Here is an 86,376-nt window from a genome sequence, read left to right as displayed (position 1 = left end):
CACCTGCGCCGATGGTACTGCACTCGACAGGGTGTGGGAGAGTAGGACACCGCCGGAACATCATTGCGAAAGGCCCTCCAACTTCGGTTGGAGGGCCTTTTTGCGTTCGCGTCCACAAGCCTTTCGCCGGGTCAGGGGACTACCGTGGAGCTATGGCGACCACGAGGATCGGCACGCACATCAATGCGCCCCGCGGAAGTGTGTATCAGCTGCTGATCGACCCCGAGGCGGTCCGGGCCTGGATGGTGCCCGATGGCATGGTCAGTGAGGTGCACCGGTTCGAGCCGGAGGAGGGCGGGGTCTTCTCGATCACCGTCACCCAGGACGAGCTCACCGCGGCGGGAACGACGGAGCAGCAGCACCATGCCTACTACGGGCGATTCCTGAGCCTGGTCCCGGAGGAGCGGGTGATGGAGGTGCTGGAGTTCGTCACCGAGATCCCGGATATGGCGGGCGCGCAGACCATCACCTTCACGCTGGCCGACGCCGACGGCGGCACCGATCTCGAGGTGCTGCACGAGGGAGTGCCGCCGGGTATGACGCTCGCCGACAACGAGGTGGCGTGGGAAGTGGCGCTCGCGAAGATGGTCGCCCTTGTCGAGCGCGGCGCGATCGGCTGACCGGCCGCGCCCGGACGCGCGTCGGTTCAGCGCACGGCGTCGTCGGCGCGCGGCGTGATGCCGGAGGCGGGGACGAGATTCCAGGCTTCGAGCTGCTTGCGGATCTGCTCGGCGGCGTCGATATTGAGCGGGCCGCTGGTCCACAGCGCGTACGGCAGGTTGAAGAAGCGGCTGTCGCGGACGGCGCGCAGCCCGTTGATGCCCGGCTTGCCGCGCAGCAGCTCCACCTTCTGCGTGTAGCTCTGGCTGGGGTAGTCGACGAACATGATCGCGTCCGGGTCGGCGGCGGCCAGGCGCTCCCACGAGACCTTGGTCCAGGTGTCGGCGACGTCGTCGAGGACGTTGCGGGCGCCGGCCGCTTCGAGGATCGCCTGGGGCGCACCGAACTTGCCGCTGGAGTAGATGGTGTCGGTCCCGCTGTCGAAGAGGAAGACCGTCGGGGCCTGCGCGGGCTTCGGGGCGGCGGTGAGGGCGGCCAGCCTGCGGTCGAGATCGGCGGTGACGTCGGCGGCGCGGTCGGGGTGGCCGGTGATGGCGCCCAGGTCGGTCAGGTCGGTGCGCAGCGCGGTCCAGGGTTCGACGGTGCCGCGGGCGGCCGCGCCGTCCTGCTGGCGGCAGCTCTCGGTGAGGACGTAGGCGGCCACGCCGTCCTTCTGGAGTGCCGCGGGGGTGAGGTTGCTCGCCTCGTCGTAGCCGTAGCTCCAGCCCGCGACCATGACATCCGGGCGCTGGGCGAGGACGGTCTCGCGCGACGGGTACTCGGGGGCGACGGACTTCAGCCCGTCGACGACGGCGGCGCCGTAGTGCCTGCGCAGGGTGTCGGCGTCGCGCTGGATGCTCGACACCGCGGTCACCTGGTCCTGGGCGCCGAGCGCCAGGATCATCGAGACGAGGTTGCCGTCGTTGACGAACAGCCGCTGCGCGGGTGCGGGGAAGCGGGTGTCCTTGCCGCAGTTGCGCACCGTGATGGTGGACGCCGTGTCCGCCGAGGTGCCGGTGCAGGCCGCCAGGACGGCGGCGAGTGCGGTGGTGGCCAGGATCCGGCCGGTGTTCTTCATCAGCGCGCCTTTCGCGGGGTGATCAACAGATGGTCTTCGCCGGTCACCGGATGGGCGACCCGGGTGGCGTCCACGCCGAACACCTCGGCGACGACCGCGGGGGTCAACGCCTCGGCGGGCGGCGCGGGCGGTCGGGCGATGCCGTTGTGCAGCACGATGATCCGATCGCAGTAGCGGTCGGCCAGCGACAGATCGTGCAGGGCGGCGACGACGGTGCGGCGCAGTCCGCGCACCAGGTCGAGGAGCTCGAGCTGGTGGGTGATGTCGAGGTGGTTGGTCGGCTCGTCCAGCAGCAGGACCGGGGTGTTCTGGAGCAGGGCGCGGGCCAGCAGCACTCGTTGCCGCTCGCCACCCGACAACTGCTGCACCGGGCGATCGGCGAAACCCGAAAGATCGACTGCCGCCAGCGCTTCCAGCACCTGCTGACGCTCGCCCGAGGTGCCGAGCCCCCACGGTGGCAGATAGGGGGTGAGTCCGAGGGCGACGACTTCGCCGACGAGCATATCGGCGGGCGGGCTCTCGTCCTGGGCCACCAACGCCACCGCGGTGGCGCGGTGTCGCGGTCGGAGATCGTGCAGCGCACGGCCGTCGACGAGCACGCGGCCCCGCGCCGGTTTGCGGAGACCTGCCAGGGTTCGCAGCAGCGTGGTCTTGCCGCTGCCGTTGGGGCCGACGATGCCTACGGTCTCGCCGGGCTCGATCGAGAATTCCACGGCCGTGAGGACGTTTCGGCGGCCGATCGAACACGTCAGCTCGGCGGTCCGAATCGCTCCGGGCCGTGCGGAGTTCGAGCGGGTGGTGTCGCCTGTGCGCGCGTCACCACCGCCGCGCTCGCCGTCGTTCGGCCTGGCGTCGACCGGATCACCCGTCGCGGTCGGAGCGGCGACGGGGGCACTGGCCTCGGTGCCGGGACCGGTCACCGTGACGTGCGCGTCGGACCGATGGGTGTCGTGATCGGTACCGGCGGAATCGATCTGCTGCGCAGAAGGCGTCGCGCCGCGGAGATCCGCGTGCTCGCTGTCGGCGGACCGTGCCGGGTGGGCAGTGTGTTCGTGCGTCGTCACGAGGCACCGAAGTGGTAGCGGCGGCGACCCATCAGGAGCAGGAAGGTGGGTGCGCCGATGAGGCCGGTGAGGACGCCGACGGGGATCTCGGTGGGACGCACCAGGACCCGGGTCGCGGCGTCGGCGACGACGAGGAACAGCGCGCCGCACAGGGCGCAGGCGGGGAGCAGCGCGCGGTGGCGTGGGCCGACGATCATGCGCGCGGCGTGGGGGACGACCAGCCCGACGAAACCGATCCCGCCCGACACCGCGACCAGCACCCCGACGAGCACCGCCAGCAGGACGAACAATCCGATGCGCAGTTCCTTCACCGGAACACCGATCGACGACGCGGTGGTCGCGCCGAGGGTGAGGGCGTCGAGCCACCCGGCGATGGCCAGCAGGACGGCACCCGCGACCACCACGACGACCAGCGGGAGCGCGAGGGTGGTCCAATCGGCCCCGGCGAGGCTGCCGAGCAGCCAGAACAGGACCGATTGTGCGGCGGCGGGATCGGTGCTGCGGAACACCAGATAGCTGCTGAACGCGGCGAAGGCCGAGCCGAGCACGGTGCCGGTGAGGACCAGTCGCAGCGGGGTGAGGCCGCCCTGGGCGAAGGCCACCAGGAAGACGAGGGTGGCCGCGCCGAACGCGCCGGCCAGCGCGCCGCCCGAGAGGGCCCAGATGCCCGCGCCCGCGAACAGCCCCGAGGTGATCACCGCGGCCGCGCCGACGCCCGCGCCGGAGGAGACGCCCAGCAGATAGGGGTCGGCGAGGGGATTGCGCACCAGCGTCTGCATGGCCGCGCCCGCCAGCGCGAGACCCGCGCCGACCACGGCGGCCAGGACCGTGCGGGGCACCCGGAGCTGCCAGACGATGGTGTCGATGCCGAGATCGGTGGGGGTGGTCCCGGTCAGGCGGGCGCCGAGGGTGTCGAGCACCGCGGACACGGGGACGATCTCGGCGCCGAAGCCGGTGGCGCCGATCATGGCGGCCAGCAACAGCGCCCCGAGCAGCGGGAAGGCGAGCGATGTCCGGGCACGGATCATCGCGGGTTCTCCAGAGGCAAGGCGCGGCCCTTTCAGAGGGTGCCCGGCGAGGGAGGTCTGACTTTCGCCGCGAGGCGATCACAGTGGCGCGACCGTTCCGGAGTTGCACCGGATTCCCGCACCCGCCGGGGAGGACGACCGACTCTAACCTGGCACTCCGTGCCTACGGTCGACCGGGGGACCGGCGGGTGTCACCGGTGTTCCGATCACGGTAAGGCTAAAGGTGTTCGGGAAAACCGCGGATTGATTCAATCCCACTATGCACCGACCGAACACCTTCCTGCCCGGCCTGCGAGGCCGCGCCACCGCCGCGCTCCTCGCGGTGGCCACCGTTGCGACGCTCGGCCTGAGCGGATGCTCGAACGGCAGCGACGCACCGGTCGGCACCCCGGACGCGCCCCTGCCCACCGAGGTTCCCGCGGGCACCACGCTCGTCGTGGCCGACCAGCAGGAGCGGTTGCAGTCCGCGCTGCGGCTGTCCGGTGAGCTGGACAAGCTGCCGTTCAAGATCGAATTCGCCAACTTCGTCGGTGGCCCGGCCATTCTCGAGGCATTCCGGGCCGGCGCGGCCGATGTGGGTCAGGTGGGCGACGTGCCGCCGATCCACGCGCTGGCCGCCGGGCAGGACGTGCCGATCGTCGGCTCGTATCAGACCAACCCGCAGGCGCTGAAACTCGCTGTCGCGCCGGGACGTTCGATCAGCAAGCTGACCGACCTGAAGGGCAAGAAGATCGCCTACGCCGAGGGCACCGCGCAGCAGGCGGCCGTGCTCAAGGCGCTCACCAAGGCGGGGCTGAAGCCCACCGATGTGCAGCTGGTCCGGCTGCAGCTCGCGGAGTTCCTCGATGCCGTGCGCACCGGTCAGGTCGACGTCGCGCCGCTGATCGAGCCCAACGTGACCCGGCTGCTGCGCACCCAGGGCGCCTCGGTGATCCCCGATTCGGAGACGACCGGGATCTACAGCGGCCTGGCCTACCTGTACGCGCGCCGCGCGGTGGTCCAGGACCCGGCCAAGGCCGCCGCCACCCGCGCCCTCGTCGGCGCGTTCGTGCGGGCCTGGCACTGGACCAACACCCACCGCGAGGAATGGGCGACCAAGTACTACGTGGACAGCCAGAAGGTGAGCGTCGACGACGCCAAGCGGATCGTCGAATCGCTGGGTACCTACACGTTCCCGCACCTGGACCAGCAGCTGGTCGCCCGGCAGCAGACCACGATCGACGCGATCGACGCCGTCGGCGAGCTGCCGAAGAAGATCGAGGCCGCCGACGGCTTCGACCTGCGCTTCGACGCGGCGGTCACCGAAGCGGTCACGGCCAGCGGGGCGGCGTTCGCGCCGGCGGCGAGCTGATGGCCACCCTCGACGCCGGCGTGCTGCGGCGGATTCGCAGCACGCCGGCGCCGGTCACGGCGCTCGCGCCACGCGGGCGTGGCAGCCGCAGGCTCGGACCCGGCAAGCCCATCCCGTTCGGTTTCGCGCTCGGTCCCGCGCTGCTCGTCGGCGCCTGGGTGCTCGGCTCGGCCACCGGCGCGATCGACCCGGATACCCTGCCCGCGCCGTGGACCGTCGCGCAGACCGCCGGTGACCTGATCGCCGACGGCCGGCTGCAGTCGAACCTGCTGACCTCGCTGCAGCGCGCCGCGCTCGGGCTCGGGCTCGGTGTGCTGATCGGCGTCGTGCTGGCGCTGGTGGCGGGCCTGAGCCGGATCGGCGAGGCGATCGTCGACGGGCCGGTGCAGATCAAACGGGCCATCCCGACGCTGGCGCTGATCCCGCTGTTCATCGTGTGGTTCGGCATCGGCGAGGAGATGAAGCTGATCGTCATCACGACCAGCGTGCTGATCCCGGTCTACATCAACACCCACGCCTATCTGCGCAGCGTCGACGCCCGCTACGTGGAGCTCGCCGAGACCGTCGGGCTGTCGCGGTGGGGGTTCCTGCGACGGATCGCGCTGCCGGGCTCGCTGCCGGGCTTCTTCCTCGGACTGCGGCTGGCGGTGACCATCTCCTGGCTGGCGCTGGTCGTGGTCGAGCAGGTCAACGCGACCAGCGGCATCGGCTACCTGATGACGCAGGCGCGCACCTACGGACAGATCGACGTCATCGTCGTCGGTCTGGTGATCTACGGACTCCTCGGGCTCTTCGGCGACCTCGCCGTGCGGGCGGCGGAACGGAAGGCGCTGGCATGGCGACAGACACTGGGCGACTGACCGACGAGGACCGCAGCGTGGTGCGCACCCGCGCGCTCACCCGCGGCTTCGGCGAGCGGATCGTGCTCGACGGCATCGACATCGAGATCCGGCGCGGCGAGTTCGTCGCGCTGCTCGGCCGCAGCGGGTCGGGCAAGAGCACGCTGCTGCGGGCGCTGGCCGAACTCGACGCCGACGTCCCCGGCTCCGGCGAACTCACGGTGCCGACCCAGCGCGCCGTGGTGTTCCAGGATTCCCGGCTGCTGCCGTGGGCCCGGGTGCTCGACAACGTGGTGCTCGGCCTCACCGGGCGCGACGCTGCCGGGCGTGGACGTGCCGCGCTCGCCGAGGTCGGCCTGGCCGGACGCGAGAAGGCTTGGCCGCGTGAGCTTTCCGGTGGGGAGCAGCAGCGGGTGGCGCTGGCCAGGTCGCTGGTGCGCGAGCCGGAGCTGCTGCTGGCCGACGAACCGTTCGGCGCGCTCGACGCGCTCACCCGGATCCGGATGCACGCGCTGCTGCAGGCGCTGTGCGAGCGGCACCGGCCCGCCGTGCTGCTGGTGACCCACGACGTGGACGAGGCCGTACTGCTCGCCGACCGCGTGCTGGTCCTGGACGAGGGCCGGATCGCGATCGACCAGCGCATCGACACGCCGCGCCCGCGCAGGCACGCGCACCCGGAGTTCATCCGGCTGCGCGAGGTCCTGCTGGCCGGGCTCGGCGTCGACACCACCGACATCGAGGAAGTGAAACAAGCGTCATGAGCGCACCACGGCAACTGAGTCTCAACGCGTTCATCTACCCGTCGGGGCATCACGAGGCGGCCTGGCGGCATCCCGACAGCAGGCCCGACCGGATCTACGACGTCACCTACTACCAGGAGATCGGGCGCACCGCCGAGGCGGCCAAGCTGGACGCGGTGTTCTTCGCCGACGGGCCCGCGCTGCGCACCGATGTGCGCCACAATGCCGCGCCGGGTCTGGAGCCGATCACGCTGCTCACCGCGATCGCCGCGGCGACCACGCATCTGGGCCTGATCGCCACCGCGTCGACCACCTACTACGAGCCCTACAACCTGGCGCGGCTGTTCTCCTCGCTCGACCACATCTCCGGCGGCCGGGCGGGCTGGAACATCGTCACCACCGGCACCGATCTGGCCGCGGCCAACTTCGGCCTGGACCGGCATCCCGACCACGCCGAACGTTATGCCCGCGCACGGGAATTCGTCGACGCGGTGGTGGCGCTGTGGGACAGCTGGGAGGACGACGCGATCCTGCTCGACCGGGCCGCGGGCGTCTACGCCGACCCGGACAAGATCCATCCGATCGACTTCGTCGGTGAACACCTCAGCGTGCGTGGGCCGTTCAACGCCGCGCGCACGCCGCAGGGGCATCCGGTGCTGGTGCAGGCGGGCGCGTCGAACGAGGGCAGGGCCTTCGCGGGCAAGTACGCCGAGGCGATCTTCACCGCGCACCAGCGGCTGTCGGACGCACAGGCCTTCTACGCCGACATCAAGGCCAAGGCGGCCGAGTTCGGGCGTGACGCGAGCGAGGTGAAGATCCTGCCGGGGATCAGCCCGTTCATCGCCGACACCGAGGCCGCCGCGCTGCGGTTGGAGCGGGAGTTCAACGAGCTCACCGTGCCCGAATACGGGATCAAGCAGCTGGAATCCCTCACCGGGACCTCGTTGCGCGCCCTGGCGCTGGACGAGCCGGTGCCGGTCGAGACGTTCGCCGGGGCAGGCGATGTCACCGACAACGCGCGCAGCCGCTTGCAGGTGGTGGCGGGCATCGTCGAGCGGGAGCGGCCGACCCTGCGCGGGCTGCTGCACCGGCTCGCGGGCGCGCGTGGGCACCGGGTGTTCGCCGGGACGCCGGAGCAGGTCGCCGACACCATCGAGGAATGGTTCACCCACGGCGCGGCCGACGGTTTCAATGTGATGCCGCCGTACTACCCCGGTGGGCTGGAGGTGTTCGCCGAGACGGTGGTGCCGATCCTGCAGGAGCGCGGGCTGTTCCGCACCGAGTACACGGGCACCACGCTGCGCGATCACTTCGGGCTGACCCGGCCGCGCGGGCGGTTCGCGCCGGAACCCCTCAGCGTCGGATGAACCGGACCGACGACGAGAACTGTTGTACCGCTGGGCCGGAAGGCGTGATGCCGTGAGCGCGCGTCGTGGCTCACTCCGGCGGACGGCCGGGTCTCGGTGAGCGCCGGGGTAGTCGACGAATCGGTGCGGATGCGGTCGCTCGTGTGGCCGGTGTTCGCGCCGATGGCGCTGTACGGCGTCGGCGCGGGGGCGGCCGCGCCGATGTACGCGCTGCGGGCGCTGGATCTCGGGGCGTCGGCGGGTGCGGCCGGGCTGATCGTCGCGTTGAGTGGGCTCGGGATGGTGCTGACGGATCTGCCCGCGGGGCGGATCGTCGCGCGGATCGGGGAGCGGGCGGCGATCGGGGTCGGCAGTGTGCTCGGCACGGTCGGGGTGCTGGCGGCGATCCTCGCGCCGAATCTCGCTGTGCTGGCGCTGGGTCTGCTGCTCAACGGGGCGGCGGGTGCGGTGTGGGGGCTGGCGCGGCAGACCTACCTGGTCTCGGTGGTGGCGCCCGATCAGCGGGGACGGGCCATGTCGACGCTGGCGGGCGCGCACCGGCTCGGGTTCTTCTGCGGGCCGTTCCTCGGCGCCGCGCTGGTGCACGGGTTCGGGCCGGTCGGCGCGCTGTGGCTGCAACTGGTCACCACGCTGCTGGCCAGCGCGGCGATGGTGACCATCCGCGCCGCCGATCTCGACGACGTGACCGCGCTGCGGCCGCTGCACACGGTGCTCTCCGAGAATCGCAGGGCCCTGGGCACGCTCGGGCTCGCCTCGGTCGCGGTCGGCGCGGCGCGGGCCTCACGCACCGCGCTGCTGCCGCTGTGGGCGGCGCACCTGGGCATCGATGCCGCGACCACGAGCCTGCTGTTCGGGCTGGCCGGTGCGATCGACGTGCTCATGTCGTACCCGGCCGGGGTCTGGCTGGACCGGGCGGGCAGCCGGGTCACCGGCATCGCCTGCGGCATCTGCTTCGCGGCGGGGTACGCGGCGCTGCCGTTCACCCACTCGGCGCTCACCATGGGCGCCGCGACCATGCTGCTCGGGCTGGCCAAGGGCCTGAGCAACGGCTTGATCATGACCGTCGGCGCGTTCGCCGCACCGGAGGACCGCCGCGCGGAATTCCTCGGCGCGTGGCGGCTGACCCACGATGTGGGGATGTTCGCTGGCCCGGTCTCGGTCGGGCTGGTCGGTGCGGCCGCGGGCCTGGCCGCCGCCGGTGCGCTGCTCGCGGTCGGCGTCGGCCTGGGCACCGTGGCGATCTACCGCTGGTTCCCGGGCCGGGTGCGGCCGCGGCTGGTGAGCGAGGAGTGATGCTGCGGCCCATGGATGTTCGGGCCGCAGCGACGGGGGGTCTATCTCCGGGCGGGATCGCGGCCGGTGAGGCCGAGGATGCGGTCGAGGAGGGGAGCATCGGCGGCGACGGGGATCTCGGGGCCGTAGATGCCCATCGCGCGGCCCTGGTCGGCGGTGGCGGTGGTCTCTGCGAGGGCGTAGCGGAGCAGGTCGTCGTCCCAGTCGACCGTGGTGCCGAGGGCGTGGGCCAGGTCCCAGCCGTGGACGATCAGTTCGCCGACGACCATGCCGCCGACCAGCGCCGCGGGCAGTTCCGTCGGCCCGCCCATGTGGGTGGTGCCCTGCCACGCATCGGGGTCGCGCCAGGCGGTGGCGAGATCGGCGAGCTGGGTGTCGAGGGCGGCGGGCCAGTCGCCCGCCGTCAGGTCGACCTCGGTTTCGGCGGTGGCGGGCGGGGCGACCGACTCCTTACGTGCCGCGCCGAGCAGCGACGGACCCCAGAACAGCAGATGGTTCAGCAGGGCGCGGACATCGAACTCGGCGCAGGGCGTCGGGGCGGTGAGCTGGTCCGGCGTGAGGGTGCGCAGGAGCTTCGAGAGTGGTTCGGCGGCGCGGGCGACGCGTTCGGTTTCGGACATACAGCGAGGTAACCACCCTCGGCCTCGCGCTGTCTTGAACAAACGCGACATACACTCGCCGCGTGGAGCGCGACCCGCGGGAACTCGGCGGTGCCTGGCGCGCGGCGCAACGGCATACGTTCGTCGAACCGTCGGGGGAGCCGGCGCGCTACGTCGCGCGGTACTGGTCGGTGACCTGGGCCTACGAGCGGCCGTATCGGCAGTTGGTGGTGCCGCTGCCGAATGTCCATCTGAGCTTCCGGGACGGGCGGGCCGAGGTGCACGGGCCGTCGTCCGCGCACGTGTACCGCGAGTTGTCGGGGACCGGTTCGGTGTTCGGTGTCGCGTTCCGGCCCGGCATGTTCCGTCCGTTTCTCGGCGGCCCGGTGGCGCAGCTGCGGGACCGGACGATCGACGCCACAACGGTATTCGGCGCGGCGCTGCCCGCGGTCGCCGACGTCGACACGGTCGAGCGATTCCTCCGCGCGCACCTGCCCGGTCCGGACCCGCGGGCCGACCTCGCCGCCCGGGTCGTCGCCGCGATCGCCGAGGACATCGAGGTGACCAGGGTGGAGACGATCGCGGACCGGTTCGGGCTGAGCGTGCGCGGGCTCCAGCGGCTGTTCGCCGAGTACGTCGGACTCGGCCCGAAATGGGTGGTGCGCCGCTATCGCCTGCACGAGATCACCGAGCGGCTCGCCGCCGGGACCGAGATCGACTGGGCCGGGACCGCCGCCGAGCTGGGATACGCCGATCAGGCCCACCTCAGCCGGGATTTCCGCCGGATCTTCGGCGAACCGCCGACCCGCTACGCGCGGCGCTACGACGCGCGCTGACCCCGCCGCCTCAGCGGACGCGGGTGCCCAGGATGGTGCGCACGCCCGCGATGAACAACTGCAGACCGAAGTCGAAACGCGCGGTCGGGTCGGGGGTGTCGTGCAGCGGGGAGGCGTCGTCGGTGAGCGCGCCCACCGAATCCATCTGCATGCGGGACTGCTCGTCCACGGTCTGGCCGAGCACGTAGTAGAGCAGGGTGTAGGCCGTGAGTTCGGCTTCCTCCCTGGTCATCCCGGCGCGGATGACGATGCCGGCGAGGCGCTCGCGGGCCTTGCTGGTGGTCAGCCGCGAGGCGTAGGTGGCCGAGACCAGTTCGGCGCCGTCGCGGTAGGCCAGCAGGCAGTCGCGCAGCCGGTGGGCGAGTTCGGTGAGCTGCTCGGGCCAGTCGACGGCGGTGATCGGCTCGTCCATCGGCGCCAGGATCCGGTCGGCGACCGCGCCGAGCAGCGACTGCTTGTCCTTCACGTGCCAGTACAGCGCACCGGGCTGGACCTGCAGCGATCCGGCCAGCCGTCGCATCGTCAGGTCGCCGAGACCGTACTGGTCCAGAATCGCGACGGCGGCATCGACCACATCCGTCTTCCGCAGTTGCACGCGTGTCCTTCCCCAGAGATTCACCGACCCGAGTGTCGTGTCTCACTCGCACCCGCTACCCTAGCCTGAACACCGTTCAAGTTGCACGGCCACGCCGGGTGGATCACACCCGTGCTCGTGCGCGAACCCCGTCGAAGGGACATCACGTCGTGACACAGGCACCCGTCCAGACCGACATTCTGGCCATCGCCCGTGAGCAGGTGCTCGAGCGCGGTGAAGGCCTCACCGAGGCGCAGACCGTCGAGGTCCTGCGCCTGGGCGACGACCGCCTGGAAGCGCTGCTCGAGCTCGCCCACGAGGTGCGGATGAAGTGGTGCGGCCCGGAGGTCGAGGTCGAGGGCATCATCAGCCTCAAGACCGGCGGCTGCCCCGAGGACTGCCACTTCTGCTCGCAGTCGGGCCTGTTCCAGTCGCCCGTGCGCGCGGCCTGGCTCGACATCCCCAGCCTGGTCGAGGCGGCCAAGCAGACCGCCAAGACCGGCGCCACCGAGTTCTGCATCGTCGCCGCGGTCCGCGGCCCGGACGAGCGCCTGATGGCGCAGGTCGCCGCGGGTGTCGAGGCCATCCGCAACGAGGTCGACATCCAGGTCGCCTGCTCGCTGGGCATGCTGAACCAGGAGCAGGTCGACCAGCTCGCCGCGATGGGCGTGCACCGCTACAACCACAACCTCGAGACCGCCAAGTCGCACTTCCCGAAGGTGGTCACCACGCACACCTACGAGGAGCGCTGGGACACCCTGCGCATGGTTCGCGAAGCCGGCATGGAGGTCTGCTGCGGTGGCATCCTCGGCATGGGCGAGACCATCGAGCAGCGCGCCGAGTTCGCCGCGCAGCTGGCCTCGCTCGAGCCCGACGAGGTGCCGCTGAACTTCCTCAACCCGCGCCCCGGCACCCCCTTCGGCGACCTCGAGGTGCTGCCCGCGGCCGACGCGCTGCGCGCCATCGCCGCGTTCCGCCTGGCGCTGCCGCGCACCATCCTGCGTTTCGCCGGTGGCCGCGAGATCACCCTCGGCGATCTGGGCGCCAAGCAAGGCATGCTCGGCGGCATCAACGCCGTCATCGTCGGCAACTACCTGACCACCCTCGGCCGTCCCGCCGAATCGGATCTCGATCTGCTGGGTGAGCTGAAGATGCCGATCAAGGCGCTCAACGAAACCCTCTGAGACGCGGGCGCAGTAGGGTGACTGATATGGACGAGCGCTACAACCCGTTCACCGGCAAGCGGATCGTGCCGGGGCTCGACGACGCGATGCCCGCGGCCGCCGCGCTCGGGCTCGAGCCGCCGCGGTTCTGCGAGCAGTGCGGCCGCCGGATGATCGTGCAGGTGAGCCCGGACGGCTGGTGGGCCAAGTGCTCCCGGCACGGGGTCATCGAATCGGCGCAGCTGGAACGCCGGTAGTGGTCGCCGAGGTCGGCGCCGCGCCGCGCCCGGAGGTCCTGCGCCGTGAGGTGATCGGCGTCGGCGTCGTCGCGGTCGTCGTGCTCGTGGCGAGCGCGGCGGCCGGGGTGGCGTGGGGTCTGCTCGCGCCGACCGAACGGCTGCGGGTGACCCAGCCCGGGCGCGCCGCCGTCCTCACCGGCGAGAGCCTGCACCTGTTCGACGCGGTCGGGATGTTCCTGTGCCTCGGCGCGGTGGTCGCGGTGCTGACCACGATCGCCGCGTGGCGGGTGCGCAGCGTGCGCGGTCCCGCGCTGGTGGTGGGGATCCTGCTCGCCTCGGGACTCGGTGCGGCGGTGATGATGTGGCTCGGCGAGGCGGTCGCCGAACAACGGCATCCGCGTCCGCACGATCCCGCGATCGGTCAGATCATCGCGCTCCCCGCGGAAGTCGGCACCGATCTCGCGCTGCTCGTGCAACCCTTCCTCGCCGCGCTCGTGCTGCTGTTCCTGGCCGCGCTGCATCCGCGCACCGATCTCGGTTCGGGCTCGGCGGGCCTGCTCGGCGACCTGCGACCGGCCGAATTCGACGACTATCCGGTGGCCGGACCGGCCGAGGAATATCGTCCCAGCGGCGATTTCGATTCGAGTCCGCAACCGCGCGTCTGAGCGCGGCCCGCGCCCCTGACCGGCGCTACCATCGCCGATATCGGCAGGTGGACGGCTCGGGAGGAGTGGGTCGTGGGGTTCATCGGAGGCGGTCCGGTCGTCGAGGAGCTGGACGCGACATTCTGGCGGCTGATCGAGCCGCTCACGTATCAGGGTGCGGTACAGACCTTCACGGTCCCGGCCGGCTTCCGCACCGATTTCGCCTCGGTGCCACGGGCACTGGTCTGGCTGATCCCGCGCTACGGCGCCTACACCAGGGCCGCGATCCTGCACGACTACCTGTGCCGCACCGGCACGGTCAGCCGCGCCGACGCCGACGGCATCTTCCGCCGCTGCCTGCACGAGTTCGCGGTCTCGACGCCGCGCCGCTGGATGATGTGGGCCGCAGTGCGTCTGGGCAGTCACCTGCGCGGCGCGACACCCGGTGACATCGCGCGCTGGATTCTCATCGCGGTGCCGTCGCTGCTGTTCCTGGCGGTGCCGGTGGTCGTGGTGACAGTGGCGCTGTGGCTGTTCTGGGTGGTGGAGCTGGTCTTCTGGGCGATCGGCAGACTCGGCAGGCGCACGACCGCGCCGCCACCGGGCCCGCAGATGAAGACGGCCTAGCCACACTTCACCCAGAACGGGCGATGTGCGCGGCCCGTTCGCTCCCTAGCGTCGGTCCCGGAGGACTGTGCGACACCGCGCGAAGTCTTCTCCGGCGGTGTTCACCAGACCGAGGGAGTGTCGATGTCCGAGCCGAGCACGGGTGCCGTGGCGCCGTCCTGGTCGATTCCCCGCGGACTGATCGTGCTGCTGTCGCTGGCCGCCGGCGTCGTCGCGATCGCGGGTCTGAAAGTCTTCTCGGGCATCGTCGGACCGGTCTTCCTCGCCCTCATGCTCACCATCGCGGTGCAGCCGCTGCAGGGGTGGGCGCAGCGGCGCGGGTGGCCGACGTGGGTGGGGATGATCATCGCCCTGCTCGCGGTGGTGGGGATTCTGCTCGGGATCGGCCTGGCGCTGGTGGTATCGGCGTGGCAGCTGGCCTCGCTGCTCCCGGAATACGGCGACAAGCTGAACTCGCTGCTCGACAACGTCCGCGGGCTGCTGTCGGACCTGGGCATCAGCTCCGAGCAGGTCCACAAGGTGCTCGACGGGATCGATGTCGGCAAGATCGCCGGGGTCGTCGAGGAACTGCTGGGCGGCGTGCTCGGGGTCTTCTCGAATCTGTTCTTCGTCCTCGCCCTGCTGCTGTTCATGGCCGTCGACGGGATGACGATGGACAAGCGGATGGCCGTGGTGCAGAAGCAGCGGCCCGCCATCGCGAGCGCGCTGCTGTCGTTCACCGAGGGCACCCGCAAATACCTCGTTGTGTCCACCGTGTTCGGCGCGATCGTGGCGGTGATCGACGGTGGCGCACTGTGGTTGATGGGCGTGCCGCTGCCGATCCTGTGGGCGCTGCTGTCGTTCATCACCAACTACATCCCGAACATCGGCTTCGTCATCGGGGTCATCCCGCCCGCGCTGCTGGCGCTGCTCGACAGCGGCCCGGTGCTGATGATCTGGGTGATCGTGGTCTATTCGGTGATCAACTTCGTGATCCAGTCGATCATCCAGCCCAAATTCGTCGGTGACGCGGTCGGTTTGAGCGTGACCATCACCTTCCTGTCGCTGGTGTTCTGGGCGTGGGTGATCGGCGCGCTCGGCGCCCTGCTCGCCATCCCGCTGACCCTGCTGGTCAAGGCGCTGCTGCTCGACATCGACCCGTCGACCCGGTGGGCCGACGTGCTGATCGGCGCGCCGCTGCCGAAACCGGTGCCGGAAGAAGCGGAAGCGGAAGCGGAGGCGGAGCCGGAAGCGAAGGGGCCGTGACGACGACGATGGTGGCGCCGCCCCCGCGTCCGGTGACCCAGGGCGTCGCGGCCGGAATCACCATGCTCGGTGTCGCACTGCTACTTGTCGCGAGCATTCTGGAGATCCTGCGCGGCATCGCGTGCGTGGCCGGTGCCGAGATCTTCGACGGCACCCGGCCGTACACGTTCGAGCTGGACATCACCACGTGGGGGTGGCTGCATCTGCTGATCGGGGTGTTCGGGGTCGCGGTCGCGCTCGGCATGATCCTGGGCGCGCGCTGGGCGCTGCTGGTCGCGGCCGGGCTGGCGGGGGTGTCGATCATCGCGAATTTCGCGTCGCTGCCGTACTACCCGTGGTGGTCGGTGGTGGTGATCCTGCTCGATCTGGCCGTCCTGTGGGCGGTGTCCACCTGGGAGCCCGTCCGGTACTGAGCCGACCGGGATCTCGCTGTCTCGACAGACCGGAGCCACCATGTCCGCGCCAGCCACCTCGATCGCCGGTCCGGCGCTCGGGAGCTCGGGTGCTCGGCGCCGGCCGGTCTCGGCTGTGCCGGTCGCTCGGCTCGTGGGGTGGGTGTTCGTCGTCGCGACCACCGGGTGGGCGTTCCGGCGGACCTGGCGCGAGATCGGTGTGCCCGTCGACAGCGGGTACGCGGGGTTCGGTGCGGTGCTGTTCGTGCTGGTCGGGATGGCCGCGCTCGGTATCGCGACGCGGCGCGGGCCCGCGCTGGCCCGGGACCCGGTCGCGGACATGGTCATCGGGCTGACCGGCCTGATCGCCGCCACGGGCCTGCTCGGCGTGCAGACGGTGCGGCTCGGGGTGGCATACCTGCCGTTGCGCCTGGATCTGCTGGCGGCCTGGGCATTCGCGATCAGCGCGAGCGTGCTGGTGTTCGGGGTGCGGTCGGTCGTCCGGTTCTGGCCGGTGTGGGTGCTGCCGCTCGCGCTGTTGCCGCCGGTGTACGGGGCCGGACAGGTGCTCTTGGGTGAGGGTGGGGTCCTGGTGCTGCTGGCCGGGTGCGCGGTGGCGGTGGTCGTCGGTGGTGTCGCGGCGGCGGCCGCCACCGTGCTGATCGGCGCGGCGGTGGTGATCGCGGTCGATCGGTGGTTTCCGGGGACCCCGCAGTTCGGCTACCAGGTCGTGCCGCTCGTCGTGGGTGTGGCGGTCGTTCTCGCGGCCCGGGGGTCTTCGGCCGGGAGCGGGTCGAGCTCGGTCGCCGCGAGCAGGCCGAGGGTGCGAGCGCGGGCTGGTCGCTCGGCCTCGCCGGTCGGAGCGAGCATCGGGCGGGTGATCGGAGGCGGCGCGGGTGTCGAGCGGGTGCGCAGCGGCGGCGGAGGGTCGAGCATTGATCGGCCGGTCGGCGGCCTGGCGGATGACGTGCCGGGCCGTGGTGAACGGCCGGACGCGCACACCGGAGGTGGACCCCGTCGGCGCGTGGCTCGACTCGGGATACCCGGCGCCGGTGTGGTTCTGGTCGCCGCCGCGGTGTCGGCGTGGATCCCGGTGCCGCGGGACGGGATCCCGGAGGCCACCACGGTGACCGGTGTCGTCGCGGGCGAGGGGGTCGTCGTGCCTGGTTGGAATGTGCTCGAAAGTCACCGATATCCCTGGGCAGCAAACTATTTCGAAGACGCGCGGTTGGGTACCCGGAGCTTGTTGGAGGCCGAGGAGATCGATCCGGACTGGGATGCCGCCGGGCGCAAGCGCCGGGTGGCGGTCGATGTGCTCGGTGCCGGGAACGGCGACGGCCTCGACCGGTATCCGGACTTCGCGCACTACCGGCTGGCCGAACCGCGCTTCGGTCCGCCTTCGTACTTCGAGCTCGGCGCGGGCGTCGTCGGGCGGATGCGAACCGTCGTCGACGACCACGGGGCACTGCGCTGGACGTTGCTGAGCTGGGACTGGCGGGGCGCTGGCGGCGCGGAACGGGTGACCCTGATCGCCTCGACCGACCATCTGCCCACCGCGGTGTTCCCCGAGCCGGACGGCTCGCTCGGCACCACCGCGAGCGCGATCCTGCGGCAGGCGTTGCGCGGCCGGTCGATCGACGGCGGTCCGGCCGTCCTCGCCGACAGCGACCTGCTGCTCACCCTGGCCCACCTCCTGGTCGCGGTCCGGACCGGCGCGCGGTGATCCCACGGAAAACCGGTGGCGCGCACGGTGCCGGTCCACCTACCGTCGACCGGTCAGCAATTGCACCGGGGGAGGACCTGGCCGTGCGCGCCACCGAGAACACCAGCACCGAACAACCCGCCGAGCGGCCCGATCTCGCCGCCTGGCGACGCAGGCACGCGCTGCGCAGCTCGTCCGCCGCCACCGCCGTGCCCAGCGGCCGCACCTACCGGCGCTCGGCGAAACACCGAGATCGCCGCCATGACAGCTGAACCGCCGCCGGGCGCCGCCGACGACTGGGTCCGGCTCAACCGGGCGCACTGGGACGAACGCGCCCCGATCCACGTCCGCTCGGACATCTACGACCTCGATGGCTTCGTCGCGGGCCGGGAACACCTGCGCGACTTCGAGATCCGCGAGATCGGTGACGTTCGGGGCAAGCGGCTGCTGCACCTGCAATGCCATATCGGCACCGACACCCTGGGCTGGGCCCGGCGCGGCGCCGTCGTGACCGGTCTGGATTTCTCGGCGCCCGCGATCGCGGCCGCGCGTGCGCTGGCCGCGCGGATCGGCGCCGACGACGCCGAATTCGTGGAGGCGGAGGTGTACGCCGCGGTCGACGCGCTGGCCCACCGCACCTTCGACATCGTCTACACCGGCCTCGGCGCGCTGTGCTGGCTGCCCGACCTGCGCCGCTGGGCCGAGACGGTCGCGGCCCTGGTGGCGCCCGGCGGATTCCTCTACCTCAGCGAATTCCATCCGGTCGGCGACCTGCTCAGCCCCGACGACGGCCGCACCGTGATCGACGACTACTTCGACCCGGCGCCGGTCGTCGAACTGGTCCCGGGCAGCTACGCCGCCCCCGACGCGGTGACCACCGCCGATGTGACCGTCGGCTGGCGGCACGGCCTCGGCGAGGTCGTCTCGGCCGTGGCCGCCGCCGGGCTGCGGGTGGAGTCGTTGCGTGAGCACGATTTCACCGTCTCCCCCCGCTTCGCCTTCCTCGAACAGGACGAGCGCGGCTACCGGGCACCGGCGGGCATGCCACGGGTGCCGCTGCTGTACTCGCTGCGGGCAGCGCGGACCTGACCCCGCCAGGGGGTTGATCAGGTATCCGCCGAGTAGCGGCGGACGGCGATCGGGATCGCGAGGGCGAACAGGACGGCGATCCAGGCGGCCGCCGCGGCGACCGGATGCTGCATCGGCCAGGCGCTGCCCGGGCTCGCGGACAGGTCGGCGCCGAGCAGCTCACGCAGCGCGGCGACGATGGCGCTCACCGGATTCCACTCCGCGATCGTGGCGATCACCGACGGCATGGTCGAGGTCGGGACGAACACGTTCGAGAACATGATCGTGCCGAAGATCAGCGGTGCCGTCTGCTGGAGCATCTGCTCGTCGCGGATCGCGGCGCCGAGCGCGATCCCCAGCCACGACAGCGCGCAGCGGAAGGCGAGCAGCAGCGCGATCGCCACCGCGACCTCGCCCACCGTGGCGTCCACCCGCCAGCCGAGCAGCGCGCCGATGCCGGACATCAGCGCCAGCGCCAGCACCCCGACCACCGTTTCGGCCAGCGCGAAGCCGGTCGGCGCGGCCGCGGGCGACAGCGGCAGCGCGCGCAGCCGGTCGGTGAATCCGCTGTGCAGGTCGGCGTTCGCGGTGGACGCGGTGGAGGTCAGACCCATCGCCGCGACCAGGACCAGCACGCCGGGGACCAGGTAGGCGCGGTAGGCGGCGGCATCGCTGCCCCCGGAGAGCGCGCCGCCGAAGACGAAGCCGAACAGCAGCATCATGCCCAGCGGCGCGGCCAGCGTGATCGCGAACAGGCCCGGCGAATTGCGGTAGTTCGTCAGGACGCGCTCGAACAGCACCACCGCGCCGGTGCACACGGAGACCGACCGAGTCTCGGTGGCGCTCATGCCCGCACCTCCTTGCGCGCACCGGTTGCGACCCGGTCGCGGCCGGTGAGCGCGAGGAACGCGTCGTCGAGGGTCGTCGCGCGGGTGCCGATATCGCGCACCGTGATGTCGGCGGCGTCGAGCGCGCGCAGCACCGGCAGCAGGCCGGGGGCGTCGCCGGTGAAGGTGAACGACAGCTCCATCGGCGAAAGGTCCGGCGCCGGTGGGGAATCCGATGGCGCGCCACCGAAGGTCGCCAGCACCGCGGCGATCTCGGCGTAACGGTCGGCGTCGTCGACGATCAGGTCGAGCCCGGCGGGCACGGCCGCGAGGATCTCCGCGGGCGTGCCCGCCGCGACGACCCGGCCCGCCTCCAGGATGGTGATCGCGTCGGCCAGGCGCTGCGCCTCGTCGAGGTACTGGGTGGTGAGCAGCACGGTGGTGCCCTCGGCGACGAAATCGCGCACGTACCGGTAGATCTCGTTGCGGCTGTGCGGATCGAGCGCGGTGGTCGGCTCGTCCAGGAACAGCACGGCGGGGCGCACGATCATGCCCGCGACGATGTCGAGCCTGCGGCGCATACCGCCCGAGTAGGTGCGCACCACCCGGTCGGCCGCCTCGGCCAGCTCGAAGCGGTCGAGCAGCTCGCCCGCGTGCCGCCGGGCGGCCGTCGCGCGGAAGCCGTTGAGCCGGGCCAGCATCACCAGATTCTGCCGTCCGGTCAGGCGCGGGTCGACGGCGTGGAACTGGCCGACCAGGCCCAGTTGCCGTTTCGCGTCCTCGGCGTGGGTGACGGTGTCGAACCCGCGGATCGCGGCCCGCCCCGAGGTGGGGCGCAGCAGTGTCGCCAGCATGCGCACGGTGGTGGTCTTGCCCGAGCCGTTCGGCCCGAGCAGGGCGTGCACCTGGCCGGCGGGTACCCGCAGGTCCACCCCGTCCACCACGGTGTTGTCGCCATAGGTCCTGGTCAGTGCAGCGGCATCGATGGCATGCACGGCAATCTCCCTCCATTGGGAACAGTGTTCGCAATTGCAGGATACGCATCTGCTAACACTGTTCGCAACTAGGGATCTGCGGCATGCTGGCAGGTATGACGCACACCGGAACCTCGCTGTGGTCGCGCGGCGCGGCGCCCCGGCCGGGGCCGCGCCCGGCGTACACCCTCGACCAGCTCGCCGATGCCTGCGTGCGGCGCGCCGACGCGGGTGGGCTGCGCGCGGTCTCGATGCGCGGGGTGGCCGACGAGCTCGGCACGGCGGCCGCCTCGCTGTATCGGTACGTCGACGGCAAGGACGACCTGATCGCGCTGATGGTCGACCGGGTGGCGGGGGAGTATCGGTACCCGGAGCTGACCGGCGACGTGCGCGCCGACGTGCTCGCGCTGGCGCAGCAGTCGCGCGCCCTGCACGGTCGGCATCCGTGGCTGGTGCAGGCCGTGCCGTCGAGCATGGGCCCGAACTCGGTGCGCTACCTGGACCGGATGGCGGGCACACTGGCGCAGGCCGGGTTGGACGCGGGCGCGGTCATGATGGGCGTCGCGATGCTCTCGGGGTGGGGCGCGAACTTCGCGGCGCGGGAGCGCGCGGGGCTGTCGACCGGGGATCTGGGCGGCGCGCTGGCGGCCTCGACCGGCGATCCGGCGCGCGAGTATCCGAATCTGACCACGCTGTTCGGCACGGCACCCGCGGGCGCGGGCGCGTCGGTCGACAACGACGCGGTGTTCGCCGCCGGTATCGACGCGCTGCTGTTCGGTATCCTGCCGCGCGCGTGAACCGTTGCGCGACAGGCGAAGTCGAGCCGAGGCCGGGCGACGTGGGCCGCCCGGCTCGGGGTTCGAGCGGACGGAGTTATTACGCCCGGCGCAGGATCACCAGCGGCAGCGGCTTGTCGACCTTGGCCTGGTACTCGGCCAGCAGCGGATTCTCCGCCAGCGCCCAGGCCGCGAACTCGTCGTAGCGCTCGCCGGTGAGCACGTCCGCCGTCGCCGCGAAGCGCTCGCCGCCGAGCTCGATCGTCACCCGCGCATCGGCTTTCGCGTTGTGATACCAAGCCGGGTAGCGGTCCTCGATGAACGAGCTCACGTACAGCACGTCGCCGCGGTACAGGGCGCCGAGTGGAACGACGTGGGGTTTGCCGCTCCTGGCGCCGGTCGTGGTCAGCAGCAGCAGGGTGGCGCCCTTGTAGTCGCCGCCGACCTGCCCGTCGTTCGCCCGGAACTCCGTGATGACGCCGTCGTTCCAGCCGGTCATCTCATCCGGGCTGAACTCTTTGTTCCACGGCGCTTCCGGATCGTCGTAGGAGGTGATCGGTGTGTTCGCGGTGTCGTCGCCCATGCCCGCCAGTCTGACAGCGGCCACCGACAGATTCGGCGGGTGCGCGCTCAGCTCGGCGGGCGCAGGGCCGCGAATTCGTCGGTGACCCGCAGGCCGGAGTCGCTGAACCGGTAGAGCGCGGCGGGGCGCCCGCCCGCGCGGCCGGAGGGGGCGGTGGCACCGGTGGGGGTGATCACCCTGCGGCGCGAGAGGACTCGCTGGAGATTGGTCGTGTCGACGTCGTATCCCAGGGCCGCGCAATAGATTTCGCGCAGGGTCGACATGGTGAAGGTGTCGGGGGCCAGCGCGTAGGCGATATTGGTGTAGGAGAGCTTGGCGGCCAAGCGGGTGCGGGCGTGGTCGACGACGGTGCGATGGTCGAAGGACATGTCCGGGAGGGCCGAGACCGGGTGCCAGGTGGTGTCGGCCGGGAGTTCGGGCTCGGTGGTCAGCGGGACCAGGCCGAGATAGGCCGAGGCGATGCGGCGCGGCGCCGGGACGCGATCGGGCGCGCTGAACACCGAGAGCTGCTCCAGGTGGGCCAGCTCGCGCACGTCGACCTTCTCGGCCAGCTGGCGCCGGGCCGAGGTGTCGAGGTCCTCGTCGTCGCGCAATCGGCCGCCGGGCAGCGACCAGGTGCCCTTCTGCGGGTCGAGCGCCCGCTCCCACAGCAGAACCGCCAATTCCGGGTGCCTCGAGCGGCCCTCGATGCCTCTACCTGCGGAAACGTCGGCGGGGAAGCGGCGAACCTGGAACACCGCGGTGAGCGATTCGTGGATGGTGTTACTATGGGGCACGTTTTCGATTGTAAGTCGAAAACCTGGTTTGGTGCGAATCGAGGCGAGGAAGCCGTTCGCACGAGGAAGGGAGCCACCATGGCGACGACGACCGCGCAGCCGACGCTGATGGGTTCGGTCTTCGACGGACCCACGGGGTACACGGGTGTCGAAGCGACGCCGGAGTGGGCGCAGGAGGTGCGGCGGCTGGCGCGTGAGCGCAACGCCACGATCCTCGCGCACAACTACCAGCTGCCCGAGATCCAGGACGTGGCCGACCACGTCGGTGACTCGCTGGCCCTGTCGCGGATCGCGGCCGAGGCCGAAGAGGACACCATCGTGTTCTGCGGCGTGCACTTCATGGCCGAGACCGCCAAGATCCTGAGCCCCGCCAAGACGGTCCTCATCCCGGACCAGCGCGCCGGCTGCTCGTTGGCCGACTCGATCTCCGCCGAGGAACTGCGCGCCTGGAAGGCCGAGCACCCGGACGCGAAGGTGGTGTCCTACGTCAACACCACCGCCGAGGTGAAGGCGCTCACCGACATCTGCTGCACGTCGTCCAACGCCGTCGACGTGGTCGCCTCGATCGACCCCGACGTCGAGGTGCTGTTCCTGCCGGACCAGTTCCTCGGCGCGCACGTCAAGCGCGAGACCGGCCGCGACAACATGCACATCTGGGCGGGCGAGTGCCACGTGCACGCGGGCATCAACGGTGACGAGCTCACCGAGCAGGCCCGGACCCACCCCGACGCCGAGCTGTTCGTGCACCCGGAGTGCGGCTGCGCCACCTCGGCGCTGTACCTGGCGGGCGAGGGCGCGTTCCCGGCCGAGCGGGTGCACATCCTGTCCACCGGCGGCATGATCGACGCGGCCAAGGCCTCCACGTCGAACCAGGTGCTGGTGGCGACCGAGGTCGGCATGCTGCACCAGCTGCGCAAGGCGGCGCCCGGCATCGACTTCCAGGCCGTCAACGATCGCGCCTCCTGCAAGTACATGAAGATGATCACCCCGGCCGCGCTGCTGCGCTGCCTGGTCGAGGGCGCCGACGAGGTGCACGTCGACCTGGCGATGGCCGAGGCGGGCCGCGCCTCGGTGCAGCGGATGATCGCGATCGGCAACCCCGGCGGTGGGGAGTGACCGCGCCGCTCGTCGCGCGGCCGGTCCGGTAACGACCATGACGGCGACGGTTCCGGTCTCCTGGGAGGCCGAGGTCGACCTGGTGGTCATCGGCGGTGGCGTCGCGGGGCTCACGGCGGCCCGCACGGCGTCGCTGCGCGGGCTGCGGGTGCTCATCCTCAGCAAGGGCGGGCCCACCGACACCTCGACGCAGTACGCGCAGGGCGGCATCGCGGTCGTCGCGCCGCGGGGTGATTCGGTCGACTCGCACGTGCGCGACACGGTCGAGGCCGGTGCCGGGCTGTGCGAGGTCGAGGCGGTGCGCTCGATCGTCGAAGGCGGGCAGGCGGCGGTGGCCGCGCTGACCGACCTGGGCGCGGTGTTCGATCTGGGCCGCGACGGCCAGATCTCACGCACCCGCGAGGGCGGGCACAGCACCCGCCGGATCATCCACGCCGGTGGTGACGCCACCGGCGCCGAGGTGCAGCGCGCGCTCAACGCGGCCGGGCTGCCGGTGCTGTTCGGTGCCGCCGCGCTGCGGGTGCTGACCGGTCCCGCCGGTGTGCGCGGCGTCGTCGCGGTGTCGGACAACGGTTTCGGCGTCGTGCGCACCCCGGCGGTGCTGCTGGCGACCGGTGGGCTCGGCCAGCTCTACGCCTCGAGCACCAACCCGCCCGGCGCGACCGGCGACGGCGTGGCGCTGGCGCTGTGGGCCGGTGCCGCGGTGGCCGATCTCGAATTCGTGCAGTTCCATCCGACCGTGCTCTACACCCCCGGCGGGGTGGGCAGGCGGCCGTTGATCAGCGAGGCCGTGCGCGGCGAAGGCGCGATTCTCGTCGACGCCGAGGGCGATTCGGTGACGGCGGGTATACATCCGCGCGGTGACCTGGCGCCCCGGGACGTGGTGTCGCGGGCCATCGCGGAGCGGATGCGGGCGACGGGGACCGATCACGTGTTCCTCGACGCGCGCCATATCGACGGCTTCGCGCGCCGGTTCCCGACGATCACCGCCTCGTGTCTGGCGGCGGGGATCGACCCGTCGGCGCAACTGATTCCGGTCGCGCCCGGCGCGCACTACCAGTGCGGCGGGGTGCTGACCGACACCGACGGGCGGACCGAGGTGCCGGGGCTCTACGCCGCCGGTGAAGTGGCCAGGACCGGGTTGCACGGAGCGAACCGGCTGGCGTCCAACAGCCTGCTCGAAGGGCTGGTCGTGGGGGAGCGAGCCGGTTCGGCCGCCGCCGAGCGGCTCGGCTCACCGACCGGCGGCGACGAGATCGCCGCGTGGACAGTGGAATTCGCGGACCGTGCGGTGGTCCAGCAGGCGATGACCGAACACGCCTCGGTCGTGCGCGACGGTGCCGGCCTCGGTACCGCCCTCGCCCGGATCGACGCGGCGCGGTCGGTGGTGTCGCCCCTCGATGTCGCCGCACCGCAGGCGGTCCAGCCGCTCGACGGAACCGGTCCCGGAGAGGGCGTTTTCGACGCGGCGCGGACGCTGCGCCGGATCGAGGATGCCGCGCTGACGCTGACCGCCCGCGCGCTGCTGGTCGCGGCCGCGGGCCGTGCCGAGAGCCGTGGCTGCCACACCCGCTCGGAGTACCCGGGTCCGGTCGAGGGCCTGCGGCACAGCACGGCGGTTCGCCTCGGCGCGGACGGAGCGCTCGCGCTGTCCGCGGTCGATGCCGCCGCGGTGTCGATCGGCGCGCGGTGACCGACCGCCCTGCGGCAGGCCGCGGCACCTGCTGCCGCACAAGCAATTCCGGCGTACCGGTGAGGATCGCCGCTGGATCGAGCGGGCGCGCGACGCGCCCGAGAACAGGAGTGCAGTGATGGCTCTGGATGCCGCCCTCGACCGCGAGGAACTGCTGACGCTGATCCGTACCGCGCTCGACGAGGACCTGCGCTACGGACCCGACGTCACCACGGTCGCGACCGTGCCCGCCGACGCGGTGAGCAAGGCGTCGGTGGTCTCGCGTCAGCACGGCACCGTCGCGGGTCTCGATGTCGGTCTGCTGGTGCTCGACGAGGTGATCGGCGCGGGGGACTACACCGTCACCGACCGGGTCGCCGACGGTACCCGGGTGGAGCCGGGCACCGCGGTGCTGAGCATCGAGGCGCCGACCCGCGGTCTGCTGACCGCCGAGCGGACCATGCTGAACCTGGTGTGCCACCTGTCCGGTATCGCGACCGCCACCGCGGCCTGGGTCGACGAGGTCGAGGGCACCCGCTGCGCGATCCGCGACAGCCGTAAGACGCTGCCCGGGCTGCGCGCGTTGCAGAAGTACGCGGTGCGGGTCGGCGGCGGTGTCAATCATCGGATGGGCCTCGGCGACGCGGCGCTGATCAAGGACAACCACGTCGTCGCCGCGGGTTCGGTCGTGAACGCGCTGCGTGCCGTGCGCGAGCTGGCCCCCGAGATCGCCTGTGAGGTGGAGGTCGACAGCCTCGAACAGCTCGACGCGGTGCTGGCCGAGAACGTCGAACTGGTGTTGCTCGACAACTTCCCGCTGTGGCAGACCCAGGCCGCCGTGCAGCGTCGCGACGCCGTGGCGCCCGCGACGAAACTCGAGTCCTCGGGCGGTCTGTCGATCGAGCAGGCCGCCGACTACGCGCGCACCGGGGTCGACTACCTCGCCATCGGCGCGCTCACGCACTCGGTGCGGGTACTGGACCTCGGCCTGGACATGTGAGGCGATCCCGGGTCCGAGAGCGCCGACCGTCGGTGCTCTACCGTGAGGCGGTGGAGTTCTCGCAAGGGTGGGACAGTCTCGCCGTCCTGGTCGACGATCGCTGGGTCGAGCGCAGGCCGCGGCGGCCCGATGTCGCCGATCAGCTCAGGCGCGAGACGCGGTTGCTGCCGTGGCTGGCGCCACGACTGCCGCTGGCGGTCCCGGTGCCCGCCGTGGTGGGTGAATCGCCGCTGGTCGTGCGGCATGCGCTGGTGCCGGGCGCGGCGATCGAATCACCCACCGCCGAGCACGGTCTCGTGATCGGCGCATTCCTTCGGGCCCTGCACGGCAGCCCCGCCGACGACGCGATGCGGCACGGGTTGCCCACGGCGGCCGAGACCAGGGACGACCGGGCTGCGACCGTCCGGCGGTTCCGGGCCGAGGTCGTGCCGATGCTTCCGGCCGATCGCCGCGCTCGGGCCCTGGCGATTCTCGACGACGCACAGGATCTCCCCGCCGACACGGTCGTGCACGGTGACCTGGGACCCGAACACATCCTGGTCACCGGCGACCACGTCACCGGCGTGATCGACTTCGGCGACACCCATCTCGGCGACGCCGCGATCGACCTGGCCTGGCCTCTGTACGGCGCGCCGGCCGACTTCGCCACCGCCGTCGCCACGGCCTACGGCGTCACCGACGCCCTGCGCCGCCGTGCCCTGATCTGGCACCGGCTCGGCCCCTGGCACGAAGTGACTTATGGCGCCGACATCGATGACCCCGAGATCGTGCGCAGTGGACTTGCCGGAGTACTCGACCGACTCGACCTCACCGCTGACTGACGCAGCGCGGTGCATGCAGCGCCGGCTGCGAGCCGCGTCGGTGGCTAGGCCGTGAGTTCGCGTTGGAGCGGCGTGCGGAAGCGGGGGATGGCGCGGATGTCACCGAACCACGTTGTGGTGCGGTCGGTTTCGGCGTCGATGAGCTTCTTCGTGTCGGCGCCGACATCCTCGAGCAGGTGGGTGACGACCTCGCCGTCGGGGCGCTGGGCCCAGCCGCCGACGATGCGGCCGTCGGCCCAGATGGTGGGGCCGATATTGCCGTTGCGGTCGAACAGGGCGGGGGCGTGCGGGCCGAGGAACCAGTCGCGGGTCTGCCAGCCCATCGGGGTGGGGTCCAGGGCGGGGAGGAGAGCGGCCCAGGGTTCGGGGGTGGGGACGGGGGCCAGGTCGTCGGCGAGGACGATGCCGGTGGTGCCGTCGTCGAGGTCGACCTCGACGATGTCGAGCTCGGTCAGGGTCTTGCGGACCTCGCCGAGGGTCCAGCCGGTCCACCACTTCAGGTCGGTCACCGGGGCGGGGCCGAACGCGCGGAGCCACTGCCGCACCAGCTCCACCCTGGCCTCGGCCGCAGGGATCGGGGAAAGGTCAGGGGGAAGCCAGGTTTCGGCGGGGGACCAGGTGTACTGGCTGCTGGTCCAGCTGCCGTTGGGGCGGCCGCGCACGATCCGGCCCTCGGCGCCGAGCACCACCAGCACCCAGGTGGTGATGCTGGTCGGCTTCGAATACGACTTGCCGGGCGACGGATCGATCTGGGTGCGCAGGCGGGGGACGTCCTTGCTCAGCTGGGCGCCGGTGGCCGCGCCCCGGGTGAGCAGCGCGGCGTGGGTCTCGGCCTCGACGTCGGACAGCCACGCTTGGACGTCGCCCTCGACGACACCGGCCTGCTCGATGTAGCGGCCGTAGGCCTTGCGCTGCTTGATCGCCAGCGCGTCGCAGCACGAGGACTGCAACACCGGGACCAGCTCGGTCGGCGCCACGAACATGGTGCGGCGCATGGCGAGCAGACGCACCAGCGCGCGGTCGTCGTAGAGCGCGCGCTCCACGTGGGCCGGGGTGAGGTCGACCCCGCGCGCGCCGACCGACAGATAGACGGTGGCGGGGTCGGTGGCGTGCAGCACCACCATCGAGCGCGCGATCTCGGTCGGCTCGGCCGACCGGGTGGACGGCGCGAGCCGATGCCTGGTCGCCAGACGGGCCCGGCGCTGCGCGGTATCGATCGAAGGCATGCGCGGATCGTAGGCGGGCCCACCGACATTCCTGTGCGGGGCGTCGCCCGAACGGCGGGAGTTCTGTCACTTTTGTCCAGAATTCCGGGTCGCCGTTTTCGCCGCCGGGCGCGGGCGGGTGTTGTTATCGTCGCGCTCATGAGCGCAGCGCCACCGGTCGTGACCTCGGCCGAACTCGGCGTCGACGACCAGGAACGCCCGGCCCGCACCCTCACCGGGTTCCCCGCCCGGCTGGTCGGCGTCGTCGCCCTGGCGCTGGCGGCGCTGGCGCTGTGGCAGGTGTTCCGGCCGCTGCCGCAGGGCAGTCAGTACTACCTGGTGGTGTTCCTCGCCATCGCCCTGCCGCTGGTGTTCCTGAGCTACCGCTCCGGCTGGGGCAGGCTCGACCGGGGCGACGCGCCCGCGCCGCTGGACTGGGTGCTGGCCGCGGTGACCCTGTTCGTGTGCCTGTATCCGGTGCTGCCGTTCACGATCGGCGACGGCGGCGGCGGATACGACGCGTTCCTCGATCGGCAGGGCATGCTGGCCCCGGTCGACGTCGTGTTCGGCGCGGTCCTGCTGGTCCTGATCCTGGAAGCCTGCCGCCGCACCACCGGGTGGATCCTGCCGCTGGTCTGCCTGGTGTTCCTGGCCTACGGGTACTACGGCGGCCTGCTGCCGCAGAGCTGGGCCATCGCGCACGCGGGCCTGGACATCGACCAGATCGTCGACGCGCTGTACAACTCCGGCAGCGGTTTCTACGGCACCCCGCTGGACGTGGCGGCCAGCTACATCGTGCTGTTCACCCTCTACGGCGCTGTGCTCGAATTCTCCGGTGCCGCACGGTTCTTCGTGGATCTGTCGGTCTCGCTGTTCCGGCGCTCGCACAGCGCGGCGGGCCGCACCGCGGTGGTGTCGGGCTTCCTGCTCGGCACCGTCTCCGGGTCGGGCACCGCGACCGCGGTGAGTACCGGCGCGGTCACCTGGCCGATCCTGCGCCGGGCGGGCTACCGGCCCGAACAGGCGGGCGGCATGCTCGCCGCGGCGGGCGTCGGCGCGATCCTGTCGCCGCCGACGCTGGGCGTCGCGGCGTTCATCGTCGCCGAATACCTCGATGTGTCGTATGTGACGGTGCTCGGCTGGGCGCTGATCCCGACGCTGCTCTACTACCTCGGCATCCTGCTCTCGGTCGAGATCGACGCCCGCCGCATCCACGCCGAGGGCCGCGCGCCCGCCGACCTCGCCGACGGCCCGCTGCCGACGCCGTGGTGGAAACTGCTGGGACGCTTCGGCTATCACTTCTCCTCGCTGATCGTCATCGTGGTGCTGCTGCTGGCCGGGATGAGCGCGACGCGCGCGGTGGTCTACGCCATGGTGCTCGCGCTGATCCTGGCCGTGCCCGACCGGATCCTGCGCGCCCGAGCCGAGGCCGCGGCGGACCAGTCGCTGGCGCGGACGTGGTCGGCGCGGGAGGCGGGGCAGTTCGGGCTCGCGGCCCTGCGCACGCTGTCGCTGGGCATGTGCGCGGCGCTGCCCGTGGTCGCGGTGTGCGCGGCGGCGGGTGTGATCACCGCGATGACCACCAAGACCGGCCTCGGCGCGCAGCTGGCGTCGCTGCTGGTGCGGGCCGGTTCGGTGCTCTCCGACGACCCCGCCGTCGTGCTCGCGACCACCGCGGTGCTGGCGGCGATCGCGCTGTCGCTGCTGGGGCTGGCGGTGCCGGTGACGGCGTCGTTCGTGATCGGCTGGGTGATCATCGGACCCGCGCTGCTCGATCTGGACGTCGCCGCGCCCGCGGCCGCGATGTTCGTCTTCTACTTCTCGGTGCTCTCGGAGGTGACGCCGCCGACCGCGCTGGCCGCCGTCGGCGCGGCCGCCGTCACCGGCGCGAAGGCGATGCCGACCATGTGGGCGGCCCTGCGCTACGCGCTGCCCGCGTTCCTGGTGCCGCTGATGTTCGTGCTCACCGACGCCGGTCAGCACCTGCTCGGGCGCGGCGCGCTGGTCGACGTGCTGTGGGTGAGCGCGGCCGCCTGTGTCGGCGTCGCGGCGCTGGCGGCGGCCACCGGGGGCTGGTTGTTCGGGATCGGCGCGGTCGGGCCGGTGCCGCGCGGCCTGGCCGCCGCGGCGGGCCTGACGTTGCTCTACCCGGACCCGACCGCGACCGTGCTCGGCCTCGCGGTGCTGCTCGTCGCCGTGCTCGCGGGCGTCGTCGACCGGCGGCGACGCCGAACAGCCACGGCCACACCGTGAGTCGTGGATCACGCAGACGAGAGGGGACCTCATGGTCAGAACAGTTGTCGCCGTGGTCGCGGTGTCCGCCGCGGCCGCACTGCTCACCGGATGCGGTGGCAGGCAGGACGCCCCGACCACCGACGCGGGCGGCGCCGTCACCTGTGAAGTGACGCAGGACACCAGGATCGGCATCGCGACCGGCAATGCCACCGGCGTCTACTTCGCGCTCGGCAATGCCTACGCGGAGCAGATCTCCGCGGCCACCGACGGCAAGGTCAAGGCCACCGCCGCCGAGACCGGCGCCTCGGTGCAGAACATCCAGCAGGTGGTCGGCGGCACCTACCAGGTCGGCTTCTCGCTGGCCGACTCCGCGGCCGACGCGGTGGCGGGCAAGGGCAGCTTCACCAGCGCTCAGCCGATCCGCGCGCTGGCCCGCCTCTACGACAACTACACCCAGGTCATCGTGCGATCCGACGCCGGGATCAACTCCCTGGCCGACCTGCGCGGCAAGCGGGTCTCCACCGGTTCGCCGAAGTCGGGCACCGAGGTCATCGCGCAGCGGGTCCTCCAGGCGGCGGGGCTCGACCCCGACAAGGATGTCGCCGCCCAGCGTCTGGATCTCACCAAGACCGTCGACGGGCTGAAGGACGGTTCGATCGACGCGATGTTCTGGTCCGGTGGCCTGCCGACCCCCGGCATCACCGACCTGTTCACCACCGCCAAGGACAAGGTCCGGTTCCTCGATATCACCGGGGTACTGCCGAAACTGAAGGAGATCAACCCGGTCTACGAGACCGCGCCGATCCCCGCCGCCACCTACGGCCTGGCCGCCGATGTGCCGACCATCGTGGTGCCCAACCTGCTCGTCGTCCGCGACGACCTCGACGCGAACCTGGCCTGCGTGCTGACCGAGACCCTGCTCGAGCGCAAACCGCAACTGGTCCAGGCGAATCCGGCCGCCAAGGGCATCGACGCCGCGACCGCGAGCAAGACCGCGCCGGTGCAGCTGCATCGCGGATCGGAGGAGGCGCTGCGCTGAGCGGGCGGCCGCCCGTCGCGTGTCGTGGCACCGTCGGCGGGTCCGGCGCACCGCGACAGCGGACAATCACGGCATGAGGCAGTGGTGCCGGGTGCTCGCGGCAGTGGTGGTGCTGGTCGGTGGGGCGCTCGTGAGCGGGCCGGACGCGCTCGCGCAGCCGGTGTGCGCGCCGGGGGTGGATGTCGTGCCGGTGGCCATCACCGTCGACGGCGAGCGCGCCACCGGGCGGGTGTACGAGCCGTATCGCTGTGCGCCGGGCGACATCTCGGACGACCAGCTGGTGGTCGCCGTGCACGGGCACGGCGGCTCCGCGGCCGACTTCGCGCCGTACATGACCTCGCTGGCGCTGGTCGGCGGCTCGCCGATCCTGCTGATGGACCTGCGCAGCGCCGACGGACCGTGGCGCGCCGGGGAATGGAATCTCTGGGCGGGCTGGCACGACGTGGTCGCCGCGACCCGGTGGTACCGCGACACCCACCCCGCCGTGGCGACCACGGTGCTGTGGGGCTGGAGCCAGGGCGGCATCACCAGCGGCCTGGCCGTCGCGCACGGGCCCGCCGGACTGTTCGACTACTGGGTCGACAACTACGGTCCCGCCGACGATTTCACGATGTGGGCCAGGGCGCGGCGGTGGATCCCGCGCTGCCTCGCCAGATCGAACGCGACGCGGGCGGCTGCACCCCGATCCGCTGCCCGCTCGCCTACGCCGAGCGCTCACCTGCCCTGCTCGCCGACCGGATGAGCATGCGCCGGGCGTTCCTGATCCACGGCACCGCCGACACCGTCATCCCGTTCACCAGCAGCGTGGAGCTGCGGGACGCGCTGATCGTGGCGGGCAAGCCGTTCTCGTTCTACACCGTCGTCAGCGGGCGTGACCTGTCCGGCGCGGTCGTGCCCGGCAACCACGACATCGGGCCCGCGTTCTTCGAGGGCGGGTGCGTGGTGCTGCGCCTGCTCGCAGGCACCGAACCGCTCACGCCCGCGATCGGCGACTACGTCGTCGACGTGGCGGCGGGGGTGGTCACCGCGCCCGCGACGCCCGCGGGCGCGAAATGCGCGGCCTGACCCGCGCCGCGGTCGGCGGTGGAACACCGGCCCCGGGCGGCGCGTTGTCCGGGAAGGTGCCGAACGGATGTCGACCGGAAAGAAGGACATGGTGACCGAACCGACGCAGCGGGCCGACCGCTGGCAGGGCGAAGACCTGGATCTGGACACCTACCTGGCCCGGATCGGCTACGACGGGCCACGGACACCGACCGTCGACACCCTGCACGCGCTGGTCGCCGCGCACACCACGGCCATGCCGTTCGAGAACCTCGAGATCATCCTCGGGCGCGGCATCCCGCTCGACCTGGCGACCCTCCAGGACAAGATGGTGACCCGGCGCCGCGGCGGCTACTGCTACGAGAACGTCACCCTCTTCGCCGCCGCCCTGGAACGGCTCGGCTTCGGCGTCACCGGGCTCAGCGGCCGGGTGACGATGGGCTCGCTCGACTCGGGTGCCATCCGGCCCGCCACCCACGCCCTGGTCCGGGTCACCACCGCCGACGACGAGCGGGTGTGGATCTGCGACGTCGGCTTCGGCCACGGGCCGCTCGCCCCGTTCGAGCTGACCGACGCGCACGGTGAATTCGCGCTGGGTGCGTGGCGCTTCCGGCTCGAGCGCCGCACCGGCGCGCTGGGCGCCGAGCTGTGGGTGCTGCACCAGTTCGGCCGCGACGGCTGGCAGGATCGCTACGCCTTCACCCTGGAACCGCAGTACCGGATCGATTACGCCGTCGGCAATCATTTCGTGTCGACCTCGCCACGCTCGCCGTTCACCACCCGGCCGTTCGTGCAGCGGTTCCTTCCCGACACACATCACGTCCTCGACGACCTGACGCTGACCACCGAATACCCGGACGGCACCTCGTCCGCGCGCGAGCTGGACCCCAGCGACCTGCCGAAAGTCCTGACCGAGGTGTTCGACATCGACCTCGACGACACCGACGCCGCGGTCCTGGCGACCGCGCCCTGGCGCATCGACTGACCCCTCACATCGACGACCCCGCGCACGGCTCGGCGGTTTGCTTCCACGGTGTCGCTACGGCAAATTGATGGTTACTTGCCGGGAAACACACCCCTGCGCTGTGGTGTGGGGACGAATCTGTGGGGTCGTTGGTGCCGAAGGTGCAATCCGCGTTGCCGGTTCAGCCGGAGGCGACAGTTCAACCCGGACCGCTCGGCGGTCCGGCGGTCCGGCGTCAGGATCTGGACGGACTGCGCGGGGTGGCGATCGCGCTGGTCGTGGCGTTCCACGTGTGGGCGGGCCGGGTGTCCGGCGGCGTCGACGTGTTCCTGGTGCTGTCGGGATTCTTCTTCACCGGAGCGGTGGTCCGCGGCGTCGAACGGCGCGGCGGGGTGGCCGCGGGCGCGACCGCGCGCCGGACCGCCCGCCGACTCATGCCCTCGCTGGTCGTCGTCCTGGCGGCGATCGCCGTCGCCACCGTGGCCCTGCGGCCCTACACCCAGCTGGGCGAGACCGCGGCGCAGACGCTGGCCTCGATGTTCTACGCGCAGAACTGGTATCTGGCCACCGCCGAACTCGACTACCTCGCGCCCGACCCCTCGGTCAGCCCGTTGCAGCATCTGTGGTCGATGTCGGTGCAGGGCCAGTTCTACGTGGTGATCCTGGCGGTTCTGGCCGGGTGGGCGTGGCTGCGCCGCCGGGGTGGGGCGGGGCGGCCCACCCTGCTGATCGTGCTGACCGGACTCGGCCTGCTCTCGTTCTGGTACGCGGCGTTCGGCACCGCGCAGCATCAGGCGTGGACCTACTACGACAGCGTCGCGCGCGGCTGGGAACTGCTGGCGGGCGCCGCGCTCGCCGTCGCCGCGCCGTACCTGCGGGTGCCGCGCGCGCTGCGCGGACTCGCGGCCGCGGCGGGTCTGCTGATGGTGCTGTCATGCGGCCCGATGTTCGACGGGGCCAACCAGTTTCCCGGCGTCGCGGCGCTGTGGCCGGTGGCCGCGGCCTGCCTGGTGATCGCCTCCGGCTTCGGTGCCGCGACTGTGACGGCCTGGCCGAACCGCCTGCTGGCCGGGCGGGTCTGCACCGAACTCGGGGCGCTGGCCTATCCGCTGTACCTGTGGCACTGGCCGATCCTGATCTTCTACCTGGCCGAGACCGGCCGCGCGCACGCCGGACTCGTCGACGGGCTGGTGGTGATCGGCGTCTCGCTGGTGCTGGCCTACCTGACGACCCGGCTGATCGAGACACCGCTGCGGCTGCCCGCGAGCGGGCAGGCGATCGCGGCGGGCGGGCACCGGGTGACCGGTCCGCTGGTCACCGCGCTCGCCGTCGCGGTATTGATCTCGGCGGTGGGCTGGCAGGTGGTGCTGCGGGCCAATCCGGCGGTGCCGCCGCAGGCGCTGGACACCGCGCGGTACCCGGGGGCGGCGGCACTGCTCTCGGGCGCGGAGTACTCGCCGGAACCGATGCGCCCCACCGTCTTCGAAGGCCAGGCCGATACGCCGCCGCCGACGACCGACGGCTGCATCACCCCCAACCGGGAGGTCCGCACCTGCGTCTACGGCGATCCCGACGCGGCCCGCTCGATCGCGGTCGTCGGCGGATCGCATTCCGAGCACTGGATTCCCGCGCTGGAACTGCTCGGCGCCGAACACGGCATCCGGGTCATCTCCTACCTCAAGGAGGGCTGTCCGGTCACCCTCGCCGACCAGCCGTCCTACGCCGAATGGCCGTTCCCCGAGTGTCACGAGTGGTCGCAGGAGGTGCTCGACCGGCTCGCCGCCGAGCCGCCGGACTGGGTGCTCACGCTCTCGACCCGCTACCGCAAGGACGGGCTCGGCGACGAGGTGCCCGGCGAATACCTCGAGGTGTGGTCGGCGCTGCAGGACCGCGGGCTGAATGTGCTTGCGCTGCGCGACACTCCGCGCCTGCGCCGCGACGGCGTTCTCTACCGCGCCACCGACTGCCTGGCCCACCGCGGCGATCCGGACAGCTGCGGGCTCGATCGCGCCGCCGCCCTCGCCGCCCGCGACCCGGCCGAGGAACCGGCGGCCGGCTATCCGAACGTCTACCTGCTCGACCTCTCCGATGCCGTCTGCCGGCCGCAGCGATGCCGGGTGGTGGAGGGCAATGTGCTGATCTACCGGGACGAACACCACCTCACCGCCAGCTACGCGCGCTCACTCGCCCCCGAACTCGGCCGGCAGATCGGCGCGATCACCGGCTGGTGGTAGCGCGAGCGACCTACGGCCGCCGCGACTCCGGCTACCCTCGGTCGCGTGCGCCTCTCCCGCAAGACACCGGTCCTGCTCCTCGCGCTCGCCCTGCTGCCCGTCGCGTGCTCGTCCGGACCGGATCAGCCGCAGACTGTCGCCGAGTCCTTCGCCGCGGCGCTGAGCAGCGGTGACGCGGCCGCCGCCGCGGCGCTCACCGACGCGCCCGACCAGGCCCGCGCGACGCTGACCACCCTGTTCGACAACCTCGGCAAGAACGACACCGTCCGCGTCACGGCCACCGACGACACCAGCTTCACGCTCGAATCCACCTGGAAATTCGGCCCCGAGGGCCGCAACGAGTGGACCTACACCAGCAAGGGCGCCGCGGCCGACGCCGACGGCTGGAAGATCACCTGGAACCCCGCCACGGTCGCGCCCGGCCTCGAACTCGGCCCGCTCGGCTACAGCCCGGTCTACCCGAAACCCGCGCGGGTGCTCGACGCCTCCGGCGGTGACCTGATGACCCAGCAGGTGGTGACGCTGGTGAACGTCGCCCCCGACGCCGATCTGCCCGCCGTCGCCGCGCTGCTCGCGCCGCAGGGGGTCACCGAGGCCACGCTGCGGGCGGATCTGGCCGCCGCGCAAGGCAAACCGGTGGTCGCGGTCGCACTGCGGGACGCCGACATCGCCCCGGTGCAGCAGGCGCTGACGGGCGTGCGCGGGGTGACGCTCGCGCCGCAGACCCGCCTGCTCACCGTCGACAAGAGCCTGGCCGGACCCACCACCGCCGGCCTGGCCGAACTGTGGCAGCAGCAGGCCGACAGCGCGGCGGGCTGGGCGATCCGCGCGCAGACCGCCGAGGGCACCCAGCGCATCGCCGGACCCGACGCGACCCCGACCGCCGACATCGCGACCACCGTCGACATCGACCTGCAGAACGCCGCCGAGGCCGCGCTGACCCCGCTCGCGCAGCCCGCCGCGATCGTCGCGCTGCGCCCGTCGACGGGGGAGGTGCTCGCCGTCGCGCAGAACGCCCCCGCCGACGCGCAGGGCCCGATCGCGCTCACCGGCCTCTACCCGCCGGGCTCGACCTTCAAGACCGTCACCGTCTCGGCCGCGCTGCAGGCGGGCGGGGTCTCCGTCGACACGGTGCTGCCCTGCCCCGGCCGCGCGACCATCGAGGGCCGCACGATTCCCAACGACAACGGCTTCGATCTCGGGCAGGTGCCGCTGCACACCGCCTTCGCGCGGTCCTGCAACACCACGATGGCCGAACTGGGGGTGCGCTTGCCCGCCGACGGGCTCACCGCGGCGGCCGCGCAACTGGGTCTCGGGGTGGATTATGTGACACCCGGGTTGACGACCGTCACCGGGAAGGTTCCGCCCGCGCGGAATCCCGCCCAGCAGGTCGAGTCGAGCATCGGGCAGGGCAGCGTCACCGCCTCGCCGTTCGGGATGGCGCTCGTCGCCGCCTCGCTGGCACACGGTTCCGCGCCCGCGCCCGCCATCGTGCGCGGGCGTCCCGGCACGGCCGACCGGGCCGCCGCGCCGGTGCCCGCGACGGTGACGTCGCAGATAGAGACCATGATGGGCGAGACGGTGACCGCCGGAACCGCGACCGCGCTGCGCGATATCCCGGGGCTGCTCGGCAAGACCGGCACCGCCGAATACCTCGACGACAAGCACGCGCACGGCTGGTTCGTCGGCATCGACGGCGACCTCGCGTTCGCCGTCTTCGTCGCCGACGCCGGCAGTTCGGGCCCCGCGGTCGAGGCCGCCGGACGGATGTTACGAGCCAAACGATGATCTATGTCACGCTCTGTGGGCGAGCAATACCCACGCTGCCGCACGCGGTCCGCACCGGGCCAGCTACACTCGTCGGCGGGCCATATCCATGGTCAATACGCGGGATGTCACAATTTCGAGAAGGTTCGGAGTAGGCGCCATCGATACCGGTCAGAAGATCGCGGAGCATTACCGCCTGGTCGAGCGTATTGGTAGCGGCGGCACAGGCGTTGTATGGCGCGCTGTCGACGAACGCCTCCAACGCTCCGTGGCTGTGAAGCAGATCCACATCAAGCCCAGCCTGCCCGAGGGCGAGCGGGATGTCCTGCGCCAGCGCGCGATTCGGGAAGCCCGCAACGCGGCACGCTTCCAGCATCCCAACGCCATCGTGGTTTTCGACATCACCGAGCACAACGGTGATCCGTGCCTGGTGATGGAGTACCTCAAGTCGGTCAGCCTGGCCGCCGAACTGGGGCAGAAGGGTCCGCTGCCGCTGACCGAGGTCGCCCGCATCGGCGAACAGGTCGCGTCCTCGCTGATCGCCGCCCACCAGGCCGGCCTGGTGCACCGCGACGTGAAACCGGGCAACATCCTGCTCGGCGAGCACGGTGAGGTGAAGATCACCGACTTCGGCATCTCCCGCGCCGCCGGTGACGTCACCCTCACCGAGACCGGCCTGATCTGCGGTACCGCCGCCTACCTGGCGCCCGAGGTCGCGCGCGGCTCCGATCCCACCCCGGCCGCCGACGTGTTCGCGCTCGGCGCCACCCTGTTCCACGCGCTCGAGGGCGAGCCGCCCTACGGCGCCAACGCCAACCCGCTGGCGGTGCTCTACGCCGCCGCCAACGGCCAGGTGCGCGAGCCGCGCAACGCGGGCCCGGCGACCGACTTCCTGCTCGACCTGCTCAGCCCGGACCCGCTGGACCGGCCGACGATGACCGAGGCCCGCGACGCGCTGGCCGCGTTCGCCGACGCCGACGCGGTGCCCGCCGGCTTCGTGCCCGCCAGCGAGGCCTACGGCCGCCGCAACTCCGCGGCCGCGACCCAGGTCATCCGGCAGTCCGGCAACCGGACCTCGCACGCGGGCGCGTCGACGGCGACCACCCGTCAGATCCGGTCCAACCCGCGTCCGCCGGTGCGCCACGACACGGCCGCGCATCCGCCGACCGCGGCCCAGCCCGCGCCGCTGCCGCGCAAGCAGGCGGGCAAGGGCCGGGCGGTGCTGATCGGTTCCGGTGTCGGTGCCGTCGTCGCCGCGATCGCCGTCGCGGTCAGCGCCATGAGCAGCTCGGACTCGGATTCCCCGCAGGTGCAGGCGAATCCGTCGACCTCGGTGCAGTCCTCGGCCGGTCCGGCGTCGAGCAGCGCGCCCTCGGTCGCGCTCGGGCAGACCGCCAATGTGGGTACCGTCGACATCGGCTCGGCCGGCCTGCTGGTCGAGGACTTCTTCAGCAACCCGGCCGGTTCCTGGTCGCTGCTGACCCCGGCCGCGCAGAAGGTCTACGGCAGCGAGGCCGCGTTCCGGCAGTACTGGAACGACCGCACCGTCGACACCTTCGCCAGCATCACCGCGGTCAAGGGCAACAACGCCGACGGCTCGACCGACATGCGCCTGGCCAGCATCACCATCAACGGCCAGACCAAGGCCATGGTCATGCGCGTGGTCAACGCCGGCGGCAGCCTACGCATCGACGGCGACACTCGCTGAGGACGGTCGTCCGGTGGTCGGGCCCGTGTCGGGCACGGTCGCCGGTCGTCCGCACCGCGCGCCCGCCTGAGCGACAGGCGTGATCCGGAACTGTGGTCCACCTCGGCCAGGTCCGCGCTCGCGGGCAGGTTGATCCGGTACCGTCTCGGTAGCTGATGGATTGCTCTTCCGATTCGGGCCGGGCCCTGAATGCCGAGTGGCCTCGTGCACCGACTTCCGCGACGGAGGTGTGGGTCATGGCGACGACGGTGATCACCGGGGCGACGGTATGGGACGGTCTGTCCGAGTCCGCCGTGGCGGGCACGATCGTGGTGAGTGGTGACCGGATCGTCTCCTGCGGTCCCGCGGTCGATCTGCCGGACGGGGCGGAGATCGTCGACCTGTCCGGTCACACGGTGACACCCGGATTCATGGACTGCCACACGCATGTCACGATCAACCCGGACATCGGTCCGTCGGCGTTGATGCGGGGCAGCGCGCAGAAGGCGCTCGGCGCGCTGCCGGTTCTGAAAGAGTTGCTGGGCAACGGTTTCACCACGATTCGTGATCTCTGCGGGACCGATGTCGATCCGACGACGCTGTATCTGCGGGACGCGGTCGCCGCGGGCCTGATCGAGGGACCGCGGATGCTGGTCGCGCCGCATCTGATCTCCGCGCGCGGCGGACACGGTGATTTCAGCGGGGCGATGGCCGGGGAGTTCCAGTGTGATCACCGGGCGCTCGAGCTCGCCGCCGCGGACGGTCCCGACGAGATCCGCACCAGGGTGCGCCAGCAGATCCGCTACGGCGCGGACTGGATCAAGTTCGCCGCGTCGGGCGGGTTCAGCACCCCGTCCGACGATCCGGCCCTGCCGACCTACAGCCAGGAGGAGATGAACACCCTCGTCGCCACCGCGAAGGACCTGGGTGTGCCGGTCACCCCGCACTGCGTCTGTGACGAGGGCGTCAAGCGGGCGGTGCGCGCCGGTGTGCGCAGCATCGAGCACGGCAACCTGGCCTCCGCCGAGGCGTTGACGATGATGCAGGACCACGGCGTGTTCCTGGTCCCGACGCAGTACACGATGCTCGACGACGCCCGCCGCGTGGACGACGACGCGTACTGGAAGGGCCAGCCGGTGTACAAGCGCCGCAAGTATCAGCGGTACGCGAAGGATTTGCTCGACTCGGCCGAACTGGTCGCCGACAGCGCGATCAAACTGGCGTTCGGCACCGACGCGGGCATGTTCCCGCACCGCGACAACTGGCGGGAGTTCCCGATGCTGGTCGCCAACGGCATCAGCGCCCACCGGGCCCTCGCGTCCGCGACCAGTGTCGCGGCCGAACTCCTCGGACTCGACGACCTGGGGACGATCGCGCCCGGCAAGATCGCCGACCTGGTCGCGATGCCCGGCGACCCGTTCACCGACATCGCCGTCACCGGGCAGGTCGATTTCGTGATGAAGGAGGGCGTGATCCACAAGCGTCCGCCGTCCCCGGCGGGATCTGCCGGATAACCGGTGGCGGGTGACCGATAGGCTGGTAGCTGACCTGAGCCCAGCACAGACAGGACTGCACCCCGATATGACTCCCCGCATCGAGCTCGCCCGCGTCGATCTGCGCGGTCGTACTCCTTCCGCTGCCGAGCTGCGCACCGCGCTGCCGCGCGGAGGAGTCGACGTGGACTCGGTGCTGCATCATGTGCGGCCGGTCGTCGAGGACATCCGCGACCGGGGTGCCGAGGCCGCGCTGGACTACAGCGAGAAGTTCGACGGTGTGCGCCCGAGCGTGGTGCGCGTGCCCGTCGCGGAGCTGGCTAAGGCGCTCGACGAGCTGGACCCCGCCGTGCGGGCCGCCCTCGAGGTCGCGATCGAGCGGACCAGGAAGGTGCACGCCGATCAGCGGCGCACCGACACCGTCACCGAGGTGGTGCCGGGCGGCACCGTCACCGAGAAGTGGGTGCCGGTCGAGCGGGTGGGCCTCTACGTGCCCGGCGGCAATGCCGTCTACCCGTCCTCGGTCGTGATGAACGTCGTCCCGGCCCAGGCCGCGGGCGTGGAATCGCTGGTGGTGGCCTCGCCGCCGCAGGCCCAGTTCGGCGGTCTGCCGCACCCGACGATCCTGGCCGCCGCCGCGCTGCTCGGGGTCGACGAGGTGTGGGCGGTCGGCGGCGCGCAGGCCGTGGCGCTGCTGTCCTACGGCGGCACCGACACCGACGGCGCCGCGCTGGCGCCGGTCGACCTGATCACCGGTCCCGGCAACATCTACGTCACCGCGGCCAAGCGGCTGTGCCGTGGCCTGGTCGGCATCGACGCCGAGGCGGGCCCCACCGAGATCGCGGTCCTGGCCGACGCCACCGCCGACCCGGTGCACGTGGCCGCCGACCTGATCAGCCAGGCCGAGCACGACGTGCTCGCCGCCAGTGTGCTGGTCACCGACTCGGTGGCCCTCGCCGACGCGGTCGACGCCGCGCTCAACGCCCAGCTCGCCGTCGTCAAGCACGACGCCCGGGTGCGGGAAGCGTTGAGCGGCAAGCAGTCCGGGACCGTCCTCGTCGACGACATCGCCCAGGGTCTGCGCGTCGTCGACGCCTACGCGGCCGAGCACCTCGAGATCCAGACCGTCGACGCCGCCGCCGTCGCCGCGCGGGTGCGCAGCGCGGGCGCGATCTTCGTCGGCCCGTGGGCGCCGGTCAGCCTGGGCGACTACTGCGCCGGGTCCAACCACGTGCTGCCCACCGCGGGCTGCGCGCGGCACTCCTCGGGCCTGAGCGTGCAGACCTTCCTGCGTGGCATCCACATCGTGGAATACACCGAGGCCGCGCTGAAGGATGTCGCGGGACACGTCGTCGCACTGGCGAACGCGGAGGATCTGCCCGCGCACGGGCAGGCCGTGCAGGCGCGTTTCGAGGCGCTGTCGTGAGCACTCCGACCGTGCCCGGCGCCTCGGCGACCCTGGACCAGCTGCCGCTGCGCGACAACCTGCGCGGCAAATCCCCGTACGGCGCACCGCAATTGACCGTGCCGGTGCAGCTCAACACCAACGAGAACCCGCACCCGCCGAGCACGGCGCTCATCGACGATGTCGCCGAATCGGTGCGCGCGGCCGCCGCCGACCTGCACCGGTACCCGGACCGCGACGCCGTCGCCCTGCGCGCCGACCTCGCCGCCTACCTGACCCGGCAGACCGGCGTCCCCGTCGACGCCGCGAACGTGTGGGCGGCCAACGGCTCCAACGAGATCCTGCAGCAGCTGCTGCAGGCCTTCGGCGGACCCGGTCGCAGCGCACTGGGTTTCGTGCCCTCCTACTCGATGCACCCGATCATCTCCGAGGGCATCGACACCGAGTGGATCGAGGCCAAGCGCAGCGGCGACTTCTCGCTCGACATCGACTACGCCGTCGCGCAGATCACCGAGCGCCGCCCCGACGTGGTGTTCGTGACCAGCCCGAACAATCCGACCGGGCACAGCATCCCGATCGACGAGCTCGAGCGGATCCTCGACGCGGCGCCCGGCATCGTCGTCGTGGACGAGGCGTACGGCGAGTTCTCGGCCGCGCCGAGCGCGATCACGCTGATCGACCGGTTCCCGACCAAGCTCGTGGTCACCCGCACCATGAGCAAGGCCTTCGCCTTCGCGGGCGGTCGCCTCGGGTACCTGGCCGCCTCGCCCGCCGTGATCGACGCGATCCTGCTGGTGCGGCTGCCGTACCACCTCTCGGTGGTCACCCAGGCGGCCGCGCGGGCGGCACTGCGGCACGCCGACGAAACCCTCGGCAGCGTCGCGGAACTGGCCGCCCAGCGCGACCGGGTCGCCGCCGCGCTGACCGCGCAGGGCTTCGAGGTGATCCCCAGCGACGCCAACTTCATCCTGTTCGGCCGGTTCACCGACGCCGCGCGCGCCTGGCAGCACTACCTCGACGCCGGTGTACTCATCCGCGATGTCGGCATCCCCGGCTACCTGCGCGCCACCGTCGGCCTCGCCGCGGAGAACGACGAGTTCCTGCGGGTGAGCGCCGACATCGCGGCCACCGACCTGACCCACTGACGAATCCCCCTGTGGAGGAACACATCATGAGCAGAACCGCACGGGTGGAACGGGTCACCAAGGAATCGTCGATCCTGGTGGAACTGAACCTCGACGGCACCGGGCAGACCGAGATCTCCACCGGTGTCCCGTTCTACGACCACATGCTGACCGCGCTCGGCCAGCACGGCGGGTTCGACCTGGTCGTGCGGGCCGAGGGCGATATCGAGATCGAGGCGCACCACACGGTCGAGGACACCGCGATCGTGTTCGGTCAGGCGCTGGGCAAGGCGCTGGGCGACAAGAAGGGCATCCGCCGCTTCGGCGACGCGTTCATCCCGATGGACGAGACCCTCGCGCACGCCGCCGTCGACGTGTCCGGGCGGCCCTACTGCGTGTTCACCGGCGAGCCGGAACACCTGGTGCACACCATCATTCCCAGCGCGGGACCCGGCGCGTCGTACTCGACGGTGCTCAACAAGCACGTCTTCGAGTCGATCGCGCAGAACGCGCGGATCGCGCTGCACGTGCGCGTGCTCTACGGCCGCGACCAGCACCACATCACCGAGGCCGAGTTCAAGGCGGTCGCCAGGGCGCTGCGGGCCGCGGTCGAGATCGACCCGCGGGTGAGCGGCGTCCCGTCCACGAAAGGCGTGCTGTGAGTTCGAAGGTCGTCCTGCTCGATTACGGCTCCGGCAACCTGCACTCCGCCGAGCGCGCGCTGGTGCGCGCCGGTGCGACGGTGGAGGTGACCGCCGACCCGCAGGCCGCGCTGGCCGCCGACGGACTCGTCGTTCCCGGTGTCGGCGCGTACGCGGCGTGCATGGCCGGGCTGCGCGCGGTGCGCGGTGAGCGCATCATCGGCCAGCGGCTGGCCGGTGGGCGTCCGGTGCTCGGTATCTGCGTCGGCATGCAGATCCTGTTCGATCGCGGTGTCGAGTTCGGTGTGGAGACCGAGGGCTGTGGCGAGTGGCCCGGCACGGTCGCCCGCCTCGACGCGCCGGTCCTGCCGCACATGGGCTGGAACACGGTGAAGGCGCCCGCCGACAGCACCCTGTTCGCCGGTCTCGACGCCGACACCCGCTTCTACTTCGTGCACTCCTACGCCGCGCAGCAGTGGGAACTGCCGGAGAACGAGCACATCGCGCCCCCGAAGCTCACCTGGGCCGATCACGGCGTCCCGTTCCTCGCCGCGGTCGAGAATGGTGCCCTCTCGGCCACCCAGTTCCACCCGGAGAAGTCCGGCGACGCGGGCGCCCAGCTGCTGCGCAACTGGCTCGGATCGCTGTAGCCGCAGGCCGTCGGTCGACCGGATCCTGACCATACACGCCGAGGCTGATGTGTATGGTCAGGGGATGACCGCCGTACCGCCGCGCCCGAAACACCTCGACTCCCCGAGCCTGCCCACGATCTTCAAGTACATGGGCAAGACGCAGGTGTGGGTCTACCGGCGCACCGGCGGCCGGATCGGCGCGAAGTGGCGGGTCGGCGCGGGCTTCCGCAAGCCGGTCCCCACCCTGCTGCTCGACCACCGCGGCCGCAAGTCCGGCGTCGACTACACGACGCCGCTGCTCTACCTCGTCGACGGCCCCGACACCGTCGTCGTCGCCTCCCAGGGCGGCCTGCCCAAACACCCGCAGTGGTACCACAACCTGCGCGCGGCCCCCGACACCCACATCCAGATCGGCCGCGACCGCCACCCGGTCCGCGCGCGCACCGCCGACCCCGCCGAACGCGCCCGCCTGTGGCCCCTGCTCGTCGACGCCTACGCCGACTTCGAGCACTACCAGGCCTGGACCGACCGCGAGATCCCGGTCGTCATCCTCGAACCCCGCTGATCGCGGGGGCGATCGGACCCTTCCCGGCTACCCGCGTCCGGCGCGGGCGGTGGCGGCGTGGACAGCGGCGAGGTAGCCGAACACGATCGCGGGACCGATGGTCGCTCCGGGGCCCGCGTAGGTGTGACCCATGACCGGTGCGCTGGTGTTCCCCGCCGCGTAGAGGCCGTCGATGGCCGCGCCGTCGTCGCGGAGGACCCGGCCGTGGGTGTCGATGCGCAGGCCGCCCTTGGTGCCGAGGTCGCCGGGGACGAGCTGGGCGGCGTAGAAGGGGCCGGTGTCGAGGGCGCCGAGGTTGGGATTCGGCCGCTGACGCGGGTCGCCGTAGTAGCGGTCGTAGGCGCTGGTGCCGCGGCCGTAGTCCTCGTCGACGCCGGTGCGGGCGAAGTCGTTGAACCGGGTGACCGTGGCGTCGAGGCGGTCTGCCGGTACCCCGATCTTGTCCGCGAGTTCGCCGATGGTGCCTGCACGGGTGAGGATCCCGGTGTCGAACCAGCGCCGGGGCAGCGGCGCGCGCGGGGGAAGGCCGGCGAAGAGATAGCGATTACGGTAGCGCTGGTCGAAGATCAGCCAGGCGGGCAGATTCTCGGCCGGGCCGTCGCCTCGGCCGTGGGGCCCGCCGTACATGCGATGGGTCGCTTCGACGTAGGGCAGGGACTCGTTCATGAACCGCTCCGCGCGGTCGTTGACGATGAGGCTGCCCGGCAGATTGCGTTCGGACACGCAGAAGAACGGCGTGCGTGGCAGCGGTATCGACGGACCCCACCAGGCATCGTCGAGGAAAGCGGTGGCCGCTCCGATGGCTTGGCCCGCGCGGATGCCGTCGCCGGTGTTGGCGGCCGCGCCCACGGTCCAGTCCGTGCCGATGGGCTCGCGCTGGTACTGCTTGCGCATGGTGTCGCTGTGCTCGAAACCGCCACAGGCGAGAATCACGCCACAGCGCGCACCGATCACCTGTTCGGTGCCGTGGCGGTGGACGACGGCGCCGACGACCCGGTCATCGGCGACGGCCAGCTCGACCAGTGCGGTGTCCAGGAACAGGGGTACTCCGGCGTCGCGCATCCCCTGGCGGAGCATCGCGCTCAACGCCTGGCCACGGGCGAGCAGATGCCGACCGCGCAGCAGACCACCGAGCCACCTGGCCCCGATCCGGGCCGCGCGGAACGGACTTCGCGGATTGCGCAGGCCCAGATGGATCTGCCGGAAATCGGCTTGGGTCAGGACGACGTTGCGGGGAGCTCGAAGATAGTCGGGCTCCATGGTGGCCAGGTCGGCGCCGAGACCCCGCGCGTCGAAGGGCTTCGGCTCGACCGACCGGCCACGGGCTCGGCCGCCGGGCGCTTCGGGGTAGTAGTCGCTGTAGCCGGGCACCCAGCGCATCGCCAGTGGCGTGTGGCGGGCCAGGAAGTCGAAGGCCGTCGGCCCGTGATCGAGGTAGGTGTCGAGCATTTCCGGCGCGACGGCGTCCCCGACGATGTCGGCGAGGTAGGCGCGGGCGGCGTCGATATCCTCGGGACCGGCCAGCCGGCCCAGCGCCGAGTTGCCCGGAATCCAGACGCCGCCGCCGGATCGGGCCGTCGAACCACCCCAGCGGCTCGCTTTCTCGACCATGACGACCGACAGGCCGTGGCGGGCCGCGGTGATCGCGGCGGACATGCCCGCCGCGCCGGATCCGACGACCACGACATCCACGGTCTCCGGGATTGCCTTGTCCTGCTGCATGTTTGCCTTCTTCTGTTCGATACGGCGAGGGGTCAGCGCGGTGCTCGCCAGCGATCGTCGAGAACGGCGGCCACCGCCGCTTCGACGCAGACCGGCAGCGAGGCGGAGGGATTCTGCGCGCTCCGCAGCCACCGCAGGTATCCGAACTCCGCGGCCGCGAGCATCAGATGCACCAGCAGCCCGGGGCCGCTGTCGGTGCCGGGGTCGGTGTCCATCCGGTGCGCGGCCAGCTCGACCAGGCGTGCCCGATGGTCCGGCGGAATCAGCGCGACCCGGTCGAGCAGATGGGGTGCCGTGGCGAAGGCGGCGCGCCACTGCTCCAGCTCCTCGATCCCCAGGGCTGCCGAGCGAGTCAGGATCGCCTGGGCCAGTGCGATATCGGCGGGCTCCTCGTCGGGGCGGTTCTCGAGCAGCGCGGCGATCCCGGCGCCGCCCTCCCGCACCGGGTCCAGCAGCAGATCCTCCTTGCTGCGCACATGCCGGAAGTACGTGCTCGGTGAGATCCCCGCGGCCGCCGCGATCTGCTCGGTGGTCACCTCGTCGAATCCGGACTTCGCGAACAACGTGAACGCCGCGTGCTGAATCTCGGCCCGCACCTGCTGCCGCTGCCGCTCCCGCAAAGACACCCCACACCTCCGTATCGCCGGACGATCCGTCCATCGACAGTATCAACCTAGTTGACATAGACTGTCAACTAGGTTGTAGCTGTCGATTCAGGGTCTGGGCGGGGGAAGGGGCAGGACGGTATCGGTCAGCCGACGCGGGGGTCCTCGGCGGTGGATTCGATGGTGGCGCCCGGGGTGTAGAACATTTCGACGAGGTGGTCGACGTCGAGATGGCGGTGCCAGTGGCCCCGCGGGACGATGGCGAATTGTCCTGCGGTGAGCGGGATCCGGTGCCGGTCGGTGTCGGTGAGGATCTCGACGGTCACGCTGCCGCGCAGCACCATCAGCAGTTCGTCGGTGTCGGGATGGAGTTCCCAGTCGGAGGACGCGAGCCCGTCGCCGTGGAACACGCAGAACTCGCCGTCGTTGAACTCGGTGATCGGGCGGAAGTCGAACGGGGGCAGGGCCGTCGCGAGGGCGAGCGGGTCGTGATTACGCATGGTGCTGCTTCCTGTCGGTGGAGGGGAGGTCGGATTCGGTGATCAGCTCGGCGCATCCGGGTGGGTCGTCGAGCCAGGGGTTGTGGCCGCCGGGCACGACGGCCAGGTGCGCGCCGGGGATCATGGCGACGGATCGACGGGCACGATCCGGTGGGCAGAAGACGTCGCGCGCACCCCAGACGAACAGGGCGGGAACGTCGATCCGGGCGAGCTCGACATCGGTGAGCACGGCGTCCGGCCTGGGGACGCGGCCCTGGATGAGACGGCGCAGCAGCGCTCGGTAGGACGCGGCCTTGCCCGGGAGCCGGAGCGGGAGGCGATGCAGATCGAGCAGGTCGTCGGACATGCCGCGCGCGGTCTCCGCTCCCAGCGCCGTGGCCAGGGCGGCCCGGGCGACGAACCGCGGCGACGGCAGCCGCATCGACCATTCGTCCACCCGGCCGCGCCCGGCGGCGGCCGTCGACGCCATGGCCGGGGTGGCCCTGGTGCCGGGCAGCGCGGTCGCCGGTGCGCCGAGGAGAACCAGGTGCGTGCACCGGCCCGGCGCGTCCAGCGCGGTCCACAGCGCGAACAGACCACCCAGTGAGCAGCCGGCGAGCTGGGCGCCCGTGAGCCCGAACTCGTCCAGCACACCGGTCAGTACCGCCACCGCCACCTCGCGGACCGGTCGGTCACTCCAGTCGTACGCGGGCGCGAGGTGGTGGCCGGGCAGATCGATCAGGACATGATGGCGGTCGGGGAACCGGGCGAGCAGGGGCGCGAAGGCCAGTGCCGGGGCCGCGAGGCCGTTGACCCACAGGATCGGTGGGCCGGAGCCTGGGATCTCGACCGTGCGCACGGTCGGGCCGCGGTCGCGCAGCGCGAAAGTCCGTTCGGTGATCCGTAGTCCGTAGGTGGCTGCGACGCGGTGCTCGATCGCGCGGATGCGGGCGGCGAGCACGGTGGGCGTGGTCATGACGCCACTGTCACAGGCGCCGGGGTGCGCTGTCTTGGACGAAATTTCCCGCTCAGCGCGGGGCCAGGGCGCCCGGGGTGGTTCCGGCGAACATCGCGATGTCGCGGTGGAGGTGGGACTGGTCGGTGTAACCGCACGCGGCGGCCGCGGCGGACGCGGATTCGCCCGCGACGAGCTGGTCGAACGCGCGGCGGAAACGCACCACCATGGCCGCGCGCTTGGGGGTCACGCCGATCTGGGCGGTGAACCGCGTCCAGAGTCGCTTCTGGCTCCAGCCGGTCAGGTCGACCAGCTCCCTGACCCTGACCCGGCCGCCGTGGGCGACGATCCGCTGCCAGGTCGCGGCGACCTCGGCATCCGGGTGCCTGGCCGTCGCGTGGTCGGCGAGGAAGCGGGTCGTCAGCTCGAATCGGGCGGGCCAGGTGGATGCTTCGGCGAGCTGCGCCCGCAGCCGGTCGACCGACGACCCCCAGAGGTCCTCGATGCCCAGCACCGTGCCGGTGATGTCGGGTGGCGCGATGCCGAGCAGGGAGTAGGCGAGGGTCGGCGGCATGCGGAGCTCGACACAGTCGACCCGGTCCGACCGGACCTGGTGGGTGCCCGGCGCGATCCCGGCGACGAGGCCGTCCACGCCGCGCGCGTCCGCGGTGGTGAATCCGCTCTCGCCGATCTGGACGACCACCGTGACCGCGGGGAGCGCGACGATCCGCAGGTCCGGTCCGCCGCCGCCACCGTCACGAAAACCGGACAGCGACAGCCCTTTCCACACCGGCGAGGCGGCCCGCACCAGCTCCCAGCCGCCGTCCAGCTCGTGGTCGGACATGATCGGTCGCACTTGTCGAGCGTAGGAGCGCGGTTCGGCTTCCCGCAACGGTGCCCGGCCGGCGGGTGCCCGCGTCATCCGGTGAACGGTGTCCGGCCGTTCGCACAGGTGGTCCCGGCTGCCGGGAGCTGAAGGTCGACGAGGTAGCGCTGGGTCAGGTCGGTGACGCAGTCGCCGTCCGGTTCGTGTCCGTAGCCGTCGGTGACCACGACCAACCGCGCGTCGCCCATCGCCGCGGCGGCACGCTGGGCGCCGGGGAGCGGCGTGGCCGGGTCGAAACGGTTGTTCACCAGCAGCGGCGGGACGGTGGAGTGCTGGGTCCACGGGCCGGTGTAGCGCTGGGGATAGCCGTCGGTGGGGGCGGGCCAGGTGGCGCACGGCTGGCGGAGATAGAGCCAGAACGGGCCGTAGACGGGCGCGGTTTCGGCGGATTCGGCGGCGAATTCCGGCCAGCGCAGGGGTTGCCGGGGGAGGGCGTTGTCCGCGCAGGAGATGGCGACGAACGAGTCGAGGAAGTCACCGGTGGAGGCGATCGCGGTCAGGACCTGCCGCACCACGGCGGGGTTCCCGGCCGGGCCCCGCTCGAGCTCGGTCAGCAGGGCCGCGAGGGCGGGCCATCCCAGGCTCGCGTCGTAGAGCAGCATGGCGTGTGCCTGGACGAGCTCGCTGTAGGTCACCGGCACGGTCGCCGCCCCCTCGCCGACCCGGATCGGCGCCGCCTTCGCCCGATCGAGCAGGGCCGTGTCACGGGCGCGCAGGTCCGCGATCGAGGATGCGTCCGTGGCGAAGGCGCAGCGTAGCGGACCGGCCGCCGCGCACAGGCGCAGGAACTCACCGAGCACCTCCTCGGTGCCGGTCGCGGTGGCGTCGATGACGGCGCGGGTGTCGGTGGTGTACGGCGCGGGGTCGAGGATCGAGGAGAGTTGCAGCGCGCGAACGCGATCGGCGAACAGCGCGCCGTAGACGGTGCCGAGGTAGCTGGCGTAGGAGCCACCCTGGTAGGTCAGGGTCGGGTCGCCGACGGCGCGCCGGAGGAGGTCGAGGTCGCGGGCGGCGTCCACGGTGGTGAGGTGGGCGATCAGCTCGCCGTCGTGGCGCAGGCATCCTTCCGCGAGCCGCCCGCTCGCGTCGGTGGTGGCCGCCTGCTGTGCGGTGCCGACGGGCGGCAGCGCCAGGGTGTGCCAGAAGTCCTGCTGGGCAGTGGAATCCGGGAAACAGCGGACCGTGGAACTGCGCCCGACTCCACGCTGATCGAAGGTGACCACATCGAAGCGCCTGCTCAGCTCGCCGGGGAACATCTCGCCCTTCGCCGCCCACTCGACGCCGGACCCGCCGGGTCCGCCCGCGGCGGTGAACAAGGTGCCGATGCGGTGGGCGGGGTCGCCCGCGGGCTGGCGGACCACCGCGAGTTCCAGGTGCCGTCCCGTGGGGTTCGCGTAGTCGAGCGGCACCGCCACCCGGGCGCAGTCCTTGCCCCGCAGCGCGACCTCCGCGCACGGCGCCCACGCGATCCGGGGTGTCGGCACGGCATCGGCCTGCGCCACCAGTTCGGTGACCGCGGCGACCGGCTCGGGCGGCCGCTCGGCGGCGACGCAGCCGCCGACAACGGGAGCCAGCGCGACCAGGACACCGCAGACCAGCGATTTCGAAGTGACCATACCGATCATCTTCACGGCGTCCCGGGCGTGGTGTCGTCACCCGTTCGATGGAGGCGGACCCTGAAACCGGTCGGGGTTCAGCCGTCGAGGCGGGCGCGATCGGCGGCCTCGGTGCCCGCCTCCCAGCCTTCGGCGCTGCGAATGGTGATGCCGCGTGCGCGGGTGGTGGGGAAGTAGGTGGACAACGCCGTCTCGACGCGGTGATCGTGGGTGGCCAGCAGCGGGAGCAGGGTGGCGCGGTCGGCGGCTTCGGCGACGGTGGCGGCCGCGGCGGTGGTGAGGCGGTCACCGATCCGGCTGGCGTAGGCGGTGAGGAAGGCCTTGCGATAGGCGCGGGAGCGGGAGTCACCGGCCGTCGACGGGGTGTCGATCATCGCGCGGGTGGCTTGGACGAGCAGCGAGGTCGACAGGAGTTCGACGGCGTCGAGGTCGGGGTCGTCGCCGACGACGGTGACGAAGTCCCAGTCGGCGACGAAGATGGCGCGACAGCGGTTGGCCCGCGCGACCAGGTCGATGAGCAGGGCTTTGGCCTCGGTGTAGGGGGTGTCGAGCCAGAGGCGGCGGGCGCCGGGCAGGTCGGCGTCGACGGTGGGCACCGCCAGCAGGACGCGGTCGATCGCGTACTTGGTCATCAGTTCCTGGGCCTTGGCCGAGAGGGTCTCGGCCTCCTCGGGGAAGGCGGTGGACTCGGCCTTGGCGAGCAGGCCGCGGACCCGGCCGAGGGCCTTCTCGTCGACGGCGGGCCGCGCGCCCCGGTGCCGGTGCGCGGTGCCGGGCAGCGGGCGGATGGGCTCCAGTTTCGGCAGCCGCAGCAGGAGTGCGAGGGCGTCGAGGACGGTGGTCACGGCTTCGGCGCCGGTGAGCAGCGCGCGGTCGGCCCAGGGGATCAGGTGCGGTGGCGTCCACCAGACGGTGGCGCCGAGCTCGTCGAGCTGGGCCTGCCAGATCTCGTCGACGGTGTCGTCGGCGAACGGGGCGCGATGGTCGGCCATCAGATCGGTCAGGTAGCCGACCGCGAACTCGTCGAGGCGGCGCCGCGCGGCCTGGTGGACATCGCTCGGCAGCCAGCCGAACTCGAAGGCGCGGGTGATGATTCGCCGGCTCGCCCGCTCGACGCCCGCCGCCACCTCCGGGCGCACCCGGTCCGGGCCCGCCAGCTGCTCGGCGAAGTGCCGGGCCCCGGCCGTGTCGCCCTGGGCCGCGGCCATGGCGGCCGTCGCGATCGCCTCCGCGAGCCGCTCGGGATCGGTCAGGGTGTCGGCGTCGAGCACCGGCCCGGTGGCGGGCACGGCCCGGCGTCCGGTGCGGCGTCGCCGATTCTGTTTGCCCACGGTGTCCGGGCGTCCTCTCCTTCGTGGCGCCGCTCGGGCGGCGCGCGGTGACGGTGCGGCCGGTCGGCGGCCATCGTCCCATTGTCCCGGCGTCTCGACGGGCCGGACGGCACGGGCTGCGCCCCGGTGTGCCGATCGATTGCGGGGCCACGAGCGGACAGACCCGTCGGAATGTATTTCGCTCCCGTGCACCGGAATCCGGGAACCCGGCGTCGGATCGGGCCCTACAGTGATCGACATGAGCTATCGGGGGATGCTGGCCGCGGAACGTGCCGAGCTGATCGAACTCCTACGTGGACTGACCGAGCAGGAGTGGGAGACACCGTCGCTGTGCGCGGGGTGGCGGGTGCGCGACGTGGTCGGTCACCTGCTGACCGACACGCTCGGCCCACTCGACTACGCGGCCGCCGCGGCCCGCCATCGCGGGTCCGTCGACCGGATCAACAACGCGCTCGCGGCCTCGTTCGCGGGCCTGCCGACCGCGCAGCTGGTGCACATGTTCGAGCACGAGTCGGGCAGGCTGTCGCGGTTCTCGCCGCGGCTGATGCTCTCGGACCTGCTGGTGCACCAGCAGGACATCCGGCGGCCGCTGCGCCGCCCGCGCACCATCGCCCCCGATCGCCTGATCGCGGTGCTGTCCTACCCGGATCCCTTCGCCTTCCCGGGCAAGCGGACCAAGGGGCTGCGCTTCATCGCCACCGATGTGGACTGGGCCTGGGGCGACGGACCCGAGGTCCGTGGGCCCGGCGAGGCCATCGCGCTGGCCGTGGTCGGCCGCAGCGTCGTCCTCGACGAGCTCACCGGCGGTGGTGTCCCGGAACTGCGTCGCCGCTGTCGCTGAACCCGGTCGGCGTGACACGGGCCTCAGGGGCGTGGACCGGTGCGGAGATCGACAGTCCGGACCTACTAGTCTGATCCCGTGAGTCTTGTGCTGTTGCCCGCCGTCGATGTCGCCAATGGGGAGGCCGTGCGCCTCGTGCAGGGAGAGGCCGGTAGCGAAACCAGCTACGGGTCGCCCCGCGACGCGGCGCTGGCGTGGCAGCAGGCCGGCGCCGAGTGGGTCCATCTGGTCGACCTGGACGCGGCCTTCGGCAAGGGCAGCAACCGGGAGCTGATCGCGCAGGTCGTCGGCGAACTCGACGTCAAGGTCGAACTGTCCGGCGGCATCCGCGACGACGCCTCCCTGAAAGCGGCGCTGGCCACCGGGTGCGCGCGGGTGAACATCGGCACCGCGGCGATCGAGAACCCGCAGTGGTGCGCCCGCGTGCTCGGCGAGTACGGCGACCGGATCGCGGTCGGGCTCGACGTCAAGCAGATCGACGGGGAGTGGCGGCTGCGCGGTCGCGGCTGGGTCACCGACGGCGGTGACCTGTGGGAGGCGCTCGAGCGGCTCGAGCGCGACGGCTGCGCGCGCTACGTGGTGACCGACGTCTCCAAGGACGGCACGCTGACCGGCCCCAACCTGGAACTGCTGAGCGAGGTCGCCAACGCCGCCGACGCCCCGGTCGTCGCCTCCGGCGGCATCTCGGTGCTCGACGACCTGGTGGCCATCGCCGGGCTGGCCGAGGAGGGCGTGGAGGGCGCGATCATCGGCAAGGCGCTGTACGCGGGCCGGTTCACGCTGCCCGAGGCCCTGGCCGCGGTGCGCTGACACCGACGATGACCGCCGCACCGAGCACCGCCGAACTGACCGACCTGCTGGCCGTCGCCACCCAGGTCCTGGACGGGGTCGTCCCGCGCTTCGTCGAGGGCATCGGTGCGCCGAGCGCGGTCGCCAAGGGCCGCAACGACTTCGCCACCGAACTCGACCTGGAGCTGGAACGCACCATCTCCGCCGAACTCCAGCAGCGCACCGGGATCGCCGTGCACGGCGAGGAATTCGGCGGCCCGGCGCTCACCTCCGGCACGGCCTGGGTGCTCGACCCGATCGACGGCACCTTCAACTACTCCTCCGGCCACCCCATGTCGGGCACCCTGCTGGCGCTCGTACACGAGGGCGAACCCGTGCTCGGCCTGACCTGGCTGCCGCTGCTCGGCCGCCGGTACGCGGCGGTCCAGGGCGGCCCGGTGTTCCTGGACGGCGTCGCGCTGCCGCCGCTGCGCCCCGGCAGGCTGGCCGACGCGATGATCGGCTTCGGCGCGTTCAACGTCGACTCGGCGGGCCGCATCCCCGGCCAGTTCCGGTTCGACCTGCTCGGCGCGCTCAGCAGGCTGTCCTCGCGGGTGCGCATGCACGGCTCCACCGGCATCGACCTGGCCTTCACCGCCTCCGGCGTGCTCGGCGGCGCGGTCGTGTTCGGGCATCATCCGTGGGACAACGCGGCCGGTGTCGCGCTGGTGCGGGCCGCGGGCGGCGTGGTCACCGACCTGGCGGGCGCGCCGTGGACGATCACCTCGGGGTCGGTGCTGGCCGCCGCGCCCGGCGTGCACGCCGAACTCCTGGAAATGATTTGCACGGTCAGCGAAGAGGAACGAGGCTGAACACCATGACACCGCGCACCGACGAACGGCCGGACACCGCGGCGCCGAGCACGCTGGCCGTCCGGGTGATCCCGTGCCTGGACGTCGACGCGGGCCGGGTGGTCAAGGGCGTCAACTTCCAGAACCTGCGCGACGCGGGCGACCCGGTGGAACTGGCCGCCACCTACGACGCCCAGGGCGCCGACGAACTCACCTTCCTCGACGTCACCGCCTCCACCGGCGATCGCGGCACCATGCTCGACGTGGTGACCCGCACGGCCGAGCAGATCTTCATCCCGCTCACCGTCGGCGGCGGCGTGCGCACCGTCGAGGACGTCGACCGGCTGCTGCGCGCCGGCGCGGACAAGGTGTCGGTGAACACCGCCGCCATCGCCCGCCCCGAGGTGCTCTCGGAGATGTCGCAGCGGTTCGGCTCGCAGTGCATCGTGCTCTCCGTCGACGCGCGCACCGTGCCGGACGGCCAGCCCGACACCCCGTCCGGCTGGGAGGTCACCACCCACGGTGGCAAGCGCGGCACCGGCATCGACGCGGTCGAATGGGCCATCCGCGGCGCCGAACTGGGCGTCGGCGAGATCCTGCTGAACTCGATGGACGCCGACGGCACCAAGGCCGGTTTCGACCTGCCGATGATCGCCGCCGTCCGGGCCGCGGTGCGGGTGCCGGTGATCGCCAGCGGCGGCGCCGGCGCGGTCGCGCACTTCCCGCCCGCCGTGCACGCGGGCGCCGACGCGGTGCTGGCCGCGAGCGTCTTCCACTTCGGCGACCTCACCATCGGCCAGGTCAAGGACGCCATGCGCACCGACGGGATCACCGTCCGCTGAGCTCGTGACCGCGCGCCGGGGTGCGATTGGAATCAGCGTGCGCGGATCGCGATGAATTCCGTTGCGGCCCGGGTTGTTCCTCGGGTGAGCATCGGAATCGCGTTGTCCCCGTTCGCCCTCGATCAGTCCGGCAATGCCGTGGACGCGGCCGTCGACCTCGGGCGCACCGCCGCCGCGACCGGGCTGAGCTCGGTGTGGCTCGGTCAGACCTTCTCCCACGACGCGCTGCTGGTGGCCGCGTTGATCGGCCGCGAGGTCCCCGGGCTCGAGGTCGGCACCTCGGTGATTCCGGTGCCGGGCAGGCACCCGCTGCTGGTGGCGAGTCAGGCGCAGACCGCGCAGGCGGCCACCGGCGGACGGTTCGTCCTCGGGCTGGGTCTGGGCGCCCGTGAGCTGTCCGAGCGCGCGTTCGGCGGCCCGTTCGATCGCCCGGCGGCGCGGCTGCGCGAATTCCTCACGGCGCTGCGGTCGGTCCTCGACACCGGGACGGTGGACTTCCGGGGCGAGACCCTGACCGCGGCCACCCCGATGCCCGCCACGGTCGCGGGCGCCGCGCCCACGGTGCCGGTGCTGGTCGCGGCCATGGGACCGCAGGCGGTGCGGGCCACCGGCGAACTGGCCGATGGCACACTGCCGTTCCTGATCGGCCCCGACGCGCTGGCCGAGCACATCGTCGCGCCGCTGACGGCAGCGGCGGCGAGCGCGGGCAGGCCGCGACCGCGGGTCGTCGCGCTAGTCCCCGGTGTGGTCACCGCGGACGTGGCCGCCGCCCGCGCCGCCGCCGAGGCGACAACCGCCTTCTACGACAGCATTCCGTCCTATCGCCGGGTGATCGAGCTGTCCGGCGCGCAGCGCGCGTCGGAACTGGTGGTGTACGGCGACGAGGAGACCGTCGCCGCGCGGGTGGCCGAGTACTTCGCGGCGGGCGCGACCGACGTGGTGTTCTCCCAGACCGACCTGACCACCCCCGAGGACCAGCGGCGCACCTGGCGGCTCCTGGGCCAGCTCAACCGGGCGCGCTGACCTGCCCTGAGCGCCGGTACCCGAACCGGTCTACAGGCCCATCTCGGCGGCGATGATGGTGCGCAGCACATCGCTGCTGCCGCCCTGGAGCCGATCGATGCGATGGTCGGCGTAGAGCCGGGCGATCGGGGAATCGGTGAGATAGCCCGCGCCGCCGTGTAATTGGAGGCAGCGGTCGATCACCCGGCCCGCCGTCTCGGTGGCGAACAGTTTGGCCGAGGCGGCGTGCGCGGCGCCGAGTTCGCCCCGGTCGTGCGCGGCCAGCGCGCGATCGACCACCGCCTCGACCGCGTCGACCTCGCTCTGACAGGCGGCCAGCTCGAATTTCGTGTTCTGGAAGGCCGACACGGGCTGGGTGAAGGCGACACGTTCGGTGGTGTGCAGGCGCGCGAACCGGATCGCGGCCTTGGCCTGGGCATAGGCGCCGACGGCGATCCCGAGGCGTTCCCGCGGCAGCTGCCCGGCGAGGTGGGCGACGGCCAGGTGCGGTGCGCCGAGGACGTCGGCGGCGGGCACCCGCACATCGGTGAAGGTGAGTTCGGCGGTGCCGCTGAGCTTGCGGCCCAGTGTGTCGAGCCGGCGGCCCACCCGGAAACCCGCCGCGGCGGTGTCGACGACCAGCAGCGACAGGCCGTAGGACGGGTCCTCGGGGCGCGGCGCCGCGGTGCGCGCGCAGACGATCACCCGGTCGGCGTGCACGCCACCGGCGACGTAGGTCTTCGAGCCGTTCACCACGTAGGTGGACCCGTCGACCGACAGCGGCGCGGTGGTGCGCATGTCGGCCGGTTCGGCGCCGGTGCCCGGTTCGGCCACCGCGAGCGCGAACATGGTGTCGCCGGTGACGATGCCGGGCAGCCACCGTGCCCGCTGCGCTGGGCTCGCCAGCGTCGTGACCAGCGGCAGGCACCGGGCGACGTGCGCGCTCGCACCGCCGAACGACACCGCCGCCCTGGCGATCTCCTCCGCCAGCACGGTGCGGAAGCCGAACGAGGACCGCCCCGCCCCACCGAACTCGACCGGCGCCTCCAGGCCGAACACGCCGAGTTCGCCCAGCCGGTAATAGAATTCGCGCGGCACCTGCCCGTCGTCGTACCACTTGGTGAAGCAGGGCACGACCTCGGCACCGATGAACGCGCGCATCGTCGCCCGGAACGCGGCATGCTCGGCGTCGAAAACTGTTCTGTGCATACGGGATTCCTAACCGGCCTGCGAACGGCCACGAGCCGGCCCGCCCGAGCGTGGTGCGGGCGGACCGGCGAAGCGGTGGGACGGACTACTTCGCGGGGGCGGGCACCGCGGGATCCTTGCAGTACGCGCCGAGCTCGGCCGGGCACGGCGCCGTGATCGTCGAGAAATACTGGTAGGCCGAGAACAGGGCCAGCGGTCCGCCGACCGTGATCAGCCCGACCATGGTGCCGACGGCGCCGAGGGTGGCCGCGCCGAGGACGCAGCCCGCGACGGTCGCGCCGACCCACGGGACCAGCAGCACGATCACCGGGCTGGCGATGGCCGCCCCGGCCGCGCCGCCCACCAGACAGCCGACACCACCGCCGATCACCGCGCCGACGATCGCGGCGACCGCGCCGCCGATGCCGACCCGCTGACTGAACGCGCCCAGCGCCGCCTGATCGCGCGGGGTGAACGACTCGGCGACCTGCTCGACCGCCGCGTCGGTGCTGACCAGCTCGGTCGCCGCGGCCACCGGCGTCGCGCCCTCGCGTGACGGGGTCAGGGTGGCCTTGCCGCCGTCGATGGTGGCGGCGATCGGGAAGAGCTTGTCGTCCATCCGGTAGGACAGCGGCAGCGCGGCGACCGGGACGTCGGCGCCGGTGGTGAGCACCAGCTGATCGCCGACGACCTGGAGCTTGCCGTCAGTGGTGGTGACGACGGCGGCGTCGCCCTGCCTGCTGACCTCGTAGTGCACGTCGGTCTGCGCCGCCGGGTCGGCGTGGCCGGTGCCCGTGCCGACGCACAGGGCCAGCGCCGTGAGGGCGGCGGTCGCGAGAGTGGTGGACATCTTCATCGGTGATCCTCATCGATCGGGGGTGTACTTCGGGGGTTTCGCGGCGGACCGCGGAACGTGGGGGAGCTACTTGCTCGTGGTGATCAGGCCGTCGGTGAGCGACCAGTGGGTGCCCGCGAAGGTCTGGATGCCGACGGTCTCGAGCGGGTAGCCGTCGCTCGCACCGGTCGTCATGCTGATGCCGGGCAGCAGCAGGTCGACGGCGACGTTGTCGAGGGAGCGCATCGCGTCGCGCAGGCCCTCGCGGGTCGGGCACTTCGCCGACTCGAAGGTCTTGCGGAAGCTCTCGGCCATCGCCCAGCCGGCCATGGCGTGCTGGTTCTCCGGGTCGGCGCCGGGCGCGTACTGGGTGAGCTTGCTCTTGTAGGTCCGCATGCCCGCGTCCTGGGCCCAGCGCGGGTCGGCCGGGTCCTTGAGGAACGCGGCGCTCACCGCGCCCTGCACGTTCTCCAGGCCGACCGGTCGCAGCGTGGCCATGGTGTTCGACACCTGGGTCAGCACGTGCAGCGGATTCCAGTCGGTGTTGCGCACGTCGGCGGCCAGCGCCTGCGAGGCGAACTTCGGGGTCGAGAAGTTCAGCAGCACATCGGCTTTCGTGTTCGCCAGATTGCGGACCTGCGCGTCGACGGTCGGGTCGGTGACCTCGAAGCTCTGCTGCGCGACCACGGTCACGCCGCTGCCCGCGACACCCTCGGTGAACGCGGCGAGCAGATCCTTGCCGAAGTCGTCGTTCTGGTAGAGCACCGCCACTGTCGCGTTCGGGCGCTGCGCCTTGACGTACTGCGCGTACGCCAGGCCCTCGGTGCGGTAGCTGGGCTGCCAGCCGATGGTCCACGGGTGCTCGGTGTCGGCGCCGAACTTGGTCGCGCCGGTGGCCACGAACACCTGCGGCACCTTGCGCTGGCCCAGGTAGTCCCAGACCGCCGAGGAGGTGGCGGTGCCGAGGGTCTGGAAGACCGCGAACACCTGGTCCTGCTCGACCAGCCTGCGGGTCTCCTCGACGGTCTTGGGCGGCTGGTAGCCGTCGTCGCGCACCAGGTACTCGACCTTGCGTCCACCGATGCCGCCCTGCTCGGCGTTGACGTAGTCGAAGTAGGCCTTGATGCCCTTGGGCACCTCGCTGTAGGCGGAGGCCGGACCCGACAGCGGGTACACCCCGCCGAGCTTGATGGCGGTGTCGGTGATGCCGACGGTCTGCTGGCCCCGGCAGTCGCCGACGGCGGCCGTGCCGGTCTCTTCGCCGCGCCCACCGCAGGCGGTGAGCGTCGCGAGCAGCGCCGCCGCGAGGCCGAGAGTGTGGATCGCCTTAGTGCGCATGTGTTTTCCCTTTCCGAACCAGATGGCCGAGCCGTTGCGCCAGCCGGCCGGTGAGTCCGGCCAGGCCCGTGGGCGCGAGGTACATGACCGCGATGATCAGCAGTCCGAAGATGACGCCGGGCGCCGCCTGATTGACGTCCTGGGCGAAGCTGGGCACGAACATCACGAACAGGCCGCCGAGCAGCGGACCCCAGGTGGTGCCGAGCCCGCCGACGACCAGCCCGGCCAGCAGCGTCACCGACAGGGTCAGCGCAAACGAGTCGGGCGAGACGAAGGCGATCACCCAGGTGTAGACCGCGCCCGCGACACCGGCCAGCAGGGCGCTCCAGGCGAAGGCCAGGGTCTTGTAGTGGGCCAGGTTCACCCCGAGCACCTCCGCGGCGATCTCGTTGTCGCGCACCGCGTGCAGCGCGCGCCCGACCCGGGACCGCAGCATCCCGGCGACCAGGACGAAGGCGCTCACCGTCGTCGCCAGCGCCAGGAAATACAGCCACTGGTCCTCGGCGAGCCCGGTCCACGCGGGTGGCACCGGCTTGTCGACGGTGAGTCCCATCGAACCGCCGGTCAGGCCGTCGAACCGCTTGAGCAGCGGGACCAGGAAGATCGCGATCGCGAGGGTGACCAGTGCCAGATACAGCCCGCGCAGCCGCAGCGCCGGGATGCCGAGCGCGAAGCCGAGGACGAAGGTCACCGCGGCCGCGAGCGGGATGGTCGCGACATACGGTGTGTCCCAGCGTTCCATCGCCACCGCGGCCGTATAGGCGCCGACCGCGAAGAACGCCCCGTGGCCCAGCGAGATCTGGCCGGTGTGGCCGACGAGGAGGTTGAGCCCGAGCAGGGTGACCGCGTAGACCATCGCCATGGCGAGCTGGAAGGTGTGGAAGGGCGCCAGCTGGAAGGGGGCGGCACAGGCGAGCACCAGCAGTGCCGCCGTCGCGAGCAGCGGCCAGCGGAATGCGCTCACCCTGGTCAGGACGGAAGTCGCTTGGGGGACAGCGGAAGTGGCTGTCACCGTCATGTCGGAGAGTTCTACTTCGCTCATACCCGTTCCACCGCCGCGTGTCCGAACAGACCTTGCGGGCGCAGCAGGAGCACGCCCAGGATGATCACCAGCGGCACACCGATCTTGAGTTCGGTGCCGATCGCGTCGACGTAGGCGCCGGTGAGGGTTTCGGCGACGCCGACGATCAGGCCGCCCGCCACCGCGCCGCCGGGGGAGTCGAAGCCGCCGAGGGTGGCCGCCGCGAAGGCGTAGATGAGAACGCCGCCCATCATGTTGGGTTCGAGGAACAGCAGCGGCGCCGACAGCACCCCGGAGACCGCGCCGACCAGCGCGGCCAGCCCCCAGCCGAGCGCGAGCACCGTGCCGACCCGGATGCCGACCAGCCGGGCGGACTGCGGATTGCAGGCCACCGCCCGCATGGCCAGGCCGATCCCGGTGAACCGGAACAGCAGATACAGCAGTGCCATCACCACCGCGACGACGGCGAGAATGCCGAGGCTGCCGTAGCCGACGCTCACACCCGCGGTGCGGAAAGCGCCGTCCGGGAACGGATTCGGGAACGACTTCACCTGATAGGACCAGATCCAGCCCGCCACCGCGTGCACGGTGAAGAACAGGCCGACCGTGACGATCACCAGGGTGATCTCGGGCGCGCCCTCGACCGGGCGGATGACCACCCGTTCGATGAGCATCCCCGCGACGAAGGAGATGGCCAGGGTGAGCGGAAGCGCCGCCCAGAACGGCATGGTCTGGCTCAGCTGCCAGGCCAGGAACGCCGAGAACATGGCCAGCTCGCCCTGGGCGAAGTTGACGATCCCGGTGAACCGGTAGATCAGCACGAGGGCCAGTGCGAGACCGGCGTAGATCGCGCCCGCTGAGAGTCCCTCGACGAGCTGCTGGACGAATTCGGTCACGGCCGCACCCGGATTCCCAGATAGGAGCGGGTGACCTGGTCATCGGCCCTGATCTCGGCGGCCGTGCCGGACAGCGCGATGCGCCCGGACTCCAGCACGTGCGCCTGGTGGGCGATGCCAAGGGCCAGATGAGCGTTCTGCTCGACGACGATCACGGTGGTGCGTTCCTCTTCGTTGATGGTGTGCACGATCCCGAACAGCTCCTGGGTGACCAGCGGGGACAGCCCCAGCGACGGCTCGTCGAGCAGCAGCAGCCGCGGGCGCAGCATCAGCGCCCGGCCGATGGCGAGCATCTGCTGCTGGCCGCCGGACAGCCCGCCCGCCGGTTCGCGCCGCTTGTCGCGCAGGATCGGGAAGTAGTCGTGGATGCGGCGCAGGTCGGCCTCGACGCCCGCGCGGTCACGCCGGGTGTAGGCACCAAGGCGCAGGTTCTCCTCGACGGACAGCGGCGCGAAGGTGCCACGGCCCTCGGGTACGTGGGCGACGCCGAGGCGCGCCATCGCCTCCGGGGCACGGCCGGTCACCTCGGTGCCGCCCAGCCGCAGCGCACCGCGCACCTTGACCATGCCGCACAGGGCCCGCAGCAGCGTCGTCTTGCCCGCGCCGTTGGGCCCGAGGATCGCGCACACCGCGCCCTCGGCGACCGAGAAGCTCACGCCGTGCAGCACTTTCGCCGCGCCGTACCCGGCGTGCAGGTCGGTGACGACGAGGAACTCACTCACGAAGCGGCTCCCAGGTAGGCGCGGACGACGGCCGGATCCCGTTGCACCGCGGCGGGTTCGCCCTCGGCGATGACCTGCCCGAACTCCAGGCACACCACCCGGTCGCAGGTGCCCATGACGAAGCCCATGTGGTGTTCGACCACCACGACGGTGAGGTCGAGATCGGATTGCAGCGCGCGCAGGCGCGCGGCGAACTCGTCGACCTCGCCGTGGCTCAGGCCGTTGACCGGCTCGTCGAGCAGCAGCAGCCTGGGCCGGACCGCGAGCGCCCTGGCCAGTTCGATGCGTTTGAGCGTGCCGAACGGCAGGCCCGCCGCGGGATGGTCGGCCACCGCCGTCAGGTCGAGGCGGTCGAGCAGCTCGTCGGCCTCCTCGCGCAGCATCCGCTCCTCGCGGCGGACCTTCGGCAGGCGCAGACCGGCCGAGACGAAGCCGGCGCAAGCGCGATGATGGGCACCGACCAGGACGTTGTCGCGGACCGAGAGCCGGGGGAACAGGCCCAGGTTCTGGAAGGTGCGGGCGATGCCGAGCCCGGCCAGTGCGTCGGGCCGGACCGTGGACAGATCGGTGTCGCGGTAGCGCAGGGTGCCCGACGTCGGCCGGTGGCGCCGGGTCAGGCAGTTGAACAGGGTGGTCTTGCCCGCGCCGTTCGGTCCGATCAGGCCGACCATCTCCCCGGGAGCGACCGCGAACCCGACCTCCCGCAGCGCGGTGATGCCGCCGAAGCGCACCGTCAGGTTGGTTATCTCGAGCATGCGACGAACAGTAAGTTCGCAGGTCACGGGCCACATCGGACGTTGCGGACCAACTTTCGCGCACGGCATCGTCCGCTGCGGACAGTGCGCCAGACGGTTGACACTGCGAAATCGGACATGCAAACTCCCCGGACATGTCGGCTGGATCACATCTGCTCACCGCGTCGATCTCGGATCCGGTGCACGCCGAGCGCGCGCGCATCGTCGGCTGCGCCTACGACCACGCCGACGACATCGCCGACGACGTGATGGCCAAGCTGCGCACCGAGCTGCCCGGCTACGGCACCGCCGACCCCGGTTTCCTCGCCGACGTGCACGACCAGCTCGCCCGGCTCAGCCGGACCGGCCTCGGCGCGCTGCTCGAACGCAAGCGGGTCACCCCGGCCGATGTCACCTACGCCCGGCAGGCCGCGGCCCGGCGGGCGCGCTCGGGTCTGCCGCTGGTCGACTACATCGCCGCGTTCCGGCTGGGGCAGCGCGCCATCTGGAAATCGCTGCTCGCCCACGCCGGCGACACCGAGGCGGGGCGCGAGGCCGTGCTCTCCCTGGCCGGGCCGCTGGCCCGCTACACCGACCTGATCAGCACCCAGGCCACCGACGCGTACCTCGAGTTCCAGCAGTACGTGGCCGCCGAATCCGGCCGCGACAGCCAGGCGCTGATGGACACCCTGCTCGACGGCACCCTGCCCGCGGGCGGCCCGCACCTGTCGGTGGCCACCGCGCACGGGATCGGCGCGGACCGCACCACGCCGCTGGTGGTGGTGACGGCCGTGGTGCTCGACGGCTCGGCGCGCGCCGATTCCGCCGACGGGCTCGGGGACGCACGGCAGGTGGTGTCGGCCGCGGCGGCGCGCGTCGGCGTCAACGGGCTGCGCACGCTGTCGGTGGTGCGCGGCGGGGAGATCGTCGCGATTCCCGCGCTGGGCCGCGACGGCTCGGCCGAGCAGCTGTGCGACCGGCTGCGCGCGATGCGCGAGGAACTCGCGGCCGAGGGCATCGCCCTGGCCGTCGGCGTGAGTACCGCGGTCACCGAGGTCGCCCAGATCCCGCGCGCCTACCGGCAGGCGCAGGCCGCGCTGGCCCTGCTGCCCGAGGACGGCGGCGTGCTCGCGCTCCCGCAGCTCACGCCCTTCCGGTACCTGCTGCTGCGCGCCGACGACACCACCCGCCAGCTCGTCGACCCGCGCATCGGCGCCGCGCTGGCCGACGACCGCGCCCGCGGCGGCTCGCTGGCCGAGACCATCCGCGCCTTCGCCGCCGCCGACATGAACCTGCGCGAAGCCGCCGACACGCTGCGCATCCACCTCAACACCGCCAAGTACCGGCTCGGGCGGATCCAGGAACTGACCGGGCGCAATGTGCGCAGCGTCAACGACCTGGTGGAACTGCTGGTGGCGATCGAGCTACAGACCGGGCAGTCGGCTCGTCCCGGTACGGCTGTTATAAACGAGGCATGAGCCTGGATCCCGCCATCGCCGCACGCCTCAAGCGCAACGAGGCGGGTCTGGTCGCCGCCGTCGCCCAGGAGAAGTCGACCGGCGACGTGCTGATGATGGCCTGGATGGACGACGAGGCCCTGGCCAGGACCATCGAGACCCGCAAGGGCACCTACTACTCGCGCTCGCGGCAGCAGTACTGGGTCAAGGGCGAGACCTCGGGCCACACCCAGTACGTGCACGAGGTGCGCCTGGACTGCGACGGCGACACCATCCTGCTGATCGTCGATCAGGAGGGCGCGGCCTGTCACACCGGCACGCACACCTGCTTCGACACCGACGTGCTGCTGGCCGCCGACTAGTCCCCGTCCTCGGCCAGCACGCTGTGCAGCCGCTCCGACAGTGCCTCGCCGAGCTCGGCCAGCTGGGCGGTCTGCTCGTCGTCGAGTCCGTCGAGCACCAGCCGGCGCACCGCGTCCACGTAGCCCGGCGCGGCGGCGAGCACCTTCTCGAATCCCGCGTCGGTGAGTACCGCGTGCACGCCGCGCCTGCCCGCGGTGGAGTCGCGCCGGGCCCAGCCCAGTCGCTCCAGCTTGGACACCACATGCGACAGTCGCGATAGCGACGCATTTGCTTTGTGGGCGAGATCACTCAACTGCAGGCGATGGCCCGCTTCCTCGGACAGCAGGCTCAGTACCCGGAACTCGAAATGGGTCAGCCCGGCCTCGCGTTGCAGCCGCGTATCGAGCGCACCCGGGATCCGGGCCATGAGCGCCACGATCGCCTGCCAGGCACGCTGTTCGACGGGGTCGAGCCACTGGGTCATCGCCGGCACAGCCTCACGGCCGGGCGACAGGGCGGGTGAACTGGAGCGCGCACCGAACAGAGTTTGCCACGACGTCGCTGTGTCGTCCGCGAGTTGGCCGCGGTCGTGAGGTCACTCACAGCGAGGCGAGTGCCCTATCGCGAAAAGCCCGTCGCCCCACGGGCTGTCGCGTCCGCGCGCACCGACGATGCGCGCGGACGCGGCGCCGCGCTGGTCAGGTGCCGGTGTGCCGGGCCTGCAGCAGCGCGAAGCCCAGCGGCAGGTCGTCGTGCCCGATCAGCTCGAGTCCGGCCGACCGCAGCACCGCGCGATAGTGGCTGACGGTGCGTTCGCGCCCGCCGACATTGCACAGCATGTGCAGGTCCCACGCCGGGGCGAGGGAACGGGACCCGTCCTCGGGGAGCAGCCGTTCGACGATGTAGAGCCGGGAATGCTCGGACATCGCCGCGGCGCACCCACGCAGAATCGTGCGGCAGTCCGCGTCGTCCCAGTCGTGCAGGACCCGCGACAGCAGATAGACGTCGCCCCCGGTGGGCACCTCGGCGGTGAAGAAGTCACCGCCGACCAGTTCGCAGCGGGACAGGCAGCCCGCCGCCGCCAAGGTGGTGCGCGCCCGGGGCAGCGTGGTCTCGCGTTCGAACAGGATGCCGCGCAGCTGCGGGTGCGCCGCCACCACGCGTGCCAGCAATTCGCCGGTGCCGCCGCCGACGTCGACCACCGTGCGCGCGGTGGCGGCGCCGACGAGTCCGGCGACCTGGCCGAAGATCGACGCGCTCGCCGCCATGGCCCGGTCGAACAGGCTCGCCCGCTCCGGGTCGGCGCGGAAGTAGTCGAAGTGATGCGCCCCGAAGTGGTGGTCGAAGGCTGTGCGGCCGGTGCGCACGGCGTAGCCGAGCTCGCCGAACGACTCGTAGAACGCGCCGCCATAGAGGCAGGCCAGCGGATGCAGCGACGGCTGGGCGTCGGCGACGAGCAGCCTGCCGGTCTCGGTGAGCGTGTAGCCCGCGCCGAGCGGCTCGACGACCTCGAGCTGGGCCAGGTAGCGCAGCAGCCTGCCGAGCGCGTCGAGGTCGGTGCCGGTCGCCGCGGCGAGCTCGTCGAGCGGGCCACCCGGGGCCGCGGCGAGCCGGTCGGCGATGCCGGACCCGGCGGTGACGGCCAGCGCCTGGGTCGCCCAGGCGCCGGTGAGCAGCCCGAGCAGCCGGGTCGCCGGGTCGGCGGATTCGCGGCTGTGCCGCGCGAGTTCGCGCGGGTGCGCGCCGGCCACATAGAGCTCCACCCGCCGGTCGGTCCGCGCGCCCGGCCTGCGGAAGTAGAAGCTGGTCGCGTCCTCGCGGTCGTTGTAGCCGCCCTGGTCGGGGCGCAGCCCGCCCGGGCCGGTGAGCAGCGCGCGCAGTCCGGCGAGGGTCACGGGGTCGACGGGGCCGGTGGCCAGCGCGATGTGGGCCTCGTTCGCCTCGGCGCGTTCGACTGCGGCCACCTCGGCGGGCGCGGCGGGCAGCGCGAAGATCTCGATCGCGCAGGGTGTTCCGTCGGCGGCCGGGAGCGCGGCGCGCACGATCCGGACCGGGACCTGCTGGGGGTCGAGGCCGTGCCGGGCGGCCAGCCGCTGCCGGACCACCACGCTGGGCTCGTTCGAGGCGATCGTGAGGTCGTGCGCCGCGAGCAGGTCGTCGAGGGCGGCGAGATCGGGCGGGAACACCATGACCGCGGCGTGCGCGAACCGGCAGCGCTCGGCGATCGCCGCGCGTTCGGCCTCGCCGAGGCGGGGCAGCAGCCGGGCGAGCACGCTGTCGGTGTCATGGGTGCCGACGAACTGCACGGCCGCGGCGACGCGGTCGTGATCGAGCGGGTCGATCCTGGATCGCACTGCCGGCGAGCGGGTCACGCATCCTCCTGGATTCAGATACCGACGTAGTTCTCCGCGAAGAAATCCTGATGTGGTCGTGAGGTGGCCAGACTGTGCAGCCGGGCCTGCTGGAGCTCGCGTTCGAAGCCCGCGTGCGGGCCGGTCGGTGGATGCAGCAGGCCGATCATCCAGTGCGAGAACTCGTGCGCGCGCCGGATGCGCGGGACGCAGTCGGCCGAATGCCTGCGCAGGGCCGACTCGTCGCCGTCCGCGATCGCGGCGATCAGCGCCGCCGCGAGCGACCGCGCGGTGAGGATGGCCAGATTGGCGCCCTTGGCCGCGGACGGGCTGATCGTGGAGGCCGCGTCGCCGGCGAGGAACAGCCGGCCCTGCTGGATCGGGTCGAGGATCTCCGACCGCAACCGGACCAGTCCGCGCTCGATGATCGGGCCCGTCCGCAGCGGCCCGTACCGGTCGGCGCGCAGCCGGTCGGACAGCGCGCTCCAGACCCGGTCCTCGCTCCAGCGCAGGGCGTCCTCGCCGGCGCACTGCAGGTAGTAGCGGGTCACCTCGGGGCTGCGCGGCATCTGGCCCGCGAAACCGTCGGGGTGGACGCCGTAGGCGACGGTGTCGGTCGTCGGCGGGGCCTGGGCCAGCAGCGCGAGCCAGGTGATGGCGTAGTCGTGGGTGGATCGCGGGCCCCGCACGGTCTGACGGGCCGCGCCCTGCGCGCCGTCGCAGCCGACGAGGTAGCGGGCGGTGATCCGGGAGGTTTCACCGTCGGCGGTGCGGGCGAGCACCCACGGCCGGTCGCCGTGCTCGTCACCGATCTGCTCGGCGGTGGTCGCGCACCGCAGCTCGCCGCCGCGGCGCAGGTATTCGGCGACCAGATCGGTCACCAGCCGCTGTTGCGGGTAGACGGTGTGCGCCTCGCCCCGCCCGAGTCCGCCGTAGGACAGCTCGATCCGGCCGCCCGCGCTGCGGAACTCGCAGGTCTGGTGGGTGTGCCCGCCGGTGTGCAAGCCGGTGTCGAGTCCGTGCTCGGCCAGCACCGCGACACTGGCGGGGGCGAGGAAACCGGCGCGGGCGCGCTGCTCGATGTGCGCGCGGTCGCGCCGTTCCAGGATCAGCACCTCGATCCCGGCCGCGCGCAGAATATTGCCGAGGACGAGCCCCGCCGGTCCCGCGCCGAGCACCAGGACGGTGGTCGACTCGCTGCTCCCCATCGGCATGGGATCGGAGCTTAGGTCACCGCGGCGGCACCGGCCGTCCGTCGCGGTGGTGTGTTGCTGGGATTATGTGAAAAAGCTATTGCGCTCCGGTCATCGGCGGAGTCTGCGCGGATGGGTTCTCCGCGGCCTTGGCGGCCTTGCGGCGGGTGAGACCGCGCTTGCCCATCAGCGCGAGGACGAGCGCGAACACCACCGCCGCCACGATCGCGCCGACCAGGCAGGCGCCGCGGAAGGCGGGGGCGTCGACGTCGAGGATGCGCTGACCCGCGTGCGCCGCGTTGTTGCCGCCGAGCACGATCGTCAGCGTCATCAGGTTGGGCAGCGCCAGCAGCAGCGCGATGATCACCGCCGCGCCCGCGATGAACTTGCCGCCCTTGCGATTCCACACGCGCACCGCCAGCAGCACCAGCAACAGCGGGACGAGGGTGAACACCAGTCCGTAGACCAGGCCCCACCAGATGCCCTGGGTGAAGCTGCCGTGCACCATGCTCGCCAGCCGCTGCGCCCACCAGCGCGGGATGAACGAGGACAGGATCAGATAGGCGATCACCAGCACGACGGCCGTGGCGACCGTGATGATCGCCCGGTTGCGCCACACGGTCATCGTGGACTTCTGACCGCTCGACTGCACCTCGCCGGTTGTCATCTCCCCAGCGTAGAGGCGGCGATGACGCCGGACGCCGATCCGGCGCCCGGCGTTTCGCCGGTTACTCCGCCGCGGTCGCGCGGGCGCGCAGGAAGGCCAGCGCCTCGTCGGCGTGCACCGCCGCGCGGAGCTCGCCGGTGACGACCTTCAGGATGGTCCGGTCGGTATCGATGACGAAGGTGTGGCGCTTGACCGGGGCGAGCTTGCCCAGCAGCCCGCGCTTGACGCCGAACGCCGCGGCCACCGCGCCGTCGGCGTCGGAGAGCACCGGGTAGTCCAGCCGCTGCTTGGCGGCGAAGCCGGCCTGCACCTCGGCGCTGTCGGTGCTGATACCGGCGCAGGAGGCGCCGATGGCGGCGAACTCCGCGCTCAGATCGCGGAAGTGGCAGGCCTCGGCCGTGCACACGGGGGTATTGGCCGCCGGGTAGAAGAACAGCACGAGCGGGCCGTCGGCGAGCAAGCCGTCGAGCGTGCGGAGCTGGGCGGACTGGTCGGGGAGCGCGAACTGGGGGGCGTGCTGGCCTGGCTGCATGATTCGACCCTATCGACCGGGCCGGAGGTACGGAAGATCCCCGCCCGCGCACGCGAACGGGGACATCTTCGGTTCGACCGGCACCGCCCCCGACGGACCGCACCCGTCGAACGGGCGCGTCAGCGCTTGAGCAGGGCGGCGATCTCCGGGTTGCGGATCTCCATCACGTCGAGGATGCCGTGCACGCGCAGCATCGGCTCGAGTTGCCGGATCCGATCGCAGTGCGCGGCGTATTCGTCCGGGTAGGCCTTCTCGTCCAGATCCTGCATCTCTTTGGCGTAGGTGACGAACGACGTGAGCGCGCTCGCCGCGGACAGCTGGCCGGGACCGTAGTGCTGCTGCGACGGGGCGGCCAGCCGGCCGTCCTGAGCGCCCTGGTGCGAGGGGTACAACATTGCTCCTCTCGGAAAGGGGGGATACCGCATGCGACATGGAACGCGCGCGAGTGTAGTGATGCCGATCACCCCTTGTCGCGTCACGGGGTCGGGTCAGCGCACAGGTGTCGCGACCCGCCTGGGATGATGGGGTCATGCAGGGCGCGTCGACATCAACCACCACGACCCGCGACCAGTTCCGGGTGCTCGCCGCCGAGCACCGGGTGGTCCCGGTGACCCGAAAGGTGCTGGCGGACTCCGAGACTCCGCTCTCGGCCTACCGGAAGCTGGCCGACGACCGGCCGGGCACCTTCCTGTTCGAGTCCGCCGAGAACGGTCGCTCGTGGTCGCGCTGGTCGTTCATCGGCGCGGGCAGCCCGTCGGCGCTGACCGTCGTCGACGGCGAGGCGGCCTGGCTCGGCGTCGTCCCCGCCGACGCGCCGTCGGGCGGTGACCCGCTGCGCGCGCTGCACGAGACCCTCGAACTGCTGCGCACCGAGCGGCTGCCCGGTCTGCCGCCGCTGACCGGTGGCCTGGTCGGCTACCTCGGCTACGACGCGGTGCGCCGGATCGAACGGCTGCCCGAGCTGGCCGCCGACGACCTCCAGCTGCCCGAACTGGTGCTGATGCTGGCCACCGACCTGGCCGCGTTCGACCACCACGAGGGCGCGATCACCCTGATCGCCAACGCGGTGAACTGGAACGGCACCGACGAGAACGCCGACGCCGCCTACGACGACGCCGTCGCCCGGCTGGACCGGATGACCGCCGCGCTGGCCGCGCCCGCGCCCTCGACCGTGTCGGTCTTCGACCGGCCCGAGCCGGAGTACCTGCGCAGGCGCACCACCGAGGAGTTCGGCGCTGGCGTGCGGCGCCTGATCAAGGAGATCGAGGCGGGCGAGGCGTTCCAGGTGGTGCTCTCGCAGCGCTTCGAGATGGACTACACCGGCTCGCCGCTGGCGGTCTACCGGATGCTGCGGGCGTCGAACCCGAGCCCGTACATGTATCTGATGCACATCCCCGACGGCGACGGCGGCACCGCGTTCTCCATCGTCGGCTCCAGCCCCGAATCGCTGGTCACCGTGAAGGACGGCGTCGCGACGACGCATCCGATCGCGGGGACCCGCTGGCGCGGGGAGAGCGCCGAGGACGACATCCTGCTGGAGAAGGACCTGCTGGCCGACGACAAGGAGAACGCCGAGCACCTGATGCTCGTCGATCTGGGCCGCAACGACCTGGGCCGGGTCTGCCGCCCCGGCACCGTGCGGGTCACCCAGTACCGTCACGTCGAGCGCTACAGCCACGTCATGCACCTGGTCTCGACGGTGTCCGGCCAGCTCGCCGAGGGCAGGATCGCGCTCGACGCGGTGCAGGCCTGCTTCCCGGCGGGCACGCTGTCGGGCGCGCCGAAGGTCCGGGCGATGGAGCTCATCGAGGAACTCGAACCGACCCGGCGCGGCGTCTACGGCGGCGTCGTCGGCTACCTGGACTTCGCCGGTGACGCCGACACCGCCATCGCCATCCGCACCGCGCTGCTCAAGGACGGCACCGCCTACGTGCAGGCGGGCGCGGGCGTGGTCGCCGACTCCGACCCGGTCTACGAGGACACCGAGGCCCGCAACAAGGCCATGGCGGTGCTCAAGGCGATCGCGGCCGCGCAGACCCTGCGAACCTACGAGGACGGCGCCTCGTGACCGACACCGCCAAGGCCACCAAGCCCATCGTCCCGGTGGCGCTGCTGGCCCTGGCCGCGGCGGGCCTGTGGGCGTCGTCGCGGATGACCTGGGTGACGGTGCACTCCGCCGACGGGCTCACCGAACCGCGCACCGACGAGCTCGACGGTGCCACCTGGTTCGGCGCGCTCACCCCGCTGGCCCTGGTGCTGGTCGCCTCGATCGCCGCGGTGTTCGCGGTGAAGGGCGCGCTGCGCCAGCTGTTGGGCGTGGTCGTCGCGGTCGTCGCCGCGGTCGCGGCGGTGCCCGGGTTCGCGCTGGTGGTGGGGGAGGGCAGGACCGCGGAGCGGGCGGGCACGCTGGCCGAGCTGCCGGTGCGCGCGGTGGTCAGCGGTGCCGACGCGCATGTCGGCCCCGCGCTGCTGTCGATCGTGGCGGCGGTGCTGGCGCTGATCGCCGGGGTGCTGCTCACCCGCCGCACCGACGGAAGTTCGCAGCTGTCCGGCAAATACGACAACCCCGTGTTCCGCCGGGCGGACGCCAGCGCGGAGGTGACCAAGCAGCGCGAGGAGACCGGCACCGCCGCGCCGCTGTCGGACCGGGTGCTGTGGGACGCGCTCGACGCGGGCACCGATCCCACCGACACCGCCGTGGGGCAAGACGGCGACGACAAGTCGACCGGCCGCGCACCGTGACCCCCGGCACCCCCGCCGCAGTGACACGCGCGGCAGCCATTTATTGTTGTCAAGCATCGGTGAGACAGCGCCTGAGGGGACTCTCAGGTGAGAAGTTCGTCTCCCCAGAAAGGATTCGAGCCAGATGACGGTACTCGACTCGATTCTCGACGGGGTTCGGGCGGATGTTGCCGCTCGCGAAGCCCTCCTCGATTTTCAGGCGATCAAAGCCGCAGCGGCCGCCGCCAAGGCGCCGCTGAACGCGAGCGCCGCGTTGCACGAGGACGGGATCGGTGTCATCGCCGAGGTGAAGCGTGCCAGCCCCTCCAAGGGCGCGCTGGCCGACATCCCCGATCCGGCCGTCCTGGCCAAGGCCTACGAAGACGGTGGCGCGCGCATCATCAGCGTGCTCACCGAGGGCAGGCGGTTCGGTGGATCGCTCGACGATCTCGATGCCGTCCGCGCCGCCGTGAACATCCCGGTCCTGCGCAAGGACTTCGTCATCGGCCCGTACCAGATCCACGAGGCCCGTGCCCACGGCGCCGACGTGATCCTGCTGATCGTGGCCGCGCTCGAGCAGGACGTGCTGTCCGCGCTGATCGACCGCACCGAATCCCTCGGCATGACCGCCCTGGTGGAGGTGCACACCGAGGAGGAGGCCGACCGCGCGCTGGAAGCGGGCGCGTCGGTGATCGGTGTCAACGCGCGCAACCTCAAGACCCTCGAGGTCGACCGCGACGTGTTCGCGCGGATCGCCCCCGGCCTGCCGTCGGAGGTCATCCGGGTGGCCGAGTCCGGCATCCGCGGCACCGCCGACCTGCTGGCCTACGCCGGCGCGGGCGCCGACGCGGTGCTCGTCGGTGAGGGCCTGGTGACCAGCGGGAACCCGCGGGCCGCGGTGTCCGAGCTGGTGACCGCCGGTACCCATCCGTCCTGCCCGAAGCCGGCCCGGCGGAGCATCCGGTGACCGCGCTGCCCCAGGCCAGCGCCGGTGTCGCCCAGCACAGCGACTACGAGCCCGACGCGGGCGGCCACTTCGGCGTCTACGGCGGACGGCACGTCCCCGAGGCGCTGATGGCGGTGATCGAGGAGGTCACCGCCGAGTACGACAAGGTCCGGACCGACCACACCTTCCTCGACGAGCTCGACCGGTTGCAGCGCGACTACACCGGCCGTCCGTCGCCGGTGTTCGAGTGCGCCAACCTGGCCCAGCACGCCGGGGGCGCGCGGATCTTCCTCAAGCGCGAGGACCTCAACCACACCGGCTCGCACAAGATCAACAACGTGCTCGGCCAGGCGCTGCTCGCCAAGCGGATGGGCAAGACCCGGGTCATCGCCGAGACCGGCGCGGGCCAGCACGGCGTGGCCACCGCGACCGCGTGCGCGCTGCTCGGCCTGGACTGTGTCATCTACATGGGCGCCGTCGACACCGCCCGCCAGGCGCTGAACGTGGCCAGGATGCGGCTGCTCGGCGCCGAGGTCGTCTCGGTGACCACCGGTTCGCAGACCCTCAAGGACGCCATCAACGAGGCGCTGCGCGACTGGGTCTCCAACGCCGACGACACCTACTACTGCTTCGGCACCGCCGCGGGCCCGCACCCGTTCCCGCTGATGGTGCGCGATTTCCAGCGCATCATCGGGATCGAGGCGCGCCAGCAGATCACCGAGCGTGTCGGCAGGCTGCCCGACGCGGTCGTGGCCTGCGTCGGCGGCGGCTCCAACGCCATCGGCATCTTCCACGCCTTCATCCCCGACGCGGGTGTGCGGCTGATCGGCTACGAGGCGGCCGGTGACGGCGTCGAGACCGGCAGGCACGCGGCCACCTTCACCGGCGGTACGCCCGGCGCGTTCCAGGGCGCGTACTCGTACCTGTTGCAGGACGAGGACGGCCAGACCATCGAGTCGCATTCGATCTCGGCCGGTCTGGACTACCCGGGCGTCGGCCCCGAGCACGCCCACCTCAAGGACATCGGGCGCGCGGAGTACGCGCCGATCACCGACACCGAGGCGATGGACGCGCTGCTGCTGCTGTCCCGCTCGGAGGGCATCATCCCGGCGATCGAGTCCGCGCACGCCGTGGCGGGCGCGCTGCAGCTCGGCAAGGAGCTCGGCGAGGGCGCGATCATCCTGGTCAACCTGTCCGGTCGCGGCGACAAGGACATGGACACCGCGGGTCGCTGGTTCAATCTGTTCGACGACGACGCCGCCGAGGAGAACGCTCAGTGAGTCAGCAGTCCCGTCTGGCCAACACCTTCGCCGCCGCGCGCGCGGAGAACCGGGCCGCCCTGATCGGCTACCTGCCCGCGGGCTACCCCGATCTGGCCGGTTCCATCGAGGTGTGCAAGGCCATGGTCGAATCCGGCTGTGACATCGTCGAAGTCGGCGTCGCCTACTCCGACCCGGTGATGGACGGACCCACCATCCAGGCCGCCGCCGAGCAGGCGCTGCGCGGTGGCGTCCGGGTGCGCGACGTGTTCTCCGTCGTCGAGGCGATCACCTCCGCCGGTGGGCAGGCCGTGGTGATGAGCTACTGGAACCCGGTGCTCCAGTACGGCGTCGACACCTTCTCCCGTGACCTGGCCGCGGCCGGTGGCGCCGGCATCATCACGCCGAACCTGATCCCGGACGAGGCCGACGACTGGTTCATCGCCTCGGCCACGCACAACCTGGATCGCATCTTCCTGGTCGCGCCGTCCTCGACCGAGGAGCGCCTGGTGAAGACGCTCGAGGCCTCGCGCGGATTCATCTACGCCGCCTCGACCATGGGTGTGACCGGTGCTCGCGACGTGGTCTCCTCGGCCGCGCCCGCGCTGTGCGCCCGCGTCCGCGCGCATTCCGACATCCCGATCGGCGTCGGTCTGGGTGTCCGCTCGGGGGCCCAGGCCGCCGAGATCGCCGCCTACGCGGACGGCGTCATCGTCGGATCGGCGCTGGTCTCGGCCGCCGCCGAGGGTCTGGACGCGGTCCGCGCGCTGACGTCGGAACTCGCCGAGGGCGTACGGTCGGCGACCGTCAGCTCCTAGTGGTGCGCCGATGGGCCCGGCCGCCGACGCGCGGCCGGGCCCATCGGCTGTCACCGGCCCGGCATGTGCTGTCAGGGCCGCGGCAACGTGGCGGTACCGGATTCCACTAGCCTGGGGGCCGTGAACTCAGTCCTGGCCTACATACCGAGTCCGCCGCAGGGTGTCTGGCACCTCGGACCCTTCCCGCTCCGGGCGTACGCGCTGTTCATCATCCTCGGCATCGTCGTCGCCATCTGGTGGGGTGAGCGCCGGTGGCAACAGCGCGGCGGTCAGCAGGGCGCCGTCCTCGACGTCGCGATGTTCGCGGTGCCGTTCGGCCTGGTCGGCGGGCGGCTCTACCACGTGGCCACCGACTGGCAGAAGTACTTCGGCCCCGGCAAGCACCCGATCGAGGCGCTCTACATCTGGCAGGGCGGCCTCGGGATCTGGGGCGCGGTGTTCCTCGGCGGCATCGGCGCCTGGATCGGCTGCCGGGTCTACAAGATCCCGCTGCCCGCGTTCGGTGACGCCATCGCGCCCGCCGTGCTGCTCGCGCAGGCGATCGGCCGCCTCGGCAACTACTTCAACCAGGAGCTCTACGGCCGCACCACCGAGGTGCCGTGGGGCCTCGAGATCTACGAGCGGTTCGACCCGGAGACTGGCGCCAGGGACATGATGAACGGGGTCTCGACCGGGCGGGTGATCGAGGTCGTGCACCCGACGTTCCTGTACGAGCTCGTGTGGAACGTGCTGGTCGTCATCCTGCTGGTGCAGCTGGACAAGCGTTTCAAGATCGGCCACGGCCGCCTGTTCGCGCTCTACGTCGCCGGCTACAGCTTCGGCCGCTTCTTCGTCGAGCTGATGCGCAACGACGAGGCCACCCACATCCTCGGTATCCGGATCAACTCGTTCACCGCCGCGCTGGTCTTCCTCGCCGCCATGGCGTACTTCGCGCTGGCGACCAAGGGCCGCGAGACACCCGCGCAGCTGCAGCCCGGTGGTGAGCCGCGGCCGTGGCCGTGGCAGTTCTCGGCGCTGCGGGCCGCGGGCGCGGCCGACAACGCCGCCGCCGTCGACCTCGACAAGACCGCCGAGGCAACCGATTCCGCCGACGACCCGGCCGCGCCCGCGGATTCCGCCGACACGAAGCCGACCGGCGCCGCGCAGGACGATGCCGAGCAGGAGCCGGAGACCGCCGAGGCAACGGCGACCGCGGAGCCGGAGCAGTCGGGCGCGAAAAAGGCCTGATCAGCGACCTCCAACACGAAGTGAACGGGCGCCCGGCAACATTCCGGGCGCCCGTCGCGATATTGCGAACGAGTGTCGAGCGCAGTTCCGTGGGGCACCCGAGGAGACAACGGCCGGTCGGTATGACCACAATGACCGGTGATCGTCGGTGGCGCATCGCTGTTCGGCAGATCGCCACACCGGCCGGGGGCCACGACGGGTACCCGCACGAATGATGGAGGACATGAGTGACCGACCCCTACAACCCCAATCCCCAGTACGGGCCCGACCTGAACAAGCAGCCCGACTCCGGCTCGCACTCGCAGCCGCAGTACGGTCAGCCCGCCTACGGCCAGCCGTCCGATCCGTACGCCCAGCAGCCCGGGTACGGGCAGCAGCAGCCGCAGCCGGGATACGGCCAGCCGCAGTACGGTCAGCCGCAGCCGCAGTACGGTCAGCCGGCCGACCCGTACGCCCAGCCGCAGCCCGCCTACGGCGCCGCGCCCTACGGCGGCATGCCGCAGGGCTACAACCCGGCCGACCCGGAGGCGCCGTACGGCCGCGACATGTACGGCGTGCCGTTCTCGGACAAGCAGAAGCTGATGGCGGGCCTGCTGGAGATCTTCCTGGGCAGCTTCGGCGTCGGCCGCTTCTACCTGGGCTACACCGGTCTTGGTATCGCCCAGATCGCGGTGGTCTGGCTGACCTGTGGCATCGGCGCCATCTGGCCGCTGATCGACGGCATCATGATGCTCACCGGCAAGGTGCCCGACGCGCAGGGCCGCCCGCTGCGCGACTGATCGCCGGCCACGCCACGAACGGGTGCTCCGCGTCTCGCGGAGTACCCGTTTCGCGTTTCCCGGCCGGGATTGCGATCACCGTGAGCGATACTCTGTGTCGGTCCAGGGCGGCGCCGTAGCGTCGCTTGGCCTGCGCGTGCCCGATGCGCGCAGCGGAGAAAGGGATGTCCGTGCGCAAACTGCTTGCCGCCGCCGTACTCGCCGTCGTCGCCGCGACGGGCCTGTCGGCCTGCTCGTCCGACGCCGACCCGAACGTGCTGAAAGTCGGTACCGAGGGCACGTACGCGCCGTTCAGCTACCAGGAGAACGGCACCCTCACCGGCTACGACGTCGAGGTCGCGCGGGCGGTCGGCGAGAAGCTCGGCAAGCGGGTGGAATTCGTGCAGACGCCCTGGGACTCGATCTTCGCCGGACTGGAGTCCAAGCGCTTCGACCTCGTCGCCAACCAGGTGACCGTCAACCCCGAGCGCGCCGCCAAGTACTCCCTGTCGCAGCCCTACACGACCTCCGAGGGCGTGATCGTCACCAAGGCCGACAACACCACCATCACCTCGCTGGCCGACCTGTCGGGCAAGACCACCGCGCAGTCGGCCACCAGCAACTGGGGCAAGGTCGCCGCGGCCGCCGGCGCGAAAGTCGAAGCGGTGGAAGGGTTCGTGCAGGCGGTGCAGCTGCTGAAGGCGGGCCGCGTGGACGCGACCGTCAACGACACCCTCGCCGTGGGCGAGTACACCAAGAAGACCGGCGACACCGGCATCAAGATCGCCGGCAAGACCGGCGAGACCAGCAAGCAGGCGCTGGCCGCACGCAAGGACGACGCTGCGCTGATCGCCGACATCGACGCCGCGCTCGCGCAGCTGCGCGCCGACGGCACGCTGACCAGGCTGTCGGAGAAGTACTTCGGCACCGACGTCAGCAAATAGCGGATGGATCCCGCGACCAGGGAGCTGATCTGGCACAACCTGTGGCCGATGCTGAAGGCCACGCTGACCGCGACGCTGCCGCTGACGGCGATCAGTTTCGTCATCGGCCTGGCGATCGCGGTCGGCGTCGCGCTGGCCAGGATGTCGTCGAAGCGGGTGCTGTCGCTGCCCGCCCGCTTCTACATCTCCATCATCCGCGGCACCCCGCTGCTGGTGCAGCTGTTCATCGTGTTCTACGCGCTGCCGCAGTTCGGCATCGTCATCGACCCGTTCCCGGCCGCGGTGATCGCCTTCAGCCTCAATGTCGGCGGCTACGCCGCGGAGGTGGTGCGCTCGGCGATCATGAGCGTCGCCCACGGGCAGTGGGAGGCGGCCGAGTCGCTGGGCATGACCTACCCGCAGACGCTCTGGTACGTCGTGTTCCCGCAGGCGTCCCGGATCGCGGTGCCGCCGCTGTCGAACACGCTCATCTCCTTGGTCAAGGACACCTCGCTCGCCTCGACCATCCTGGTCACCGAGCTGCTGCGCACCGCCCAGCTGGCCGCCGCGCCCACCTTCGACTTCTTCGCCCTCTACGGCGTCGCCGCCGTCTACTACTGGGTGATCTGCCTGATCCTCGGCTTCTTCCAGACCCGCCTGGAGACCCGGTTGTCCAGGCACGTCGCCGTTCGGTGACAACCGATTTCGTGAACACCGGGATAACTCCCGACCGGCGAAACGACGGCCGGAATCGGGAGGACTAGGCTTGCCGGTGTGATGCGACGGACGAAGATTGTGTGCACCCTCGGACCGGCTACGGCCACCCAGGACCGTATTCGTGAGCTCGTCGAAAGCGGCATGGACGTCGCGCGGCTGAACTTCAGCCACGGCGAACACGCCGACCACGCCGACAACTACAAGATGGTCCGCGCGGCCTCGGACGAGACCGGCCGCGCGGTCGGCATCCTCGCCGACCTGCAGGGCCCCAAGATCCGCCTCGGCCGGTTCACCGACGGCCGGACCACCTGGGCCAACGGCGAGCAGGTCCGGATCACCGTCGACGAGGTCGACGGCACCCACGACCGGGTCTCCACCACCTACAAGCAGCTCGCGCAGGACGCCAAGGCCGGTGACCGCCTGCTCGTCGACGACGGCAAGGTCGGCCTGACGGTCGAGAGCATCGACGGCAACGACGTCGTGTGCCGGGTCACCGAGGGTGGCCCCGTGAGCAACAACAAGGGCCTGTCGCTGCCCGGCATGGACGTGTCGGTGCCCGCCCTGTCCGAGAAGGACATCGAGGACCTCGAGTTCGCCCTGAAGCTGGGCGTCGACTTCATCGCGCTGTCGTTCGTGCGCTCGCCGTCCGACATCGAGCTCGTGCACGACATCATGGACAAGGTCGGCCGCCGGGTGCCGGTCATCGCCAAGCTGGAGAAGCCGGAGGCGATCGACAACCTCGAGGCCATCGTGCTCGCCTTCGACGCGGTCATGGTCGCCCGTGGTGACCTGGGTGTCGAGCTGCCGCTCGAGCAGGTTCCGCTGGTGCAGAAGCGGGCCATCCAGATGGCGCGCGAGAACGCCAAGCCGGTCATCGTCGCGACCCAGATGCTGGAGTCGATGATCGAGAACTCCCGCCCGACCCGCGCCGAGGCCTCCGACGTCGCCAACGCGGTGCTCGACGGCGCCGACGCGGTGATGCTCTCGGGCGAGACCTCGGTCGGCGCCTGGCCGATCGACGCGGTGCGCACCATGAGCCGCATCGTCACGGCGGTGGAGTCCGAGACCAACCGGGTCCCTCCGCTGACCCACGTGCCCCGCACCAAGCGCGGCGTCATCTCCTACGCGGCCCGCGACATCGGCGAGCGGCTCAACGCCAAGGCGCTGGTGGCCTTCACCCAGTCCGGTGACACCGTGCGCCGCCTGGCCCGGCTGCACACCCCGCTGCCGCTGCTGGCGTTCACCCCGCTGCCGGAGGTGCGCAGCCAGCTGACGCTGACCTGGGGCACCGAGACCTTCATCGTGCCGATGGTGGACAGCACCGACGCGATGATCCATCAGGTCGACCAGGCGCTGCTGTCGATGGATCGGTACCGCAAGGGTGACCTGGTGGTCATCGTCGCCGGTTCCCCGCCGGGTACCGTCGGTTCCACCAACCTGATCCACGTTCATCGCATCGGCGAGGAGGACCACTAGTCGTGAGTAGTTCGGCAGGCGGATCGACCGAGGTGGAGCCAGTGCACGACGAGCAGTCACCCGATCTGCGGGTGCTGCTCGACCTGCTCGACCTCGAGTCGATCGGCGAGGACGTCTTCCTCGGCAACCATCCCGAGAAGGTGTGGAGCCGCACCTTCGGCGGGCAGCTGGTGTCGCAGGCGATCGTCGCTGCCGGACGCACCGCCGGGGAGCGGCCGCTGCACGCGATCAACGCGCACTTCGTGCGCGGCGGCGACGTGAAGAAGCCGATCGAATACCACGTGCAGCGGCATCGCGACGGCCGCGCGCTCGCGAACCGGACGGTCACCGCCAGCCAGGACGGCCAGGAGCTGTTCGTCATGCTGGCGGCCTTCCAGGACTGGGGCAAGGGCCTCGAGCACGCCCACGAGGGCCCCCAGGTGCCCGATCCGGAGACACTGCCCCGGATCGAGGAGAGCTTCGCCGGCTTCGAGGACAAGCTGGAGATGTTCATCAACGCGCCGCACCCGATCGACATGCGCTACACCAACGATCCGGCGTGGATCCTCAAGGGCACCGGCGAGAAGCTCAACCACAACCGCGTGTGGATGCGCACCGACGGCACCCTGCCCGACGATCCGCTGCTGCACGTGGCCGCCCTCGGCTACTCCTCGGACACCACGGTGCTGGATTCGATCATCACCACGCACGGTTTGTCGTGGGGCCTGGACCGGATTCTCGCGGCGACGGTGAACCACTCGATCTGGTTCCATCGCCCGTTCCGCTTCGACGACTGGACGCTCTACGCGACCGAGTCGCCGGTGGCCGCGGGTTCGCGCGGGCTGGCCACGGGCCGGTTCTATTCGCGCAGTGGCGAACTGCTCGCCACCACCGTCCAGGAAGGCGTCATCCGGCACTTCCCGGCCCGCTGAGCGGGGTCAGCGCCGCTCGACGTCGAGTTCCCATTCGAGGTCGGTGCGCTGATCCGCGCGCAGGACGAAGGGTACGGCGTGACTGGCCGCGCCGTACACCGCCAGGGCCAGCCCGTGCTCGAGGTCGGCGATATCGGCATCGGTGAGATCGGCCGGATCGCCGACCAGGCTCAGCGCGATCTCGAATGCCGCCTCGGCTTCCGGCTCGGCACCGGGATGCGTTGCGCGCCACTGTGCTTCGAGTTCCCGATGCAGCGGATCGGCGGCGTCGACCGGCAGGGTGAATCGCCAGGCGAAGGCCTCACGGTCCTGGAGGTGGTCGTCGAGAACCGTCCGCACGCTGGCGACGATGCGGTCGAGGATTTCCGGGGTCACATACACATGGAGCGAAACATCCGAAATGCGTTTCGGCAAGTCTCCAGTCCTGTCGTGTCGAACCTGCAAGGGGAACTTCCACGTCCGCCGAAGTCTAGACCGTCGGCGGCGCGGCGAACAGCCTTGCGCTCAGCGTCTGCGCTGCGCGGCCAGAAACGCCGAGAGCGGCCGGGCCGGGGCGGGTTCGATGACCAGCCCGGGGCGCGCGTCCTCGCTGAGCTTGGCCTGCTCGTGCGGTGCCAGCGCGGCCAGCAGCGGGAACAGTAGTTCGGCGATCCGGTCGCCGACCTCGAGAAACGCCTCGGGGGACAGCCCGATCGGGTCGGCGATGTTCTCCCGGCCGACGTAGGCCAGGTCGTTGCGGGCCTGGTGCAGCGCGGCAATGGATTTCGCGCCGGTGACCTTGGCGATCCGGTGCGCCTCGCCGAGGGTGAAGGTGCGCGGCGCGGCGCCGAAGGCCAGCTCGCTGACCTGGTCGCGCAGTGATTCGGTCATCGCCAGCACCAGATCGGCGCGATCGACCATCTCGGGCTTGAGCTTTCGGGCCTTGAAACCGGTGGGGTCGCCGCCGAGGCCGGCGACGGTCTCCGCCGCCATCGGTTCGGGCGGAAACCCGACCAGGGCGCGGGTGCCCGCGCTCTCCGCGGTCAGGCCGGCCAGGCCGTTGTCCGTCGCGAACGCCCGGGTGAGCCGTTCGGCGATCACCGACCGGCAGACATTGGAGTTGCAGACGAACAGCACGTGCATACCGACACCGTAATCGGGTCGATTGTCGCGCAGAAGGCCGGAATTGTAACCATCACAGGCGCGGTGCTACTTATTCACCTCTCGGTTGAATGCTGTACACGAATCGCAATGCGCAAATCCGTTGTGTGTGACCGTGATACCCGCGAGATATGGTCCGGAAACCTCCGGAGGTTATGTGTCGACCATCACTCTTTCGCGTCGTAATAATTCGATTCGGTAATAACCGGCGGCACGGCGGGTGGAGCGCCGTGTACCCGCCCGCGGGTGGAGAACATCCGGCCGCGCGCCGGGACGGTGGGCGCGAAGGCGGCCAGGCCGGTCGGCCTGGTCATGTCGTCGTAGACGGCGTCGATGCCGCCGCGCCGGAAGTACGCCTCGTGCCAGAAGCCGGTGCCGCCGGAATCGCGCAGGAACGCCTGCCACCACTGCCGGTGCGGGTCCGAGCGGGTCCAGCGCTCGAGCGAGTCCAGGTCGCGCCAGTACTGCCGGGCGCCCCAGTGCGGCGGCAGCATCGACCAGACCACGTCTTCGTGCAGGATCAGGCCGTCGGGACGGTCGGCGTGCGAGCGGTAGAGCTTGGGCCCGACGCCGAGCAGGCGCAGCATCCCGCGCGGGGTGCGCACGCGCATACCCAGCAGGATCATCACCAGGTCGGGGTAGGCGTCCAGATCCACCGTCATCCTGTTCACCCGCATGTCCGCGCCCTTCTGTCGTGCCCGCTCTCCCCGTACTACGACGTGGGCGTTCCCCTGGTTCGACCGGCGGTTCGCGTCCCGGCGCGCCGAGACGCTATAGTGACCGCGGTGCGCCGGGTTGGCGGAACTGGCAGACGCGACGGTCTCAAAAACCGTTGTCCGAAAGGACGTGTGGGTTCGAGTCCCACACTCGGCACCACGGCGGAAGCGCGGCATCGGCCGCGCTCCGCGGGGGAGTATCGGTCGCGGGGTGTGCGCGACGTCTCCGCGCTTGCGTTCACCGGCGGTTTCCGACCGCTCAATGCATTCTGTGCGGAAGCGAAAGGTACTCTTTACATCACTCGGTCACCCACGACGGGTTTTTCGGCCGGCTCGCCCGGTGCCGTCGTCTGTCGTGGTGTGATCGACAGGCATCGGAATCCAGAGGGGTCGAACCTATGAGCACGAATGCAGGGGGCGCTGGCGCCACGCGTGAGGCCGCGGCCAAGCGTGTCGTCGTCGCCGAGGACGAGGCCCTCATCCGGATGGATCTCGTCGAGATGCTCAAGGAAGAGGGCTACGAGGTAGTCGGTGAAGCGGGCGACGGGCAGCAGGCCGTCGAGCTCGCCGAGGAGCTGCGCCCCGATCTGGTCATCATGGACGTCAAGATGCCGCGCCGCGACGGGATCGACGCCGCCGCCGAGATCGCGTCGAAACGTGTTGCGCCCGTGGTGATCCTGACCGCGTTCAGTCAGCGCGACCTGGTCGAGCGGGCCCGTGACGCGGGCGCCATGGCCTATCTGGTCAAGCCGTTCACCAAATCCGATCTGGTGCCCGCGATCGAACTCGCGGCGAGCCGTTTCCACGAAATCACCGCGCTGGAAACAGAAGTCGCGAATCTGTCGGATCGTTTGGAGACGCGCAAACTGGTCGAGCGCGCCAAGGGTGTGCTCATGCAGACCCAGGGTCTGTCCGAGCCGCAGGCGTTCAAATGGATTCAGCGCACCGCGATGGATCGCCGGACGACGATGAAGGCGGTCGCCGAAGTCGTGCTGGAGAACCTCACCCCGCAGTGAGCTGGAACGCGTCGCTCCGTGTCTCGCGTCGAAAGCCGAAAAATTTTACGTAAGCGAAACAATAATGTGAACTACGACTGGACACGGAGCGTCCGACATGATGCGAATGTGATGCGGATCTAACAAACCGACGATATGTTCTGTCCGGGCTGAACGTGGTCGGCCCCCTCGGTGACCCCGGGGAGCACAGGACATAGAGGTGAGACGTGCTCAGTTCGACATGGCGCAGTCGTTCGACGCGAGGAGTTCTGGTAATCGGAGCTGCCGCGTCGTTGGTGTTGTCCGGATGCAGCGACAAGTCGTCCGACGGCGGCGGTGGCGGCAACACCGATCTCTCCATCCAGCCGGTCGTGCAGCTCGATACCCAGGGTAAGGCTGTCGCGGCGACCGACGCGGGCACCGCCGCCGACCCGGCGGGCGACGGCAAGGCCAAGTGCGCGCCCCAGACCATCGCGATGGCGGGCCCGCTGACCGGCGGCAACGCCGCGCTCGGCATCAACATCATCGACGGCGTCAAGCTCGCCCTCGACAAGCACAACAAGGCCAACCCCGACTGTCAGGTCTCGGTCAAGCAGTTCGACACCGAGGGCAAGCCGCAGATCGCGAGCCAGGTGATCCCGACGATCGTCAGTGATCCCAGCATCGTGGCGCTGGTCGGCCCGACCTTCTCGGGCGAGACCAAGGCGACCGGCCAGATCCTCAGCGAGGCGGGCATGCCCACGCTGACCGCCTCGGCCACCAACCCGACCCTGACCCAGAACGGCTGGAAGACCTTCTTCCGCGGCCTGGGCAACGACAACTCGCAGGGCCCGGCCGTCGCCAACTACCTGACCGGCGAGAAGGGCTACAGGAAGATCTGCGTCGTGCAGGACAACACCGACTACGGTGCCGGTCTGGCGCAGGCGTTCATCACCGCCGCGGGCCCGGCCGCCGACGCCTCCTGCGCGGTCAGCGTCAAGGAAGGTGACAAGGACTTCTCGGCCGCGGTGTCGAAGCTGTCCGCCGCCAAGCCCGACGCCATCTTCTACGCCGGCTACTACGCCGAGGCCGCGCCGTTCGTGCAGCAGCTGCGGTCCGGCGGTGTGACCGCGGCCTTCGTCTCCGCCGACGGCAGCAACGATCCCGAGTTCGTCCGGCAGGCCGGTAGCTCGTCCAAGGGCGCGCTGCTCTCCTGCCCGTGCAGCCCGGCGCCGGAGAAGTTCGCGACCGAGTACAAGGCGCTCAACGGCCAGGCGCCCGGCGTCTACTCCGTCGAGGGCTACGACCTGACCACGATCCTGCTCAAGGGCATCGACTCGGGCAAGGTGACCCGCGCCGAGCTCGTGGACTACGTCCGTAACTACAACGGCACCGGCGTCGCCCGCCAGTACAAGTGGGGCGAGACCGGCGAGCTGGCCAACATCCAGATCTGGATGTACGAGGTCAAGTAGTCCCCACGAAAGCGTGTAGCGGTGGGGGGGGGGGGGGCCCCCCCCCCCCCCCCCCCCCCCAAAAAAAAAAAAAAAAACAAAAGCGTCGCGCCGTGTGTCCCAGTTTGGCGAGGGG

The 86,376-nt window shown here is 71.3% G+C and carries 88 protein-coding genes, 1 tRNA gene and 1 riboswitch; of the genes, 56 read left to right on the top strand and 33 right to left on the bottom strand.

Annotation, left to right across the window (positions count from 1 at the left end; translation table 11 throughout):
• Window positions 1-152 precede the first annotated feature (152 nt).
• Window positions 153-620, top strand: a complete 468-nt coding sequence (locus ACFYWJ_RS33745) for an SRPBCC domain-containing protein (protein WP_355283122.1) — start codon at window positions 153-155, stop codon at window positions 618-620.
• 26 nt (window positions 621-646) lie between these two features.
• Here ACFYWJ_RS33745 and ACFYWJ_RS33740 read toward each other — a convergent pair whose 3' ends face one another.
• Genes ACFYWJ_RS33740 through ACFYWJ_RS33730 form a run of 3 tightly spaced genes read right to left on the bottom strand, consistent with a single transcriptional unit; the run spans window position 647 to window position 3,770 of the window.
• Window positions 647-1,678, bottom strand: a complete 1,032-nt coding sequence (locus tag ACFYWJ_RS33740; RefSeq protein ID WP_355283124.1) for an ABC transporter substrate-binding protein — start codon at window positions 1,676-1,678, stop codon at window positions 647-649.
• The gene (locus ACFYWJ_RS33735) at window positions 1,678-2,742 is read right to left on the bottom strand and encodes an ABC transporter ATP-binding protein (protein ID WP_355283127.1); all 1,065 of its coding nucleotides are present in this window, start codon (window positions 2,740-2,742) and stop codon (window positions 1,678-1,680) included. Before ACFYWJ_RS33735 ends, ACFYWJ_RS33740 begins: the two co-directional genes overlap by 1 nt.
• Window positions 2,739-3,770, bottom strand: a complete 1,032-nt coding sequence (locus ACFYWJ_RS33730; protein ID WP_355283130.1) for an iron ABC transporter permease — start codon at window positions 3,768-3,770, stop codon at window positions 2,739-2,741. The genes ACFYWJ_RS33735 and ACFYWJ_RS33730 overlap by 4 nt, the downstream gene beginning before the upstream one ends.
• Window positions 3,771-3,824: 54 nt before the next feature.
• A riboswitch (cobalamin riboswitch) is annotated at window positions 3,825-3,888 on the bottom strand.
• 141 nt (window positions 3,889-4,029) lie between these two features.
• Between ACFYWJ_RS33730 and ACFYWJ_RS33725 the strand changes: the two genes are divergently transcribed.
• The 5 genes from ACFYWJ_RS33725 to ACFYWJ_RS33705 all read left to right on the top strand — a co-directional run bounded on the left by ACFYWJ_RS33725 (window position 4,030) and on the right by ACFYWJ_RS33705 (window position 9,360).
• Window positions 4,030-5,121, top strand: coding sequence for an ABC transporter substrate-binding protein (locus ACFYWJ_RS33725; RefSeq protein WP_355283132.1), 1,092 nt, complete (start codon window positions 4,030-4,032; stop codon window positions 5,119-5,121).
• Entirely contained in the window at window positions 5,121-5,981 is an 861-nt protein-coding gene (locus tag ACFYWJ_RS33720) for an ABC transporter permease (protein ID WP_355283135.1), read from the top strand. The genes ACFYWJ_RS33725 and ACFYWJ_RS33720 overlap by 1 nt, the downstream gene beginning before the upstream one ends.
• Window positions 5,957-6,721, top strand: a complete 765-nt coding sequence (locus tag ACFYWJ_RS33715; protein WP_355283138.1) for an ABC transporter ATP-binding protein — start codon at window positions 5,957-5,959, stop codon at window positions 6,719-6,721. Before ACFYWJ_RS33720 ends, ACFYWJ_RS33715 begins: the two co-directional genes overlap by 25 nt.
• Window positions 6,718-8,067: an LLM class flavin-dependent oxidoreductase gene (locus tag ACFYWJ_RS33710; protein ID WP_355283141.1), complete on the top strand. Its 1,350-nt coding sequence runs from the start codon at window positions 6,718-6,720 to the stop codon at window positions 8,065-8,067. Before ACFYWJ_RS33715 ends, ACFYWJ_RS33710 begins: the two co-directional genes overlap by 4 nt.
• A gap of 96 nt (window positions 8,068-8,163) precedes the next feature.
• Window positions 8,164-9,360, top strand: coding sequence for an MFS transporter (locus ACFYWJ_RS33705; protein WP_355283144.1), 1,197 nt, complete (start codon window positions 8,164-8,166; stop codon window positions 9,358-9,360).
• 41 nt (window positions 9,361-9,401) lie between these two features.
• Here ACFYWJ_RS33705 and ACFYWJ_RS33700 read toward each other — a convergent pair whose 3' ends face one another.
• Entirely contained in the window at window positions 9,402-9,980 is a 579-nt protein-coding gene (locus tag ACFYWJ_RS33700) for a TIGR03086 family metal-binding protein (protein ID WP_355283146.1), read from the bottom strand.
• A gap of 62 nt (window positions 9,981-10,042) precedes the next feature.
• Between ACFYWJ_RS33700 and ACFYWJ_RS33695 the strand changes: the two genes are divergently transcribed.
• On the top strand, window positions 10,043-10,795 hold the full coding sequence (locus tag ACFYWJ_RS33695; RefSeq protein WP_355283147.1) for a helix-turn-helix domain-containing protein: 753 nt from the start codon (window positions 10,043-10,045) through the stop codon (window positions 10,793-10,795).
• Window positions 10,796-10,805: 10 nt separating this feature from the next.
• Here the strand turns inward: ACFYWJ_RS33695 and ACFYWJ_RS33690 are convergent, their stop codons facing one another.
• A complete protein-coding gene (locus tag ACFYWJ_RS33690; RefSeq protein WP_355283150.1) occupies window positions 10,806-11,390 on the bottom strand; it encodes a TetR/AcrR family transcriptional regulator C-terminal domain-containing protein in 585 nt (194 codons plus the stop codon).
• Window positions 11,391-11,539: 149 nt separating this feature from the next.
• On the opposite strand from ACFYWJ_RS33690, the gene bioB reads away from it, so the two are divergent.
• From bioB to ACFYWJ_RS33645, 9 genes are all read left to right on the top strand, one after another.
• Window positions 11,540-12,553 (top strand): biotin synthase BioB, encoded by a 1,014-nt coding sequence (gene bioB / locus ACFYWJ_RS33685; RefSeq protein ID WP_019046302.1) that lies wholly within the window; start codon window positions 11,540-11,542, stop codon window positions 12,551-12,553.
• Window positions 12,554-12,579: 26 nt separating this feature from the next.
• Window positions 12,580-12,789, top strand: coding sequence for a hypothetical protein (locus tag ACFYWJ_RS33680; RefSeq protein WP_189033945.1), 210 nt, complete (start codon window positions 12,580-12,582; stop codon window positions 12,787-12,789).
• A complete protein-coding gene (locus tag ACFYWJ_RS33675) occupies window positions 12,789-13,436 on the top strand; it encodes a DUF2567 domain-containing protein (protein WP_355283154.1) in 648 nt (215 codons plus the stop codon). Before ACFYWJ_RS33680 ends, ACFYWJ_RS33675 begins: the two co-directional genes overlap by 1 nt.
• 72 nt (window positions 13,437-13,508) lie before the next feature.
• Window positions 13,509-14,042 carry a DUF1353 domain-containing protein gene (locus tag ACFYWJ_RS33670; protein ID WP_355283157.1) on the top strand — a complete coding sequence of 178 codons (534 nt, stop codon included), beginning with the start codon at window positions 13,509-13,511 and terminating at the stop codon, window positions 14,040-14,042.
• A gap of 123 nt (window positions 14,043-14,165) precedes the next feature.
• Complete coding sequence (locus ACFYWJ_RS33665) at window positions 14,166-15,287, top strand: AI-2E family transporter (protein WP_355283159.1); 1,122 nt, start codon at window positions 14,166-14,168, stop codon at window positions 15,285-15,287.
• Entirely contained in the window at window positions 15,284-15,700 is a 417-nt protein-coding gene (locus tag ACFYWJ_RS33660; RefSeq protein ID WP_355283162.1) for a hypothetical protein, read from the top strand. The genes ACFYWJ_RS33665 and ACFYWJ_RS33660 overlap by 4 nt, the downstream gene beginning before the upstream one ends.
• Window positions 15,701-15,740: 40 nt before the next feature.
• The gene (locus ACFYWJ_RS33655) at window positions 15,741-17,402 is read left to right on the top strand and encodes a hypothetical protein (protein WP_355283165.1); all 1,662 of its coding nucleotides are present in this window, start codon (window positions 15,741-15,743) and stop codon (window positions 17,400-17,402) included.
• Between the two features lie 83 nt (window positions 17,403-17,485).
• On the top strand, window positions 17,486-17,653 hold the full coding sequence (locus tag ACFYWJ_RS33650; protein WP_355283168.1) for a hypothetical protein: 168 nt from the start codon (window positions 17,486-17,488) through the stop codon (window positions 17,651-17,653).
• Window positions 17,643-18,470 (top strand): class I SAM-dependent methyltransferase, encoded by an 828-nt coding sequence (locus tag ACFYWJ_RS33645; RefSeq protein ID WP_355283171.1) that lies wholly within the window; start codon window positions 17,643-17,645, stop codon window positions 18,468-18,470. The genes ACFYWJ_RS33650 and ACFYWJ_RS33645 overlap by 11 nt, the downstream gene beginning before the upstream one ends.
• 17 nt (window positions 18,471-18,487) lie before the next feature.
• On the opposite strand, the gene ACFYWJ_RS33640 is transcribed toward ACFYWJ_RS33645, so the two are convergent.
• Window positions 18,488-19,297, bottom strand: coding sequence for an ABC transporter permease (locus ACFYWJ_RS33640; protein WP_355283174.1), 810 nt, complete (start codon window positions 19,295-19,297; stop codon window positions 18,488-18,490).
• A complete protein-coding gene (locus ACFYWJ_RS33635; RefSeq protein WP_355283176.1) occupies window positions 19,294-20,271 on the bottom strand; it encodes an ATP-binding cassette domain-containing protein in 978 nt (325 codons plus the stop codon). Before ACFYWJ_RS33635 ends, ACFYWJ_RS33640 begins: the two co-directional genes overlap by 4 nt.
• Before the next feature lie 95 nt (window positions 20,272-20,366).
• On the opposite strand from ACFYWJ_RS33635, the gene ACFYWJ_RS33630 reads away from it, so the two are divergent.
• The gene (locus ACFYWJ_RS33630) at window positions 20,367-21,047 is read left to right on the top strand and encodes a TetR/AcrR family transcriptional regulator (protein ID WP_355283179.1); all 681 of its coding nucleotides are present in this window, start codon (window positions 20,367-20,369) and stop codon (window positions 21,045-21,047) included.
• Window positions 21,048-21,126: 79 nt separating this feature from the next.
• Here the strand turns inward: ACFYWJ_RS33630 and ACFYWJ_RS33625 are convergent, their stop codons facing one another.
• Both ACFYWJ_RS33625 and ACFYWJ_RS33620 read right to left on the bottom strand, forming a co-directional pair.
• On the bottom strand, window positions 21,127-21,609 hold the full coding sequence (locus tag ACFYWJ_RS33625; RefSeq protein WP_355283182.1) for a nitroreductase/quinone reductase family protein: 483 nt from the start codon (window positions 21,607-21,609) through the stop codon (window positions 21,127-21,129).
• A gap of 47 nt (window positions 21,610-21,656) precedes the next feature.
• Complete coding sequence (locus tag ACFYWJ_RS33620; RefSeq protein WP_355283185.1) at window positions 21,657-22,385, bottom strand: NUDIX domain-containing protein; 729 nt, start codon at window positions 22,383-22,385, stop codon at window positions 21,657-21,659.
• Window positions 22,386-22,463: 78 nt separating this feature from the next.
• Here ACFYWJ_RS33620 and nadA point away from each other — a divergent pair, with 78 nt between their 5' ends.
• From nadA to ACFYWJ_RS33600, 4 genes are all read left to right on the top strand, one after another.
• Window positions 22,464-23,501, top strand: a complete 1,038-nt coding sequence (gene nadA, locus ACFYWJ_RS33615; protein WP_355283187.1) for a quinolinate synthase NadA — start codon at window positions 22,464-22,466, stop codon at window positions 23,499-23,501.
• A 37-nt stretch (window positions 23,502-23,538) separates the two neighbouring features.
• Window positions 23,539-25,194: an L-aspartate oxidase gene (locus ACFYWJ_RS33610; RefSeq protein WP_355283190.1), complete on the top strand. Its 1,656-nt coding sequence runs from the start codon at window positions 23,539-23,541 to the stop codon at window positions 25,192-25,194.
• Window positions 25,195-25,312: 118 nt separating this feature from the next.
• Entirely contained in the window at window positions 25,313-26,173 is an 861-nt protein-coding gene (nadC, locus tag ACFYWJ_RS33605) for a carboxylating nicotinate-nucleotide diphosphorylase (protein WP_355283193.1), read from the top strand.
• A 50-nt stretch (window positions 26,174-26,223) separates the two neighbouring features.
• Window positions 26,224-26,994 (top strand): phosphotransferase, encoded by a 771-nt coding sequence (locus ACFYWJ_RS33600; RefSeq protein WP_355283196.1) that lies wholly within the window; start codon window positions 26,224-26,226, stop codon window positions 26,992-26,994.
• Between the two features lie 44 nt (window positions 26,995-27,038).
• On the opposite strand, the gene ACFYWJ_RS33595 is transcribed toward ACFYWJ_RS33600, so the two are convergent.
• Complete coding sequence (locus ACFYWJ_RS33595) at window positions 27,039-28,220, bottom strand: winged helix DNA-binding domain-containing protein (protein ID WP_355283199.1); 1,182 nt, start codon at window positions 28,218-28,220, stop codon at window positions 27,039-27,041.
• A gap of 138 nt (window positions 28,221-28,358) precedes the next feature.
• On the opposite strand from ACFYWJ_RS33595, the gene ACFYWJ_RS33590 reads away from it, so the two are divergent.
• The 14 genes from ACFYWJ_RS33590 to ACFYWJ_RS33525 all read left to right on the top strand — a co-directional run bounded on the left by ACFYWJ_RS33590 (window position 28,359) and on the right by ACFYWJ_RS33525 (window position 45,029).
• A complete protein-coding gene (locus ACFYWJ_RS33590; RefSeq protein ID WP_355283201.1) occupies window positions 28,359-30,452 on the top strand; it encodes a TRAP transporter fused permease subunit in 2,094 nt (697 codons plus the stop codon).
• Window positions 30,453-30,483: 31 nt separating this feature from the next.
• Entirely contained in the window at window positions 30,484-31,473 is a 990-nt protein-coding gene (locus tag ACFYWJ_RS33585) for a TAXI family TRAP transporter solute-binding subunit (RefSeq protein WP_355283204.1), read from the top strand.
• A 73-nt stretch (window positions 31,474-31,546) separates the two neighbouring features.
• Entirely contained in the window at window positions 31,547-32,215 is a 669-nt protein-coding gene (locus ACFYWJ_RS33580; protein ID WP_355283207.1) for a hypothetical protein, read from the top strand.
• Window positions 32,212-32,538 carry a hypothetical protein gene (locus ACFYWJ_RS33575; protein ID WP_355283210.1) on the top strand — a complete coding sequence of 109 codons (327 nt, stop codon included), beginning with the start codon at window positions 32,212-32,214 and terminating at the stop codon, window positions 32,536-32,538. The genes ACFYWJ_RS33580 and ACFYWJ_RS33575 overlap by 4 nt, the downstream gene beginning before the upstream one ends.
• Window positions 32,539-32,605: 67 nt before the next feature.
• On the top strand, window positions 32,606-33,502 hold the full coding sequence (locus ACFYWJ_RS33570) for an arylamine N-acetyltransferase (protein ID WP_355283213.1): 897 nt from the start codon (window positions 32,606-32,608) through the stop codon (window positions 33,500-33,502).
• Between the two features lie 152 nt (window positions 33,503-33,654).
• Window positions 33,655-35,715 carry an acyltransferase family protein gene (locus ACFYWJ_RS33565; protein ID WP_355283215.1) on the top strand — a complete coding sequence of 687 codons (2,061 nt, stop codon included), beginning with the start codon at window positions 33,655-33,657 and terminating at the stop codon, window positions 35,713-35,715.
• Window positions 35,716-35,760: 45 nt separating this feature from the next.
• Entirely contained in the window at window positions 35,761-37,503 is a 1,743-nt protein-coding gene (locus ACFYWJ_RS33560) for a penicillin-binding transpeptidase domain-containing protein (protein WP_355283218.1), read from the top strand.
• Between the two features lie 88 nt (window positions 37,504-37,591).
• A complete protein-coding gene (locus tag ACFYWJ_RS33555) occupies window positions 37,592-39,190 on the top strand; it encodes a serine/threonine-protein kinase (RefSeq protein ID WP_355283221.1) in 1,599 nt (532 codons plus the stop codon).
• A 236-nt stretch (window positions 39,191-39,426) separates the two neighbouring features.
• Window positions 39,427-40,683, top strand: coding sequence for an amidohydrolase family protein (locus ACFYWJ_RS33550; RefSeq protein WP_355283224.1), 1,257 nt, complete (start codon window positions 39,427-39,429; stop codon window positions 40,681-40,683).
• Between the two features lie 67 nt (window positions 40,684-40,750).
• Complete coding sequence (hisD, locus tag ACFYWJ_RS33545) at window positions 40,751-42,088, top strand: histidinol dehydrogenase (RefSeq protein ID WP_355283226.1); 1,338 nt, start codon at window positions 40,751-40,753, stop codon at window positions 42,086-42,088.
• The gene (locus ACFYWJ_RS33540) at window positions 42,085-43,212 is read left to right on the top strand and encodes a histidinol-phosphate transaminase (RefSeq protein WP_355283229.1); all 1,128 of its coding nucleotides are present in this window, start codon (window positions 42,085-42,087) and stop codon (window positions 43,210-43,212) included. Before hisD ends, ACFYWJ_RS33540 begins: the two co-directional genes overlap by 4 nt.
• A 26-nt stretch (window positions 43,213-43,238) precedes the next feature.
• Entirely contained in the window at window positions 43,239-43,853 is a 615-nt protein-coding gene (gene hisB / locus ACFYWJ_RS33535) for an imidazoleglycerol-phosphate dehydratase HisB (protein ID WP_030203827.1), read from the top strand.
• A complete protein-coding gene (hisH, locus tag ACFYWJ_RS33530) occupies window positions 43,850-44,482 on the top strand; it encodes an imidazole glycerol phosphate synthase subunit HisH (protein ID WP_355283231.1) in 633 nt (210 codons plus the stop codon). The genes hisB and hisH overlap by 4 nt, the downstream gene beginning before the upstream one ends.
• A gap of 64 nt (window positions 44,483-44,546) precedes the next feature.
• Window positions 44,547-45,029 (top strand): nitroreductase family deazaflavin-dependent oxidoreductase, encoded by a 483-nt coding sequence (locus ACFYWJ_RS33525; RefSeq protein ID WP_355283233.1) that lies wholly within the window; start codon window positions 44,547-44,549, stop codon window positions 45,027-45,029.
• A 27-nt stretch (window positions 45,030-45,056) separates the two neighbouring features.
• Here ACFYWJ_RS33525 and kstD read toward each other — a convergent pair whose 3' ends face one another.
• From kstD to ACFYWJ_RS33490, 7 genes are all read right to left on the bottom strand, one after another.
• Window positions 45,057-46,751 carry a 3-oxosteroid 1-dehydrogenase gene (gene kstD / locus ACFYWJ_RS33520; RefSeq protein ID WP_355283235.1) on the bottom strand — a complete coding sequence of 565 codons (1,695 nt, stop codon included), beginning with the start codon at window positions 46,749-46,751 and terminating at the stop codon, window positions 45,057-45,059.
• A 32-nt stretch (window positions 46,752-46,783) separates the two neighbouring features.
• On the bottom strand, window positions 46,784-47,377 hold the full coding sequence (locus ACFYWJ_RS33515; RefSeq protein ID WP_355283238.1) for a helix-turn-helix domain-containing protein: 594 nt from the start codon (window positions 47,375-47,377) through the stop codon (window positions 46,784-46,786).
• 125 nt (window positions 47,378-47,502) lie between these two features.
• Window positions 47,503-47,856: a cupin domain-containing protein gene (locus ACFYWJ_RS33510; RefSeq protein ID WP_355283240.1), complete on the bottom strand. Its 354-nt coding sequence runs from the start codon at window positions 47,854-47,856 to the stop codon at window positions 47,503-47,505.
• A complete protein-coding gene (locus tag ACFYWJ_RS33505) occupies window positions 47,849-48,811 on the bottom strand; it encodes an alpha/beta hydrolase (RefSeq protein WP_355283242.1) in 963 nt (320 codons plus the stop codon). The genes ACFYWJ_RS33510 and ACFYWJ_RS33505 overlap by 8 nt, the downstream gene beginning before the upstream one ends.
• A 52-nt stretch (window positions 48,812-48,863) precedes the next feature.
• Window positions 48,864-49,646, bottom strand: a complete 783-nt coding sequence (locus tag ACFYWJ_RS33500) for a helix-turn-helix domain-containing protein (protein ID WP_355283245.1) — start codon at window positions 49,644-49,646, stop codon at window positions 48,864-48,866.
• 62 nt (window positions 49,647-49,708) lie between these two features.
• A complete protein-coding gene (locus ACFYWJ_RS33495; protein WP_355283247.1) occupies window positions 49,709-51,292 on the bottom strand; it encodes an alpha/beta hydrolase in 1,584 nt (527 codons plus the stop codon).
• A gap of 77 nt (window positions 51,293-51,369) precedes the next feature.
• Window positions 51,370-52,623, bottom strand: a complete 1,254-nt coding sequence (locus tag ACFYWJ_RS33490) for a DUF2786 domain-containing protein (protein WP_355283250.1) — start codon at window positions 52,621-52,623, stop codon at window positions 51,370-51,372.
• 238 nt (window positions 52,624-52,861) lie between these two features.
• On the opposite strand from ACFYWJ_RS33490, the gene ACFYWJ_RS33485 reads away from it, so the two are divergent.
• From ACFYWJ_RS33485 to ACFYWJ_RS33465, 5 genes are all read left to right on the top strand, one after another.
• Window positions 52,862-53,464 carry a maleylpyruvate isomerase family mycothiol-dependent enzyme gene (locus ACFYWJ_RS33485; protein ID WP_355283252.1) on the top strand — a complete coding sequence of 201 codons (603 nt, stop codon included), beginning with the start codon at window positions 52,862-52,864 and terminating at the stop codon, window positions 53,462-53,464.
• Window positions 53,465-53,542: 78 nt separating this feature from the next.
• Window positions 53,543-54,274 (top strand): bifunctional 1-(5-phosphoribosyl)-5-((5-phosphoribosylamino)methylideneamino)imidazole-4-carboxamide isomerase/phosphoribosylanthranilate isomerase PriA, encoded by a 732-nt coding sequence (gene priA / locus ACFYWJ_RS33480; protein WP_355283255.1) that lies wholly within the window; start codon window positions 53,543-53,545, stop codon window positions 54,272-54,274.
• Window positions 54,275-54,282: 8 nt separating this feature from the next.
• Window positions 54,283-55,104: an inositol monophosphatase family protein gene (locus tag ACFYWJ_RS33475; RefSeq protein ID WP_355283257.1), complete on the top strand. Its 822-nt coding sequence runs from the start codon at window positions 54,283-54,285 to the stop codon at window positions 55,102-55,104.
• 5 nt (window positions 55,105-55,109) lie between these two features.
• The gene (gene hisF, locus ACFYWJ_RS33470; protein ID WP_355283260.1) at window positions 55,110-55,925 is read left to right on the top strand and encodes an imidazole glycerol phosphate synthase subunit HisF; all 816 of its coding nucleotides are present in this window, start codon (window positions 55,110-55,112) and stop codon (window positions 55,923-55,925) included.
• Between the two features lie 84 nt (window positions 55,926-56,009).
• Entirely contained in the window at window positions 56,010-56,948 is a 939-nt protein-coding gene (locus ACFYWJ_RS33465; RefSeq protein ID WP_355283262.1) for a TIGR03564 family F420-dependent LLM class oxidoreductase, read from the top strand.
• Window positions 56,949-56,978: 30 nt separating this feature from the next.
• Here the strand turns inward: ACFYWJ_RS33465 and ACFYWJ_RS33460 are convergent, their stop codons facing one another.
• The 7 genes from ACFYWJ_RS33460 to ACFYWJ_RS33430 form a co-directional block, all read right to left on the bottom strand.
• The gene (locus tag ACFYWJ_RS33460) at window positions 56,979-58,136 is read right to left on the bottom strand and encodes an acyl-CoA dehydrogenase family protein (RefSeq protein WP_355283265.1); all 1,158 of its coding nucleotides are present in this window, start codon (window positions 58,134-58,136) and stop codon (window positions 56,979-56,981) included.
• A gap of 85 nt (window positions 58,137-58,221) precedes the next feature.
• The gene (locus ACFYWJ_RS33455) at window positions 58,222-58,971 is read right to left on the bottom strand and encodes a hypothetical protein (RefSeq protein WP_355283267.1); all 750 of its coding nucleotides are present in this window, start codon (window positions 58,969-58,971) and stop codon (window positions 58,222-58,224) included.
• A gap of 66 nt (window positions 58,972-59,037) precedes the next feature.
• Window positions 59,038-60,288, bottom strand: a complete 1,251-nt coding sequence (locus ACFYWJ_RS33450) for an ABC transporter substrate-binding protein (protein WP_355283270.1) — start codon at window positions 60,286-60,288, stop codon at window positions 59,038-59,040.
• On the bottom strand, window positions 60,278-61,330 hold the full coding sequence (locus ACFYWJ_RS33445; protein ID WP_355283273.1) for a branched-chain amino acid ABC transporter permease: 1,053 nt from the start codon (window positions 61,328-61,330) through the stop codon (window positions 60,278-60,280). The genes ACFYWJ_RS33450 and ACFYWJ_RS33445 overlap by 11 nt, the downstream gene beginning before the upstream one ends.
• Complete coding sequence (locus tag ACFYWJ_RS33440; RefSeq protein WP_355283276.1) at window positions 61,327-62,205, bottom strand: branched-chain amino acid ABC transporter permease; 879 nt, start codon at window positions 62,203-62,205, stop codon at window positions 61,327-61,329. The genes ACFYWJ_RS33445 and ACFYWJ_RS33440 overlap by 4 nt, the downstream gene beginning before the upstream one ends.
• Window positions 62,202-62,927 carry an ABC transporter ATP-binding protein gene (locus ACFYWJ_RS33435; protein ID WP_355283278.1) on the bottom strand — a complete coding sequence of 242 codons (726 nt, stop codon included), beginning with the start codon at window positions 62,925-62,927 and terminating at the stop codon, window positions 62,202-62,204. Before ACFYWJ_RS33435 ends, ACFYWJ_RS33440 begins: the two co-directional genes overlap by 4 nt.
• The gene (locus ACFYWJ_RS33430) at window positions 62,924-63,682 is read right to left on the bottom strand and encodes an ABC transporter ATP-binding protein (protein ID WP_355283281.1); all 759 of its coding nucleotides are present in this window, start codon (window positions 63,680-63,682) and stop codon (window positions 62,924-62,926) included. The genes ACFYWJ_RS33435 and ACFYWJ_RS33430 overlap by 4 nt, the downstream gene beginning before the upstream one ends.
• Before the next feature lie 134 nt (window positions 63,683-63,816).
• On the opposite strand from ACFYWJ_RS33430, the gene ACFYWJ_RS33425 reads away from it, so the two are divergent.
• Window positions 63,817-65,139, top strand: coding sequence for a helix-turn-helix domain-containing protein (locus ACFYWJ_RS33425; protein ID WP_355283284.1), 1,323 nt, complete (start codon window positions 63,817-63,819; stop codon window positions 65,137-65,139).
• Entirely contained in the window at window positions 65,136-65,480 is a 345-nt protein-coding gene (gene hisI / locus ACFYWJ_RS33420) for a phosphoribosyl-AMP cyclohydrolase (protein ID WP_189033976.1), read from the top strand. Before ACFYWJ_RS33425 ends, hisI begins: the two co-directional genes overlap by 4 nt.
• Here hisI and ACFYWJ_RS33415 read toward each other — a convergent pair.
• The 6 genes from ACFYWJ_RS33415 to ACFYWJ_RS33390 form a co-directional block, all read right to left on the bottom strand.
• Complete coding sequence (locus ACFYWJ_RS33415) at window positions 65,477-65,944, bottom strand: MarR family transcriptional regulator (RefSeq protein WP_355283291.1); 468 nt, start codon at window positions 65,942-65,944, stop codon at window positions 65,477-65,479. The genes hisI and ACFYWJ_RS33415 overlap by 4 nt on opposite strands.
• 214 nt (window positions 65,945-66,158) lie before the next feature.
• A complete protein-coding gene (locus ACFYWJ_RS33410) occupies window positions 66,159-67,832 on the bottom strand; it encodes a methyltransferase (RefSeq protein ID WP_355283294.1) in 1,674 nt (557 codons plus the stop codon).
• Between the two features lie 14 nt (window positions 67,833-67,846).
• Entirely contained in the window at window positions 67,847-69,025 is a 1,179-nt protein-coding gene (locus tag ACFYWJ_RS33405) for a 4-hydroxybenzoate 3-monooxygenase (RefSeq protein WP_355283297.1), read from the bottom strand.
• A 76-nt stretch (window positions 69,026-69,101) separates the two neighbouring features.
• On the bottom strand, window positions 69,102-69,671 hold the full coding sequence (locus ACFYWJ_RS33400) for a permease (protein WP_355283300.1): 570 nt from the start codon (window positions 69,669-69,671) through the stop codon (window positions 69,102-69,104).
• Between the two features lie 61 nt (window positions 69,672-69,732).
• Window positions 69,733-70,203 (bottom strand): peroxiredoxin, encoded by a 471-nt coding sequence (locus ACFYWJ_RS33395; RefSeq protein WP_355283302.1) that lies wholly within the window; start codon window positions 70,201-70,203, stop codon window positions 69,733-69,735.
• A 119-nt stretch (window positions 70,204-70,322) separates the two neighbouring features.
• Entirely contained in the window at window positions 70,323-70,598 is a 276-nt protein-coding gene (locus tag ACFYWJ_RS33390) for a hypothetical protein (protein ID WP_355283305.1), read from the bottom strand.
• A gap of 134 nt (window positions 70,599-70,732) precedes the next feature.
• On the opposite strand from ACFYWJ_RS33390, the gene ACFYWJ_RS33385 reads away from it, so the two are divergent.
• From ACFYWJ_RS33385 to ACFYWJ_RS33335, 11 genes are all read left to right on the top strand, one after another.
• Window positions 70,733-72,271 carry an anthranilate synthase component I gene (locus ACFYWJ_RS33385; protein ID WP_355283308.1) on the top strand — a complete coding sequence of 513 codons (1,539 nt, stop codon included), beginning with the start codon at window positions 70,733-70,735 and terminating at the stop codon, window positions 72,269-72,271.
• Window positions 72,268-72,945: a TIGR02234 family membrane protein gene (locus tag ACFYWJ_RS33380; RefSeq protein ID WP_355283311.1), complete on the top strand. Its 678-nt coding sequence runs from the start codon at window positions 72,268-72,270 to the stop codon at window positions 72,943-72,945. The genes ACFYWJ_RS33385 and ACFYWJ_RS33380 overlap by 4 nt, the downstream gene beginning before the upstream one ends.
• A 124-nt stretch (window positions 72,946-73,069) precedes the next feature.
• Entirely contained in the window at window positions 73,070-73,891 is an 822-nt protein-coding gene (gene trpC, locus ACFYWJ_RS33375) for an indole-3-glycerol phosphate synthase TrpC (RefSeq protein WP_355283315.1), read from the top strand.
• Window positions 73,888-75,150, top strand: coding sequence for a tryptophan synthase subunit beta (gene trpB / locus ACFYWJ_RS33370; RefSeq protein WP_355283318.1), 1,263 nt, complete (start codon window positions 73,888-73,890; stop codon window positions 75,148-75,150). The genes trpC and trpB overlap by 4 nt, the downstream gene beginning before the upstream one ends.
• A complete protein-coding gene (gene trpA / locus ACFYWJ_RS33365) occupies window positions 75,147-75,947 on the top strand; it encodes a tryptophan synthase subunit alpha (protein WP_355283320.1) in 801 nt (266 codons plus the stop codon). The genes trpB and trpA overlap by 4 nt, the downstream gene beginning before the upstream one ends.
• 111 nt (window positions 75,948-76,058) lie before the next feature.
• A complete protein-coding gene (gene lgt / locus ACFYWJ_RS33360) occupies window positions 76,059-77,174 on the top strand; it encodes a prolipoprotein diacylglyceryl transferase (RefSeq protein WP_355283342.1) in 1,116 nt (371 codons plus the stop codon).
• Between the two features lie 227 nt (window positions 77,175-77,401).
• Window positions 77,402-77,953 carry a TM2 domain-containing protein gene (locus ACFYWJ_RS33355; RefSeq protein WP_355283323.1) on the top strand — a complete coding sequence of 184 codons (552 nt, stop codon included), beginning with the start codon at window positions 77,402-77,404 and terminating at the stop codon, window positions 77,951-77,953.
• 170 nt (window positions 77,954-78,123) lie between these two features.
• The gene (locus ACFYWJ_RS33350) at window positions 78,124-78,876 is read left to right on the top strand and encodes a transporter substrate-binding domain-containing protein (protein WP_355283344.1); all 753 of its coding nucleotides are present in this window, start codon (window positions 78,124-78,126) and stop codon (window positions 78,874-78,876) included.
• 3 nt (window positions 78,877-78,879) lie between these two features.
• A complete protein-coding gene (locus tag ACFYWJ_RS33345; RefSeq protein ID WP_355283326.1) occupies window positions 78,880-79,551 on the top strand; it encodes an amino acid ABC transporter permease in 672 nt (223 codons plus the stop codon).
• 78 nt (window positions 79,552-79,629) lie between these two features.
• A complete protein-coding gene (pyk, locus tag ACFYWJ_RS33340) occupies window positions 79,630-81,048 on the top strand; it encodes a pyruvate kinase (protein ID WP_355283328.1) in 1,419 nt (472 codons plus the stop codon).
• A 41-nt stretch (window positions 81,049-81,089) separates the two neighbouring features.
• On the top strand, window positions 81,090-81,959 hold the full coding sequence (locus tag ACFYWJ_RS33335) for an acyl-CoA thioesterase II (protein ID WP_355283346.1): 870 nt from the start codon (window positions 81,090-81,092) through the stop codon (window positions 81,957-81,959).
• 6 nt (window positions 81,960-81,965) lie between these two features.
• Here the strand turns inward: ACFYWJ_RS33335 and ACFYWJ_RS33330 are convergent, their stop codons facing one another.
• The 3 genes from ACFYWJ_RS33330 to ACFYWJ_RS33320 form a co-directional block, all read right to left on the bottom strand.
• The gene (locus tag ACFYWJ_RS33330) at window positions 81,966-82,334 is read right to left on the bottom strand and encodes a hypothetical protein (protein WP_355283330.1); all 369 of its coding nucleotides are present in this window, start codon (window positions 82,332-82,334) and stop codon (window positions 81,966-81,968) included.
• Between the two features lie 129 nt (window positions 82,335-82,463).
• Complete coding sequence (locus ACFYWJ_RS33325) at window positions 82,464-83,081, bottom strand: low molecular weight phosphatase family protein (protein WP_355283333.1); 618 nt, start codon at window positions 83,079-83,081, stop codon at window positions 82,464-82,466.
• Window positions 83,082-83,266: 185 nt separating this feature from the next.
• The gene (locus ACFYWJ_RS33320) at window positions 83,267-83,776 is read right to left on the bottom strand and encodes a monooxygenase family protein (protein ID WP_355283336.1); all 510 of its coding nucleotides are present in this window, start codon (window positions 83,774-83,776) and stop codon (window positions 83,267-83,269) included.
• A gap of 112 nt (window positions 83,777-83,888) precedes the next feature.
• Between ACFYWJ_RS33320 and ACFYWJ_RS33315 the strand changes: the two genes are divergently transcribed.
• The 3 genes from ACFYWJ_RS33315 to ACFYWJ_RS33305 all read left to right on the top strand — a co-directional run bounded on the left by ACFYWJ_RS33315 (window position 83,889) and on the right by ACFYWJ_RS33305 (window position 86,261).
• Window positions 83,889-83,975, top strand: a tRNA-Leu gene (locus ACFYWJ_RS33315).
• A gap of 238 nt (window positions 83,976-84,213) precedes the next feature.
• Entirely contained in the window at window positions 84,214-84,831 is a 618-nt protein-coding gene (locus tag ACFYWJ_RS33310; RefSeq protein ID WP_218716853.1) for an ANTAR domain-containing response regulator, read from the top strand.
• 272 nt (window positions 84,832-85,103) lie between these two features.
• Window positions 85,104-86,261 (top strand): branched-chain amino acid ABC transporter substrate-binding protein, encoded by a 1,158-nt coding sequence (locus tag ACFYWJ_RS33305; protein ID WP_355283339.1) that lies wholly within the window; start codon window positions 85,104-85,106, stop codon window positions 86,259-86,261.
• The last annotated feature ends 115 nt before the right edge of the window (window positions 86,262-86,376 follow it).

Source organism: Nocardia sp. NPDC003269, assembly GCF_042888005.1.
Taxonomy (GTDB): domain Bacteria; phylum Actinomycetota; class Actinomycetes; order Mycobacteriales; family Mycobacteriaceae; genus Nocardia.
The sequence above is the reverse complement of the archived record's forward strand: the minus strand, read 5'-3'. Positions and strand labels throughout refer to the sequence as shown.

What these genes read in the sequence shown, in the direction of transcription:
- ACFYWJ_RS33455 (WP_355283267.1), bottom strand. Translation starts at nt 58,971, where the DNA reads ATGAAGATGTCCACCACTCTCGCGACCGCCGCCCTCACGGCGCTGGCC.
- ACFYWJ_RS33345 (WP_355283326.1), top strand. Translation starts at nt 78,880, where the DNA reads ATGGATCCCGCGACCAGGGAGCTGATCTGGCACAACCTGTGGCCGATG.
- ACFYWJ_RS33395 (WP_355283302.1), bottom strand. Translation starts at nt 70,203, where the DNA reads ATGCAGCCAGGCCAGCACGCCCCCCAGTTCGCGCTCCCCGACCAGTCC.
- nadA (WP_355283187.1), top strand. Translation starts at nt 22,464, where the DNA reads ATGGCGACGACGACCGCGCAGCCGACGCTGATGGGTTCGGTCTTCGAC.
- ACFYWJ_RS33585 (WP_355283204.1), top strand. Translation starts at nt 30,484, where the DNA reads ATGGTCAGAACAGTTGTCGCCGTGGTCGCGGTGTCCGCCGCGGCCGCA.
- ACFYWJ_RS33720 (WP_355283135.1), top strand. Translation starts at nt 5,121, where the DNA reads ATGGCCACCCTCGACGCCGGCGTGCTGCGGCGGATTCGCAGCACGCCG.
- ACFYWJ_RS33495 (WP_355283247.1), bottom strand. Translation starts at nt 51,292, where the DNA reads ATGGTCACTTCGAAATCGCTGGTCTGCGGTGTCCTGGTCGCGCTGGCT.
- ACFYWJ_RS33640 (WP_355283174.1), bottom strand. Translation starts at nt 19,297, where the DNA reads ATGAGCGCCACCGAGACTCGGTCGGTCTCCGTGTGCACCGGCGCGGTG.
- ACFYWJ_RS33430 (WP_355283281.1), bottom strand. Translation starts at nt 63,682, where the DNA reads ATGCTCGAGATAACCAACCTGACGGTGCGCTTCGGCGGCATCACCGCG.
- ACFYWJ_RS33475 (WP_355283257.1), top strand. Translation starts at nt 54,283, where the DNA reads ATGACCGCCGCACCGAGCACCGCCGAACTGACCGACCTGCTGGCCGTC.
- ACFYWJ_RS33630 (WP_355283179.1), top strand. Translation starts at nt 20,367, where the DNA reads ATGACGCACACCGGAACCTCGCTGTGGTCGCGCGGCGCGGCGCCCCGG.
- ACFYWJ_RS33405 (WP_355283297.1), bottom strand. Translation starts at nt 69,025, where the DNA reads ATGCCGATGGGGAGCAGCGAGTCGACCACCGTCCTGGTGCTCGGCGCG.
- ACFYWJ_RS33700 (WP_355283146.1), bottom strand. Translation starts at nt 9,980, where the DNA reads ATGTCCGAAACCGAACGCGTCGCCCGCGCCGCCGAACCACTCTCGAAG.
- ACFYWJ_RS33730 (WP_355283130.1), bottom strand. Translation starts at nt 3,770, where the DNA reads ATGATCCGTGCCCGGACATCGCTCGCCTTCCCGCTGCTCGGGGCGCTG.
- ACFYWJ_RS33460 (WP_355283265.1), bottom strand. Translation starts at nt 58,136, where the DNA reads ATGCACAGAACAGTTTTCGACGCCGAGCATGCCGCGTTCCGGGCGACG.
- ACFYWJ_RS33655 (WP_355283165.1), top strand. Translation starts at nt 15,741, where the DNA reads ATGTCCGCGCCAGCCACCTCGATCGCCGGTCCGGCGCTCGGGAGCTCG.
- ACFYWJ_RS33550 (WP_355283224.1), top strand. Translation starts at nt 39,427, where the DNA reads ATGGCGACGACGGTGATCACCGGGGCGACGGTATGGGACGGTCTGTCC.
- ACFYWJ_RS33325 (WP_355283333.1), bottom strand. Translation starts at nt 83,081, where the DNA reads ATGCACGTGCTGTTCGTCTGCAACTCCAATGTCTGCCGGTCGGTGATC.
- ACFYWJ_RS33555 (WP_355283221.1), top strand. Translation starts at nt 37,592, where the DNA reads ATGGTCAATACGCGGGATGTCACAATTTCGAGAAGGTTCGGAGTAGGC.
- ACFYWJ_RS33400 (WP_355283300.1), bottom strand. Translation starts at nt 69,671, where the DNA reads ATGACAACCGGCGAGGTGCAGTCGAGCGGTCAGAAGTCCACGATGACC.
- ACFYWJ_RS33580 (WP_355283207.1), top strand. Translation starts at nt 31,547, where the DNA reads ATGAGGCAGTGGTGCCGGGTGCTCGCGGCAGTGGTGGTGCTGGTCGGT.
- ACFYWJ_RS33385 (WP_355283308.1), top strand. Translation starts at nt 70,733, where the DNA reads ATGCAGGGCGCGTCGACATCAACCACCACGACCCGCGACCAGTTCCGG.
- ACFYWJ_RS33645 (WP_355283171.1), top strand. Translation starts at nt 17,643, where the DNA reads ATGACAGCTGAACCGCCGCCGGGCGCCGCCGACGACTGGGTCCGGCTC.
- trpC (WP_355283315.1), top strand. Translation starts at nt 73,070, where the DNA reads ATGACGGTACTCGACTCGATTCTCGACGGGGTTCGGGCGGATGTTGCC.
- ACFYWJ_RS33680 (WP_189033945.1), top strand. Translation starts at nt 12,580, where the DNA reads ATGGACGAGCGCTACAACCCGTTCACCGGCAAGCGGATCGTGCCGGGG.
- ACFYWJ_RS33310 (WP_218716853.1), top strand. Translation starts at nt 84,214, where the DNA reads ATGAGCACGAATGCAGGGGGCGCTGGCGCCACGCGTGAGGCCGCGGCC.
- ACFYWJ_RS33525 (WP_355283233.1), top strand. Translation starts at nt 44,547, where the DNA reads ATGACCGCCGTACCGCCGCGCCCGAAACACCTCGACTCCCCGAGCCTG.
- ACFYWJ_RS33425 (WP_355283284.1), top strand. Translation starts at nt 63,817, where the DNA reads ATGTCGGCTGGATCACATCTGCTCACCGCGTCGATCTCGGATCCGGTG.
- ACFYWJ_RS33590 (WP_355283201.1), top strand. Translation starts at nt 28,359, where the DNA reads ATGAGCGCAGCGCCACCGGTCGTGACCTCGGCCGAACTCGGCGTCGAC.
- ACFYWJ_RS33665 (WP_355283159.1), top strand. Translation starts at nt 14,166, where the DNA reads ATGTCCGAGCCGAGCACGGGTGCCGTGGCGCCGTCCTGGTCGATTCCC.
- ACFYWJ_RS33505 (WP_355283242.1), bottom strand. Translation starts at nt 48,811, where the DNA reads ATGACCACGCCCACCGTGCTCGCCGCCCGCATCCGCGCGATCGAGCAC.
- ACFYWJ_RS33575 (WP_355283210.1), top strand. Translation starts at nt 32,212, where the DNA reads ATGAGCATGCGCCGGGCGTTCCTGATCCACGGCACCGCCGACACCGTC.
- ACFYWJ_RS33510 (WP_355283240.1), bottom strand. Translation starts at nt 47,856, where the DNA reads ATGCGTAATCACGACCCGCTCGCCCTCGCGACGGCCCTGCCCCCGTTC.
- ACFYWJ_RS33445 (WP_355283273.1), bottom strand. Translation starts at nt 61,330, where the DNA reads ATGAGCGAAGTAGAACTCTCCGACATGACGGTGACAGCCACTTCCGCT.
- ACFYWJ_RS33745 (WP_355283122.1), top strand. Translation starts at nt 153, where the DNA reads ATGGCGACCACGAGGATCGGCACGCACATCAATGCGCCCCGCGGAAGT.
- ACFYWJ_RS33625 (WP_355283182.1), bottom strand. Translation starts at nt 21,609, where the DNA reads ATGGGCGACGACACCGCGAACACACCGATCACCTCCTACGACGATCCG.
- ACFYWJ_RS33570 (WP_355283213.1), top strand. Translation starts at nt 32,606, where the DNA reads ATGTCGACCGGAAAGAAGGACATGGTGACCGAACCGACGCAGCGGGCC.
- hisD (WP_355283226.1), top strand. Translation starts at nt 40,751, where the DNA reads ATGACTCCCCGCATCGAGCTCGCCCGCGTCGATCTGCGCGGTCGTACT.
- ACFYWJ_RS33595 (WP_355283199.1), bottom strand. Translation starts at nt 28,220, where the DNA reads ATGCCTTCGATCGATACCGCGCAGCGCCGGGCCCGTCTGGCGACCAGG.
- ACFYWJ_RS33390 (WP_355283305.1), bottom strand. Translation starts at nt 70,598, where the DNA reads ATGTTGTACCCCTCGCACCAGGGCGCTCAGGACGGCCGGCTGGCCGCC.
- hisB (WP_030203827.1), top strand. Translation starts at nt 43,239, where the DNA reads ATGAGCAGAACCGCACGGGTGGAACGGGTCACCAAGGAATCGTCGATC.
- hisI (WP_189033976.1), top strand. Translation starts at nt 65,136, where the DNA reads ATGAGCCTGGATCCCGCCATCGCCGCACGCCTCAAGCGCAACGAGGCG.
- hisF (WP_355283260.1), top strand. Translation starts at nt 55,110, where the DNA reads ATGACACCGCGCACCGACGAACGGCCGGACACCGCGGCGCCGAGCACG.
- ACFYWJ_RS33415 (WP_355283291.1), bottom strand. Translation starts at nt 65,944, where the DNA reads ATGACCCAGTGGCTCGACCCCGTCGAACAGCGTGCCTGGCAGGCGATC.
- ACFYWJ_RS33740 (WP_355283124.1), bottom strand. Translation starts at nt 1,678, where the DNA reads ATGAAGAACACCGGCCGGATCCTGGCCACCACCGCACTCGCCGCCGTC.
- ACFYWJ_RS33320 (WP_355283336.1), bottom strand. Translation starts at nt 83,776, where the DNA reads ATGCGGGTGAACAGGATGACGGTGGATCTGGACGCCTACCCCGACCTG.
- ACFYWJ_RS33450 (WP_355283270.1), bottom strand. Translation starts at nt 60,288, where the DNA reads ATGCGCACTAAGGCGATCCACACTCTCGGCCTCGCGGCGGCGCTGCTC.
- ACFYWJ_RS33610 (WP_355283190.1), top strand. Translation starts at nt 23,539, where the DNA reads ATGACGGCGACGGTTCCGGTCTCCTGGGAGGCCGAGGTCGACCTGGTG.
- ACFYWJ_RS33710 (WP_355283141.1), top strand. Translation starts at nt 6,718, where the DNA reads ATGAGCGCACCACGGCAACTGAGTCTCAACGCGTTCATCTACCCGTCG.
- ACFYWJ_RS33725 (WP_355283132.1), top strand. Translation starts at nt 4,030, where the DNA reads ATGCACCGACCGAACACCTTCCTGCCCGGCCTGCGAGGCCGCGCCACC.
- ACFYWJ_RS33485 (WP_355283252.1), top strand. Translation starts at nt 52,862, where the DNA reads ATGAGCTATCGGGGGATGCTGGCCGCGGAACGTGCCGAGCTGATCGAA.
- ACFYWJ_RS33715 (WP_355283138.1), top strand. Translation starts at nt 5,957, where the DNA reads ATGGCGACAGACACTGGGCGACTGACCGACGAGGACCGCAGCGTGGTG.
- kstD (WP_355283235.1), bottom strand. Translation starts at nt 46,751, where the DNA reads ATGCAGCAGGACAAGGCAATCCCGGAGACCGTGGATGTCGTGGTCGTC.
- nadC (WP_355283193.1), top strand. Translation starts at nt 25,313, where the DNA reads ATGGCTCTGGATGCCGCCCTCGACCGCGAGGAACTGCTGACGCTGATC.